At 74.2% G+C, this 114,856-nt stretch carries 94 protein-coding genes and 6 pseudogenes (2 of these 100 running past the window's edge); 52 read left to right on the top strand and 48 right to left on the bottom strand.

Going from position 1 to position 114,856, the window contains the following annotated elements:
- Positions 1–1,729: the 3' portion of a SpoIIE family protein phosphatase gene (locus GL259_RS04730; protein WP_159529431.1), read on the top strand. The gene continues 461 nt to the left of window position 1, outside the view; 1,729 of the gene's 2,190 nt are visible here — the last part of the coding sequence; the start codon falls outside the window, past its left edge; its stop codon occupies positions 1,727–1,729.
- Between the two features lie 40 nt (positions 1,730–1,769).
- On the opposite strand, the gene GL259_RS04725 is transcribed toward GL259_RS04730, so the two are convergent.
- A complete protein-coding gene (locus tag GL259_RS04725; RefSeq protein WP_243762251.1) occupies positions 1,770–4,298 on the bottom strand; it encodes a SpoIIE family protein phosphatase in 2,529 nt (842 codons plus the stop codon).
- 287 nt (positions 4,299–4,585) lie between these two features.
- Between GL259_RS04725 and GL259_RS04720 the strand changes: the two genes are divergently transcribed.
- Positions 4,586–5,167: a hypothetical protein gene (locus GL259_RS04720; RefSeq protein WP_208026434.1), complete on the top strand. Its 582-nt coding sequence runs from the start codon at positions 4,586–4,588 to the stop codon at positions 5,165–5,167.
- 73 nt (positions 5,168–5,240) lie between these two features.
- On the opposite strand, the gene GL259_RS04715 is transcribed toward GL259_RS04720, so the two are convergent.
- Entirely contained in the window at positions 5,241–5,933 is a 693-nt protein-coding gene (locus GL259_RS04715; protein ID WP_243762250.1) for a GAF and ANTAR domain-containing protein, read from the bottom strand.
- Positions 5,934–6,087: 154 nt separating this feature from the next.
- On the opposite strand from GL259_RS04715, the gene GL259_RS04710 reads away from it, so the two are divergent.
- Both GL259_RS04710 and GL259_RS04705 read left to right on the top strand, forming a co-directional pair.
- The gene (locus GL259_RS04710; RefSeq protein WP_159529427.1) at positions 6,088–6,261 is read left to right on the top strand and encodes a CsbD family protein; all 174 of its coding nucleotides are present in this window, start codon (positions 6,088–6,090) and stop codon (positions 6,259–6,261) included.
- Between the two features lie 190 nt (positions 6,262–6,451).
- A complete protein-coding gene (locus GL259_RS04705) occupies positions 6,452–7,243 on the top strand; it encodes a restriction endonuclease (protein ID WP_159529425.1) in 792 nt (263 codons plus the stop codon).
- A gap of 92 nt (positions 7,244–7,335) precedes the next feature.
- Here the strand turns inward: GL259_RS04705 and GL259_RS04700 are convergent.
- Positions 7,336–8,608, bottom strand: a pseudogene (locus GL259_RS04700) (IS701 family transposase).
- 323 nt (positions 8,609–8,931) lie between these two features.
- Between GL259_RS04700 and GL259_RS04695 the strand changes: the two are divergent.
- A pseudogene (locus tag GL259_RS04695) lies at positions 8,932–9,678 on the top strand (transposase family protein).
- A 50-nt stretch (positions 9,679–9,728) separates the two neighbouring features.
- Here GL259_RS04695 and GL259_RS04690 read toward each other — a convergent pair.
- Entirely contained in the window at positions 9,729–11,072 is a 1,344-nt protein-coding gene (locus GL259_RS04690) for a lanthionine synthetase LanC family protein (protein ID WP_243762543.1), read from the bottom strand.
- A gap of 1,045 nt (positions 11,073–12,117) precedes the next feature.
- Positions 12,118–13,239, bottom strand: a complete 1,122-nt coding sequence (locus tag GL259_RS04680) for an aminoglycoside phosphotransferase family protein (RefSeq protein WP_159529419.1) — start codon at positions 13,237–13,239, stop codon at positions 12,118–12,120.
- Between the two features lie 1,036 nt (positions 13,240–14,275).
- On the opposite strand from GL259_RS04680, the pseudogene GL259_RS04675 reads away from it, so the two are divergent.
- The 7 genes and pseudogenes from GL259_RS04675 (at position 14,276) to GL259_RS04645 (ending at position 20,739) form a co-directional block, all read left to right on the top strand.
- A pseudogene (locus GL259_RS04675) lies at positions 14,276–15,548 on the top strand (IS701 family transposase).
- A gap of 132 nt (positions 15,549–15,680) precedes the next feature.
- Entirely contained in the window at positions 15,681–15,947 is a 267-nt protein-coding gene (locus tag GL259_RS04670) for a hypothetical protein (RefSeq protein ID WP_159529417.1), read from the top strand.
- Between the two features lie 135 nt (positions 15,948–16,082).
- Positions 16,083–16,955 carry an oxygenase MpaB family protein gene (locus GL259_RS04665; protein WP_159529415.1) on the top strand — a complete coding sequence of 291 codons (873 nt, stop codon included), beginning with the start codon at positions 16,083–16,085 and terminating at the stop codon, positions 16,953–16,955.
- 115 nt (positions 16,956–17,070) lie between these two features.
- Positions 17,071–17,577, top strand: a complete 507-nt coding sequence (locus tag GL259_RS04660) for an SRPBCC family protein (protein ID WP_159529413.1) — start codon at positions 17,071–17,073, stop codon at positions 17,575–17,577.
- On the top strand, positions 17,570–19,219 hold the full coding sequence (locus GL259_RS04655; RefSeq protein ID WP_159529411.1) for an NAD(P)/FAD-dependent oxidoreductase: 1,650 nt from the start codon (positions 17,570–17,572) through the stop codon (positions 19,217–19,219). Before GL259_RS04660 ends, GL259_RS04655 begins: the two co-directional genes overlap by 8 nt.
- A 123-nt stretch (positions 19,220–19,342) precedes the next feature.
- Positions 19,343–19,837, top strand: a complete 495-nt coding sequence (locus tag GL259_RS04650; RefSeq protein WP_159529409.1) for a hypothetical protein — start codon at positions 19,343–19,345, stop codon at positions 19,835–19,837.
- 20 nt (positions 19,838–19,857) lie between these two features.
- Positions 19,858–20,739 carry an SDR family oxidoreductase gene (locus GL259_RS04645; RefSeq protein WP_159529407.1) on the top strand — a complete coding sequence of 294 codons (882 nt, stop codon included), beginning with the start codon at positions 19,858–19,860 and terminating at the stop codon, positions 20,737–20,739.
- A gap of 32 nt (positions 20,740–20,771) precedes the next feature.
- On the opposite strand, the gene GL259_RS04640 is transcribed toward GL259_RS04645, so the two are convergent.
- The 4 genes and pseudogenes from GL259_RS04640 to GL259_RS04625 all read right to left on the bottom strand — a co-directional run bounded on the left by GL259_RS04640 (position 20,772) and on the right by GL259_RS04625 (position 25,663).
- Positions 20,772–21,785 carry a DUF5914 domain-containing protein gene (locus GL259_RS04640; protein ID WP_159529405.1) on the bottom strand — a complete coding sequence of 338 codons (1,014 nt, stop codon included), beginning with the start codon at positions 21,783–21,785 and terminating at the stop codon, positions 20,772–20,774.
- On the bottom strand, positions 21,782–22,795 hold the full coding sequence (locus tag GL259_RS04635) for a phytoene/squalene synthase family protein (protein ID WP_159529403.1): 1,014 nt from the start codon (positions 22,793–22,795) through the stop codon (positions 21,782–21,784). Before GL259_RS04635 ends, GL259_RS04640 begins: the two co-directional genes overlap by 4 nt.
- Positions 22,792–24,320: pseudogene (locus GL259_RS04630) on the bottom strand (phytoene desaturase). The gene GL259_RS04635 and the pseudogene GL259_RS04630 overlap by 4 nt, the downstream one beginning before the upstream one ends.
- Positions 24,317–25,663 (bottom strand): polyprenyl synthetase family protein, encoded by a 1,347-nt coding sequence (locus GL259_RS04625; protein ID WP_159529401.1) that lies wholly within the window; start codon positions 25,661–25,663, stop codon positions 24,317–24,319. Before GL259_RS04625 ends, GL259_RS04630 begins: the two are co-directional and overlap by 4 nt.
- Before the next feature lie 292 nt (positions 25,664–25,955).
- On the opposite strand from GL259_RS04625, the gene GL259_RS04620 reads away from it, so the two are divergent.
- From GL259_RS04620 to GL259_RS04610, 3 genes are read left to right on the top strand one after another with little or no spacing between them, the layout of a single operon-like run.
- Positions 25,956–27,152, top strand: a complete 1,197-nt coding sequence (locus GL259_RS04620) for a lycopene cyclase family protein (protein WP_159538390.1) — start codon at positions 25,956–25,958, stop codon at positions 27,150–27,152.
- Positions 27,153–27,197: 45 nt separating this feature from the next.
- Positions 27,198–27,929, top strand: a complete 732-nt coding sequence (locus GL259_RS04615) for a methyltransferase domain-containing protein (RefSeq protein WP_159529399.1) — start codon at positions 27,198–27,200, stop codon at positions 27,927–27,929.
- Positions 27,926–29,491: an FAD-dependent oxidoreductase gene (locus GL259_RS04610; RefSeq protein ID WP_159529397.1), complete on the top strand. Its 1,566-nt coding sequence runs from the start codon at positions 27,926–27,928 to the stop codon at positions 29,489–29,491. Before GL259_RS04615 ends, GL259_RS04610 begins: the two co-directional genes overlap by 4 nt.
- A 36-nt stretch (positions 29,492–29,527) precedes the next feature.
- Here the strand turns inward: GL259_RS04610 and GL259_RS04605 are convergent, their stop codons facing one another.
- From GL259_RS04605 to GL259_RS04570, 8 genes are all read right to left on the bottom strand, one after another.
- On the bottom strand, positions 29,528–29,848 hold the full coding sequence (locus GL259_RS04605; protein WP_208026433.1) for an STAS domain-containing protein: 321 nt from the start codon (positions 29,846–29,848) through the stop codon (positions 29,528–29,530).
- A gap of 59 nt (positions 29,849–29,907) precedes the next feature.
- Entirely contained in the window at positions 29,908–30,987 is a 1,080-nt protein-coding gene (locus GL259_RS04600) for a cobalamin-dependent protein (RefSeq protein ID WP_159529394.1), read from the bottom strand.
- Positions 30,984–32,657, bottom strand: a complete 1,674-nt coding sequence (locus tag GL259_RS04595) for a GAF domain-containing SpoIIE family protein phosphatase (protein ID WP_243762249.1) — start codon at positions 32,655–32,657, stop codon at positions 30,984–30,986. Before GL259_RS04595 ends, GL259_RS04600 begins: the two co-directional genes overlap by 4 nt.
- Before the next feature lie 202 nt (positions 32,658–32,859).
- The gene (locus tag GL259_RS04590; protein WP_159529390.1) at positions 32,860–33,540 is read right to left on the bottom strand and encodes an adenosylcobinamide amidohydrolase; all 681 of its coding nucleotides are present in this window, start codon (positions 33,538–33,540) and stop codon (positions 32,860–32,862) included.
- A 75-nt stretch (positions 33,541–33,615) separates the two neighbouring features.
- On the bottom strand, positions 33,616–34,038 hold the full coding sequence (locus GL259_RS04585) for an ATP-binding protein (RefSeq protein ID WP_159529388.1): 423 nt from the start codon (positions 34,036–34,038) through the stop codon (positions 33,616–33,618).
- A 76-nt stretch (positions 34,039–34,114) separates the two neighbouring features.
- Positions 34,115–34,291, bottom strand: a complete 177-nt coding sequence (locus GL259_RS04580; RefSeq protein WP_159529386.1) for a hypothetical protein — start codon at positions 34,289–34,291, stop codon at positions 34,115–34,117.
- 74 nt (positions 34,292–34,365) lie between these two features.
- A complete protein-coding gene (locus GL259_RS04575; RefSeq protein ID WP_159529384.1) occupies positions 34,366–35,433 on the bottom strand; it encodes a DUF6745 domain-containing protein in 1,068 nt (355 codons plus the stop codon).
- Between the two features lie 55 nt (positions 35,434–35,488).
- Entirely contained in the window at positions 35,489–35,815 is a 327-nt protein-coding gene (locus GL259_RS04570; RefSeq protein ID WP_159529382.1) for a hypothetical protein, read from the bottom strand.
- Positions 35,816–36,033: 218 nt separating this feature from the next.
- Between GL259_RS04570 and GL259_RS04565 the strand changes: the two genes are divergently transcribed.
- The 8 genes from GL259_RS04565 to pgm all read left to right on the top strand — a co-directional run bounded on the left by GL259_RS04565 (position 36,034) and on the right by pgm (position 44,451).
- Positions 36,034–36,990, top strand: coding sequence for an STM4015 family protein (locus GL259_RS04565; RefSeq protein ID WP_159529380.1), 957 nt, complete (start codon positions 36,034–36,036; stop codon positions 36,988–36,990).
- Between the two features lie 7 nt (positions 36,991–36,997).
- Positions 36,998–37,936 (top strand): STM4015 family protein, encoded by a 939-nt coding sequence (locus tag GL259_RS04560; RefSeq protein ID WP_159529378.1) that lies wholly within the window; start codon positions 36,998–37,000, stop codon positions 37,934–37,936.
- The gene (locus GL259_RS04555; protein WP_159529376.1) at positions 37,917–39,092 is read left to right on the top strand and encodes an STM4014 family protein; all 1,176 of its coding nucleotides are present in this window, start codon (positions 37,917–37,919) and stop codon (positions 39,090–39,092) included. Before GL259_RS04560 ends, GL259_RS04555 begins: the two co-directional genes overlap by 20 nt.
- A gap of 79 nt (positions 39,093–39,171) precedes the next feature.
- On the top strand, positions 39,172–39,993 hold the full coding sequence (locus tag GL259_RS04550; protein ID WP_159538388.1) for an STM4013/SEN3800 family hydrolase: 822 nt from the start codon (positions 39,172–39,174) through the stop codon (positions 39,991–39,993).
- Positions 39,990–41,360: an STM4012 family radical SAM protein gene (locus GL259_RS04545; RefSeq protein WP_159529374.1), complete on the top strand. Its 1,371-nt coding sequence runs from the start codon at positions 39,990–39,992 to the stop codon at positions 41,358–41,360. The genes GL259_RS04550 and GL259_RS04545 overlap by 4 nt, the downstream gene beginning before the upstream one ends.
- Positions 41,361–41,371: 11 nt before the next feature.
- Positions 41,372–42,220 (top strand): STM4011 family radical SAM protein, encoded by an 849-nt coding sequence (locus GL259_RS04540; protein WP_159529372.1) that lies wholly within the window; start codon positions 41,372–41,374, stop codon positions 42,218–42,220.
- Between the two features lie 57 nt (positions 42,221–42,277).
- Positions 42,278–42,706 carry a hypothetical protein gene (locus GL259_RS04535; RefSeq protein ID WP_159529370.1) on the top strand — a complete coding sequence of 143 codons (429 nt, stop codon included), beginning with the start codon at positions 42,278–42,280 and terminating at the stop codon, positions 42,704–42,706.
- Between the two features lie 104 nt (positions 42,707–42,810).
- Complete coding sequence (gene pgm / locus GL259_RS04530) at positions 42,811–44,451, top strand: phosphoglucomutase (alpha-D-glucose-1,6-bisphosphate-dependent) (protein ID WP_159529368.1); 1,641 nt, start codon at positions 42,811–42,813, stop codon at positions 44,449–44,451.
- Positions 44,452–44,511: 60 nt separating this feature from the next.
- Here the strand turns inward: pgm and GL259_RS04525 are convergent, their stop codons facing one another.
- Positions 44,512–45,027: a hypothetical protein gene (locus GL259_RS04525; RefSeq protein ID WP_159529366.1), complete on the bottom strand. Its 516-nt coding sequence runs from the start codon at positions 45,025–45,027 to the stop codon at positions 44,512–44,514.
- Positions 45,028–45,325: 298 nt separating this feature from the next.
- On the opposite strand from GL259_RS04525, the gene GL259_RS04520 reads away from it, so the two are divergent.
- The 5 genes from GL259_RS04520 to GL259_RS04500 all read left to right on the top strand — a co-directional run bounded on the left by GL259_RS04520 (position 45,326) and on the right by GL259_RS04500 (position 49,269).
- Entirely contained in the window at positions 45,326–45,514 is a 189-nt protein-coding gene (locus GL259_RS04520) for a hypothetical protein (protein WP_347814613.1), read from the top strand.
- A 131-nt stretch (positions 45,515–45,645) separates the two neighbouring features.
- Complete coding sequence (locus tag GL259_RS04515) at positions 45,646–46,638, top strand: alpha/beta hydrolase (protein ID WP_159529364.1); 993 nt, start codon at positions 45,646–45,648, stop codon at positions 46,636–46,638.
- A 64-nt stretch (positions 46,639–46,702) separates the two neighbouring features.
- On the top strand, positions 46,703–47,113 hold the full coding sequence (locus tag GL259_RS04510; protein WP_159529362.1) for a hypothetical protein: 411 nt from the start codon (positions 46,703–46,705) through the stop codon (positions 47,111–47,113).
- A gap of 75 nt (positions 47,114–47,188) precedes the next feature.
- On the top strand, positions 47,189–48,454 hold the full coding sequence (locus GL259_RS04505; protein WP_159529360.1) for a glycosyltransferase family 4 protein: 1,266 nt from the start codon (positions 47,189–47,191) through the stop codon (positions 48,452–48,454).
- Positions 48,451–49,269 carry a transferase gene (locus GL259_RS04500; protein WP_159529358.1) on the top strand — a complete coding sequence of 273 codons (819 nt, stop codon included), beginning with the start codon at positions 48,451–48,453 and terminating at the stop codon, positions 49,267–49,269. Before GL259_RS04505 ends, GL259_RS04500 begins: the two co-directional genes overlap by 4 nt.
- A gap of 15 nt (positions 49,270–49,284) precedes the next feature.
- On the opposite strand, the gene GL259_RS04495 is transcribed toward GL259_RS04500, so the two are convergent.
- On the bottom strand, positions 49,285–49,536 hold the full coding sequence (locus tag GL259_RS04495; protein WP_159529356.1) for a hypothetical protein: 252 nt from the start codon (positions 49,534–49,536) through the stop codon (positions 49,285–49,287).
- Between the two features lie 202 nt (positions 49,537–49,738).
- On the opposite strand from GL259_RS04495, the gene GL259_RS04490 reads away from it, so the two are divergent.
- The 6 genes from GL259_RS04490 to GL259_RS04465 all read left to right on the top strand — a co-directional run bounded on the left by GL259_RS04490 (position 49,739) and on the right by GL259_RS04465 (position 57,163).
- The gene (locus GL259_RS04490) at positions 49,739–50,875 is read left to right on the top strand and encodes a substrate-binding domain-containing protein (protein ID WP_159529354.1); all 1,137 of its coding nucleotides are present in this window, start codon (positions 49,739–49,741) and stop codon (positions 50,873–50,875) included.
- Positions 50,876–50,993: 118 nt separating this feature from the next.
- Complete coding sequence (locus GL259_RS04485) at positions 50,994–52,334, top strand: sugar ABC transporter substrate-binding protein (RefSeq protein WP_159529352.1); 1,341 nt, start codon at positions 50,994–50,996, stop codon at positions 52,332–52,334.
- Between the two features lie 27 nt (positions 52,335–52,361).
- Positions 52,362–53,336 carry a sugar ABC transporter permease gene (locus GL259_RS04480; RefSeq protein WP_159529350.1) on the top strand — a complete coding sequence of 325 codons (975 nt, stop codon included), beginning with the start codon at positions 52,362–52,364 and terminating at the stop codon, positions 53,334–53,336.
- The gene (locus tag GL259_RS04475; protein WP_159529348.1) at positions 53,333–54,196 is read left to right on the top strand and encodes a carbohydrate ABC transporter permease; all 864 of its coding nucleotides are present in this window, start codon (positions 53,333–53,335) and stop codon (positions 54,194–54,196) included. Before GL259_RS04480 ends, GL259_RS04475 begins: the two co-directional genes overlap by 4 nt.
- 31 nt (positions 54,197–54,227) lie before the next feature.
- Positions 54,228–55,268: a hydroxyacid dehydrogenase gene (locus tag GL259_RS04470; protein ID WP_159529346.1), complete on the top strand. Its 1,041-nt coding sequence runs from the start codon at positions 54,228–54,230 to the stop codon at positions 55,266–55,268.
- Positions 55,265–57,163: a DUF2264 domain-containing protein gene (locus GL259_RS04465; RefSeq protein ID WP_159529344.1), complete on the top strand. Its 1,899-nt coding sequence runs from the start codon at positions 55,265–55,267 to the stop codon at positions 57,161–57,163. The genes GL259_RS04470 and GL259_RS04465 overlap by 4 nt, the downstream gene beginning before the upstream one ends.
- Positions 57,164–57,181: 18 nt before the next feature.
- Here GL259_RS04465 and GL259_RS04460 read toward each other — a convergent pair whose 3' ends face one another.
- Positions 57,182–57,901, bottom strand: a complete 720-nt coding sequence (locus GL259_RS04460; RefSeq protein ID WP_159529342.1) for a hypothetical protein — start codon at positions 57,899–57,901, stop codon at positions 57,182–57,184.
- Between the two features lie 556 nt (positions 57,902–58,457).
- Between GL259_RS04460 and GL259_RS04455 the strand changes: the two genes are divergently transcribed.
- Complete coding sequence (locus tag GL259_RS04455) at positions 58,458–59,312, top strand: hypothetical protein (RefSeq protein WP_159529340.1); 855 nt, start codon at positions 58,458–58,460, stop codon at positions 59,310–59,312.
- Positions 59,313–59,446: 134 nt separating this feature from the next.
- On the opposite strand, the gene GL259_RS04450 is transcribed toward GL259_RS04455, so the two are convergent.
- The 3 genes from GL259_RS04450 to GL259_RS04440 form a co-directional block, all read right to left on the bottom strand.
- Positions 59,447–60,457: an MASE1 domain-containing protein gene (locus GL259_RS04450; protein ID WP_208026432.1), complete on the bottom strand. Its 1,011-nt coding sequence runs from the start codon at positions 60,455–60,457 to the stop codon at positions 59,447–59,449.
- Positions 60,458–60,508: 51 nt separating this feature from the next.
- Entirely contained in the window at positions 60,509–61,339 is an 831-nt protein-coding gene (locus GL259_RS04445; protein WP_159529336.1) for a PP2C family protein-serine/threonine phosphatase, read from the bottom strand.
- A gap of 539 nt (positions 61,340–61,878) precedes the next feature.
- On the bottom strand, positions 61,879–63,252 hold the full coding sequence (locus GL259_RS04440) for an erythromycin esterase family protein (RefSeq protein WP_243762248.1): 1,374 nt from the start codon (positions 63,250–63,252) through the stop codon (positions 61,879–61,881).
- A 512-nt stretch (positions 63,253–63,764) separates the two neighbouring features.
- On the opposite strand from GL259_RS04440, the gene GL259_RS04435 reads away from it, so the two are divergent.
- Entirely contained in the window at positions 63,765–64,115 is a 351-nt protein-coding gene (locus GL259_RS04435) for a hypothetical protein (protein ID WP_159529334.1), read from the top strand.
- Between the two features lie 214 nt (positions 64,116–64,329).
- Positions 64,330–66,384: a discoidin domain-containing protein gene (locus GL259_RS04430; protein ID WP_243762542.1), complete on the top strand. Its 2,055-nt coding sequence runs from the start codon at positions 64,330–64,332 to the stop codon at positions 66,382–66,384.
- A gap of 195 nt (positions 66,385–66,579) precedes the next feature.
- On the opposite strand, the gene GL259_RS04425 is transcribed toward GL259_RS04430, so the two are convergent.
- Positions 66,580–68,172, bottom strand: coding sequence for a glycerol-3-phosphate dehydrogenase/oxidase (locus GL259_RS04425; protein WP_159529332.1), 1,593 nt, complete (start codon positions 68,170–68,172; stop codon positions 66,580–66,582).
- Complete coding sequence (locus GL259_RS04420) at positions 68,169–68,768, bottom strand: TetR/AcrR family transcriptional regulator (protein ID WP_159529330.1); 600 nt, start codon at positions 68,766–68,768, stop codon at positions 68,169–68,171. Before GL259_RS04420 ends, GL259_RS04425 begins: the two co-directional genes overlap by 4 nt.
- Before the next feature lie 74 nt (positions 68,769–68,842).
- On the opposite strand from GL259_RS04420, the gene GL259_RS04415 reads away from it, so the two are divergent.
- Both GL259_RS04415 and GL259_RS04410 read left to right on the top strand, forming a co-directional pair.
- Complete coding sequence (locus tag GL259_RS04415) at positions 68,843–70,438, top strand: FAD-binding oxidoreductase (RefSeq protein WP_166461424.1); 1,596 nt, start codon at positions 68,843–68,845, stop codon at positions 70,436–70,438.
- A gap of 57 nt (positions 70,439–70,495) precedes the next feature.
- Positions 70,496–71,377, top strand: coding sequence for a YegS/Rv2252/BmrU family lipid kinase (locus GL259_RS04410; protein ID WP_159529328.1), 882 nt, complete (start codon positions 70,496–70,498; stop codon positions 71,375–71,377).
- A gap of 17 nt (positions 71,378–71,394) precedes the next feature.
- Here the strand turns inward: GL259_RS04410 and GL259_RS04405 are convergent, their stop codons facing one another.
- Entirely contained in the window at positions 71,395–71,829 is a 435-nt protein-coding gene (locus GL259_RS04405) for a hypothetical protein (RefSeq protein WP_159529326.1), read from the bottom strand.
- An 82-nt stretch (positions 71,830–71,911) separates the two neighbouring features.
- Between GL259_RS04405 and GL259_RS04400 the strand changes: the two genes are divergently transcribed.
- The 4 genes from GL259_RS04400 (at position 71,912) to GL259_RS04385 (ending at position 76,285) form a co-directional block, all read left to right on the top strand.
- Positions 71,912–72,607, top strand: a complete 696-nt coding sequence (locus tag GL259_RS04400; RefSeq protein ID WP_159538380.1) for a helix-turn-helix domain-containing protein — start codon at positions 71,912–71,914, stop codon at positions 72,605–72,607.
- A 165-nt stretch (positions 72,608–72,772) separates the two neighbouring features.
- Complete coding sequence (locus GL259_RS04395; RefSeq protein WP_159529324.1) at positions 72,773–73,210, top strand: Fur family transcriptional regulator; 438 nt, start codon at positions 72,773–72,775, stop codon at positions 73,208–73,210.
- A gap of 34 nt (positions 73,211–73,244) precedes the next feature.
- A complete protein-coding gene (gene katG / locus GL259_RS04390) occupies positions 73,245–75,467 on the top strand; it encodes a catalase/peroxidase HPI (RefSeq protein ID WP_159529323.1) in 2,223 nt (740 codons plus the stop codon).
- Between the two features lie 293 nt (positions 75,468–75,760).
- On the top strand, positions 75,761–76,285 hold the full coding sequence (locus GL259_RS04385; protein ID WP_159529322.1) for a hypothetical protein: 525 nt from the start codon (positions 75,761–75,763) through the stop codon (positions 76,283–76,285).
- A 54-nt stretch (positions 76,286–76,339) separates the two neighbouring features.
- Here GL259_RS04385 and GL259_RS04380 read toward each other — a convergent pair whose 3' ends face one another.
- Complete coding sequence (locus GL259_RS04380; RefSeq protein WP_159529321.1) at positions 76,340–77,077, bottom strand: hypothetical protein; 738 nt, start codon at positions 77,075–77,077, stop codon at positions 76,340–76,342.
- Positions 77,078–77,417: 340 nt separating this feature from the next.
- Between GL259_RS04380 and GL259_RS04375 the strand changes: the two genes are divergently transcribed.
- Positions 77,418–77,957, top strand: coding sequence for a hypothetical protein (locus tag GL259_RS04375; protein ID WP_243762247.1), 540 nt, complete (start codon positions 77,418–77,420; stop codon positions 77,955–77,957).
- 96 nt (positions 77,958–78,053) lie between these two features.
- Here the strand turns inward: GL259_RS04375 and GL259_RS04370 are convergent, their stop codons facing one another.
- Positions 78,054–78,476 (bottom strand): DUF350 domain-containing protein, encoded by a 423-nt coding sequence (locus GL259_RS04370; RefSeq protein WP_159529320.1) that lies wholly within the window; start codon positions 78,474–78,476, stop codon positions 78,054–78,056.
- A gap of 252 nt (positions 78,477–78,728) precedes the next feature.
- Here GL259_RS04370 and GL259_RS04365 point away from each other — a divergent pair, with 252 nt between their 5' ends.
- On the top strand, positions 78,729–79,334 hold the full coding sequence (locus tag GL259_RS04365) for an SMI1/KNR4 family protein (protein WP_243762246.1): 606 nt from the start codon (positions 78,729–78,731) through the stop codon (positions 79,332–79,334).
- 110 nt (positions 79,335–79,444) lie between these two features.
- Here the strand turns inward: GL259_RS04365 and GL259_RS04360 are convergent, their stop codons facing one another.
- The 7 genes and pseudogenes from GL259_RS04360 to GL259_RS04330 all read right to left on the bottom strand — a co-directional run bounded on the left by GL259_RS04360 (position 79,445) and on the right by GL259_RS04330 (position 84,317).
- Positions 79,445–79,696, bottom strand: coding sequence for a DUF6221 family protein (locus GL259_RS04360; protein WP_159529319.1), 252 nt, complete (start codon positions 79,694–79,696; stop codon positions 79,445–79,447).
- Between the two features lie 59 nt (positions 79,697–79,755).
- Positions 79,756–80,666 (bottom strand): annotated as a pseudogene (locus tag GL259_RS04355) (IS5 family transposase).
- Positions 80,667–80,815: 149 nt separating this feature from the next.
- Positions 80,816–81,016, bottom strand: coding sequence for a hypothetical protein (locus tag GL259_RS04350; RefSeq protein ID WP_159529318.1), 201 nt, complete (start codon positions 81,014–81,016; stop codon positions 80,816–80,818).
- Positions 81,017–81,127: 111 nt separating this feature from the next.
- Positions 81,128–81,409: a hypothetical protein gene (locus GL259_RS04345; RefSeq protein WP_243762245.1), complete on the bottom strand. Its 282-nt coding sequence runs from the start codon at positions 81,407–81,409 to the stop codon at positions 81,128–81,130.
- A gap of 333 nt (positions 81,410–81,742) precedes the next feature.
- Positions 81,743–82,762 carry an NADPH:quinone reductase gene (locus GL259_RS04340; RefSeq protein ID WP_159529316.1) on the bottom strand — a complete coding sequence of 340 codons (1,020 nt, stop codon included), beginning with the start codon at positions 82,760–82,762 and terminating at the stop codon, positions 81,743–81,745.
- Positions 82,763–82,869: 107 nt separating this feature from the next.
- The gene (locus GL259_RS04335) at positions 82,870–83,763 is read right to left on the bottom strand and encodes an aldo/keto reductase (protein WP_159529315.1); all 894 of its coding nucleotides are present in this window, start codon (positions 83,761–83,763) and stop codon (positions 82,870–82,872) included.
- Entirely contained in the window at positions 83,760–84,317 is a 558-nt protein-coding gene (locus tag GL259_RS04330) for a TetR family transcriptional regulator (RefSeq protein WP_159529314.1), read from the bottom strand. Before GL259_RS04330 ends, GL259_RS04335 begins: the two co-directional genes overlap by 4 nt.
- Before the next feature lie 258 nt (positions 84,318–84,575).
- Between GL259_RS04330 and GL259_RS04325 the strand changes: the two genes are divergently transcribed.
- From GL259_RS04325 to GL259_RS04310, 4 genes are all read left to right on the top strand, one after another.
- Positions 84,576–85,358: an alpha/beta fold hydrolase gene (locus GL259_RS04325; protein ID WP_243762244.1), complete on the top strand. Its 783-nt coding sequence runs from the start codon at positions 84,576–84,578 to the stop codon at positions 85,356–85,358.
- Positions 85,359–86,171: 813 nt separating this feature from the next.
- Positions 86,172–86,528 carry a hypothetical protein gene (locus GL259_RS04320; protein WP_159529313.1) on the top strand — a complete coding sequence of 119 codons (357 nt, stop codon included), beginning with the start codon at positions 86,172–86,174 and terminating at the stop codon, positions 86,526–86,528.
- Between the two features lie 183 nt (positions 86,529–86,711).
- Positions 86,712–87,944, top strand: a complete 1,233-nt coding sequence (locus GL259_RS04315; RefSeq protein WP_159529311.1) for a glycoside hydrolase family 16 protein — start codon at positions 86,712–86,714, stop codon at positions 87,942–87,944.
- Positions 87,945–88,036: 92 nt separating this feature from the next.
- Positions 88,037–88,465 (top strand): hypothetical protein, encoded by a 429-nt coding sequence (locus GL259_RS04310; protein WP_159538372.1) that lies wholly within the window; start codon positions 88,037–88,039, stop codon positions 88,463–88,465.
- Between the two features lie 166 nt (positions 88,466–88,631).
- Here GL259_RS04310 and GL259_RS04305 read toward each other — a convergent pair whose 3' ends face one another.
- Positions 88,632–89,777, bottom strand: coding sequence for an acyltransferase family protein (locus GL259_RS04305; RefSeq protein ID WP_159529310.1), 1,146 nt, complete (start codon positions 89,775–89,777; stop codon positions 88,632–88,634).
- Between the two features lie 45 nt (positions 89,778–89,822).
- Entirely contained in the window at positions 89,823–90,518 is a 696-nt protein-coding gene (locus GL259_RS04300; RefSeq protein WP_159529309.1) for a glycoside hydrolase family 11 protein, read from the bottom strand.
- Positions 90,519–90,902: 384 nt separating this feature from the next.
- Here GL259_RS04300 and GL259_RS04295 point away from each other — a divergent pair, with 384 nt between their 5' ends.
- Positions 90,903–91,484: a tellurite resistance TerB family protein gene (locus GL259_RS04295; protein ID WP_159538370.1), complete on the top strand. Its 582-nt coding sequence runs from the start codon at positions 90,903–90,905 to the stop codon at positions 91,482–91,484.
- Positions 91,485–91,569: 85 nt separating this feature from the next.
- Here GL259_RS04295 and GL259_RS04290 read toward each other — a convergent pair whose 3' ends face one another.
- Both GL259_RS04290 and GL259_RS04285 read right to left on the bottom strand, forming a co-directional pair.
- Positions 91,570–103,686 (bottom strand): non-ribosomal peptide synthetase/type I polyketide synthase, encoded by a 12,117-nt coding sequence (locus GL259_RS04290; protein WP_159529308.1) that lies wholly within the window; start codon positions 103,684–103,686, stop codon positions 91,570–91,572.
- A 127-nt stretch (positions 103,687–103,813) separates the two neighbouring features.
- Positions 103,814–104,551 (bottom strand): D-Ala-D-Ala carboxypeptidase family metallohydrolase, encoded by a 738-nt coding sequence (locus GL259_RS04285; RefSeq protein WP_159529307.1) that lies wholly within the window; start codon positions 104,549–104,551, stop codon positions 103,814–103,816.
- A 236-nt stretch (positions 104,552–104,787) separates the two neighbouring features.
- Between GL259_RS04285 and GL259_RS04280 the strand changes: the two genes are divergently transcribed.
- On the top strand, positions 104,788–105,510 hold the full coding sequence (locus GL259_RS04280) for an FAD binding domain-containing protein (protein ID WP_159529306.1): 723 nt from the start codon (positions 104,788–104,790) through the stop codon (positions 105,508–105,510).
- Between the two features lie 49 nt (positions 105,511–105,559).
- On the opposite strand, the gene GL259_RS04275 is transcribed toward GL259_RS04280, so the two are convergent.
- The 3 genes from GL259_RS04275 to GL259_RS04265 form a co-directional block, all read right to left on the bottom strand.
- Positions 105,560–105,934, bottom strand: coding sequence for a hypothetical protein (locus GL259_RS04275; RefSeq protein WP_159529305.1), 375 nt, complete (start codon positions 105,932–105,934; stop codon positions 105,560–105,562).
- Positions 105,931–107,643, bottom strand: coding sequence for a cytochrome c oxidase subunit I (gene ctaD, locus GL259_RS04270; protein WP_208026430.1), 1,713 nt, complete (start codon positions 107,641–107,643; stop codon positions 105,931–105,933). The genes GL259_RS04275 and ctaD overlap by 4 nt, the downstream gene beginning before the upstream one ends.
- A gap of 371 nt (positions 107,644–108,014) precedes the next feature.
- On the bottom strand, positions 108,015–109,004 hold the full coding sequence (locus GL259_RS04265) for an SDR family oxidoreductase (protein WP_159529304.1): 990 nt from the start codon (positions 109,002–109,004) through the stop codon (positions 108,015–108,017).
- Between the two features lie 248 nt (positions 109,005–109,252).
- Between GL259_RS04265 and GL259_RS04260 the strand changes: the two genes are divergently transcribed.
- Positions 109,253–110,110 carry an MBL fold metallo-hydrolase gene (locus GL259_RS04260; RefSeq protein ID WP_159529303.1) on the top strand — a complete coding sequence of 286 codons (858 nt, stop codon included), beginning with the start codon at positions 109,253–109,255 and terminating at the stop codon, positions 110,108–110,110.
- 29 nt (positions 110,111–110,139) lie between these two features.
- Here GL259_RS04260 and GL259_RS04255 read toward each other — a convergent pair whose 3' ends face one another.
- The 6 genes and pseudogenes from GL259_RS04255 to GL259_RS04230 form a co-directional block, all read right to left on the bottom strand.
- Entirely contained in the window at positions 110,140–111,255 is a 1,116-nt protein-coding gene (locus GL259_RS04255; RefSeq protein WP_208026429.1) for an amidinotransferase, read from the bottom strand.
- Positions 111,256–111,386: 131 nt separating this feature from the next.
- Positions 111,387–112,427, bottom strand: coding sequence for a hydrogenase expression/formation protein HypE (gene hypE / locus GL259_RS04250; protein ID WP_159538366.1), 1,041 nt, complete (start codon positions 112,425–112,427; stop codon positions 111,387–111,389).
- 37 nt (positions 112,428–112,464) lie between these two features.
- On the bottom strand, positions 112,465–113,661 hold the full coding sequence (gene hypD / locus GL259_RS04245) for a hydrogenase formation protein HypD (RefSeq protein WP_159529300.1): 1,197 nt from the start codon (positions 113,659–113,661) through the stop codon (positions 112,465–112,467).
- On the bottom strand, positions 113,658–113,906 hold the full coding sequence (locus GL259_RS04240; protein ID WP_159529298.1) for a HypC/HybG/HupF family hydrogenase formation chaperone: 249 nt from the start codon (positions 113,904–113,906) through the stop codon (positions 113,658–113,660). The genes hypD and GL259_RS04240 overlap by 4 nt, the downstream gene beginning before the upstream one ends.
- Positions 113,907–114,147: 241 nt before the next feature.
- A pseudogene (locus tag GL259_RS04235) lies at positions 114,148–114,658 on the bottom strand (hydrogenase maturation protease).
- A gap of 17 nt (positions 114,659–114,675) precedes the next feature.
- Positions 114,676–114,856: the 3' portion of a hydrogenase maturation protein gene (locus GL259_RS04230; RefSeq protein WP_159529296.1), read on the bottom strand. It continues 1,490 nt past the right edge of the window; 181 of the gene's 1,671 nt are visible here — the last part of the coding sequence; its start codon lies off the right edge, out of view; the stop codon is at positions 114,676–114,678.

The raw sequence follows: 114,856 nt of genomic DNA, 5'->3' as shown, positions 1-114,856 counted from the left end.
GGACGACTCCGACCAGCCACCGCCCCTGTCCGACCGGCCGCGGCTCGTCCCGCCGAACGCCGTGACCCGCCCCGCGCAGACGGACCTGGCCGCCTCCGACTACCTCGAGCGCCTGCCCGAGGGGGCCGTGTCCCTGGACCTGGAGGGCCGGATCACCTACCTCAGCACCACCGCCGCCCGGCTGCTCGGCCGTGGGGCGGAGCGACTCCTCGGCACCCGCCCCTGGGAGGCCCTCGCCTGGCTGGGCGACCCCGTCTACGAGGACCACTACCGCACGGCGGTGGTCAGCCGTTCGCCGGTGGCCTTCACCGCCCGCCGTCCGCCGGACCACTGGCTGGTCTTCGAGTTCTACCCCGACACCAGCGGCATCAGCGTCCGCGTCACCCCGCGCGCGGAGCACGTCGCGGACGACCCGCCGCCCGTCGCCGCGCGGCGTCCGTCGCCCGCCCCCACGGGACGTCTGTACCAGCTGGTCCACCTGGCCGCCGCGCTCACCGAGACGGTGACCGTGCGGGACGTCGTCGAGCTGATCGCGCACCAGATCCTGCCCGCCTTCGGTGCCCAGGGCCTGGTGCTGTCCGCCGCCGACGCCGGCCGCCTGAAGATCACCGGCCATCACGGCTACGACGCCGACGTCGTGGAACGGCTCGACGCCCTGTCCCTGGACACGCGCCTCACCCCCGCGGGTGACGTCCTCGCCAGTGGCACCCCCGCCTTCTTCACCGACCGGGCCGAGATCGCCGCCCGCTACCCGAAGGCGCCCCTGATGAGCGACAAGGAGGCCTGGGCCTTCCTGCCCCTGGTCATCTCGGGCCGGCCGGTGGGCTGCTGCGTCCTGTCGTACGACCGGCCGCACCCCTTCACCGCCGACGAGCGCGCCGTCCTGACCTCCCTGGCCGGTCTGATCGCCCAGGCCCTGGACCGCGCCCGCCTCTACGACACCCAGCACCGCCTCGTCCGCGAACTGCAGCGGGCCCTGATGCCCCGCGCCCTGCCCGTCCTGCCCGGTCTGGACGTCGCCGCGCGCTCCCTGACCGCCGGACACGGCCTCGACGTCGGCGGCGACTTCTACGACGTCCTGCGCCTCGACGACACGACCGCGGCCGCCGTCATCGGGGACGTGGAGGGGCACGGCGTCACCGCGGCCGCGCTCACCGGCCAGATCCGCACCGCCGTCCACGCGCACGCGACCGCGGGCGCGGCACCTGACGAGGTGCTGGCCCGCACCAACCGGCTGCTGGCGGACCTGGACTCCGAACTGCTGGCGTCCTGCCTCTTCGCCCGCATCGACCTGGCGCGCCACCGGGTGACCCTCGCCAGCGCGGGACACGTGCCGCCGCTGCTGCGGCGCGCACCCGGCCGGGCCGAGGTGCTGACCGTCGAGCCGGGGCCGCTCCTCGGCATCGACCTGCACGCCCGTTACCCGGTCACCACCGTCGCGCTGCCCCCGGGCGCCGTCCTCGCCCTGTACACCGACGGGCTGGTGGAGATCCCCGGCATCGACGCCACCCGGACCACCCGGCGCCTCGCCGAGCTCCTGGCCGCCGGCGACGACCCCGATCCGCACCGCCTCGCCGACCACCTCCTGCCCCCCGCGAGCAGCGGCGTCCAGCACGCCGACGACATCACCGTCCTCCTGCTGCGCGCCGCGGGCACACCCGCCGCGAGACGACCGCCGGTCACGGCCGACCGGGCCGGACGCGGGCCACGGCCGGAGGCACGCCCGTGAACGGAGCACCCGGCGGAGCCGCCCGCCCCCGTGACCGCGGTCAGCGCCCGCCCTCCCAGCGGTACGCGGTGAGCAGCAGCGCCACGTCGTCCGGCCGGTCCTCGGTCCGGCGGGCGGTCCTGACCAGCCGGTCGGCGAGCTGCTCCACCGAGCCGGTGCGGCTGCGGGCCAGACGACGGCGGACCGCCCGGATGCCCGTGTCGATGTCGCTGCCGGGCAACTCGACGAGCCCGTCGGTGTACAGCACGAGGACGCTGCCGGGCGGCAGGGTGAGCGCCGTGACGGGGTAGGCCGCCTCGGGATGCACCCCGAGCATCACGCCGCCGGCCAGCTCCAGGGCCTCGGTACGGCCGTCCGGACGGCGCAGCAGCGGCGGGGGGTGACCCGCCCGGACCGCCAGGGCGCGGCCGGTGCGCGGGTCCAGCTCGATGTAGCAGCAGGTGGCGAAGACCTCCGCCTCCAGCTCCGCCAGCAGCCGGTTGGTGTGGGTGATGACCTCCTGCGGCGGCCGGCCGCTGGCGGCGAAGGCGTGCACCGCGCTGCGCAGCTGCCCCATGACGGCCGCGGCGCCGACGCTGTGCCCCTCGACGTCACCGATCACCAGGGCCACCCCGCGCTCCGTCCTGATCACGTCGTACCAGTCGCCGCCGATGGCCATGCCCTGGGTGCCGGGCAGGTAGCGGCCGGTGCTGAGCAGCCCCTCGATGGCGGGCAGCCGGTGCGGCAGCAGCCCCTCCTGCAGTCCGCGCGCGACGGCGGACTCCGCGTCGTACAGCCGGGCCCGTTCCATCGCCTGGGCGGCCAGTCCGCTCAGCGCGGTCAGCGCGCTGCGCTCCTCGGGGGTGAACCGGTGCGGCGCGTCCCAGCCGAGGATGCAGGAGCCGACCGGATGTCCGGAGGCGATCAGCGGCAGGAACGACCAGGCGCACATCCGGTCCAGGACGATCTCGGGGTAGGCGTCGACCAGCTCCTCGGGCGACTCGAAGAAGAGCGGGAGCCGGGTGGTCAGGGCGTGCACCCCGGGCAGCTGCCTGTCGAGGGGGATCCCCTCGAACGCCTCGAGGAACCCTTCCGGGTAGCCGGACTCCCACAGCAGGTGCATCCGGTTGTCCCGCACCGTGTACAGGGCGATCTCATGGGCGCCGAACGCGGGCAGCAGCTGCTCGGAGACGGCCCGGCACACGTCCCTGACGGTGACCGCCTCGGTGAGCACGCTGGCCATCTGCACGACGTGGTAGAGGGCCCCCGCGCGGGCCGTGGCGACCGGCTCCGCCGCGGCGGCCCCGGTGGCCGGCGCCGGCCACCGGGCCGGCGACCCGGGCCGGGTGCCGGCGGGCGCGCCGGTGCGGAAGACGCGGCCGGTCAGCCCGTGCACACCGGGGTAGAGCACGAACCCCAGCCAGACGCCGTCCGGGTCGTGCACCAGGTACGACACCGGCTCCTGCGACAGCATCGCCGCCCGGTAGTGGTCCTCGTAGGCCGGATCGCGGAGCCAGGTGAGCACCTCCCACGGATGGTGGCCGAGCAGGTGTTCCAGCTCGCAGCCCAGCAGTTCCTGGCAACGGCGGTTGGCGTAGACGACCCGGCCGTCCTGGTCCAGGGAGAACAGCCCGTCGGGCAGCCGCTCGGAGGCCTCGGCCGCGGTGACCCCGCCGGCCACGTCCACGAGGGCACCCACCAGCAGCCGGGCGGTGCTCTGCGCCGGCACGACGTGTCCCCACAGTTCGACCGGCCGGTAGCGGATCCGCCCGCCCCCGCCCGCCTCGTCCAGCACCCTGAAGTGCCGGGCCCTGACCTGCCCGGTGGCCGCCGCCTCCCGCCGGGTCGCCCGCAGCTCGTACAGGTCGTCCGGACTCACCCGGGACTCGACCTCCGCCATGGTGCCGCCGAAGTCCTCCCGGGTGACGCCCAGCAGGCTCAGCGCGTCGTCGTCCCCGGCCCACCGGTCGCTGTCCAGGTCCCACTCGACCATCCCGACCTGGACGGCCCGGACCGGCGGTGTGGGCAGCCGCACGCTGACCGGCTGGTCCTCGTACTCGATCCCGTACGCCACGGCGTCCGGGTCCGTCCGGCCGGGCATCCGGCGGGCGAACTCGGCCAGGCGCTCCTCCATGTCCCGCCCGGCGTCGCCCAGCGCGGCCCGCACCGTCTGCTCGCCCACCGGCTCCCGGGCGGCCGAACGCAGCACCACCAGGACGCCCACGGGCTCACCGCCGACCCGCACGGGGTGGTGGGCCGAGGCGAACGAGTACGGCAGCGCGGCGGTGAACTGGGGGAAGCGCAGCATCGTCGCCCGCTCGTCCGGCAGCCACAGGCCCTCGCCCCGGCGGTACGCCTCGGCCATGGGCAGCGTGCCGCCCACCGGCACCCGCCACCAGGGCCTCAGCAGCGACCGCGGGACGCCGGTCACCACGCAGAGCACCAGCGAGCGCCGGTCGCGCGAGCGCAGGTACACCAGTCCGCCGTACCCCTCGATGCCCTCCACCGCCGCCACCACGGGCTCCGCGAGCGCGTCCTCGATCCGCGCCGCGCTCCCGGTCCGCTCCCCTCGCGCGTTCCGACCGAGCACGCCCGCCCCCCGCCCCCCGCGCCCTGCGGCGGCTGACTCATCCATCTCGCGTCCTCCCGGTACGGACGCACGGGACACCGTTCGCTCCCCACCAGGATGTGCCATGCGGGGCGCTCCGGCGCGGCGGATGCGCCCGCCCCGCGCGATCCGGCCGTCCGGCGGAACGTCCCCGCCGGGCGGCGACCCGCCGGGAAAAGTACGGCCTCCGGGCGGAGGAACAGTGCAACCTTCGGGTGAATGCGGTCGTCTCACCTCATAACAGAGCGATGCGAGCCCAGGGGGCCGAAATGCTTCGAACCAGAACGATCTGCACGACCGTCGTGCTCGTCGGCGCCGTGCTGGGCACGGCGGCGGTCCCGGCCGCCGCCACCCGGGCCGCGACCGTCCGCGCCACGGCGTGTCCCACCGGCTGGGGCAGCCTGGCCAAGACCGACGACGACGCCACGACCACGCCGGTGCGCGACATCAGGACCGGCCGCGCCGCCTGCTACGACCGGATGGTCGTGGATCTGCCCGGCGCCGGACGCGGCGGCCTCGGCTACTCCGTCCGCTACGTCGACCGCCTGTACCAGGACGGATCGGGCCGGCCCGTCCCCGTCGTCGGCGGCGCCGTGCTCGAGGTGCGGGTGGCCGCCCCCGCCTACGTCCCCGAAACCGGAGAGCCCGCCTATCCCGCGCGGGCCGGACGCCCCCTGCCGGGCGTGGACCTCACCGGGTACCGCACCTTCAGGGACGCGCGGTTCGCCGGCAGCTTCGAGGGCGAGACCCAGGTCGGTCTCGGAGTGCGCGCGCGGCTGCCCTTCCGGGTCCTCGAACTCCAGGACCGCGTCGTGATCGACGTCGCCCACACCTGGACCGGCGGGCGCTGAGCACACCTCGCGGGAGCGCCGGGGACGCCCGCGCCGCGCGCAGCACCCGCCCGGGCGCCGCGCGCGCGGGCGCTCACCGCTCCGGGGTGCCGGTCTCGCAGATGCGGCGGGCCACCTCGCGCAGCTTGGTGTTCGTGCGCTGGGACTGGGTGCGCAGGAACTCGAAGGCCTTCTCCTCGCTGATGTGGTGGCGGCCCATCAGGATGCCCATCGCCTCGCCGATCATGTGCCGGGTGGCGATGGCCTCCTGCAACTGGGCGTCGTTGAGGGCGCTGGAGAAGGCGACCGCCGCGTGGGAGGCCAGCAGCCAGCCCGCCGTCTCGCTGTCCTCGGTGAACGCCCCGGGAGCGCGCGAGTACATGTCGAGGGCCCCCAGCTCCTCCTCGCGCGTGTACAGCAGGAAGCTCATCATGCTGCCCATCCCCAGGTCCCGGGCGCGGGGCACGTAGTTCGGCCAGCGTTCGGCGGGCCGGGTGAGGTCGGGGATGCGGAAGACCCGCTCGTCGTTGTCGGGCTGGGCCGCCTCGAAGCAGGGCCCCTCCCGCAGGCGTTCCTGGAGGCGGTCGCTGTCGATCACGCGTTGCTCGGTGGGGGCCAGCGAGCTCACCCGGTTCCCCTTGAGGACGAGGATCCCGGAGGCGTCGCAGCCCTCGACGAGTTCCACGGCCGACTTCGTGATCTGTTCCAGGGTCGCGTCGAGGGTGTGCTCGGCCAGGAGGTCACGGGCCATGGAGGCCATCTGCTGAGCGAAACCCCGCCAGTCCACCGTCCGCCTCCCTGCCCGTCGTGGTCCGCACCACCGCCCATCCTGGCACGCCGCTCCCGGCCGTACCCCCCGCGCCGGAGGTTTGAGGACCGCTTCGTCGGCGACTCGACCGGTGACGGGGATGAACACGGACGTTTCCGAGGAGTGAGCAAGGATGGCTGGAGACCAGAAGGCCAAGGCGAAGGCGGAACAGGCCAAGGGCAAGGCCAAGGAGGCGGCCGGCCGCGCGGTCGGGAACGAGCGGCTCGAGGCCGAGGGCCGGGCCGAGCAGTCCAAGGGCGACGCGCGCCAGGCGAAGGAGAAGACGAAGGACGTCTTCCGGCACTGACGTCCCAGGCGCACCGGGCGTACACCCGGTGACGTTCCGTCCGGGCGGGGTCCCCGCGGCAGCGGGGACCCCGCCCCGTGTGCGGCAGCCGGTGAACGGGCCGATCCCGGGCAGACGGCGTGAGTGATCTTCGGGGCCCGCGGCCCCGGGACGCACTCCGTACCGGCCGCACCAGAGAGGAACCACCACGGTGACCATGCCCGAGCGCCGTACGCGTCCGCTGCACCGCGGGCGCCGCTTCGACCTGCGCGCGACAGCCGTGTTCTTCGCCCTGCTCGCCACGGCCCTGATCGCCGGGGGCTTCGCGGCGCGCGCGCTGGCCGAAGCCGTGCAGCGGCGTCCGGTGTGGGGCGTCGTCCTGCTGTGCGTGGCCGCCGCGCTCGTCCTGGCCCGTGGACGCAGACGGCGGCGGCCGTCCGCGGCGAGGATCGCCCGCCGGACCGGCGAGGCCCTGGAACAGGCCACGGCGACGGCGCTCGACGCCCTGGACACGCCCGCACCGGCCCCGCTCGCCGCCCCGGCCCCCGCCGAGCGGTACGCGGAGGAGGCCCTCCGCGCGGCCGGGGCGCCCGGCGTCCCCGACTACGACGCCCTGAGCCCCGAGGAGTTCGAGGAGGCGATAGCGGCCCTGTGCGTGCGGGACGGCTGCTCGGACGTGCGGGTCGTCGGCGGAGCCGGCGACCTGGGCGCCGACGTGGTGGCCGTGTCCCCCGAGGGCCGCCGCCTCGTCGTCCAGTGCAAGCGCTACGGCGGCGACAACAAGGTCGGCTCGCAGGACCTGCAGCGCTTCGGCGGCACCTGCTTCACCGTCCACGAGGCGGACGTCGCCCTCGTCGTCACCACCGGTGAGTTCACCGCGCCGGCCGCGGAGTACGCCGAGCAGTGCGGGATCGTGTGCGTGGACCGCCGCGGCCTGCTCGCCTGGAGCGCCGGTTCGGCACCGGTGCCCTGGGCGGCGGGCGCCGGCGAGGCGCACGCTTAGTACTCCAGCAGCGGATCGTGTCCTGAGCTGCGTTTTCGGTAGTGGCAGCGGCGGGCGACGGCTTGGCGGTGTCTTCTTCCAGGCCGACCACTTCAGTGCGTGGGTGACGGGGTCGCGGTCGGCTTGTGGGCGGGGCAGGAGAGCGTCCAGGAGCCGCCGGATCTCTGCCACGGTGAGCGGGACGAGGGCTGATCCGTTTCTGCAGCCCCCTTTGCGGCCTCGCCGCCGGCCTGGGCGGCGAGCGCAGTCAGGACCGCGTGGGCGAGCATGGCCGGGGTGATGTGCCGATACCAGCCGGGATAACGGCGGACCTCGTACTGGTCGAGGCCGCACTCGTTCTTCGCGGCCTGGAAGCACTCCTCGATCGCCCAGCGGGAGCCGGCGATGCGGGCCAGCTCGGCGATCTCGACACCGACGGGGGCGTAGACAAGGTAGTAGGCGAGTTCGCCGGGGTCGGACAGGCTGCGGCGAGCCATGACCCAGCGGTGATGGGTTGGCGGATCGGGGTCGAAAATGATGTTGGCGGGCAGCTCGGCTGCGGCCCAGTCGTAGACACGCGGGCCCTTGGCGCCGTTGCCGCAGGAGAGCCGCTGCCAGGCGTCACCGGGTGCCTCGTCGATGAGCTGGTCGATGCGCCAGATGCCGGCCAGGGACTTGGTCTGCTGCGACTTGGGTACCGCCACCACATAGCCGATGTCGAGTTGCTCGAGCGGGCGGCGGAAGTGCCAGTCCTGCCCGTAGGCCTCGTCCGCGGTGACCCAGGCGGCGGGCAGGCCGGCGGGCAGGCAGCGTCGGACGATGTCCCGGGCCGGCTCTCCCCTGGTCGCAAAGCCCCGCTCGTCGGGGATCTTCGCCGCCCGGCAGCGGTCACGGTCGGACGTCCAGGCCTTGGGCAGGTAGAGCTCCCGGTCCACCAGGGCCCGGCCCGAGCGGGTGGCATAGGCGGCGAACACCCCGATCTGGCTGGGGTACCCCCTCTGGGGGATTGTCGATCTTTCCCGAGGTGCCGGTGTACTGCCGGCCCACCCCGGCCGAGGTGGTGCCCTTCTTGATGAACCCGGTGTCGTCGATGATCAGCACTCCGTCCGGTCCGAGCTGCTCAGCGACGTAGGCACGGACATCGTCACGCAAGGCCTCCGCGTCCCAGACGCTGCTGCTCAACAGCCGCTGGAAGCCGTCGGGAGTGCGGTGACCTGCCCATTCCGCGAGCTGCCAGCCGTTCTTCCTTGCAGCTTGGCCCAGCAGACCGCGGACGTAGTCCCGCATCCGCCACCGCAGATCCGCCCGAGCGAACCGGCCCGCCACCCGCGCGAACACCGACTCCAACTCGTCATCCCAGCAACCGACTTCAGCCATGCCCTCCATGCCAGGACAACGACAATCGCCAGCTCAGGACACGATCCGCTGCTGGAGTACTAAATAACCATCTATGCGAGTTCTGTGAAATCCCCAGAGCGTGATCCGTTTCTGCAGGTCGCCGTTGGCGGAAGTCCTCTCAGAAGTTGCATGTTGTGCGAGAGACACGCTGTGAAGAGGTCATCTCAATGAACACTTCTCATCCTGTGGTTTGCGGGTGATGACGGCTGGTGGTCGAGGTCCGTGACGCGGCAGGGCTCCTGGTCGTTTCGGCTGGTGATCTCACTCGCCAACGTCTCGACACAGGAGCCCTGTTGGTCCCGTATCGTGCCATGCTCGACATCCCTCACGAGGTCGTTGAGCATGTTTCCTGGCTCATCTACGCCCGAAGGTGTGAGCTGAACTCCCGCTGGCGCAGGCTGGGCTGCTTCCGGCAGGCCCTGCTGGTCCTGGTGCACCTGCGCAAGAACGAGACCCTGGCCCAGGTCGCCGCGGCATTCGGCGTCTCCACCGCCACCGCCGGCCGGTACGTGAGCGAGACGGTCGACATCCTCGCCGAACGCGCCCCAACCCTGCACGAGGCCCTGCGCGAGCCGCCACCGGAGGGCTTCGTCGTCCTCGACGGCACGCTGATCACCACCGACCGCATCGCGGCGGACGAGCCCTACTACTCGATGAAACACCGCCGTCACGGGATGAACGTGCAGGTCGTGGCCGCCCCGGACGGAACACCCCCTGTGTTCTCTCGAGCGCTGCCCGGCCGCACGCACGACCTGACCGCGGCCCGCGCACACGGGGTGATCTAAGTCTGTCTGTCCCGCCAACTCCTCGTCCTGGCCGACCGCGCCTACCAGGGCGCCGGCGCCACCGTCCGCACTCCCTACTACCGCCACCACGAGCTTCCCGAGCACTACCAGTAGTACAACCGGGACCACGCCCGGCTGCGAGCACCGGGCGAACGCACCTTCGCCCGCCTCAAGCAATGGCGGATCCTCCGCAAGGCCCGGTGCAGCACCAACCACATCGGACGCACCGTCGCTGCCATTCACGCCATCGAGATCGCCTGGCGCTCAGGATGAGAAGCGTTCAATGGGGCCTTCCGCATCCGGCGGATGAGACTACGGCAGCCTCATCCGCCAATAGCGCTGCTCCCCGATTTCCCTGTCTCGGTCGAAGGAACTACGAGCAACGGGCGGACCGCCTGCGGATTGTGCAGCCTGAGGAAGTGATAGCCCAGACCTGCGTGCCCGAGCATGAGGGATGGGTTCGGACCACCGCACGCAACACCTGACCGCCAATCGTCTCCTGCTGCGAAAGGAACCAACTCCTGTGCTGCTTTCAGGGCGGCATCCTTGTATTCCGGCTCCGCTAGTTCCGAACCGCCAATCCAGAGGCTTTCGATCAGCCCGGTCACGCCATGGCAGGGAGTAGCGTCGAAGGTGTGAGCCGGACGCCTTTGTTCCAGGCTGTCGCGGGTCTTGTCCAGGCCGGTTCTGGCTTTGGCGACATAGTCGTCCTTATACGCGGCATCCAGCTTGGCCGCCCGGAGGCGGGAGAGGGCGATACCCGGAGCGCCGTGGCACCATGAGATGGCGAAACGCGGTGAGGAAGGATCTCTCTCCGGGCCCACCGGTGGGCGCAGATCGGGCCAGTTCCTCTCCACTGGATCGAAGAGTTCGTCCTCGTAGGCGAACGCCCTCCTGCCGAAGGTGAGGAAGTGGTCTCTGCCCGTCTCCTTGTGCAGCTCCAAAAGGGCGAGGCCGATACCTGCCGCACCGTGGGAAAACCCGGTCAGCGGGGCATCACCGGTCGGTCGGCGCGGCGCTGCGTACCGGTGCATGACTTCGGATCGGCAGAGTTCCTCGCCAAGAGTATTCGCCCACTCGCGGCACCTTGACAAGTCCGCGTTCCGGCTCAGGTGCAGCAGAACAGGGATCGCGCTTGCCTTGCCGCCGAGCAGGTCGTCCGGTCCCCCGCGGTCCGGTGCCGGCCATCCTTCCAGCAACACGTCCATGAGTCCGCGCAGTTCATGTCTCGCGTCGGTGCGAAGTCCGACCCACCATGCTGCGAACGCTACACCTGTCACTCCGGTGTAGAACCCGAGCGATAGTTGACGGGAAGTACCCCGCCGCTGCTCGACTTGGCGCAGCGCGCACCTCGCGGCGCCTAGTGCTGTACGACGGAACTTCGTGACCCCAGTATGCGTGAAGAGTTCTGCCAGGAAAAGCGAGATGCCACTGGCCCCGGCGTATATGTCAGGTCCGAGGGCGGCAGTCTTTGGTCCGGATGCACCGAACAGGAAGGCGCCGTGGTTCGATCGACCCGTCCAGTTGCACCGCGTTCCTTCGGAGTCCCAGCGGGCCTGAGCGCATAGTGTGTCTCCGATGCGGACCGCTGCGGTGAGGAAATCGTCACGCTTCCTCCCGAGGTCGGAACTCCGTCGTTCCGCTTCGAATCTGCCCGTCCGGTTCATGGAGTCGAGGCAGTATGTGTCCACGGCGCCCATGGTGAGATGAGGAACCTCTGGGTCGAGCCCTTCCCCCGGAAGACGCTCTCTATGGCATGCCGCTTCCACTGCACATCCGTTCGTCCGTCCCCATGAGCCTTGCACAATGCCGTGGCGACGAGCCTGCAACGATGCTGGCCGAAGCTGAGACCGTTGCCAGGGTCCTCGGCAATAGCCAGTCCGGGGGCGAGACGCTTGGTGAAGAGGGGAACTTCATTTCGCAATCCGTCGTACACCTCCGCATGGACACGGCCCAACAGTCCGCGCGCCCTCAGGAAATCGCTACCCGCAAGGTAGACAACTCCCGCATCCGCCCGTTTGTACTTGTGCGGGGCGTTCAGTACCTTCGCTCTGAAGGGGATGAAAGCTGCGTTCATCAGGCGGGACAGCACTGCGACGAAATGGGGGGCCGTCGCGCTTGTGAGATGCCAGTACAAGCGCACCATGGACTCTTCCGTTCCGCGGCCTGAGACCCTCTCCGTGTCCGCGTCTCCCAGGATCAGGTAGTAGTCCCGCTGAAGGCATCGGTACTCCTTCGGTACATGTACTTGGCACTCCTGCCCACTCCTCATCCCCGCGACGTCGGTTCGCACCTGTTCGAGAGGAACCCAGAACCGCACACCGTGCCGCGAAACGACGACGTGAGGTCCGGCGCTGACCTCTTCCACACTCCAGCCTGGTTCCCAGGTTCCGCGCCCAGTGTTCGCGTTTGTCAGAGCAGATTGGAAGTCACGCGTGGCCGTAAGGTGAGCGGCTGCGCGGTCCGCGCCGTGTGGGCGTATGTAACAGTGGTCGTACAGCAGCGCGGCAAGTTTCGCCTTCTGATCCGCTGCGGACGGGTCTCCCACCGGCAATTGACCGTGCTCGTCCGTCCACTTCCGTGGCGTGGAACCGTGCACGCTCGGCCCCGTGAAGGGCCGTCCATCGATGAGAAAGCTGTCGGGGCCCGTGATGTCCACCTGTTCCGACATGAAGATGAGATCACCATGCATGGCCGATGCCGCCTCCCACATCATCCGATTGCGAACAACTCGGACGCTGCCCTGTGTGGATCCATCAGAACGTTCTCGCAAAACTGCAGGAGCAGGACAGCGGACGACGGTATGTCAGCCGCCCCGGCGGTCATTTCGAAGGCCGACTGCACCATTCGCGCGCCGCAGAGGCGGACCATCTTGGCGACGTCTGGCTGCGCCCGTCCGGCATCGTGCCCCTGGGGAGTGAAGTAGCCCTGCCAGAAGGCGCGGCTAGTGGCCTGGAACACCGCCTGCGACGGTGGCCACTGAGGGATCTCCGGCATTTCCCCTTGCGGAGGTGACAGAAGGCCACTCAGCCAGAACCGAACCAGCACCTCGAAGAAGCTGGCAATGTCCCAGACTCGGTCTCCGACCTGACACATCTCCCAGTCTATGAAACGGACGTCCTCAGCCGAACTGCCCTCGGAGTGCACCAGGATATTGTTCGCGCGGATGTCTCCGTGGATGACTGTGTCGGGTTCCCAGAGTTCACCGATGCTGCGGAGACCTTTTCTGATCGCGTGCGACGACTGAACGATCCGGAGTACATCCATGTCGGCAGGGCTGAACTTCACCAATGAATACGGACTCGGTGCAGCGGCTCGCGCGATCCAAGGGAGAGGGGATCGTTCGGGCTCGCGGCGAAAGTCGAGGCGAAGAGTCTCGTGTATGCGGAACAGCCGGCGTCCCAGCTCCCGCCAGGTATGGATGGGGAACCCGTAGTGACCATGGGACCAGGTGCAGAACTCCTCGAGCGTGTGATGCTCCGGTAGCAGCTCGAAGACGAGTGCGGGGATGGTCGGCTCGTATGCCAGAAGACGGGGCAGTGAATCGGCAAGAGGGAACCCGCAGGAGAGTTGCCGGTGAAAGAACTCGGCCTCCCGGCGAAGTGTACGACAGCTGCCCTCAGCCAGCGTCTCGGGTTGCTTGAGAAAGAAGCCAGTCTTCTCCGTCACCGTGACACGATTGTTCCGGTTCCGGTGAGGAAGGGTCTCTACTGCCACGCCGCCTGCGAAGAAATCCTCTTCGGAAAGAAGACCGAGATCCAGTAAGAACGGAATTACGTGATCGATGTCCTGCGCGCCCGGCCCGCCGGTGCGTGACTCACCGTATGCATGCATGTTGGCACCCGGTGTCCTGGGTTTTCTACTTGGGGGTGCAGAATATGTCAGCCGTGCAGGCATCGCTGGGACCGCATGCCCAGCTCGATCCGCATCCCTCCGTGGCGCCATCGCAGAACACGCTACAAAAGTCTGTGTCATCCCGTGGTTGCCTGGCACGGTGGTATCGACGGATGGCCCCGGTGAGGTTCTTCGCGTCTCCCGTCAGGCGACCGACGTTCACCAGCATCAGTTTCGCGGAACTCCGCACCCACAGAATCGAAGGGCTGTTTTCGTCATCCGAGTCCACGGCCGCTGTTTGGACCACATCGTTTCTGCCGATAGCAAAGTAACTTTCGAAAGACAGGTCCAGGTACACTCGTACTCGCCCGTCCGACGTGGACGGACCGATGAAACCCATGAGTACTGTCAATCCGTCAGCAGCGTCGGTCGTGAAGTGCTCCGGAACCAGAGGGTGCGGATTCAGGTTCACTTCTGGGTCGCGCTTGTTTTCGGGGCTCATGAGATCCTCCGCTGTCGCAGATAGTTCCTGCCTAAAAAAAATTCGTGCCAAAAACTCCGAAACAAGTGGGGGCATGCAAGCCTCGCGTCATCGCCCGATGATCAGTGGCCCTCGGTGATCTAACTATCAGCAGTGGCGCCGTTGGCGTGGGTGGCCTTATAGCAGCCATGCTAACTCCGCATTCCCGGATGCGCATCGGGAAGGTAGGCGGCACGGCAAGGCCCCCTCCCCGAGGTGCCGTAATCAATTGGCTGCGGTCACGCCACCTCGTCGATCTGTCACGGAATAATGCGGTTGTGTCACTACAGCCGGTCCCAGTCCGGCTACTACCCCGATATTCCGTATGCGGAGTCAACCGCCCGGGATGGAGCCGAACAGCGGGCGGACCCGCCATAGCCTTGGCCGCCCGGAGCCGCAGCACGCACACGTGCAGCAGGCAGCAGCCCGCCTATTACTGATCATTTCAGAATGCGTCTGAGCTTAGTACTCCAGCAGCGGATCGTGTCCTGAGCTGGCGATTGTCGTTGTCCTGGCATGGAGGGCATGGCTGAAGTCGGTTGCTGGGATGACGAGTTGGAGTCGGTGTTCGCGCGGGTGGCGGGCCGGTTCGCTCGGGCGGATCTGCGGTGGCGGATGCGGGACTACGTCCGCGGTCTGCTGGGCCAAGCTGCAAGGAAGAACGGCTGGCAGCTCGCGGAATGGGCAGGTCACCGCACTCCCGACGGCTTCCAGCGGCTGTTGAGCAGCAGCGTCTGGGACGCGGAGGCCTTGCGTGACGATGTCCGTGCCTACGTCGCTGAGCAGCTCGGACCGGACGGAGTGCTGATCATCGACGACACCGGGTTCATCAAGAAGGGCACCACCTCGGCCGGGGTGGGCCGGCAGTACACCGGCACCTCGGGAAAGATCGACAATCCCCCAGAGGGGGTACCCCAGCCAGATCGGGGTGTTCGCCGCCTATGCCACCCGCTCGGGCCGGGCCCTGGTGGACCGGGAGCTCTACCTGCCCAAGGCCTGGACGTCCGACCGTGACCGCTGCCGGGCGGCGAAGATCCCCGACGAGCGGGGCTTTGCGACCAGGGGAGAGCCGGCCCGGGACATCGTCCGACGCTGCCTGCCCGCCGGCCTGCCCGCCGCCTGGGTCACCGCGGACGAGGCCTACGGGCAGGACTGGCACTTCCGCCGCCCGCTCGAGCAACTCGACATCGGCTATGTGGTGGCGGTACCCAAGTCGCAGCAGACCAAGTCCCTGGCCGGCATCTGGCGCATCGACCAGCTCATCGACGAGGCACCCGGTGACGCCTGGCAGCGGCTCTCCTGCGGCAACGGCGCCAAGGGCCCGCGTGTCTACGACTGGGCCGCAGCCGAGCTGCCCGCCAACATCATTTTCGACCCCGATCCGCCAACCCATCACCGCTGGGTCATGGCTCGCCGCAGCCTGTCCGACCCCGGCGAACTCGCCTACTACCTTGTCTACGCCCCCGTCGGTGTCGAGATCGCCGAGCTGGCCCGCATCGCCGGCTCCCGCTGGGCGATCGAGGAGTGCTTCCAGGCCGCGAAGAACGAGTGCGGCCTCGACCAGTACGAGGTCCGCCGTTATCCCGGCTGGTATCGGCACATCACCCCGGCCATGCTCGCCCACGCGGTCCTGACTGCGCTCGCCGCCCAGGCCGGCGGCGAGGCCGCAAAGGGGGCTGCAGAAACGGATCAGCCCTCGTCCCGCTCACCGTGGCAGAGATCCGGCGGCTCCTGGACGCTCTCCTGCCCCGCCCACAAGCCGACCGCGACCCCGTCACCCACGCACTGAAGTGGTCGGCCTGGAAGAAGACACCGCCAAGCCGTCGCCCGCCGCTGCCACTACCGAAAACGCAGCTCAGGACACGATCCGCTGCTGGAGTATTAGGGCCGGTTGTCAGTGGCGGATGCCATCCTGCCGGGCATGGACGAACTGGAGTTCATGCGCGGCCGGGTCTACGGGGCGGACCACGACGATCCCGGGCCGCGCGACGGGCGCTCGTACGTGGAGCTGGCGGGCGGCCCGCTGGACGGCCTGCTGCTGGACGTCACCGACCGCGCCGACACGGAACTGAGGGACGGCGTCGGCCTGCCCACCGAGATAGGCCGCTACGGCGCGGGCGGGCGCGCGGTCTACGCGCCCCGCGGCACGGACGACCGGGTGTTCGAATGGCGGGGGGACGTCCCCTGAGCGCGGATCCCGTCCCGCCCGCGGCCATGACGTGGACGAGCCGCCCCTCCTGGGTACCGGGCAGGGTACGGGGCACGGGCGCCGCGGGGCGTCGCACCGACCGGTCGTCGCGGGCGTGAGGAGGGCGGAGCGGCCATGGGACTCCTGACGGAAGGCGAATCGGCGCTGCGCGACCGCGTCGGCCACGCGATCTTCTCCCGGGTGGCCGGGCCGGACGGACCGGCCACCCGCGCGCACATCCACGGCACGCCCGGTCCGCGCTGGTTCGGACCCGAGCGACCGGTCAGGAGGGTGCACGGGGACGCCTCGATGTTCATCGGCGGACTGTCGGCCCTGCTGCTCCAGTCGCTCCACCCGCTGGCCATGGCCGCCGTCGCCGGACACTCCGGCTTCCGCGGCGACCCCTGGGGGCGCCTGCAGCGGACCAGCACCTTCCTGGCCGTCACCACCTACGGGACCGCCGACAGCGCCCAGCAGGCCGTCGACCGGGTGCGGGCCGTCCACGAGACGGTGCGCGGCACCACCGCCGACGGCGAGGAGTACCGGGCCTCCGACCCCCGTCTGCTGTGCTGGGTGCACGTCGCGGAGGTCGACTGCTTCCTGCGCGCCCACCAGCGCTACGGTGCCCGCCCCCTGGACGACGAGGGCTGCGACGGGTACGTCGCCGACATGGCGCGCGTCGCCACCGCGCTCGGCGTGCCCGACCCGCCGGTGGACCGCGCCGGACTCGCCGAGCGGCTGACCGCCTACCGCGCCGAGCTGCGCGCGACCCCCGAGGCGCGCGGCACGGCCCGCTACCTGCTGCTCAACCCGCCCGTCCCGCTCCTCGCCCGGCTGCCGTACGGGATCCTCGCCGCCAACGCGGTGTCCCTGCTGCCCACCTGGGCCTCCCGCGCGCTGTGGCTGCCCCGCGTGCCCCCGGCCGAGGGCGTGTGCGTCCGTCCGCTGGGCACCGCCGTCACCGCGGGCATCCGCTGGGCCCTGACCCCGGCCCGGGACCCGGCGTGACACCGTCCGCCGCGCACCGGCCCGGCCTGCGCCCCGGGCCGCGGGCCGCCGGTTGACTCGTGCCGGAGGGGGCACTCAGTGCTCACTGGTACCGCTCCGCGAACGGGAGGCCGATGTGGCGGTTCGTCATCGTCTGATCCATACCAGCCCGCAGACCGTCTGGGCCGTCCTCGCGGACGGCAGCCGCTACGCCGAATGGGTGGTGGGGACCTCGTCGTCGGAGCCGGTGCGGGGACAGTGGCCGCAGCTCGGCGCGGCGATCCGCTACGAGGTGCGCCTCGGCCCCGCGCGCCTGTCCAACGAGACCGTCGTCCGGCGCTGCGAGCCGGGCGAGGCCCTGGAGCTCGAGGCCAAGGCGGGACCGCTCGGCACGGCGCGGGTCGCCATCGAGGTGCGGCCCTGGGGCGAGGAGTGCCTGGTGTTCGTGGACGAACACCCCCTGCAGGGAGCGGGCGGGACGATGCACAACGTGGCCGTGGACGTCCTGATCCAGCTGCGCCACCGCGCCATGCTCGCCCGGCTGGCGAAGCTCTGCGAGGCCGAGGCCGCCGAGGAGGAGCGGCGCCGCCCCCTGGGCCAGGTCGTGTCGCCGAAGCCCGGCGCGGGAGGGTCCCGTGCCTGACGCCGTGGTGATCGGGGCCGGCCCCAACGGGCTGGTCGCGGCGAACCTGCTGGCCGACGCGGGCTGGAGCGTGGAGGTGCTGGAGGAGCAACCCGAACCCGGCGGCGCGGTGCGCCACGACCGGGGCGTCGACCCCGGTTTCGTCAGCGACCTGTTCAGCTCCTTCTACCCGCTCGCCGCCGCCTCCCCGGTCATCGCCGGACTGCGCCTGGAGGACCACGGGCTGCGCTGGAGCCACGCCCCGCACGTCCTCGCCCACCCGCTGAGCGACGGCAGGTGCGCGGTGCTCGACCGCCGCGTCGACGTCACCGCCGACTCCCTGGAGACCTTCGCGCCGGGCGACGGGGACGCCTGGCGCCGGCTGCACGACGTGTGGCGGCGCCTGCGCCCGGACCTGCTGGACGCCCTGTTCACCCCGTTCCCGCCGGTCCGCTCCGCGGCCCGGCTGGCCGTCCGGCTGCGCGGCACGGGCGGGCTGCGCATGGCGCGCACCCTGGTGCTGCCCGTGCGCCGCCTGGGGGAGGAGGAGTTCCGGGGGGAGGGCGGCGGACTGCTGCTGGCCGGCAACGCGCTCCACGCCGACCTGGCACCGGAGGCCGCGGGCAGCGGCGGCTTCGGCTGGCTGATGTCGATGCTCGGCCAGACCTACGGCTTCCCCGTCCCGGCCGGCGGCTCCGGCGCCCTCACCGAGGCCCTGGCCCGCCGTCTTCGCGCGCGCGGCGGTGTGCTGCGCTGCGGACAGCGGGTCGACCGGATCGTGGTGCGCGGCGGCCGGGCGACGGGGGTGCGCACGGCCGGCGGCGAGACGGTCGCCGCCGGGCGCGCGGTCCTCGCGGACGTGGCCGTGCCCGCCCTGTACGGCGAACTCGTCGGCCCCGAGCACCTTCCCGCCCAGCTGCTGTCCGACCTGGAGCGCTTCCAGTGGGACTTCGCCACCTTCAAGGTCGACTGGGCGCTCGACGGCCCGGTGCCCTGGCGGTGCGAACAGGCCGCGGGCGCCGGAACCGTCCACCTCGCGGACGGCATCGACGAACTCACCCGCTTCGCGGCCCAGGTGGCCATGCGCCAGGTCCCGGACCGCCCCTTCTGCCTGTTCGGCCAGATGACCACCTCCGACCCGTCCCGCTCCCCGCGGGGCACCGAGTCCGCCTGGGCCTACACCCACGTACCGCACGACATCACCGGCGACGCGGGCGACGAGGGGCTCACCGGGACCTGGGACACCAAGGAGCAGGAGATCATGGCCGACCGCGTCGAGCGCCAGGTCGAACGCTTCGCGCCCGGCTTCCGCGCCCGGATCCGGAGCCGGCGCGTCCTCGGCCCGCCGACGCTCCAGTCCCTGGACCGGAACCTGCGGCAGGGCGCCATCAACGGCGGCACCGCGGCCATGCACCAGCAGCTGTTCTTCCGCCCGATCCCGGGTACCGGACGCCCCGAGACACCCGTGAAGGGCCTGTACCTGGCGTCCGCCGGCGCCCATCCGGGCGGCGGCGTCCACGGCGCGCCGGGCGCCAACGCCGCGCGCGCGGTGCTGCGCAGGCACAGGGCCCCGGGCCTGGCCCGGGCGCAGCGGCTGCTGGCGCGCCGCGACCGCGGCGGCCGCAGGCAGCCGGACGCGGGAGGGCCGGCCGGTGACGGATGACCGCGTGCCGGACCGGCACCGGCACGGCAGGCCGGTGCGGACGGCCCCCGGCGGCCCGTCCGGACCCGGCCCGCCCGCGACGGCGGGCCCAGCACACCACCGACCACAGGCGGAGGCGAGACGATGACCGGACACGACGACGGCCCCGACCGCGCGCACCAGCGCCCCGAAGGCGTCACCGACGAGCTGGTGGAGGCACTCGGGTCGCTGTCGAAGGCACTGGAGACCACCGAGCGCGCCCGGGGCCACCTCTACAGCTTCCACCAGCTCACCGGCACCGCCGACCTGGAACTGGACCGGGCGGTCGAACTGCTGGACAAGGCCGGGCACCCGGACTGGGCCGAGACGGTGCGCACCCGGGTCCTGGGCCGCAACGTGATCCCCGGCCACTGGACGTTCCAGATCGTCGAGGCCTACGACGCCACGTACTACCAGCCGTTCAAGGAGATCGAACAGGCCGCCGTCGAGGAACTGGCCGAGGGACGGGACCACCTCTACGAGGCCGAGATGAAGGAGGCCCGCCGCACCGCCGGCCACCCCGACCACACCGCCCGCCCCGGGACCACCGGGCGGACCGGGACCCGCGCCGGGGAGCACGACCGCTCCGGCCGGGAGTGATCCCCCGAAGGGAACGGCCGATGAAGGACAACCCGCTGAGCCGCCGCACCGTCGTGGTGACCGGCGCCGCGCGCGGCGTCGGAGCGGCCCTGGCCCGCGACCTCTCCCGGCGCGGCGCCCGGCTGGCGCTGCTCGGCCACGAGGGGGCGCTCCTGGAGGCGGTGGCGGACGGCCTGCCCACGGCGGCCCTGGTCCGCGAGGTCGACATCACCGACGAGGCCGCCCTCGCGGACGCGGCCGGCCTGATCAGGACGCGCCTGGGCACCCCCTCGGCCGTCGTGGCCAACGCCGGCGTCGCCGAAGGGGGTCCGTTCGCCACCTCCGACCCCGCCCAGTGGCGGCGCGTGATCGACGTCAACCTGACCGGCAGCGCGGCCACGGCCCGCGCCTTCCTGCCGGACCTGCTGGAGACGAAGGGCTACTACCTCCAGGTCGCCTCACTGGCCTCGATCGGCGCCGCGCCGATGATGAGCGCCTACTGCGCCTCCAAGGCGGGGGTGGAGGCGTTCGCCCACTCCCTGCGCGCCGAGGTCGCGCACCGCGGCGTGGCCGTGGGCATCGGCTACCTGAACTGGACCGACACCGACATGATCCGCGACGCGGACCGCCACCCCGTCCTGCGCGAGCTGCGCGGCCACATGCCGCCGCCGGCCCGGCGCGTGTACCCGGTGGACCAGGTCGCCGCCCGGCTCGGCTCGGCCGTGGAACGCCGGAGCACGGCCGTGTACGTGCCCCGCTGGCTGCGCCTGGCGCAGGGGGCGCGGGCCGCGCTGCCCCCCGTCGTGCTGCGGGTGGCCCGCCGCGAGCTGGCCCGGCTGGAGGCCGAGGACCCCCTGCGGCACACCGGTCCCCTGGGCGCCGGAGGGGAGGCCGACCGGGCGGCCGCCCGCGCGGACACCTGACCACGGGCGGGCGGCCGCGCCGGCCGGGGTGGTCAGCCCGGGAAGCGCCCCGTGGCGCGCAGCGCCCAGCGCCGCTCGGCGTAGGCCAGGTCGTCGCGCCACAGCCGGCCGGCCGCGGCCCGTACGAGCGGGCGCAGCAGCGGGGCCGCGCCCCGCGCGACGGCGAAGCCCGGACGGTCGGAGGCCGCCACCACCGCCTCGACGACCGCCGTGCGGGGCCGTCCCCGGTCGTCCGGGCCCAGGGGGACGGCGTGCGTCTCGACCACGGACCCCGCCCCCTCGCCCTCGGTGATGTGCATGACGACCGTGCGCGGTTCGGGCGCGGTGAACACCGCCCGCACCGGCACCACCAGCCGCCCCGCGACCTTGAAGGACACGTCCACGGTGAAGGCGTCCACGCTCGCGTCCGTACCGTCCGGTGAGCCCACCACGGTGAGGTCGACGAACGAGTAGGGGTGGAACCAGGCCCCGTGCCAGGGGTCCAGGCGGTTGGCCACCACGTCCTCGGGCTCGCAGGTCCCCACCCCGGTGTACACGGCCGACACGGCCCGCGCCCCGGGGGGCCGCCGCGGCACCACGGGCGCGTCCAGCGGCGCCTCGCCGCCCACCGCGTCCAGCCGGACCCACACCAGCACGCCGTCGTCGTGCGCCGGGAACGGCTCCCAGCCCGCGAAGGAGCCGCCGTCCAGGGCGAGTCCGTGCCAGTGGCACACCAGCGTGCCGCAGCGCACGGGGCTGTCCCGCAGGGGCGCCCCCAGGTGGGGGCAGATCCCGGGCCCGGCGACCGCACGGCCGCCGGCGTCCCGCCACACCACCACCTCCTGTCCCGCCACGGTGCGCGCCAGCGGACGGTCGCCGCGCACGTCGCGGGAGGCCCCCACGACGTACCAGTTGCCCGACGGACGCGCCTGGGCCCGCTTCAGCGCCCCGGAGATCACGGCGGGCCGTGCCTCGCGCCAGGTGGGACGCTGCCGCTCCCACGGCACCGCGCGCCTGCGCAGGGACAGGGGCAGGCGCCGGCGCCCGCCCGTGGATCCGGTGTTCACGCGACCTCCTCGGAAACCGGCGGGTACGGCCCGCCGCAGGGGACGGGCGGGGGGACGTCCGGGCGCGGCCCGGCGCCACGGGCGCGCAGCCGGGCGGCGGCCACCCGGGCCAGCCCGTCGGCGGCGACCGCGGCACGGCGCCGGCGGGGGACCACCGCGCGGCGGTGCACCACCGCGTACCCGTCCCGGGCGACGGCGTCCAGGATGCCGCCGTACAGCACGAACGCGGTGCGGATGCAGGGGCGGGAGACCGGGTCGAGCATCCCGAGGCCGGGCGCCGCCTCCCGGTACACGCCCCTTGTCAGCGCCTCGAACTCCTCCAGCGCCGCGGTGATGCGCCGGTCGCGGCGCCCGGTGTCCCGGCTCCACCGCAGCAGCGCCCGGTCGGCGCCGTGCGCGGCGAGCAGGTCCGCGGGCAGGTACACGCGCCCCCGGTCGAGGTCCTCGCCCACGTCGCGCAGGAAGTTGGTCAGCTGGAAGGCCACCCCGAGGGCGGCCGCGTGCGGCGCGGCCTCGTCCCGGGGGACGACCGTGCCCAGGACCGGGAGCATCTGCAGCCCGATCACCGCCGCGGAACCGTGCATGTACCGGCGCAGGTCCGCGTAGGTGGCGTAGTCGGTGACCACCAGGTCGGAGCGCATGGCGGCCATGAAGTCGGCGAAGTGGGCGTGGTCGATGCCGTACCGGCGCGCCGTGTCGGCGAGGGCCCGCACCACCGGCTCGCCGCTGTCGCCGTCCCGCAGCCCCTTGTCCAGCTCCCGCTGGAGCGCGGACAGTTCGGCGTCGCGGCGCGCGGCCGGCACCCCGGTGCCGAGCGCGTCGACGATGTCGTCGGCCCAGCGGGCGAATCCGTACAGGGCGTGCACGGCCGGCCGGCGCTCGACGGGCAGGAGCCGGGTGGCGAGGAAGTACGTCCGGCCGTGCCGGGCGTTGAGCCGGCGGCACCGGTCGTACGCCTCGCGCAGCACCGGATCGGTGACGCCGGCCGCGTCGAGTTCCCGGGCGGTCATGCGGAGGCCTCCTGCGTACGGGGGAGAGGGGTACGCGGCCGTCCCGGGCCGCCGGTGATCCGGGCCGCGGCCAGCTTCCCGGACAGCAGCACGGTCGGCACGCCGACCCCGGGTGTGGTGCCGCAGCCGGCCAGGACGGCGTTCCCGGTGCCGCGGACCAGGTTGCGGGGGCGGAACGGGCCCGTCTGGGCGAAGGTGTGGGCCGCCGAGAACGGCGTGCCGGCGGCGTGCCCCTGCGCGTACCAGGCGGCGGGCGTGACGAGGCTCTCGGCCTCGATCGCGGACCCGATCCCGTCCAGCCCGCGCCGCTCCAGTTCGCGCAGCAGCTCGTCCCGGTAGCGCGGGGCGAGGTCGCTCCAGGCGGCGGCGTCCGGCCCGATGTCGGTGTTGGGGCACGGGGCGAGGACGTAGTGCAGGTGGCGGCCCGGCGGGGCGAGGGAGGGGTCGGTGGCGGTGGGCCGGGTGATGAGCAGCGACGGGTCGCTCATCAGCCGGCCGGTGCGGGTGAGCTCGTCGAAGGTGGTGCGCCAGGCGGCGCCGAAGGAGAGGGTGTGGTGCGCCAGGTGCGGCCAGGTCCGGTCGGTGCCCAGGTGCAGCACGACCGCGGACGGGGAGTGCCGCAGCCGCACCGGACGCCGTGGCGCACGGCCCAGCAGCCCGTAGGCGACGGGCAGGTCGGGGGTGAGGACGACCGCGTCGCAGGGGATGCGGCCCTGCTCGGTGACCACGGCGGTGATCCGGTCGCCGGAGCGCTCCAGCCGGGTCACCTCGTGGCCGAACCGCAGGTCGGCGCCCGCGTCGGCGGCGGCGTCCGCCATGGCCCGCGGCAGCGCGTGCATCCCGCCCCGCGGGAAGTACACGCCGGCGACGGTGTCCATGTAGGCGATGACGGCGTACGCGGCCAGGGCCCGGGCCGGCGGGACGCCCGCGTACAGGGCCTGGAAGGAGAAGACGCGGCGCAGCCGCTCGTCGCGCAGGAAGCGCCCGATGCGCGCGTCCAGCCGCCCGAACCCGCCGAGCGCCGCGAGCCGGGCGAGGTCGGCGTTGAGCAGGCCGAGGGGCGAGTCGAAGTTGGCGTCGATGAAGCGGCGCATCTGGGCGCGGTGCAGCCGTTCCAGCCAGCCGCGCAGCCGCAGGTAGCCGGCCGCCTCGCGGGCGCCGGCGAAGCGCTCGACCTCCGCGGCCATCGCGTCGGCCCCGGTGTGCACGTCGAGACCGCTGCCGTCGGCGAAGCGGGCCCGGTAGGCCGGGTGGAGCGGGACCAGGTCCACGCGCTCGCGCAGGCTGTCACCGACGGCGGCGAACGGCTCGTCGGCCAGGTCGGGCATGGTCAGCACGGTGGGACCGGTGTCGATCCGGTAGCCGTCCAGCTCCGTGCGCCCGGCCCGCCCCCGGGCAGCGGGTCCCGTTCGACGACGGTGACGCGGCGGCCCGCGCCCAGCAGGTGCAGGGCCGCCGACAGCCCGGCCAGTCCGGCGCCCACGACGACGACGTGATCGGTGCGGCCCGGCACGGTGCGGGTCATCGACCGGCCCCCTCGGCCCCGCCGGCGGGCGGCGGGACGGACCCGGCCGGGTCCGGCTCCGCGCCGTGGGGAGGGGTGTCCGGCGGGGGCGCCGCCCCGTTCGCGGCGGAGGCCAGCAGCAGGCGCAGCCGCGGTCCGCCGACCGGATCGAGGAGGGCGTCGTCGGCGTGCCGCAACGCCCGGGCCACCAGCCGGCCGATCCTCGTCTCGACCGCGTCGCGGGCACCGGTGCCCGTCAGGACCTCCCGCACCTCCTCCAGACCGGCCCGGGTGAGCGCGCCCTGGCCGAGTGAACGTTCCAGCACGTCCAGGGCACGGTGGTCGCCGGCGGCCTCGGCCCGGGCGCGGGCGAGGGCGACGAGATACGTCGGCTTCCCCTCGCGGATGTCCCCGCCCGCCGGCTTGCCGGTGTGCCGCGGGTCGCCGAACACGTCGTCGAGGTCGTCGCGGAGCTGGAAGGCCAGGCCGGCGCAGCGGCCGGCCGAGCACAGCGCCGCCCGGGTGGCCTCGTCCGCACCCGCGAGGGCGGTGCCGAGGGCGATCGGCCGTTCCACGGAGTACAGGGCGCTCTTGAGGCAGGCGGCGTGCAGCGCGCGCGGCAGGGAACGCGAGCCCGTGGCCTGGCCGTGCAGGTCCAGGTACTGGCCGGCCACCATCTCCGTCCGCATGTCGGCCCACAGACGGCGCACCGCCCTCGCGGTCCGGGGCGCGAGCGGGGTCTCGGCCAGGAGGTCGTCCGCCCAGGCGAGCGCCAGGTCCCCGGCGAGGATCGCGGCCCCGTCGCCGAGGCGCTCGGCACGGGCCCGCGGTGCCGCGTCCCCGTACTGGGCGGCGACGTCGGCGTGCAGGGCGGGCCGCCCGCGGCGCAGCGCCGAGCCGTCCATCACGTCGTCGTGGACGAGCGCACAGGTCTGCAGGAGTTCGAGCGCCGCGCCGATCCGCAGGGCCGCGGTGACCGAGGGGCCGTCACCGCCGCCGCAGGCGCGCAGCGCCCACCAGACGAAACGCGGGCGGACGCGCTTGCCGCCCGCCTGGGTGAAGCGCGCGACCCGCCCGGCCAGGTCGTCGCCGGACAGCGGGTCCACGGCCCGCGCGCGGGCGACCCGGTCGGCCAGCACGTGGTCGAGCACGCGGCCGACCGCGGCGGGCACGTCCCGGTCCACGGCGAGCGCGCCGCCGATCCCCGCCGGAAGCAGGGCCTGCGCCGCGTACGACGGCACGTCGGGCTCCTCGTCCGGCACGCCCTCGCGCCGCGGCCGGCCGGAGGGTGCCGACCGGGGCACCGGGCGCGCGACGAGCAGCGGTCCCTCCGCGTGGTGATCCTCCACCTGTGTGCGGCGCATCCCGGTTCCTCTCGTCCTGGTCACAGATCGCTCGGTCACCCCCGTCCTTCCGTTCGCGCCCCGCGCGCGGATGCGGGACGGGCCGGAAAACCGGGTCGGCTGCCGGCACATGCCTTCCCCGCGCGACCCCACCACCTCACCGGAACCAGTCCGTCACACATCCGAGTGACCCGCATCCGATCGGGCACACAGGCAGGAATGCTGACCGGGTGCGGGTGCACCGAGGACCGGGTGCGTGCGCACCGAGGAACGGGCGCGCGTGCGCACCGAGGAGCGGAAGGAGGACGCCGTCGTGCCGGAGGCGGAGGTGGCCATCGTCGGGGCGGGAGCCGCCGGACTGTCCCTGGCCCATCGCCTGTCGCGAACCGCGCCGGGGAGACGCGCGCCGTCGGTCGTCCTGGTGGACGCCCCGCCCGGCCCGCTGCGCCCGCCGCGCCGGACGTGGTGCTTCTGGGAGCCCGGCGGGGGCCGCTTCGACGCCGCGCTCACGGCGGCCTGGCGGCACCTGAGGGTGCGTCCCCCCTCGGGCACGCCGGTCGAGGGGGACATCGCCCCGCTGCGCTACAAGATGATCCGGTCCGACGACTTCGAGCACCTGGTCGCGCACGACCTGGCCGCGAGCACGGCCGTACGGCGCCTGGAGGCGACCGTCGAGACCGTGGAGGACGTCCACGGGGGAGCCCACGTCCACCTGCGGGACGCCGACGGCCGGCCGGACGTCCTGCGCGCCCGCTGGGTCTTCGACTCGCGGCCCCCGGGCAGCCTGCCCGCCGCCCGCACCACGCTCCTGCAGCACTTCCACGGCTGGTTCGTGCGCACCGCCCGCCCGGTCCTCGACCCGCTCACCGCGGAACTGATGGACTTCCGCACCCCCCAGCCCGCGAGGGGCCTGTCGTTCGGCTACCTCCTGCCCGTGAGCCGCCGCGAGGCGCTGGTGGAGTACACGGAGTTCTCCCCGCGCCCCCTCTCGGCGGAGGAGTACGAGGCGGCGGTGCGGCGGTACGCCGAGGAGGTGCTCCGTCTCGGTGAACTCGAGGTCCTGTCCACCGAGACGGGCGTCATCCCGATGACCGACGCCCCGATGCCCCGGCAGGTGGGCGAGTCGGTCTTCCGCATCGGTGCCGCGGGCGGCGCCACCCGCCCCTCGACCGGCTACACCTTCGCCGGGATCCAGCGGCAGACGAGCGCCGTCGCCGCCGCCCTCCGCCGGGGCCGCCGCCCGGTGCCGCCGCCCGCGCACTCGGCCCGCTCCCGGGCCATGGACGCCGTACTGCTGCGCGCCCTGGACAGCGGCCGGACCGACGGCCCCGCGCTCTTCTCCCGCCTCTTCTCCCGCGTGTCCATGCGGCACCTCCTGCTCTTCCTCGACGGCCGCACCCGGCTCCACGAGGACCTCGCCGTCGGCCTGCACGCCCCCGCCGGCCCGATGCTCCGCTCGGCGCTGGAACTGCCCCTCCTGCCCCGCCGCCCGTTCGAGGACGGCCCCTGACTCGGCCGCCGCCCGCACCCGCCCCCTTCCGCCCCAGGAGACCGCATGACCCTGCTGCGCGACGAGGACCTCGCCGCCGCGTTCGACCACGCCGCCCGCGGTTACGACGCCCTGGTGGCCGCCAACCCCGGCTACCACGCCCAGCTGCGCCGCTCGGTGCGCCGGCTCGGCCTGCCCCGCGGCGGCCACGGCCTGCGCGTACTGGACCTCGGCTGCGGCACCGGCGCGTCGACCGCCGCGCTCGCCGCCGTGCTGCCGGGGGCGCGGATCACCGCCGTGGACGCCTCCGCCGGCATGCTGGAGCGGGCCGCCGCCAAACCCTGGCCGGACGGCGTGACGTTCACCCGGGCGCCCGCGGAAGGGCTGGCGGAGGCGGGCGTGAAGGGCCCGTTCGACGCGGTGTTCGCCGCCTACCTGTTCCGCAACGTCTCCGATCCCGACGCCGTGCTCACCGGGGTGCGCGCGCTGCTCGCCCCCGGCGGACGGCTCGGCGTGCACGAGTACACCCTCGGCGGGCGCCGCGTGGACCGCGCGGTGTGGACCCTGGTGTGCCGCGGCATCGTCCAGCCGGCGGCCACCGCGCTGGGGGACGGCGCGCTCTACCGCCACCTGTGGCGCAGCGTCGTGGAGTTCGACACCGCCGGCCGTTTCGCGGACCGGCTGCGCGCGGCCGGTTTCGACCGCGTCCGCTGTCTGCCCCTGCCGGGCTGGCAGACGGGCATCACCCACACCTTCGTCGGCCTGCGGCCCCGCACGGAACCGGAGAACGAGCGATGACCCCCTCCCGTCGTCCGGACGCCGCCCGCCGCGGCCGGGACCGCCGCGCCCGCGTGCTGACGCCGCCCCCCGGGGCGCGCCGGATCGAGGGCGCTCGTCCGACGACCGCCGTCATCGGCGGCGGCATCGCCGGACTGGCCGCCGCGACCGCGCTGGCCGAGCGCGGAGCGGCCGTGACGCTCTACGAGCGCCGGCCCTTCCTGGGCGGGCGGGTCGGCGGATGGCCGGTCGACCTGAACGACGGCACCCCGGTCACCATGAGCCGCGGCTTCCACGCGTTCTTCCGCCAGTACTACAACCTGCGCGGCCTGTTGCGCCGCACCGACCCCGGTCTGGAACGGCTCACCGGCCTGCCGGACTACCCGCTGCGCCACAGCGACGGACTGCGGGACGGCTTCCGCCACGTCCCGCGCACCCCGCCCTGGAGCGCGCTCGGCTTCGTGGCGCTCAGCCCCTCCTTCGGCCTGCGCGACCTGCGCCGCATGAACCCGGCCGCGGCACTCCCGCTGTTCGACGTCCGGGTGCCCGAGGTGTACGAACGCCTCGACGGCATCAGCGCCCACGACTTCCTCGACGCCGTCCGCTTTCCGCCCGCCGCCCGCCACCTGGCGTTCGAGGTGTTCTCCCGCAGCTTCTTCGCCGACCCGCGGCAGCTCTCGGCGGCCGAGATGGTGCTGATGTTCCACATCTACTTCCTCGGCTCCGCCGAGGGCCTGCTGTTCGACGTGCCCGACGCGCCCTTTCCCGCGGCCCTGTGGGAACCGCTCGCCGGATACCTGCTCCGGCACGGTGCCGAGGTCCGCACCTCCACGGCCGTCGAGACGGTCGACCCCCTCGCCGGCGGCGGCTACGAGGTCGCCACCGCCGACGGGGCACGGCGCCACGACACCGTCGTGCTCGCCCTGGACGTCGCGGGACTGCGGTCCCTGGTCGCCCGTTCCGGCCGGCTGGGCGACGGCCCGTGGCGGGAACGCGTCGCACGCCTGCGCAACGCCCCGCCGTTCCTCGTCACCCGCCTGTGGCTGGACCGGCCCGTCGCCCCGGACCGGCCCGGCTTCCTGGGCACCGGCGGGTACGACAGCCTCGACAACATCAGCGTGCTGGACCGCTACGAGGACGAAGCGGCCCGCTGGGCCGCCCGCACCGGGGGCTCCGTGGTCGAGCTCCACGCGTACGCGCTGCCCCCCGGGGCCTCCCGGGAGACCGAGCAGAAGCGGCTGGTCGACCAGCTGCACCGCGTCTACCCGGAGACGCGCGGGGCCGGGATCGTCGACGCCCGCCACGAGTGGCAGGCCGACTGCCCCCTGTTCCCCGTCGGGGGCCACGCCGGCCGGCCGACCGTGCGCACGCCGGACCCCGGACTGGTGGTGGCCGGTGACCTGGTGCGCACCGACCTGCCCGTGGCGCTGATGGAACGCGCGGCGACGACCGGGTTCCTGGCCGCCAACGCCCTGCTGGAGCGCTGGGGGGTGCGCGGGCAGACGCTGTGGACCGTGCCCGACCGGGGGCGCGGCGCCGTGCTGCGGGGTCTGGCCAGGTGGGGGGAGAGACGGCTGGACTGACGAGGGGTCACCCGACGGGACGCCGGTGACCGGAGGTCAGGGGGCCGGGGGCCCGGCCGTGTCGCCCGGGTCCTCCCGCGCCCCGTCCGCCGTGAACGCGGCGGTGAGATGCTCCAGCACGTTGGTCTGGTGGAGGATGCGGTCGAGGACCACGGGCCGGTTGTCCAGGCGCAGGGCGACGCGGGCGGCGCTGGTGTGACGGTGGATCATCAGCAGCGCCGACAGGCCCAGCGGGTCGATGCGCACCAGATCGCGGAAGTCCAGCCGCACCTCGCGCGGCGGCGCCTCCCCGGTCAGACGGGCGACCACGGTGTCGATCAGCTCCGCGCCGCTGACGTCGTCGAGTTCTCCGGCCACGGGCACCGTCAGCGTGCCGGTCCGCGGGGCCGGGCGGAGGCGGGCATCGGGGGGCCTGCTCATACGGGAGCGCCCGGGGCGGTGGGGGAGGGCCGTCCGTCGAGCCGCGCCGCGCCCTCGCGGACCATGCGCAGGCCGCGGGGGAAGTCGTGCAGCTGCCCGGTCAGGAGGTCCAGTCCGGCCACCAGGGAGCGCGCCGGAACACCCCGTGCCGACAGGACCCCGGCCGTCCAGCCCAGGAAGCCGGTGAACACCTCCGCGTCGTCCACGTACAGGGCGGTGGCCAGGAAGTCGACGATGTGGACGAGGTCCTCCGCGGTCCGCTCCCGTTGCGCGTCGCTGTAGCCGCGCATGGCGGGGAAACGGCTCTCCAGCTCCGTCAGCACCTGCTTGACCAGCCGGCTGCGCGACTGGACCACCATGGTGTACTCCTGGTCGACCAGGTGCGGCAGGTCGTCGACCACCTGCCGGATCGCCGTCGGCCTCGGCAGACCGGCCTCCAGCACGGCGGCCGCGCCGCGGGCGTCCGCGGCCCACGCGTCGGCGCCGAGGGCCCGGGCGAACCGGCCGTCCTCGCCGAAGGCCCTGCCCCCGGCCAGGACGGGTACGCCGACGGCCTGGCAGGCGGTGATGGCCGCGTGCGCCGTCGGCAGGTGGGTGGGGATCGATCCGGAGAGCAGGACGGCGTCGGAGTTGGTCTGGTGCTGGTGGGCGACCAGGTGCGGCGTGGGGGTCTGGGCGCCCAGGTAGTCGACCCACCAGCCCCGCAGCCGCAGGACCTCGGCGACGAGGCGGGCCGGGAACGCGTGCCATTCGCCGTCGACGCAGGCGACCGTCACCCGCCCGCGGTGGGCGGGGGAGGGCCTGCCCGCCCCCGGGCGGTGGACGAGTGCGGTGATCACCCGCTCGTTGATCGCCGTGGCGGCGTGCTCCTGGGCGACGGTGATCCGGTCGGCGGCCCACTCGGCACCGATCCGCTCCTGCACCGCCGCGACGACGTCGAGCAGCAGGTCCTCCTCGCCCCATCCGGCCCCGAGACCGGCGCGGACGACGTCGACGGCGTCGTGCTCGCTGCCCTCGAGCACCGCCTGCCAGAGCCTGTCGCGCAGGGCGGCGGCCGGCGTGCGGGTCCCGCTCATGTGTTCCTCCCCGGCTGTCCGCCGTCGACCGCGTGTTCGCCGGCACCGGCCGACGGGCCGGTCCTGGGCGCGCCGATGGCGAGGACGGCCATGTCGTCGTGACGGCCGGAACCCAGCCACTGCGCGGCCAGCATCTGCACCCGCTCGACGATCGCCTCGCCCGGCATCCCCGCGCACTCCACCAGCGCCTGGCGCAGGCGGCGTTCACCGAACAGCTCGTCGCCCAGCGGTCCGCCGCGGGCCTCGGTGATGCCGTCGGTGTACAGCAGGCACGTCTCCCCGGGGGCGAGCACCGTCTCGGCCGTGCGCACCGTCACGGTGGGCAGCGCACCGACGAGGGTGCCGTGCGTGTCCACCTCCTCGACCCCGCCGTCCGCGCGGACGACGAGCGGCGGCATGTGCCCGGCGCTGGTCAGCCTCAGACGCACATGGCTGCCGTCGCGCTTCACGGAGACCAGCACCAGGGTGGCGAACCGGGTGTGGTGCGAGGTGAGCAGGGCCCCGTTGAGCAGGCGCAGGACCTGCTGGTGGTCGGACGCCAGCGGCAGCAGCGCGTGCAGCGTGTTGCGGATCTTCCCGGTCAGCACCGCCGCCTCCAGGCCCTTGCCGGCCACGTCGCCCAGCACGACGAAGGTCTCCCGGGAGGCGTCGGCGCCGGGGTGGACGTCGTAGAAGTCCCCGCCGACGCGTTCGTGGTCCATGGCGGTGCGGTAGCGGCCCGCGTACTCCACTCCGTGCACGCTGGTCAGGGTGGGCGGCAGCAGTTCCCGCATGAGCGTGGCGGTGATCGCGGTCTGTTCGCTGTACAGACGCGCGGCCGACAGCGCGGTGCCCGCGCGTGCGGCGAAGAGCCGGGCGAACGCCTCCTCGTCGGGGGTGAACGCCTGCTCGGTGCCGGACCGGAGCAGGATCAGCGCGCCGGCGGGCACCCCGTGGCCGGGGAGCGGCGTGACGATGACGGAGCCGACCGGCCCGGAGAAGCCCGCCGGGATCACCCAGTCGGGGATGTCGTCGGGGTTGATCCAGCGGGCCGGCACCGGCGGGAACCCGCGCAGGGCCTCGGCCAGCCCCGGGACGCCGTGCGGATCGATCTGGCGGGTCTCCTGGACCACGGGCTCCCCGCGCCGGGCATGGGTCACGGCGTAACGGCGGCCGACGGGCGGGGTGACGAGCACGGCGGCGTCGGCGAGATGCTCCGCGGCCATCTGCGCGGCCACCTCGGCGCAGCGCGGCACGTTCAGCGACGACAGCAGGGTGCTGAAGAGCACGGCGAGGGTGTCCGCCCGCTCCCGGGCGCGGTGCAGGGAGGCCTCCGCCAGGTGGCGGCCGGTGCCGTCGACCAGCCACCACGCCACGCTCCCGTCGGCGGCCGGGGTGGGACGGGCCTCGTAGAAACGGTCACCGATCCTCCCGCTCGGCGGATCCGCCGACGCGGCGCAGGTCCCGTCGGTGTGGCACCGGTGTGCGTCCGACAGCCAGGACGGCAGCGCGTCCCGCGCGGGGCTCTCGCCGGAAGGGCCCGGCAGCAGCAGCCGGGCGGCCCGGTTCCGGTCCACGACGGCGCCGTTCGCGTCGAGGACCAGGACCGGGTACGGGGCGTCGCTCCACGAGGGAGCGGCACTGACGTCCGCGCAGCGGGGGTCGGTGGAGGAACCGGGGGAAGGAATCACAAGCGGAGGCACGCGCCGTGCGCACCCCACCACCTCTCTGGCCGGAAAAAGTGTCCAGCGGCAACCGTCCCCCATCCGTGCCCGTGAAGCAACCCGCCCCGGCCGGCGACGCGCACCGCAGGCCGGCTGTGTACCCCGGAACCCGCGCACCACGCCGGGCTCCCGCCGCACGCGGCGTGACGTGCGCCACGGACGGCCGGGATCAGGGCGCGGCCGCGGCCTCGCGCACGGCGCGGTGGACGGCGCGCGCCAGCCGTGCCCCCCACAGGGAACGGGGCCCCGCGAAGGCGTGCTCCTCCTCGCCCGGGCCGGGAGCGCGAGCGGTGACGCACACCGCGTCGGTGGGAGTGCCGGAGCAGTCGTGACCGGCCTCCACCAGGGCCTGCACCTTCGCCTCCGTGGCGGTGGCCACCGCGTTGACCAGCGCGGCGTCGGTGAGTGCCACGGGCAGGGCGACGACGATGTTGATCGTGCCCGGCGCCTGGGATCCGCTCGTGCCCTCGTCGGGCCGTGCGGCCCAGCCGCGCACCTCGACGCCCGCCGTGACGAAGGCGTCCACGCCCGCGTCTCGCGCGTGCGCGTACGCCGAGACGTCCGCCGCCGTCATCAGCCCCACCCCGGGGCCCCGCGCACCCGCGGCGGCGGCGAGGCCGGCGAGGTGCCGGTCGGGGTCGGTGCGCCGGTAGCCGTGGGTGACCTGGGCGTTGAGGACCCAGGCGCGCTCGCCGATGCCTCCGCCCAGCACCGCGCTGCTGATCATCCGCCTGCCGGGCCCCGCGGTCCAGAGCAGCGAGTGCAGCCGCTCGCCGTTCTCGACGCGGGTCAGGCGCCGCGGGTGCGGCAGCCCCGGGGCGGTGCGGGGCTGGGGGAGAACGGCGGTCACCGTGCTGGGCTCCTTGCGAGGGGCGGACCGACCGATCGTAGGGCGGGGCGGCCGTCCCCCGTGCACGGGGGACGGTCAGTGCGGCGTGCCCTCCTCCCCGGGCCCCCGGAAGCAGGCGGTGACGGTCTTGCCGTGGGGGCACGGGCGGGCCTCCCAGTCGTCGGCCAGGGCGTCGACCAGGAACATGCCGCGTCCGCCGACGCGTTCGGTGCTCGGCCCCCGGGGCGTCGGCAGGGTGGTGGAGGTGTCGTGCACCGATATGTGCAGGCAGCTGTTGTCCCACGACATGATCAACTGTGCGGCGCTGCGGGCGTGGGTGTGCGCGTTGGTGACGAGCTCCGAGACGGTCAGCAGCACGGCGTCCGCCGTCTCGGGGGCGGTGGTGGTCCAGCCCAGCGCGTCGAGGTGCTCGCGCGCCCAGTCCCGGGCCGCCTTCACCCCGCGGTCCATGGGCAGTGAGCGTGCCCAGCCCACGGCCCGGACCGACGATTCGTTCATGGTGGTCCTTCCCGGTCGCGGCCGCGCGGCCCGGGCATGTGCGTGCCGGACCGCGCGGAGAGGGGAGCGGAGAGGGTCAGCGGTGGCCACCGCGGAACCTGCCCAGCAGACGCTGGGCCTGGGCCCGGCGCCGCGGGTCGGCCGCGGCCCGCCGTACCTGCTCGGCCGTCCGCCGTCCCTGAGGGCTCCTCGCGAACTGCTTGATGCGCTCCATCATGCTCGGCATGGCGCGGCCCCTTTCCGTGGTGTCCACTTGCGTCCTGCGTCCTTGACGTACTCCGGTTACCCCCTGCGGGCGGACTCAGCCCTGCGGGTGCGCGGCCGGGCTCACGTCTCCTCCAGCGGCTCGTACACCTCCGGTCCCAGACCGAACGTCCACGCCACCCCCGCCCGCGCCGTCCGCGTGTCCGGCGGCACGCGGAGCCAGTACGTGCGCCGGGTGCCGTCCGGTTCGGGCGTGGAGTTGAGGACCTCGACCATGACGACCGGCTCGTCGCCGTCCAGTTCGATGCGCCAGAGCGTGCCCGTGCCGTCCCGGTGCACCGGCCGGGCTCCGGAGTCGGCCAGGTAGCGGTCGTAGCCGTAGTGCTCGAGCATCACCCGCCGCAGCTCGGCGTTCTCCTCGGCCCGGATCCGCTCCGGCGTGAGGGTGCGCAGCTCCTCCAGGAAGGCGCGCGGCACCGGCATGCCGCGCCAGGCGCACAGGGCGAAGCCGTCGGGGAACTCCAGGGCCGGGCCGTCGCCGCGGTCGAGCCGGCCGGCCTCGTCCCGGTGCAGCGCGACGGGGCGTTCGCACACCACCGCCACCTTCTCGAACGGCCACCACCAGCCGGCGCTGCGGCACACCTGGGCCAGTCCGTCCAGCGGGGAGCCGTCGGTGTGCAGGGCGGCCAGCCACGGCGCGTCGTGCTGCCCCAGCAGCGCGTCCAGCAGGATCAGCCGTGTCCCGGTGCGGGCGGCCCGGCCGTCCGCGGCGAGGTCGTCGAGCACCCCGGTGCGGATCCGGTCCACCAGCGCCTGCGTGGTGTCCCACAGGGCCCCGCCGGTCCGCGCCCAGTGCCGGGACCAGCCCGCCGCGCCCAACTCCTCGTGCAGCCGGCGGCGTTCGGCCGCCCACGGCGCCGTGCGCACCGCCTCGCGCACGCTCGCCCCGAAGTCCGTGCCCTGCCGTATCAGCGTCACGGCCTCGCGCGGCGACCCGGCCCAGACCACGCGCTCCGGCTCGGCCAGCCCGGCGCTGCGGTACGCCGCCCGCACGCCCTCCTGCGCCGCGGCACGGTCGGCGGGCACGGCGGCCGCGGCCCACGCGCGCCAGCGTCCCGTCCGGTCCGCCCCCGTCCCGTCCCCGAAGCCGCCGGTCCCGGCCACCGCACCGCTCTCCTGCGTGAGCGTCATCGTCAACGTCCCCTGTCCTGTGTTCGGTTCGTCCCTCGTCCGGCCGCCGGGCCCGTCAGTCGGCCACCAGCCGCACCGAACCGGGGACGTACTCCCGCTGCCGGATCACGCGGTACCACCCCTCGGGCAGCGCGATCGAGGCGTGCTCCTCGTGGACCACCCGGCCGCCCTCGGGCAGGTGCAGCAGGAACGGCCCGAAGGGGCCCGGCTCGCGCACGAGTTCGCCCCGGCCGAGCACCGCGTGGGCGTGCCCGGTGACCTCCCCCAGGGCCAGCACGAGCCGCCCCCGGGCGTCGCGCGGCTCCTTGGGCGCGTCCGGGACGTGGGACGGCACCGCCTCGTCCGCGACGGGCACGATCAGCACGTCTCCCTGCCGGTACATGGCTCTCCCCTCCGCTCCGGCGCACGGCGCTCCGGAGTCCATGCGCAGACGGTACGAGCCGCCACTGACAACGGACCGTCACCGCCACCCGCCGACGGGCGTTGTCGGTCGCTGTTGGTAGAACTGCTGCACGCCCCGCCGAACGGCCCGCACCTCCGTGCTCCGTGACGGCTCCGCACGCGCACCGTCCCTCCCGCCGCACGACAGGAGCAGCCCGCATGACCATCGGTGACCACCTCGAGGAGTTCCACGGCCTCCCCGCCTTCACCTTCCCCGGGTCCGGCGAGGCGGTCGAGCTGCCCGAACCCGACGCCGTGGCCTGGCGGATCGCCGCCGTGACGTACGACGCCGAGAACTCGTGGACGGAGGTCTTCGCCCGCTTCTGCTCCGCGGTCGACACCACGCGGGTCCGCGCCCTGATCGTCGGCGTCTGGGAGGACGCGTACGACTCCGCCCCCTCCGACGTCGTCGAGGCGCTGGTGGCCGCGCGCGACCGGCTGCCCGCCCTGCGCGCGGTGTTCCTCGGGGACATCGTGTTCGAGGAGTGCGAGATCTCCTGGATCACCCAGGGCGACGTCGCACCGCTGCTGGCCGGCTTCCCCGGACTGGAGGAGTTCGGCGTGCGCGGCGGCCAGGGGCTCCGGTTCCCCGCCCTGCGCCACGACGGGCTGCGCAAGCTGGTCGTGGAGGCCGGCGGCCTCCCGGCGGAGGTCGTCCGCGGCGTCGGGGCCAGCGAACTGCCCGCCCTGGAACACCTCGACCTGTGGCTCGGCACCTCCTGGTACGGCGCCGACAGCGAGGTCGCCGACCTGGAGCCGATCCTGTCCGGGACCCGGCTGCCCCGGCTGCGGCACCTGGCCCTGCGCAACAGCGAGATCCAGGACGAGGTCGCCGCCGCCGTGGCGTCGGCCGCGGTGGTCGCCCGGCTCGACGTGCTCGACCTGTCCATGGGCACCCTGAGCGACGACGGCGCCGCCGCCCTCCTCGGCGGCCAGCCGCTGACCCACCTCAGGAAGCTGGACCTGCACCACCACTACATCGGCGAGGAACTCCGGCGGCGCATCCGCGAGACGCTGGAACCCGCGGGCGTCGAGGTGGACCTCGACCAGGACGACGCCGACTGGGACGAGGACGACGACGGCACCGTCCACCGCTACGTCGCCGTGGGGGAGTGAGCACCGCGTGGGCCACTACCCTTCCCACCTGACGCACTTCCACGGCCTGCCCGTGCACCTCTTCGACGGCGCCGGCCCGCGGCTCCCCGCTCCCGCCTCGGTCGCCTGGCGGCTGTCGGCCGAATGGGAGATCCCGTTCGAGGAGCGGTGGGGCTCGTTCCTGGACCGGGTCCGCACCGACGAGGTCGTGGCCCTGGTCGTCGGCGCCTGGTGGCAGGAGTGGGACGAGCACGGGATCGGTCCCGTCCTCGACCTGCTCACGGCCGAGGCACACCGGTTCCCGGGGCTGCGGGCGGTGTTCCTCGCGGACGTCGTGTCGGAGGAGACGGAGATCTCCTGGATCAGGCAGGGCGACGTCAGCCGCGTGCTGCGCGCCTGGCCGGGACTGCGCGAGCTCGGCGTGCGCGGCGCCGAGGGCCTGGTGGTCGAGCCCCTGCGGCACGAGGCGCTGCGCGTGCTGCGCGTCGAGTCCGGCGGCCTGCCCCCCGAGCCGGTGCGCGCCCTGGCCGCCTGCGACCTGCCCGCCCTGCGCCACCTGGAGCTGTGGCTGGGCACCGCCTGGTACGGCGGCGACTGCACCGTCGACGACGTCCGGGCCCTCCTGGCCGCGCTGGACCGCAGCCCCGGGCTGCTCCACCTCGGCCTGCGCAACAGCGACATCCAGGACGGGATCGCCGCCGCCGTGGCCGCCGCGCCCGTCGTCGCGGGCCTGGACTCCCTCGACCTGTCCATGGGCGCCCTCGGCGACGACGGGGGAGCCGCGCTGCTCTCGGGGCAGCCGCTGACCCATCTGCGGGCGCTCGGCCTCGGGCACCACTTCATGAGCGAGGAGATGGTCCGCCGCGTGCGCGGGGCACTGGGACCGCACGTCCCGGACCTGGACCTCACCCCCGCCCGCCGTCGCACGCACCGGCCGGAGGCGCGCTATGTCGCGGTCGGCGAGTGACCCGGCGCCGGCCGCCCCGGCACCGCGCTTCGCCGTCGTCGGCAACCCGGACAACCGCAGGGTGACGCTCTTCGCCGACGCCGTCCGCGCGGCCGGGCTGCCCGCGCCGCGCGTCGTGGCCTGGGAGGAGGTCCTGCGCTCGGGCGGAGCCGGGTTCGCCGCCGACGAGGTCGTCCGGCTCGACTCGCCCGGTGAGCATCCCGGGGTCGACCGGTTGCTGCGCGGCGTCCAGGACCCCACCAGGGTCGAGGGCTCGGCGCTCTGGTACGCGCGGTTCACACGGGCGCTGCGCGGCCTGCGGGGCGGGGTCCGCCTCGACGACGCGGACGAACTGGCCGTCCTGTTCGACAAGCGGCGCTGCCACGCGGCCCTGGCCGCGGTGGACGTCCCCGTGCCGTACTCACCCACCTCCGGGCCCGGCGCCGCACGGGTGACCGGCTGGGACGACGTGCGCACCGTCATGCGCGACCACCGCATGCCGAGGCTCTTCGTCAAGCTCGCGCACGGCTCCTCGGCCTCCGGCGTGCTCGCCGTGGAGGCGTCGGGCAGCGGCCGCATCCGGGCCACCACCTCCGTCGAACTCACCGCGGACGGACGGCTGTTCAACTCCCTCGCGGTGCGCCGCTACGAGCGGGAGCGGGACATCGCCGCCATCGTGGACACGCTCGCCCCGGACGGCCTCCACCTCGAACGCTGGCTCCCCAAGGCCTCCCAGCGGGGGCGCGCCGCCGATCTGCGGGTCGTGGTGGTGGCCGGCCGCGCCACCCACGCCGTCGTGCGCACCAGCGGCTCACCGCTGACCAACCTCCACCTCGGCGGCAGCCGCGGCGACCTCGACGCGGCGCGCGACGCCGTCGAGGCGGCCGGTGCCCACTGGGCGGACGTCCTCGCCGTGTGCGAGCGCGCGGCGGCCTGCTTCCCGCGCACCCTGTGCGTGGGTGTCGACCTGCTCCCGGCCGTCGGCTGGCGGCGGTTCGCGGTCGGCGAGGTCAACGCCTTCGGTGACCTGCTGCCCCGCCTCACGGGACTGCCGGGCAGCGGGGCGGAGGGCCTCGACACCTACGCGGCCCAGGTCGCGGCGGTCCTGCGCCGCGCCGCCGACTCGTCCCACCCGCACCACTTGCACAGAACGGGGAGCACCCATGTCAGCGCCTGAACCGCCCGCCTCGACGCAGCCCGTCCCCGGCGCACCCGCACCGGGCCGTCGGGACGGGGACGAGTCCGTCACCCCGGACATGAACGAGATCGTCGGCAGCCACGACATCCTGCTCGTCACCCTCGACACGCTGCGTCACGACGTCGCCGCCGAACTCGCCGCCGCCGGCCGCATCCCGAACCTGGCCCGCCACCTGCCCGGCGGGCGCTGGGAGAAGCGGCACGCCCCGGGCAGCTTCACCTACGCCTCGCACCAGGCGATCTTCGCCGGCTTCCTGCCGACCCCCGTCACGCCCGGCCCGCATCCGCGCCTGTTCGCCGCCCGCTTCGCCGGCAGCGAGACCACGGCCGGGGGGACCTTCGTCCACGACACCCCGGACCTGGTCTCCGGCCTCGCGAAGGAGGGCTACCGCACGGTGTGCGTCGGCGGGGTCGGCTTCTTCAACAAGCAGGGCCCGCTCGGCTCGGTCCTGCCCGGGCTCTTCCAGGAATCCCACTGGGAACCGGAGTTCGGCGTCGCCTCGCCCACCTCGTTCGAGGCGCAGGTGGCCCGTGCGGAACACGTCGTACGCGAACTGCCCCACGAACAGCGCCTGTTCCTCTTCGTCAACGTCGCCGCCCTGCACCAGCCCAACTGGTTCCACCGGCCCGGCGCGACCCGCGAGGACGGCGACACCCGGGAGACGCACGCCGCCGCCCTGGAGTACGTCGACCGGCACATCGGCCGGCTGTTCGCCGCCGCGAGCAGCCGGCGCCGCTGTTTCGCCATCGTCTGCTCCGACCACGGCACCGCCTACGGGGACGACGGCTACACCGGTCACCGCATCGGCCACGCGTCCGTGTGGACCGTGCCCTACGCCCACTTCTTCCTCGACCGCACCCCCGCCGGAGCGGCCCGATGACCACCGCCACCCGCCCCCGGTCCGGCGCCGACGGCGCGGCGAGCCCGTACCAGAGCTACGTCTACGCCTACCCGCACAAGACCGCCTACCGCGCGCTCCCCGACCGGCCCCGCCTGAGCACCCTCTGGGCCGCCGAGCCCAAGGACGCCCTCTCCCTCTACCTGCACGTCCCGTTCTGCGAGATCCGCTGCGGCTTCTGCAACCTGTTCACCCGCATCGGTGCCCCGGACGGCCTGACCGGTGCCTACCTGGACGCCCTGGACCGGCAGGCGGCCGCCGTGCGCGAAGCACTGGGGGAGCGGGAGCCGGTGCGGTTCGCCACGGCGGCCTTCGGCGGCGGCACCCCCACCTTCCTCACCGCCGCCGAACTGGAGCGGCTGTGCACCATCGCCGAGCACCGGATGGGCGCCGACCTGCGCGCGGTCCCGCTGTCGGTGGAGGCCTCGCCCGCCACCGCCACCGCCGACCGGCTGGAGGTCCTGGCCGCGCGCGGCACCACCCGCCTCAGCCTCGGCGTGCAGAGCTTCGACGACGGCGAGGCCCGCGCCGCCGTACGGCCCCAGCGCCGCGCCGACGTCGAGGCGGCCCTCGGCCGCGTCCGCGACGCCCGGATCCCCGTCCTCAACATCGACCTGATCTACGGCATCGACGGCCAGACGGAACGGAGCTGGCTGCGCTCCCTGGACGCGGCCCTCGCCTGGCGGCCCGAGGAGCTGTACCTCTACCCCCTGTACGTACGCCCCCTCACCGGCCTCGGCCGCCGCGCCGGCGAGACGGACCCGGCCTGGGACGACCAGCGGCTGCGGCTGTACCGGCTGGGCCGCGACCACCTCCTCGCGCACGGCTACCGGCAGCAGTCCATGCGGATGTTCCGCCGCGCGGACGCCCCGCCGCAGGGCGCGGACGACTACGCCTGCCAGACCGACGGCATGATCGGCCTCGGCTGCGGCGCCCGCTCGTACACCGCCGCACTGCACTACTCCTTCGACTACGCCGTCGGCATGCACGAGATCCGCGGGATCGTCGACGACTACGTCTCCCGCCCGGCCGCCGACTTCGCCCGCGCCGAGTACGGCCGCCGCATCGACACCGACGAGGCCCGCCGCCGGCACCTCCTCCAGTCCCTCCTCCAGGCCGAGGGACTGGACGTCGCCGACTACCGCGCCCGCTTCGGCGGCCGCACGCCGGCGGACGACTTCCCGGCCGAGCTGTCCCGGTTCGCCGGCCGCGGCTGGCTGGAGGACGACGGCCCGCGCGCCGCGCGCCTGCGGCTGACCCCGGAGGGCCTGGCGCACTCCGACGCCGTCGGCCCGGAGCTGTTCTCCCCGGCCGTGCGGGCCGCCATGGCCGCCTACGAGCGGAAGTGAGACCCGCCCCGATGGACCTGACCCTCCTCTACCGGGGCCCGCTGGCCTCGTGCGACTACGACTGCCCGTACTGTCCCTTCGCCAAGCGCCGCGACAGCCGTGAGCAGCTGCGCGCGGACCGCGCCTGCCTGGAGCGGTTCGCCGACTGGGCCACCGGGCAGACCGGCGACCGGCTCTCCCTCCTCTTCACCCCCTGGGGCGAGGGCCTGGTCCGCTCCTGGTACCGGAACACCCTGACGCACCTGTCCCACCAGCCCCACATCCGCCGCGTCGCCATCCAGACGAACCTCAGCTGCCGCACCGACTGGCTCGCCGGCGCCGACCTCACCACCCTCGCGCTGTGGTGCACGTACCACCCGGGTCAGACCCCGTACGACCGCTTCCTGGCCAAGTGCCGCGAACTGGTCCGCCTGGGCGTCCGGTTCAGCGTCGGCGTCGTCGGCCTGCCCGAGCACCTCGAAGCGGCCCGGCGGCTGCGCGCCGACCTGCCGGACCAGGTGTACCTGTGGGTCAACGCCGCCGAGGGCCACGCCTACGACGACGCCGAGGCCGACGTGTGGACCGCGCTGGACCCGCTCTTCCCCTACAGCCGCCGGCCCCACGCCAGCGCGGGTGCGCCCTGCCGCACGGGGGAGTCCGTGATCTCGGTCGACGGGGAGGGCACGGTCCGCCGCTGCCACTTCGTGCGCACCGAGCTCGGCAACCTCTACGACGGCACCTACCGCGCGGCGCTGCGCCCGCGCCCCTGCCCGCTCGCCACCTGCGACTGCCACATCGGCTACGTCCACCTGGAGACGCTCCCGCTGTACGACGTGTTCGCGGGCGGTGTCCTGGAGCGCGTCCCGGCCCCGGCCGGGTAGGGCGACCGCCGGGACGGGCCCGTGTTTGCCGCGGCGGTCAGCGGCAAGGCGGTGTCCATGACCGAACAGAACAAGAACGCGAACCAGAAGACCACCGCTCCCCGGGCCGCCGCCACCAAGGCGCGGCAGGCCACGGACAAGGCGACCGCGCCGGCCGGCCGGGCGGCCGGGGACGCCCGGGACAAGGCGGCTGACGTCACGTCAGCGGCCAGGTCGGGCGCCGGGCGCGCGGCCGGGGCGGCGGGGACCGCCGTGCAGAGCGCGGCCAAGGGCGTCGAGGCGGGCCGCCGCGCGGTCGTCGCCGCCTCGGGGCAGGTCGCCGCCACCGCCAGGACCGCCTGGACGGTCATCGCCGACCGCAAGCTCGTCGCGGCCGGCACCGCCGCGGGCCTGACGGCGCTGACCGCGGCCTCCTACGCGGTGGGCCGCCGCGCGGAACGCCACACCCACGGTCCCCTCACCCGGATGACCGGCGGACGGATCTGACCGGGAGGCGACGGCGCCCGGCCGGCCCCGCTCGCGCGGTACGGCCCCGAAGCGGAAAGATGTGTCCGCAAGCGAAGAAGCAACCCATGCCAAGGAGTGGGCACATGCAGCACGAGCGAGCGGGTGGCCCGGCCGGCCCCGAGGATCTCGTCGACGTCGCTCGGCTGGTCACGGCGTACTACGCACTGCACCCCGACCCCGAGGACCCGGGCCAGCGCGTCGCGTTCGGGACGTCGGGACACCGCGGCTCGTCCCTGGCGGCCGCGTTCAACGACGACCACATCGCCGCGACCAGCCAGGCCATCTGCGAGTACCGCGCCGAGCAGGGCACCGACGGTCCGCTCTTCCTGGGGGCCGACACCCACGCGCTGTCCGAGCCCGCGCGGGTCACCGCCCTGGAGGTGTTCGCGGCCAACGGGGTCACGGTGCTCATCGACAGCGCCGACGGCTACACCCCGACCCCGGCGGTCTCGCACGCCATCCTCACCCACAACCGGGGCCGCACCACGGGCCTCGCGGACGGCGTCGTCGTCACCCCCTCCCACAACCCGCCCGCCGACGGCGGCTTCAAGTACAACCCGCCGAGCGGCGGCCCCGCGGGCTCGGAGGCGACCGGCTGGATCCAGGACCGGGCCAACGCCATCATCCGGGGCGGCCTGAAGGACGTCCGCCGCATCCCCTACGCCCGCGCCCTCGCCGCCCCCGGCACCGGCCGTCACGACTTCCTGGGCACCTACGTCGCCGACCTGCCGAGCGTGCTGGACCTGGACGCGATCCGCGCGGCCGGGGTCCGCATCGGCGCCGACCCGCTGGGCGGGGCGTCCGTCGCCTACTGGGGCCGGATCGCCGAGCAGCACGGCATCGACCTCACGGTGGTCAACCCGCTCACCGACCCCACCTGGCGGTTCATGACGCTGGACTGGGACGGCAGGATCCGCATGGACTGCTCCTCGCCCCACGCCATGGCGTCCCTCATCGAGCGGCGCGACCGCTTCGACATCGCCACCGGCAACGACGCCGACGCCGACCGGCACGGCATCGTCACCCCGGACGCCGGCCTGATGAACCCCAACCACTACCTCGCCACCGCCATCGGCTACCTGTACGCGCACCGCGAGCGGTGGCCGTCCGGGGCGGGGGTCGGCAAGACGCTGGTGTCCTCCGCGATGATCGACCGGGTCGCCGCCGACCTGAAGCGCGAACTGGTCGAGGTGCCGGTCGGTTTCAAGTGGTTCGTGGACGGACTCGCGGGCGGCTCCCTCGGCTTCGGCGGCGAGGAGTCGGCCGGCGCGTCCTTCCTGCGCAGGGACGGCTCGGTGTGGACCACCGACAAGGACGGCATCATCCTCGCGCTGCTGGCCTCCGAGATCACGGCGGTCACCGGGAAGACCCCCTCCGAGCACTACGCCGCGCTCACCGCCCGCTTCGGCGAGCCCGCCTACGAGCGGATCGACGCCCCGGCGACCCGTGAGGAGAAGGCCCGCCTCGCGAAGCTCTCTCCCGCCCAGGTCACCGCGGACACCCTCGCCGGGGAAGCGGTCACCGCGGTGCTCACCGAGGCCCCCGGCAACGGCGCGCCCATCGGGGGCATCAAGGTGACCACGGACAGCGCCTGGTTCGCCGCCCGCCCGTCGGGCACCGAGGACGTCTACAAGATCTACGCCGAGTCGTTCCAGGGCCCCGACCACCTCCGCCGGGTGCAGGAGGAGGCCAGGGGCGTGGTCCTCGCGGCACTGGGCGGCTGAGCCGCCGACCGGCCGGACGGACCGCGCCCGGTCCGTCCGGCCGGGCGCGGACGGCGCGCGTCAGCCGGACCGGACCGCGGAGGCGGCCGGGGACGGGGAGGTCAGGCCGGCCGGCACGGACGTCGCCGCGGGCAGTTCCGCGGGGGCGTCCTCCGACTGCTGCAGGACGGTGTCGCCGGGCCCCTCGGCCGGTGTGCCCGCGCCGGTGGACAGCTGGGACCAGGCGCCCAGGGCCAGGGCGATCGCGGCGGCCGTGCCCGCCACGCGGCCGACGCGGCGCAGCCTGGCCCGGCCGTCCAGGTCCCGCCAGGACGGGCCCTCCCACGGGTCGTCCGGGCGCCACAGGTCACCGACCGCGTCCGCCGCCCCGTACCGCTGCTCCGCGCCGTCACCGGTGCGCGGCGGCTGCGGCCACCGCCCCGCCGCCCGCTGCCGCGCGGAGGGTTCCCTGGGGGCGGAGGCACGGATGGCGTGCTCGTCGTCGGTGAGGAACCGCTGCCAGACGTCCTCGGGCAGGGAGGGCACGCCGTCCCCGCCCTCCGGCGTTCCGCCGCCGTCCGGCCTCTGCGCGGTCACGTCCGTTCGTTCCTCTCGTGTGCCGGGGCCCGCCGGTGACGCCGCTCGTCCGCACCGGGTCCCGCCAAGATCATTGCACAGCGCAAAAAACCGGGAACGAGGGGCCGGGCCGCTCGCTGCCGTGAGACGGCCGGTCCCGCCGGTCCCGCTCGGAAACCTTACGGGCGGCGGACGTTGCCCGCACCGGCCTCCGCCCCGCCGGTCGCCCATGTCACTCCGGTGGCACCACGCGCACCGCGGCACACGGGGAAGCGGCTGCCGCGGAACGGCGCCGGGTCGCCCGTCCACCCCGATGCGCATGGTCGACCGGCTGATCGCGGCCGGGCTCGCCGACCGGCGGACCAACCCCGTCGACCGCCGGGAGGCGCTGCTGCGGCTCACCGCCTCCCACGAGGCCGGCGGCGAACGGCCCGCCCCCGGACCCGGCGACGCGCAGGCGCATCCCCTCGGCCGGGTGACGGACGGTGCCGGGGCACGCGGGACCTGAGGGCGGCGACCGGGGTTTTGCCGAAGCGGCAACGGACCTCGTCCCGCCCCCGTGGTCCCGTCCATGATCGGCCGTGGCCCCGGCGCACGACGGACCGGGACGCCGCAGGACCCCGGACACCTGGAGACCGCATGTCACCGCACCCCGCGAACGACCTCACGCACCGGCTCGTCCCCTCGCCCGCGGGACGGCTGCACGTGGTGGAGCAGGGCACCGGCCCGCTGGTGCTGCTCGTCCACGGCTTCCCCGAGTCCTGGTACTCCTGGCGCCACCAGCTGCCCGCCCTGGCCGCGGCCGGCTACCGCGCGGCCGCCGTCGACGTCCGCGGCTACGGCCGTTCCTCCAGGCCCGCCGCCACCGACGCCTACCGCATGCTGGAGCTGGTGGCGGACAACGTCGCGGCGGTGCACGCCCTGGGCGAGCGGACCGCCGTGGTCGTCGGCCACGACTGGGGAGCGGCCATCGCCGCGAACTCCGCACTGATCAGGCCGGACGTCTTCCGCGCGGTGGGCATGCTCAGCGTTCCGTACGCCCCGCGCGGCGGCCCGAGGCCGAGCACGGTCTTCGCGTCGCTGGGCGGCGACGACGAGTTCTACGTCTCGTACTTCCAGGAACCCGGCCGCGCCGAGGCCGAGATCGAGCCCGACGTACGCGGCTGGCTCGCCGGTTTCTACGCGGCCCTGTCCGCCGACACCATGCCCGCACCCGGCGCACCCGACCCCCACTTCGTCACCCCGGGCAGGACCCTGCGCGACCGCTTCCCGGCCCACCGGTCGCCCCACTGGCTGAGCGAGGCCGATCTCGACTTCTACGCCGGGGAGTTCGAGCGCACGGGCCTGAGCGGAGCGCTGGCCCGCTACCGCGCCGTGGACCGCGACTGGGCGGACCTGGCCGGCCACGACGGCGCACCCCTCACCCAGCCGTCCCTGTTCGCCGGCGGCGGCCTGGACGCGTCCACCACGTGGATGGCCGACGCGATCGAGGCGTTCCCCCGCACGCTCCCCGGCCTGACGTCCTGTCACATCCTCGACGGCTGCGGCCACTGGATCCAGCAGGAACGCCCCGAGGAGACCAACCGCATCCTGACGGACTGGCTCGCGGAGCTGCCCGGAACGGCGTGCTAGGTTCCCCTCCGGAGGGCGGCCGCGGACAACCGGTGCGGTCGGGCACACGGGACGGTGACACCGGATGACGGCAGACGGCGGCGAGACCCCCGGCGCGCCCGGCGACGACGTCCCGCTCCCGCGGATCCTGTGCGACACGGCCGCGCTGGCGGCCCTCGGCGACGCGCCCGCAGGTGCCCTGTGGCGGCTCGCCGAGTCCGGCCGGCAACTCGACGCCAACGTCGTCCGCCTCCCGCCCGGACACCGGGTCGACACCCACCGCGAGCCCGACCTCGACGTCCTCCTGCTGGTGCTGGCCGGCGACGGCACCCTGACCGCCCCCGACGGCACGCACCCCCTCCCCGCCGGCACCCTGACCTGGCTCCCGCACGCTTCCACCCGCGCCCTCGCGGCCGGTCCCGAGGGGCTGACCTACCTCACCGTCCACCGCCGCCGCCCCGGCATGCGCGTCCAGCGGCCCGGCAACGGCAGTTGAACGGCCGGTGACCACCACGGCCACGAAGTGATAACAGCGGACAACTCCTGAACGCTTTTCGCGGTCTAGACCGCCATGAAGATCTCTTTTCTGATCCACAACGCCTACGGGATCGGAGGCACGATCACCACCACGTTCAACCTGGCGGGCGCCCTCGCCGAACGGCACGACGTGGAGGTCGTCTCCGTGTTACGGCACCGGGAGCACCCCAACCTCACGCCGCACCCCGGGGTGGGACTGCGCGCACTGGTGGACCTGCGGCGGGAGAAGGACCATCCGCTGCACCGGAGACCGGCCAGGGTGTTCCCCTCCGCCGAGTACCGCCACCACCAGTACAGCGAACTGACCGACCAGCGGATCGCCGAGTGCCTGGAGGGCACGGACGCCGACGTGGTCATCGGCACCCGCCCGGGTCTCAACGTGCACCTCGCGCTCCAGGCCCCCCGGCACGTCGCACGCGTCGGCCAGGAACACCTCACCCTGGACAACCACTCGCCCGCGCTGCGCACCGCGCTGCGCCGCGCCTACCGCCACCTCGACGTGCTCACCACCGTCACCGAGGCGGACGCCGGCGCCTACCGGCGCAGGATGCGGCTGCCCGGCGTACGGGTGGAGGCCCTCGCCAACAGCGTCCCCGACCCCGTCCTGCCCGCCGCGGACGGCAGCGCCAAAATCGTGATCGCGGCCGGCCGGCTGGTCCCGGTGAAGCGGTACGACCTGATCATCGAGGCGTTCGCCCGGGTCGTCGCCGAGTTTCCCGACTGGCGGTTGCGCATCTACGGCAAGGGCGAGGAAGAGGACCGGCTGCGCGCACGGATCGAGACGCTCGGCCTGTGGAACAACGTCTTCCTCATGGGCGCGGCCACCCCCATGGAAGCCGAGTGGGTCAAGGGCTCGATCGGCGCGGCCGCGTCCGACTTCGAGCCGTTCGGCATGACCATCGTCGAGGCGATGCGCTGCGGACTGCCCGTCGTGAGCACCGACTGCCCCTACGGGCCGGGCGAGATCATCAAGGACGGCGAGGACGGCCGGCTGGTGCCGGTCGGGGACGGCAGGGCCTTCGGCGCGGCGCTCCTGGACCTGATACGCGACGACGAGCGGCGCCGCCGCATGGGCAGGGCGGCCGTCGACCACGCACGCCGGTTCGCCCCCGGGCCGGTCGTGGCGCGGGCGGAACGCCTCCTGGAGGAGGCGGTGGAGGCCAGGAGAGGCGGACGGCGCGGCGCACCCGGCCGGGGCGGGATGCACCACGCCCTCCTCACCCGGGGCCACGCCGCCCGTGACCTCGCCCACGCCGCCGCCTTCGGGGCGCTGCGCACCGTACGGAAGGGACGCCGATGAGCACCGCACGCACCACGGAACTCCGCGCCGACTGCTCGGCCGGCACCGACGGCCGGATCACCTTCCGCCTGCGGCTGCCGCAGGCGGAAGCAGGCGCGGCGCACCCCCGGCTGCTGCTGGTCCTGCGGCCGAAGAAGGGACGGCCCGAGGAGGCGTCGCACGTCCTCGGCCTCGAACCCGGCGGCGACCACCTCCGCGCCGTGCTGGAACCCCGGCCGGTGCTCGCGGAGGGCCGCTGGGACGCGTACCTGCTGCGCGGACCGGACGCCGGACGCGAGCGGCTGCGCCCCGGGCTGCGGGACCTGCGGCTGCTCGTCGACGGGGGCGCGCGCCAGTGGACGTCCCCGGTGGCCGTCAGGGTGCCGTACGCCACCAAGGACGGCTTCCTCGCCCTCCGCGCCTGGCGGCGCACCGCCCACGCGGAGGCCGGACCCATCGACATCGCGGACGGGGCGATGACGGTCCGCGCCCGTCTCCACGGCGCCGAACTCTCCGGGGACGCCGCCGTGCGGCTGCGGCTGCGCGGCGGGGGAACCGAGCGCGAGTACCGGCCCCGCCCGGCGGGGGACGGGGACTTCTCCTTCACGGTCGACTACGCGGAACTGGCGGAGGGGACCCCGGGCTCCCGGGTCTGGGACGCCTTCCTCCGGCCCGCGGCCGGCGCGCCCCCGGTCAGGATCGGCCGCCTGTTCGACGACGTGGCGGACCGCAAGGGGGTGTACGTGTACCCGAGGGTCACCGTCGGCGGGGCCGCCGTACGGCCCTACTACACCGTCGACAACGACCTCGCCGTGGAGGTGACCGCGGCCGGCTGACCGCGGGGAGCCGGCTCAGCGGGCCCGACGGGCCGACCGCTCGTGGGCCCGCAGCTTCTCCGGCGTCAGGATCCGGTACAGGCCGTCGATGCCGTCCGGCCCCGCGGTCGCGCACACCGGCGCCGCGACCGTCCCGTCCTTGACGACCAGCAGCGCGGGCAGGCCGTTGACGTCGGCCGGGCGGAACTCGCCGCCGGGGACGGACTTCCGCACGAAGGTGCTGGTCCGGGCCACCCGCTCGACACCGGTGACCTCCACGCGGGCCACGGCCGCCGCACCCGCCCCGGGCGGCCCGCTCGCCATGATCCCGGGCGCGATCCGGCGCGCCCCCGGCCGACGGCGGGCACCGTGACCGGTGTCCGCCGTCGGCCGGCCGTCCGGCGCCGTACCGGCCACCGCCGAGGCCCTCCGGCCGATCGTTATGATGCCCGTATCGTTCAAACGAACATCCAGGCGCGGGAGGGGTCCCATGCGGGAGCCGGTCGAGCTCAGGAGACAGCGGATCCTGGCCGCGATCGAGGCCCGCGGTTCGGCGCGGGTGAGCGACCTCGCCGCCGAGCTGCAGGTGTCGGTGGTGACGGTGCGCCGGGACGTGGAGGAGCTGGCCCGCGAGGGCAGGCTGCGGCGCGGGCACGGCGTCGTCCGCTCCGCCCTCGCCGCACAGGAACCGCCCGCGACGACGCCCCCGGACGGGGACGCGGTGGCCGTCGTCGTCCCGGAGCGGCACTCCTACCTCTACGAGTCCCTGCACGGCGCCCGGTCGGTGCTCGAGGCGGCCGGCAAGCGCATCGCGCTGCACATCGCGCCGCAGGTGGCCGGTGCCGAGCGGCCCCTGGTGGAGCGGGCCCTCGCGGACGGCGCCACGGGCCTTCTGCTGGCCCCGCGCTGGCGCACCCGGGCCGACGAGGAGGGCGACTGCGCCTGGCTCGCCGCGCTGGACGTGCCCGCGGTGCTGATGGAGCGGCGGCCCCGGGCGGGCAGCGCGCTGCACGCGATGGACTCGGTCTGCTCCGACCACGGCTACGGCGCCCGGCTCGCCGTGCAGCACCTGGTGGAACTCGGCCACCGGCGGATCGTGTTCGCCACCCGGGACGACAGCCCCACCGCGCGCACCCTGCGGGCCGCGTTCGCGCGGATCGCCGAGGAGCATCCGCTGGTGGAGCGGTGGGCGTGGACGCTGAGCGCCCCGGGGGCGGGCCAGGACGGTCCGTACACGGCCCGGGAGACGGCGGAGCTGTCCGCGCTGCTGCGCGAGACGGGCGCCACGGCGGCGGTGCTGCACGGCGACGTCGACGCGCTGATGCTCGTGCAGCAGCTGGCGGACGACGGCGTGCGGGTGCCCGAGGACTGCTCGGTCGTGGCGTACGACGACGTGGTGGCCGGGCTCGGGACCACGCCGCTGACGGCCGTCGCCCCGCCCAAGGCGGACGTCGGACGGGCCGCGGCGGAGCTGCTGCTCCAGCGGCTCGACGCGCCGCGCGGCCCCGCGGGGCCGGTGCGGCGGATCGAACTGCTGCCGGCGCTGAGCGTGCGCGGATCGACCCGTGCGCGGGCCGGCTCCGGGGAACGGGCGGAGCGAGCAGGACGAGCGCGACCAACGCGATGAGCGTTTGAACGTTTCATTTTCTTCTGATCGATCTATTGACCGTTTGTCGGTCGGGCGTTGAGGATTCCCGTGTCCCGAACAGCCGTGTCCCCGACACGCAGGAGCCGCGGGAGGCGCCATGCCCGGTCGACACCCCCGTCGATCCGTGCTCGCCGCGATGGCCGCCGCGCCGCTGACAGGAGCCCTGGGCGCCTGCAGCGGGGGAGCGCAGGCCCCGTCACGCAGCACGAGAGGTACCAGCAAGGCCACACGCGTCACCTTCTGGTCCGCCCTGCGCGGCAGCCAGGAGGTCGTCGACGCCTTCAACCGCACGCACGACCGCATCCAGGTCGACTTCCAGCAGATCCCCTCCGGCGGCCAGGGCGGCTACGCCAAGCTCAGCAACGCCGCCCGGGCCGGCAACGCCCCCGACGTCGCCACGATCGAGTACCCGCAGGTGCCGGGCTTCGCCATCGACGGCGTCGCCCTCGACGTCACCGACCTGGTCGGCGACTCCCTGCGGGCGAAGCTGCTGCCCCAGGCCTTCGGCCTGACCACCTTCCAGGGACGGACGTTCAGCGTGCCGCTGGACGTGGAGCCCATGGTCATGCACTACCGCGCCGACCTCTTCGACCGCTACGGACTGGAGGTCCCGCGCACCTGGGAGGAGTTCGCCGCCCTCGCGTCCACCGTGCGCCGCAAGGCGCCCGACCGGCGGCTCGTGCTGTTCCCCACCGACGGGGCCACCCAGTTCGCCGCCTACTCCTGGCAGGCGGGGGCCCAGTGGTTCGACACCCGCGACGGCGCCTGGAACGTCTCCCTCGCCGACGCGCCGACCCGGCGCGTGGCGGCGTACTGGCAGGACCTCATCGACCGCGGCGACGTCTTCGTGAACGCCGTCGAGAGCAGGCAGTCCGACGCCCAGATCGGGGGCGGCCTGGTCCTCACCCGGCTCAGCGGGGCCTGGGACGCCGGTGCCCAGATGAACGCCCGCCCCGGTCAGCGAGACCAGTGGCGCATCGCCCCGCTGCCGCAGTGGGACCCGGGCCGCCCCGCCGTCGGCACGCACGGCGGCTCCACGTTCGCCGTCACCAAGGACAGCCGCCACCCCGAGGCGGCGATGGAGTTCATCGAGTGGCAGGTCTCCCACCCCGACGCCCTGCGCGCCCGCCTCTCCAGCGGCACCAGCAGCCAGTACCCGGCGGCCTCCGCCCTGGTCGCGGTCGGCCGGGACGCCTTCGACCGGTCCTACTACGGCGGCCAGGACGTCTACGGCCTCTTCCGGCAGGAGGCGGAGAAGATCCGCGACGGCTGGGTCTGGGGCCCGCGGATGACCGCCACCGGCAAGGTCATGCAGGACTCCTTCGCCCGCGTCGGCGCGGGCCGCGGCTCCCTCGTCGACGCGGTGCGCGCCGCCCAGGAGGGCACCATGCCCGACCTGCTGGCCCTCGGCCTGTCGACCACCCAGCACAGCACCTGAGCCGCCCGAAAGGCAGGTGACACCCTCATGACCGCGACCACCGGGCACCCCGTGCGGACCCCCGCACCGCCCACCGTCCTCCCCGCCGGCCGTCTCCGCAGGACCGCCCGCCGCCGCCGGCTGGGCGCCTGCGGCGTGCTGATGACGCCCTTCTTCCTCCTGCTGGTCACCGTCTTCCTCGTCCCCGTCGGCACGGCGGTGTACCTGAGCTTCCACAGCGACGACCAGCCCGGCCTCGGCTTCGGTCCCGAGCGCACCGTCTTCGTGGGACTGCGCGCCTACGCCGCCGTCCTGACCGACCCGACCTTCCTCGGCGGACTCGGCACCGTCGCCCTGTACTGCCTGGTCTACATCCCGCTCGTGGTGGCCGGCGCGCTCGCCCTCGCCCTGCTGCTGGACTCCGGAGCCGTCCGCCTGCGCGCCTGGGCCCAGCTCGGTCTCTTCCTGCCGCACGCGGTGCCCGGCATCATCGCCGCCCTGATCTGGCTGTACCTGTACACCCCCGGCATCAGCCCGGTCGTCGACCTGCTCGCCCGCGCCGACGTCACCGTCGACTTCCTGGGCGTGCACACCGTCCTGCCGTCCATCGTGAACATCGCCCTGTGGAGCAACCTCGGCTACAACACGGTGGTCTTCTACGCCGCCCTGCAGGCCGTTCCCCGCGAGGTGATCGAGGCCGCCGTCGTCGACGGCGCCGGCCCCGTGCGCACCGCGCTCCGGGTCAAGACCCCGCTGGTGCGGGCCTCCACCGTGATGGTCGCGATGTTCACCCTGATCTGGGCCCTGCAGCTGTTCACCGAGCCGATGCTGCTCAGCCAGTCCTCACCGATGATCAACTCCCGGTTCTCGCCCAGCATGTACATCTACGACGCGGCCTTCACCCGCAACAACTACAGCCTGGCCGCGGCCGCCTCGGTCGTCCTGCTGCTGTGCACCGTCGCCCTGTCCTACGGCGTCACCCGCTTCACCAGCCGCAACGCCGCCGCCGAGGAGGCCCGATGAGCGTCACCGACAGCACCCGGCCGCACCCCCGGCTGCTGGGCCGGGCCACGGTCAACGCCGTCGTCGGCCTGTCCGTCCTCTACACGCTGCTGCCCGTGCTGTGGCTGGTGCTCGCCGCCGCCAAGAACCGGGACGCGCTGTTCGGCAGCGACCTGCTGTCCCTGGGCGACTTCTCCTTCCTGCGGAACCTGGGCGACCTGTTCGCCATGGACGGCGGCCTGTACGGACGCTGGTACGTCAACAGCCTGCTGTACGCCGTGCTCGGCGCCGCCGTCGGCTCGCTGGTGAGCGTCGCCTGCGGCTACGCCTTCGACAAGTACCGCTTCCGGCACAAGGAGAAGCTGTTCGGGCTGGTGCTCGCCGCCGTCATGGTGCCGCAGACCGTCCTCGCCCTGCCGCTGTACCTGATGGCCTCCGGGGCGGGAGTCGTCAACACCTTCTGGGCGGTGTTCGTCCCGGTCCTGTTCAACCCGTTCGGCGTCTACCTCGGCCGCGTCTTCAGCCAGGGCTACGTGCCCGACGAGGTGCTGGAGGCCGCGCGCATCGACGGCGCGGGGGAGCTGACCACCTACGTCCGGGTGGCGCTGCGGATGCTCGGCCCCGGCCTGGTCACCGTCTTCCTCTTCCAGCTCACCGCGATCTGGAACAACTTCTTCCTGCCCATGGTGATGCTGTCCGACCAGGACCTGTATCCCGTCAGCCTCGGCCTGTACCAGTGGAACAGCTCCGCGTCGGTCTCGCCGGAGTACTACCCCGTCGTCATCATGGGGGCGCTGCTCGCCGTGCTGCCGCTCGTCCTCGCCTTCGCCCTGCTCCAGCGCTTCTGGCGCAGCGGTCTGACCGCCGGCGCCGTGAAGTGACCCCGCACCCGCAAGGAGTTCCGTCATCGCCATGACCGAGTCCACCTCGTCCACGTCCGGCCCCGGCTCCCGCCCCCGCGCCGCACTGGCCATGTCCCCGGACGCCGCCTCGGCGGTCCTCGACCCCGACTCGCTCGCCGCCCTCGCCGCGCTGTGCGACCTGGCACCCCTGCCGGTGCTGGACGACCTGACCACGCCCCGGGCCCGCTCCGTGCTCTCCGGCGTGGAGCTGCTGGTCACCGGCTGGGGCTGCCCGCCCCTGGACGCGGACGCGCTGCGGGCGGCGCCCCGTCTGCGGGCCGTCGTGCACACCGCCGGCAGCGTACGCGGCCACGTCACCGACGCCTGCTGGGACCGCGGCATCGAGGTCTCCTCCGCCGCCGCGGCCAACGCCCTGCCGGTCGCGGAGTACACCCTCGCCATGATCCTGCTCACCGGCAAGCGGGTCCTGGAGAGCGCGCGCGGCTACCGCGCCTCGCGCACCCGGCCGGACTGGCTGCGCACCCCCCGCTCGGTCGGCAACCACCGCCGCACCGTGGGCGTCCTGTCGGCGTCCTCCATCGGCCGCCGGGTCGTCGAACTGCTGCGCCCGCACGACGTCGACGTACTGCTGTACGACCCGTTCGTCGACGAACGCGAGGCCGGGGAGCTCGGGGTGGAGCGCGTCGGGCTGGCGGAGCTGTTCCGGCGCGCCGACACCGTGAGCGTGCACACCCCGCTGCTGCCCGGGACGCGCGGCCTGGTCAGCCGTGAGCTGATCGACTCCATGCGCCCCGACGCCGTCCTGATCAACACGGCGCGCGGCGCGGTCGTCGACCAGGACGCGCTCACCGACGCCGCGCTGGCCGGCCGCGTCCGCGCCGTGCTCGACGTGACCGACCCCGAAGTCCTGCCGCACGACCACCCGTTGTGGCAGTGCGAGAACGTCCTCCTCACCCCCCATCTCGCCGGCTCCCAGGGCAACGAGTGGCGCCGGCTGGCCGATCTCGCCCTCCGCGAGATCGCGCGCTGGGCCTCCGGCGACGGCTTCCTCCACCCCGTACGACGCGAAAGGCTGGCCTTCCTGGCATGAACATCCCGTTCGAACTGCCCGCCGAGAACCGTCACTCGAGTCCCCGCACCGGTTACACCCGCGCCCACTGGGAGGCCGTGGCGGACGGGCTCCTCACGGCGGCCTGGCGCTGGAGCACCCCCGGGTGCGCGCTGCTGGACCTGCCGGGGCGCCCCTCGCGCTCGGGCGTGCGCTCCGACGGGCTGGAGGGGTACGCGAGGACGTTCCTCGCCGCCGCCTTCCGCGTCGCCGGAGCGGACGGGGACGACCCCCACGGACTGCTGGAGCGCTACGCGCAGGGCCTCGCCTGCGGCACCCGCACCCCCGGGCGCGACGACACCGAGTCCTGGCCGCTGATCCTCGACCACGACGTGCAGGGCCAGCCGATGGTCGAGTCGGCGTCGGTCGCCCTCGGCCTGCGGCTGACCGCACCCTGGTTGTGGAAGCACCTCGACGCCGGCGTCCAGGACCGCGCGGAGCAGTGGCTGCGGGGCGCGCTGCGGCACACCCCGGCGCCCAACAACTGGTACCTCTTCCCCTACACGGTCGCCGGGTTCCTGGAGTCCGTCGGCCGCGGTGACGCCGAGACGGCGGCGGCCCGCCGGCGCGCGCTGGACCTGCTGGAGAGCTGGTACCGGGGCGACGGCTGGTACGCCGACGGGGACGGCCGCGCCTTCGACCACTACAACGGCTGGGCGCTGCACCTGTACCCGGTGCTCGACGCCCACCTCTCCGGCGACGCGGACGCCCTGGCCCACCACGGAGCCCGGCTGCGCACCCACCTGGAGGGCCTGTCCCTGATGTCCGGCGCGGACGGGGCGCCGCTGCACTTCGGCCGGTCGCTGACGTACCGCTTCGCCGCCTCGGCGGCCGTCGCGCTGGGCGCGGTGACCGGCCACACCCCGCTGGCGCCGGGCGCCTCGCGCCGCATCGCGAGCGGCGGCCTGCGGTACTTCCTGGAGCGGGGCGCGCTGACCGCCGACGGACTGCTGAGCGCGGGCTGGCACGGCCCGCACGAGGCCACCCTGCAGAGCTACTCGGGCCCCGCGTCACCGTACTGGGCGTCGAAGGCCTTCGTCGCCCTGCTCGCCCCCGCCGACCACGCCCTCTGGACGGCCCGCGAGGAGGCCGCCCCGGTGGAGGAGTCCGACCGCGTGCTGGCACTGCCCGCGCCGGGACTGCTCGTCCAGGCCACGCGGGCCGACGGGATCGTACGCCTGCACAACCACGGCAGCGACCACGTGCGCCCGCACGAGGGCGAGACGGCGGACGGGGACGACCCGCACTACGGACGCCAGGCCTATTCCACCCGCACCGGCCCCACGGCGCCCGGGAACGTCCCGGACAACCACCTGTCGGTGGAGGTCGGCGGCCGGCGCAGTGTGCGCCGCCGCGTCCACCCCCTGGGCGCCGGGCACGGTGACGGCTGGGGCTGGGCGGCCTCCTGGCACCGGCCGGTCTTCGCCGGGGGCCCGCCGATGGTCCCGGGCCTGCGGGTGGACAGCGTCACGGTGGCGCACGGCCGGTACGAGCTGCGGGTGCACCGGGTCGTGGGAGCGCCGGAGGGGGCACGTCTCACCCACACCGGCTGGGCCACCGGCCCCGAGGAGCCCCTGACGTCCGCCCTGCACGGCCTGCACGGCTGGGACAGCCCCTCCCCGGACCTCGTCCGCGCTCCCCGGGGCACGGCCTGGACCCGCTGGGCCCGGGTGCCGCGCCTCACCGGCCGGTGCGGGGGCACCTCCGTGCACGTCGTCCTGGCGTCCCTCACCGCGGACCCCAGCGCCGCACCCTTGGCGGAGGCCGTCGAGGAGGTGCTGGTGAACGACGCGACGATCGAGGTCACGTGGGCGGACGGCGCCACCCGCACCCGGATCGCCCTCGACCCGGTGGAGGTGCGCCACACACAGCGGTGAGCGGGCGACGAGGCGGTGTCAGGCCCGCGCCGCCTCCTCGTCCGCCGCGGTCCGCCCGGTGCCGTCGGGCGCCGTGTAGAAGACCGACGAGCCTTGCTTGGTGCGCTGGGCCCGGTTGCGGGCGACCAGGCCCTCCAGGGTGTTGCGCACCACCGTGGTCCTGATGGTGCGTTCGGGGTGGGCCTGCCCGAGGGCGCCGGCGATCTCCGCCGCCGAGCGCGGCTCGCTCTGCTCGTCCAGGTGCCGGCGGACGAGCTCGACCAGCTTGGGTCCCTCCGGCCTGGCCGTCCGGGCCTCGGACCGGTCCGCCCTCGCCGCGGACGACCTGCCCGCGGACTTCCCCGAGGCGGTGCGCGCGCCCGCCTTCTTCGTCCGCTTCGGCCTGCCCGCCCTCGTCCCGGCGCCGCTCCTCCCGCGCGGCGCCGGGACGGTCGCGCCGCCCGCCGCCGTGTCCGCGGCCTCGGGCGTGTCCACGGGCTCGGGCGGTGCCACGCCTTCGGACGTGTCCACGGGCCCGGGCGTGTCGGCGGGTTCGGCGGGCGCCGCGGCGAGGCCCAGGGCCTGCCGCATGGTCACCAGAAGGGCGTGGTCGTGCCGGAGCACGGCCAACTGCTCCTGGAGCGCGGCGATCTCCGCGGTGACGCGCTCCTGCTCCTTGACGTTGCGCTCCAAGTCGTTCGCGACCTGGGCGGTGTACTGCGACGTGAGGTCGGTGACGGCGGTCGGACTCCCGGACATGGCGGTGCCCCTTTCTTCCTCTGGTTCCCCGATGGCCAGCAATGGTACGGCCGGGCGGGGTTGACCGTTTCTCCTTCGAACGGCCGGCGGTTGACGTCCTCGTGCGGGACGGGGGACCCGGACTCCCCGGAGGTTGTGCGCCTTCCGCCGACACGAGGGACGGGAGCCGGACCCCTCCCCCCGGCTGCCGCGAGCGTCGGCCTCGCCGGGCGCACACGTGATCCGGCGGCGGAGAACTCGTCCTCCCGCACCACCGGTGACGACGCGCCCGCGGCAGCGCCGCGCCGGCGGACGTCACCGTCACCGGATCGGCCGAGGGGGCGTGGTGGCCGACCCCGGCGCGCGGCCGGTGAGCGCCCGGCGACGCGACACCCGTGCGGTACTCCGCCGGACGGGCCCGTACTCCGTCGGGTGCGGCTCCTTCACCCGTCCGGGCGTCGGGCCGAGGTCCTCGGGAGCCGGGCGGCACCGTCCCGGGGAAGGGCAGATGGGGGACTTCCCCGGACTCGCGCGGAGAGCTGACGTGTTTCTGAACAGTCGAAGCCAGGCTGAGGGCATGGCTTCATCCATCGACTGCCCGTACCGTTCGCGTCACCGCGCTCCGTCCCGGAGCGGCCGGCGATCCGGCGGCCCCGTCCGGGTGCGCGGCCGTGCGCCGTGGCCGGCCGCCGTCCTCGTCGTGCTGGCGGCCCTGACCGGATGCGGGGCGTCCACCGGCACCGCGGCGCGGGACACCCCGGCGGCCACCGCGCCGGAGGGCGGGCCGTCCGACACCGCGAGGACCGCGCGGGGCCGGGCCGGCGCCGGAGCGCAGACGCGACCACCCGCCCGGCTCCCCGGCCTCGGCCCCCGGACACTGGCGTGGATTCCCGGGAACGCCCGCCAGGTGGTCGTCGTCACCGGCCTGGGCAGGGACGCCAACCGCTCCGAGGTCGTGCTGCACCAGCACACCGGCTCCGGTTGGGAGGCGGGTCCGGTGTGGCCCGCGCGCAACGCCCTCAGGGGCTGGACCGACGATCACCGGGCGGGCGACCTGCGCTCACCCATCGGCGTGTTCACCCTCGGCGACGCCGGGGGACTGCTGCCCGATCCCGGCACGGAACTGCCGTACGACCAGTCGGACGGGTTCAGCGTCAGCGGCAGGGGCCTCCTGGGGGAGCCGCTGGAGGGGTCCTTCGACTACGTCATCGCCATCGACTACAACCGCGAGCCGGGCACGTCCCCGCTGGACCTGACCCGCCCGCTCGGTGCCGACAAGGGCGGCGGCATCTGGCTGCACGTCGACCACCAGGGGCCCACCCAGGGCTGCGTGAGCCTGGACAAGCGCCACATGAGGGAACTCCTGCGCGCCCTCGACCCCGACCTGCACCCGGTGATCGTCATGGGCGACGCCGACTCCCTGCGCGAGTGAGGCCGGTGCGCGGCAGGTCGTCGCAGTGGTCGGGAGACACGGGCAGGACGTGATCCGTTCGGGGTGCGGCTCCTGGTCCGGCGGCACGTTCCCGCGCGCGGGCGCGTGTCCGGCGCCCGCCTGCTCCGACCCGGTCACCCGGTCCGGCTCTGCGGCCGCCCGTCCTCCTCCCGCGAGGGCCGGCCGGACGCGGATTCCCCCGCTGTCAGATGCTCCAGTACCTCGACCAGCTCCTGGCAGGCGCGCTCCACGGACCGTCTGGTGTTGTGCTGCTCGGTGATCACCGCGGACAGCAGCAGGGCGGTCAGGGCCACCGCCCCGTTGAAGGCCTGAAGGTTGATCATGACCTCCAGATCGGACAACCGCTCGAACGGTCCGACGCGGTCGGTCGCCGCGACGGTGGCCAAGACGGAGGCGAACAGGGCGCACGGCATGCTGCCGGCGAGCTGGAACCGCAGGGCCACCCAGATCAGCAGCGGGTAGACGGCGAACAGCAGACTGGCCCGGTTGTGGGTCACCAGCGGCACGATGCAGCCCGCGAGGACCGCCAGACCCACCGCCTCCTCCCATCTCGACCAGCGCAACGGCAGGCGCGTCCGGTACAGCGTGAGCAGTACCGGTGTGACGAGCAGGACGCCCATCGCGTCGCCCACCCACCAGGCCAGCCAGACCCACCAGAAGCTCCGTGCCGGGAGGTCGCCCGTGGCGACGAGGAGGCCGGCGCCGGCGGACGAGCTGATCAGCATGGCCGGGAAGGCGCCGAGGAACACCAGGGCGAGACAGTCGCGCATGCGCGTGAGGTCGGTGCGGAAGCCCGTCCTGCGCAGCAGGAGGTATCCGCACACGGGCGCGGCGGTGTTTCCCACGAGCACGCCGAGCGAGGAGGGTTGCAGCGTGGTGAGGTGCATGAGGACGAGCAGGGCGCCCAGCGCGATGCCCACCCAGCAGCGCAGCCCGAAGACCAGCAGGGCGGCGACGGCCACTCCCGTCGGCGGCCAGATGGGCGAGAACACCGCACCGCCGACGGTCAGGTCGCGCAGCAGCCCCAGCCGTCCCCCCGCGTAGTAGCAGGCGGCGACGGCCAGCGTCTCGAGCACGAAGACGACCGGTGCACGCAGATCCTGCCTGACCACCACACAAGCCATCAGACACCGGGGCCGCCGCATCGGCGAGGCGGGACGCGCGGGCCTGCGGCCCTATGGCTGAGCGGCCGGCCCGTCGTGCCCGATCACCAGGACGGCCGCGTCGTCGTCGTGCCCCACCCGCTCCGCGCCCTTGAGCACGGCGGCCGCGAGCGCGTCCGCGTCCATGCGCGCGACCGCGGCGATGCCCGCGAGCCGCACCACCTGGTCCAGTCCCTCGTCGAGCCGCATGGACGGGCCCTCCACGACCCCGTCGGTGACCAGGACGAACACGCCGCCCGTGTCGAGCCGGTACCGGGTCACCGGGTACACCGCCGCGGGCAGGATCCCCAGGGGCGGGCCTCCCTCGTCCTCCGTCACCCCGGACCGGCCGTCCGCGGTGGCCCACACGCACGGCAGGTGCCCGGCCCGTGCGCTCTCCAGCACCCGGGCGACCGGGTCGAGCCGTATGAAGGTACAGGTGGCGAACAGGTCCGAGTTCAGGGACAGCAGCAGTTCGTTGGTCCGGGCGAGGAGCTCGCCCGGTTCGCTGTCGACGGAGGCGAGCGCCCGGAGCCCGACCCGGACCTGCCCCATGAAGGCGGCCGCCTCGATGTTGTGCCCCTGCACGTCGCCGATGGACAGGCCGATGCGGCCGTCGGGCATCGTGAAGGCGTCGTACCAGTCACCGCCCACGTTGAGTCCCTGGTAGGCCGGCGCGTACCGCACGGCCAGCCGTACCCCGTCGGCGGCCGGCAGCCTCCTGGGCAGCATGCCGCGTTGCAGGGCGACGGCCAGTTCGACCCGGGAGCGCTGCACCTCCGCCTGCGCCCGCGCCTGAGCCGTCAGCGTCCTGAGCCTGACCAGAAGCTCGTCGCCGTCGTCCGTGGAGCCGGTGCGGGACATGGATCACTCACTCGGGCGAGGACACGCGCGTTCGGTGGCCGCCCTCGGTGGACAAAGCCTCATTTATATATGCAAAGGGATGATAGTCAGAAGGGAGACGGCCGGGCCAGTCGCACCGGGTGCACCCGCCTCCCGCGCGGGGTGCGCCCGGCCGGTCGCCGGACGCGTCTGGTGCTCCAGTGCGGTTTCGTGATCCATCGGCCCGGATTGCCGGCCGCCGCCCGGCTTCCCGGGTACGCGGCCTCGAAGTGCGGTCGGTGGGGGGGGCCGCGGAAGGAACGCGCGCGGAGCCGGAGTCCGGCGAAGTCCCGTCGGGCCGGCGTGGGGTGTGACGAGCGCGCCGCACAGGAACAGGGGGCGTCCCGACGCGTGTTTCCGGGCTCGGACCCGCTGCCCTCGCACCGGGCGGCCGGCCGTCCACGGATCGCCGGGACGCGGACGAACACGCGGTGCCGGGGCCGAGCGAGTCGGCTCCGGCACCCACGCGTGGACCGGTCCCTCAGCCGCAGTGGAGGAGCGGCTGGAGGCCGGCGGAGAGGTCAGCCGCGCGGAAGCGGGCGGCTCGGGCGGATCTCGTGCAGGTACACCAGCGCGTCCACCGACCTGAGCAGGTTGACCCGGTCCGGGTCCCGGGGCCAGTGCGTGCCGATCTCCCGTTTGGGCCGGGGAGCGTCCAGCCAGGTGCGGGCCGCGGGTGGCGCGACGCGCAGGTCGAGGTACCAGTTCCGGTGACTCACCCGGTCCAGGGTGCGCTCGACCGAGTCGGGCGCGGCGGGCGTCGAGCGGAACGCCCGCACGTCCTCGTCGCGGGGCTCGGCGACGCCCCGGTCGGTGGCGTTGAAGGAACCGCGGCCGAAGGCCAGGCCCACGGCCCGGTAACCGTCCCCGAGCGCGCGGCGGAGCAGGCCGCCCCGGACGACCGGGTAGTCCGGGTCGTAGCCCTCCAGGTACACGTGGCCGTTGTGGGCGGCCAGCACCGTCCGGTCGCCCGTCTGCCGGAGCCACCAGAGGGTGTTCTCCGCCATGACGGTGTCGCGGTAGGCCAGGGCCTCGCGCGCTTGTCCCGGGTCGTCGTAGTCGAAGGCGTACTGGCGCGCGACCTGGTCGACGGCGGTGGCGTGCCGGACCGCCCAGGCGTGGCCGTCGTCCGTCCCGGCGGGTTCGCGGGCGCGGAGCAGCGCGAGGACGCGGCCGGTGCGCTCGGCCTTCTCCTGCCGCACGGCCGAAGGCTCGTTGAGGTAGGTCACCATGTACTCACCGGCGGGCAGGGCGGGGCGCAGTCCCCGGTACAGCTCGGTGACGGCGGGCAGCAGGTCGGGGTGGGCGTGCCGGACGTGTCCGACGACCCGGTCGTACAGATCGGGGCCCGCGTGACTGCTGTCGTTGCCGGCGAACCTGACCGGATCGCCGGGGTGGGCGACGTTGTACGCGCGCATCCACCGGATCAGGTCCAGGACTTCGCCGGTGTGCATGAACAGGTAGGCGTTGTGGAGTTCCTCGGACATGATCCGGGCGGGGTCGCCGCGTCCGGTGAGCAGGTGGTCGTTCAGCCGGAGCCCGGTGCTCCAGGGAGCTTCGAGCACGAAGGAGCGGAAGCCCTTCTCCTCGACGAGGTACCGGAACACCCGGTGCTGGAGGGCGAGGAAGTCGTGGCCGCCGTGGGCGGCCTGCCCGACGCCGACCAGCCGGGCGCCACCCACCGTCTCCCCCAGGGGACGCAGGTCGTCGAAGGGCCCGGTGGGCTCCACGGTGCGCAGCGGACGGGCGGCCCCTTCCAGGGCGGGCAGCGGGTCGTCGGCGGTCGCGGGAGCCCCGTCCGAGGTCCCGGGATCCCCGCCGGCCGGGGCCGCCGCGACCGTCCCCGGGAGGGCGGTGAGCCAGACGAGCAGCGCGGCGGCGAGCCGTCTTGTCATGGAGGGTGCCCTGACGCCAGCGTCCCTGCCGGGGCGTCGGACCGCCCTCCGCGCGTCACCCGACCGGAGCAACGCCGCGGTCGGCCCGCCGGGCCGCCGGCGTGCTGTCCCAGGCCCTTGCGGGCTTCGCGGGGCTGCTTCGGGCGGACCTCACCCACCGCTCCCGTGCTGCACGTGGGCCGCGGGGGCACCCCGCGGATGCGGGGGTGCTCCGGCGCGGAGACGGCCACGCGGAGGAAGGCCGCGTCCTCCCCGCCGCCGCGGGGTGTTCCCCGAGCACCGACAGGGCGAGGGGCGGTCCTGGTCCACCGGGGCCGCCCCCGCATCCGGAGGGTGGCCGGAGCGTCGGCTGAGGGATCGTCCGCGCGCCCTGCCCCGAGGCTGCGCCGCACAGTCCACCGGCGGCACGGGCCGCAGCTCCGGATTCCTGACGGGGGAACGGACAGACGACGGATCTGTGCTCCTTCCGTCGCACAGATCACGGAACCGCGCCGGAGCACTAGGCTGTGCGCATGGAGCAGCGCGAGATCATGCAGCGGGGAGTCGGCATCCTCACCGAGGCCCTCGAGATGCGACGGCGGCTGCGCGAGGACCCGGACGCCGACGTGACCGGGAACGGGGCCGTCTCCAAGCTCCTGGAGGAGATGATCCCGCACATCCAGCTGCCGGCCGACGCGAGCGCGCGGGAGGTGGCGGACATCGTCACCGAGAAGCTGGGCCCCGCCATCGTGCAGATCACCTCCGCGCTCACCTTCGCCTTCGTGCAGCTGGCGGAGGTCCACGACGAGGGCCGCACGGACGTGTCCTCGGCGGACGTCCTGCGCTCCATCTCCCTGCGCCACGAGACCGGCGCGCAGGGGTGACCGGCGCGCCGGAAACGGTGAATGTGTCACCGGGCTGACAACCCGGAGCGTCCCCCCGCGCCGCCGGTGGCGTTTTCGGTGAGGCGTTCCGCGTCCTGCGCCCCGAACCCTTGACTCCTTGCGCGGCAGTGGCGATCCTCGCCGCATATCTTGCACCGGTCATGACAAATTGACGGACCGGGCCGCCGACGGAGGGACGTGGGCAGTGACCGGCATTCGACGTCCGTATCGCCCGCACCACCGGCCCCTCGCCGCCGGCCTGCTCCTCCTCCTGCTGGCCGCGCTCCTCGGCCCGACGCCCAGCTCCGCGGCCGGCGACGACTGGTGGGAGCCGACCGCGCGGCCCGTGCCCGATTCCCGGGTCGGCGTCACCGGCGCGCCGTTCACGGGCACCGACTCCCGCGGCGAGGTCCGCGGATTCGTCGACGCGCACGACCACATCATGTCCAACGAGGCGTTCGGCGGCCGGCTCATCTGCGGCAGGCCGTTCTCCGCGAAGGGGATCGCCGACGCGCTCCAGGACTGCCCCGAGCACTACCCCGACGGCTCGCTCGCGATCTTCGACTTCATCACCGGCGGCGGTGACGGCAGGCACGACCCGGTCGGCTGGCCCACGTTCGAGGACTGGCCCGCGCACGACTCGCTGACCCACCAGCAGAACTACTACGCCTGGATCGAGCGGGCCTGGCGCGGCGGCCAGCGGGTGCTGGTGAACGACCTGGTCACCAACGGCGTGATCTGCTCCGTGTACTTCTTCAAGGACCGCGGCTGCGACGAGATGACGTCCATCCGGCTGCAGGCGAGGCTGACGTACGACATGCAGGCCTACGTCGACCGGATGTACGGCGGGCCGGGCAAGGGCTGGTTCCGGATCGTCACCGACAGCGCGCAGGCCCGCGAGGTCGTCGAACAGGGCAGGCTCGCGGTCGTCCTCGGCGTCGAGACCTCCGAACCGTTCGGGTGCAAGCAGATCCTGGACGTCCCGCAGTGCGACAGGGCCGACATCGACGCCGGACTGGACGAGTTGCACGCGCTGGGCGTGCGCAGCATGTTCCTGTGCCACAAGTTCGACAACGCGCTGTGCGGGGTGCGCTTCGACGAGGGCGCGCTCGGCACCGCGATCAACGTCGGGCAGTTCCTGTCGACCGGCACCTTCTGGCGCACGGAGCGGTGCACGGGCCCCCAGCACGACAACCCCATCGGCCGGGCCGCCGTGCCCGGGGCCGAGAAGCACCTCCCGGCGGGCGTGGCGGTCCCGGCGTACGACGAGGACGCCCGGTGCAACGTCCGCGGGCTCACCGAACTCGGCGAGTACGCCGTGCGCGGCATGATGGAACGCCACATGATGCTCGAGATCGACCACATGAGCGTGAAGGCCGCCGGGCGGGTGCTGGACGTCTTCGAGGCCGAGTCGTACCCCGGCGTGATCTCGTCGCACAGCTGGATGGACCTGGACTGGACCGAGCGGGTCTACGGACTCGGCGGTTTCGTCGCCCAGTACATGCACGGCTCGGAGGGGTTCGTCGCGGAGGCGAGGCGCACGGAGGCGCTGCGCGACGCGTACGGCGTGGGCTACGGCTACGGCACGGACATGAACGGCGTCGGCGGGTGGCCGGCCCCGCGCGGCGCGGAGGCCCCGAACCCCGTCACGTACCCCTTCCGCAGTGTCGACGGCGGGTCCGTCATCGACCGGCAGACCACCGGCGAACGCACCTGGGACCTGAACACCGACGGAGCCGCGCACTACGGCCTCGTCCCCGACTGGATCGAGGACATCCGGCGCGTCGGCGGGCAGGACGTGGTGGACGACCTCTTCCGGGGCGCCGAGTCCTACCTCGACACCTGGGGCGCCTCCGAGCGGCACCGGCCCGGCGCCGACCTCGCCGAGGGCGCGTCCGCGACGGCCAGTTCGACGGAGTGGAACCCGTTCACCAGCCGTGCGCCCGGCCGCGCCGTGGACGGGGACCGGGGCACCCGGTGGGCCAGCGGCTGGAGCGACGACCAGTGGCTGCGGATCGACCTCGGCTCCACGCGGCAGGTCGGGCGCGTGACGCTCGACTGGGAGCGGGCCTACGGGACGTCGTACCGCATCGAGCTCTCCGCCGACGGCGTGCACTGGCGGACCGCCTGGTCCACCGCGTCCGGCGACGGCGGCCTGGACACGGCCCGGTTCGCCGCCGCACCGGCCCGCCACGTCCGCGTCCAGTTCCTGGACCGGGCGACCGACTGGGGGTACTCGCTCCACGAGGTCGGCGTCCACGGCGGGTGACCGCGTCGCCCGCCCGGCACGCCCCGCGGCCCGCTCACCCGCGGGACGCGTGACGCGGGGCGGTCCCGCGTCCCGAGCGGGCCGGCCGCGGCGCCGCGAGGGGCCCGCTCGCCCGGGCCGGGCGGACGGAGCGGAAGCCCTGGCGTCCCCCCGGGCCGGCCGGTAAGCGCTCGGCCGCCGTCGGCCCCGCCGCGATCACCCCGTGCGGTCGAGGCCCGGGGCGTCGTCCAGCAGCCCGCGCACGGCGTCCAGGGCCGCCTCCCGGTCGGCCGGCACCAGCCCGATGCGGGTACGGCGGTCGAGGAGGTCGTCCTCGTCGAGCGCACCCTCGTGGCGCAGCGACCAGAGCAGTTCGGCACCGGTGACGGGGTACGAGGGCAGGACCGGCTCGCCGAGCCGGGCGTCCCGCGCGCCGAGCGCGTGGACGGCCGGCGCCTCCGTGCCGTAGCGCCGCACCAGGCGGCGCGGCGCGGGCAGGGCGGCGAGGACGTGCGGCGCGGCGGCGCCCACCAGCGGCAGGGACGCGGTGACGGACGGGCCGGCCGGCAGGCGACGGACGCGGACGGCCGTGTCGACGGCGTCCTGGGCCATGCGCCGGTAGGTGGTGAGCTTGCCGCCGACGACGGTGACGACGCCCTCGGACGAGGTGAGCACGGCGTGCCGCCGCGAGATGTCGGCGGTCCGGGTCGCCGCGGTCGCCGCACCGGAGGAGGCCGTGGTGTCCAGCAGCGGGCGCAGCCCGGCGAACGCCCCGGCGACGGCGTCGCGGTGGACCGGGACGTCCAGGACGGAGCCGAGGACGTCGAGGAGGAAGCCGATGTCCGACTCGGGAGCCTCGGGGACGTCGGGGACGTCGCCGTCCACGGGCTCGTCGGTGAGCCCCACGTAGACCCGGCCGTCGTCCTGGGGCAGGACGAGCACGAAGCGGTTGGTCTCCCCGGGGACCGGGACGTGCAGGCCCGCCGGCAGGGGGCCGAGGCGGTCGGGGCGCAGCACGAGGTGGGTCCCGCGCGAGGGCCGGATGCGGATGCCGTCGACGAGGCCGCCCGCCCAGACGCCGGAGGCGTTGATCACCGCGCGGGCGCGGATCTCGCCCTCCTCACCGGTGAGCTCGTCGCGGATCCGGGCGCCGGACCCGGTCAGCTCCAGGGCCCGGACCCGGGTCAGGACCCGCGCCCCGCGCGCGGCGGCGGTGCGGGCGAGGGCGGTCACCAGGCGGGCGTCGTCGGTGAGCCGGCCGTCCCAGGACAGCAGCCCGCCGCGCAGGCCGTCGCCCCGCAGGGCCGGGGCGAGGTGGCGGGTCTCCACCGCGGAGAGCCGGCGCGGCGGCGGCAGCGTGGCCCGCGCGGTGCGGGCGGCCAGGCGCAGGGTGTCGCCGGCCCGGAGACCGGCCCGGGCCAGTGCGGCCTGACCGCGGGAGACCATCGGGGTGAGGGGCAGCACGAACGGCTGGGCGCGCACCAGGTGCGGCGCGGTGCGCTCCATCAGCACGCCGCGCTCCACCGCGCTCTCGTGGGCGACGTCGAGCTGTGCGGAGGCGAGGTAGCGCAGCCCGCCGTGGATGAGCTTGCTGCTGAAGCGGGAGGTGCCGAAGGCCAGGTCGTGGGCGTCGACGGCGACCACGTCCAGACCGCGCGCCGCGGCGTCCAGGGCGGCCCCGGCGCCGGTGGCGCCGAGTCCGACGACCAGGACGTCGACGGCCGGACCGCCGACGGTCCGGGTCAGTTCGCGGGCGCGCCGGCCGGCGGACAGGGAGGAGCCCGGGGACGGGCCGCTGGGGGAGTTCACGGGGCGAGGGTCCTCTCCAGGACGTGGCGCAGTTCCCCGAGGAAGGCCTCGGCGGCGAGTTCGGGATCGTCCTCGTCGGTCATGGTCCGCAGGGACAGGGTGAAGGACTGGGCGATCAGCAGCACGGACCGGGCCTGCCGCTCGGCGTGCCCGGCGCGCACCGAGCCGTCCGCGTGTCCTTCGCGCAGGGCGTCGGCCAGCAGCTCCAGGAGGGTGTCCTGGCTCGCGCCGCGCCGGTCCAGCACGTAGGGGAGGAGCAGTTCGGGGTCGACCTCGACGATCTTGCGGAAGAGCGGGTGCTCGCCGAAGGCGCGCACCGTCGCCACCAGCCCGTCGACGAGCAGAGCGCGCAGCGGCGTCCCCGGCCGGCGCTCGGGCATGGCCGCGGTGGCCACCCCGACCCACTCCCGGGTCATCAGGTCGCCGACCAGTGACCGCACGTCGGGCCATCGCCGGTACAGCGTCATCCGGGAGACCCCCGCGCGGCGGGCCACGTCGGTCAGCGTGGTGCGGCGGACGCCGACGGCCAGGACGCAGTCGCGGACCGCGTCGAGCACCGTGTCGTTGTCCGAACGGTTGTGACGAATAGGCGTCATGTGTAACAGTGTAACGCCCCGTGGGGCCGTCGGGCGACGGCATCGCTCACTCCGACCCGTGAAGGACGACAGCCATGGACATGCTGTGGAGCGGCTGGGGCGACCCGGCCGAGGCGAAGCCGCTGCCCGACACGGTGATCGGGCTGTTGCGCGATCTGCTCGGCGTCAAGCCGCGCGAGAGCGGGCCGGTCGCCCTGGAGGACGTGACGGTCCCCGCGCCGGAGTGGGAACCGGCCGCGCACCGCGCCCTGGTGGCCGCCGTCGGCGGCGAGGAGCACGTGCGCACCGACCCGCAGACACGGATCCGGCACACACGCGGCAAGTCCACCCCCGACCTGCTGCGCATCCGCGCGGGCGACGTCACCGACGTCCCGGCGGCCGTCGTGCTCCCGGCCGGCCACGACGAGGTGCTCGCCGTCCTCGGCGCCTGCGCCGAACACGGCCTCGCCGTGGTGCCGTTCGGCGGCGGCACCTCCGTCGTCGGCGGACTCGCCCCCGAACGGCGCGGCCCCTTCGTCGCCCTGGACCTGCGGCGCATGGACGGCCTGCTCGCCCTCGACCCGGTCTCCCGCACCGCCACCCTGCAGCCCGGTCTGCGCGCCCCGCGGGCCGAGGCGCTGCTCGCCGAACACGGCTTCACCCTCGGCCACTTCCCCCAGTCCTACGAGTGGGCCACCGTCGGCGGCTTCGCCGCCACCCGCTCCAGCGGCCAGGCGTCCGCCGGGTACGGCCGCTTCGACGAGATGGTGCTCGCCCTCACCCTCGCCACGCCGCGGGGCACCCTGGACACCGGCCGCGCCCCGCGCTCGGCCGCCGGACCCGACCTGCGCCAGCTGATCCTGGGCTCCGAGGGGGCCTTCGGCGTCATCACGTCGGTGACGGTGCGGATCCGCCCCGTCCCGCGCGTCCGCGTCCACGAGGGCTGGCGCTTCGCCTCCTTCGAGGAGGGGACGGCCGCACTGCGCCGGCTCGCCCAGGACGGCCCGCGCCCGACGGTGCTGCGCCTGTCCGACGAGACCGAGACGCTGATCGGCCTCGCCCGGCCCGACGCGATCGGCTCCGGCGTGCGGGAGTCGTCGGCCGGCTGCACGGCCGTCGCCGGCTACGAGGGCACGGAGGAGGACACCGCCTACCGCAGGGAACGCGCCGCAGCCGTCCTGCGCGCGTGCGGCGGAACGCCCCTGGGCGAGGAACCGGGACGGCACTGGGCCGAGGGCCGTTACTCGGCGCCGTACCTGCGCGACGCGCTCCTCGACGCCGGGGCGTTCGTGGAGACGCTCGAGACGGCGACGTTCTGGTCCCGCGTCCCCGGACTGTACGCCGCCGTCCGCGACGCCCTGACCGGGACGCTCACCGGGGCCGGCACCCCGCCGCTGGTGATGTGCCACATCTCCCACGTCTACGAGAACGGCGCCTCGCTGTACTTCACCGTGGTCTCGGCGCAGGGCGAGGACGCCGTGGCGCACTGGACACGAGCCAAGCACGCCGCCAACGAGGCGATCCTCGCCGCCGGCGGCACCATCAGCCACCACCACGGGGTCGGCACCGACCACCGGGACTGGTACCTCCGCGAGGCCGGCCCCCTCGGCGCGGACGCCCTGCGCGCCGTGAAGCGGCGACTGGACCCGGACGGGGTGCTCAGCCCCGGCGTGCTCCTGCCCGCCGACTGAACCCCACCCCGCCGGACCCACCTTCCGTCCCCATCCGTCGGCGCCCGGAGGCACCCGATGCGACAGTTCACCGCCGTCGTCAATCCCCATGCGGGCGGATCCACCGGCACCGCCGCGCTCCTCGCCCTCGCGCGGCTGCTGCGGGAGGCGGGGGCCGGGCTGCGGACCGAGTACAGCCGCAGCCTGGACCACGCGCGGAGCGTGGCCCGTGCCGCCGGGGAACAGGGGCGGGTGGTCCTCGCCGTCGGCGGGGACGGCATGGCCGGGTGCGTCGGCGGCGCCCTCTCCGGGACGGGCGCCGTGCTCGGGCTCGTCCCGGCCGGCCGGGGCAACGACTTCGCCCGGGCGCTCGGGCTGCCCCCGGACCCGGCCGCCCTCTCCCGGCTCCTGCTGCACGGCGAACCCCGCTCCGTCGACACCGTCGAGGTCCGGTCGGCCGTGCACGACCGCGCCGTCGTCCTCGGCGGCGTGTACGCCGGCGTGGACGCGCTCGCCAACCACCACGCCAACCGGGCCAGGGTGCTGCGCGGCTCCGCCTCCTACTACGCGGGCGGCCTGCGCGCCGTCACCACCTGGCGGACGGCCCGCTACCGGGTCACCGTCGACGGCGAGGAGCACGCGCACGCCGGTTACACGGTGGTCGCCGCCAACTCCGGCTACTACGGGTCCGGCCGCCTCATCGCGCCGGACGCCCGGGTGGACGACGGCCTGCTGGACGTGGTGATGATCCGGGAGGCGCCCCGGCGCCTGTTCTTCACCCTGATGAACGAGCTGCGGACGGGCGGCCACGTGCACCGGCCCGAGGTGCGGGTCCTCAGGGGCAGGGAGATCCGCATCTCGGCCGACCGCGACGTCCCCTACGGCGCGGACGGCGAGGTGGAGGCCGTTCTCCCGGTGACGGCCAGGGTCCTGCCCGGAGCACTGCGCGTGCTGTGCTGACCGCGCGGACCCGGACGTCAGGGCCGGGCGTCGTGCCGGCTCCGGGCGAGCCGGGCGAGCGCCACCGCGCCGAGGAGCAGCCCGAAGTCGCGCAGTGCGACGTCGTAGTGGCCGGGAACGGTGAGCAGGTTCAGGATGATGCCCGCGAGCCAGCCGGCGACCAGCCAGCCGCCGAACCGGGGCGCGATGCCGACGACGACGCCGGCCACGATCTCGACGACCCCCACCGCGTACATGGCCGTCTGGGCGCTGCCCGGGACGATGCCGTCGATCCACGGCGCGAGGTAGCCGGGCCAGTCGACGAGGAGGTTCGCGAACTTGTCCAGGCCGAACAGGATCGGCGCCGCGGTGAAGCCGGCGCGCAGGATCAGGAACGCCTGGCGGCCGGGATCGGCGAGCGCCGCTCGCCGGGGCGCGGCCGCGGTGGTGCCGGTGCGGGTGGTGGAGGCCATGACCCCTCCTTCTATCAACAACTCTCATTGACGATAGAAGCTCCGTTTCTCTCTTAAGTCAATGGCTGTGGGTTTTACACTGGTGTTCGTGGACGACACGGAAGAAGTACGCGGTGCGGAAGGGCTCACCGAGAGCGTCTCCGCCGTCGCCGCCCTCGACGAACCCACCCGGCGCAGGCTGTACGACTACGTGGTGCGCCACCCGGAACCGGTCGGCCGGGACGAGGCGGCGGCAGCCCTCGGGCTGGCCCGGCAGACCGCGGCCTTCCACCTCGACCGGCTGGCCGACGAGTCCCTGCTGGACGTGGTGTACGCGCGGCGCAGCGGACGTACCGGGCCGGGCGCGGGCAGGCCGGCCAAGCTCTACCGCCGCTCCGCGAGACAGATCGCCGTCAGCCTTCCCGACCGGCGCTACGAACTCGCCGGACGACTGCTCGCCCGAGCGGTGGAGGAGTCCGACGCCACCGGGGAACCGGTGCGCGACGCGCTGCACCGCAACGCGCGGGAGCGGGGCGCGCGGTTGGCGGCGGAGGGCGGCGGGGAGGACGTCTTCCGGCTGCTCGAGCGGCACGGCTTCGAGCCGCGGCGCGAGGACGGGGCCGTCGTCCTGGGCAACTGCCCCTTCCACGCGCTGGCGCGCGCGCACACGCGGACGGTGTGCGGCATGAACCTCCATCTGCTGAGCGGAGTCCTCGAGGGCCTCGGCGAGACCGGGTTCGAGCCCCGTCTCGCGCCGGAACCCGGCCGGTGCTGCGTCCGTCTGGAGCCCGCCGCCTGAACGCGCCGCCCCCTCCACCGCCCCGGGCGGACACCCGGCGCCGGTGACGCGGCCGGCGCGGACCGGTGCGCAACTCGGGAGTCACCCGCCGTTACCGGACGCGTCCCAAGACTGGACCGGTTCGTTCTCTGGAATTATTCGTGTCTAGGGCGCTAGTTTCTGCCCATGACCGCATCCCGGCCTCCCACCACCGCCGAGGAGCTGCGCGGTGCAGGCCTGCGTGCGACGGCCGCCCGTGTCGCCCTGCTCGACACCGTCCGAGAGGGCGACCACCTCGGAGTCGACGAGATCGCCCGCGGTGTGCGGGAGCGCATCGGCCATGTCTCGGTGCAGGCGGTGTACGAGGCCCTCAACGCGCTCACGGGGGCGGGACTCGTCCGCCGGATCGAACCGGCCGGCAGTCCCGCCCGGTACGAGGGACGCGTCGGGGACAACCACCACCACCTCGTGTGCCGCTCCTGCGGTCGCGTCGCCGACGTCGACTGCGCGGTCGGCGACGCACCGTGTCTGACCGCGTCCGACGGCCACGGCTTCGTGATCGACGAGGCCGAGGTCGTCTACTGGGGCCTGTGCCCCGGCTGTTCCACCGCCCGCAGTACCTGAACTGCGCGACACCTTTTCGCCCGGAAGGATTCCCATGACCGAGAACCACGACGCGATCGTCACCGATCCCAAGGCGGAGGAGGCGGGCGGCTGCCCGGTCGCGCACGGCCGCGCCCTCCACCCGACCCAGGGCGGCGGGAACCACCAGTGGTGGCCGGAACGGCTCAACCTGAAGATCCTCGCCAAGAACCCGGCCGTGGCCAACCCGCTCGGTGAGGACTTCGACTACGCCGAGGCGTTCAAGGCCCTCGACCTCGCGGCCGTGAAGCGGGACATCGCCGAGGTGCTGACCACGTCGCAGGACTGGTGGCCCGCCGACTTCGGCCACTACGGCCCGCTGATGATCCGCATGGCCTGGCACAGCGCGGGCACCTACCGCATCAGCGACGGCCGCGGCGGCGCGGGCGCCGGACAGCAGCGCTTCGCCCCGCTCAACAGCTGGCCGGACAACGGCAACCTCGACAAGGCCCGCCGTCTGCTGTGGCCGGTCAAGAAGAAGTACGGCCAGAGCATCTCCTGGGCCGACCTGCTGATCCTCACCGGCAACGTCGCCCTGGAGCAGATGGGCTTCGAGACCTTCGGCTTCGGCGGCGGCCGCGAGGACGTCTGGGAGGCCGAGGAGGACGTCTACTGGGGCCCGGAGACCACCTGGCTCGACGACCGGCGCTACTCGGGCGACCGCGAGCTGGAGAACCCGCTCGGCGCGGTCCAGATGGGCCTGATCTACGTCAACCCCGAGGGCCCGAACGGCAACCCGGACCCGATCGCCGCCGCCCGCGACATCCGTGAGACGTTCCGCCGCATGGCGATGAACGACGAGGAGACCGTCGCCCTGATCGCCGGCGGCCACACCTTCGGCAAGACCCACGGCGCCGGCCCGGCCGACCACGTCGGCGCCGACCCCGAGGCCGCCTCCATGGAGGAGCAGGGCCTCGGCTGGAAGAGCACCTACGGCACGGGCAAGGGCGGGGACGCCATCACCTCCGGCCTGGAGGTCACCTGGACCAGCACGCCCACCCGGTGGAGCAACGGCTTCTTCAAGAACCTCTTCGAGTTCGAGTACGAGCTGGAGCAGAGCCCGGCCGGCGCCCACCAGTGGGTGGCGAAGGACGCCCCGGAGATCATCCCGGACGCGCACGACCCGTCGAAGAAGCACCGCCCGAAGATGCTCACCACCGACCTGGCGCTGCGCTTCGACCCGATCTACGAGCCGATCTCCCGCCGGTTCTACGAGAACCCGGAGGAGTTCGCGGACGCCTTCGCCCGCGCCTGGTACAAGCTGACCCACCGCGACATGGGCCCGAAGTCGCTGTACCTCGGCGCGGAGGTCCCCGAGGAGACCCTGCTGTGGCAGGACCCGCTGCCGGAGGCCGAGGGCGAGGTCATCGACGCCGCGGACGTCGCGGCCCTCAAGGCCAGGCTCCTCGACTCGGGCCTGACCGTCTCGCAGCTGGTCGGCACCGCCTGGGCGTCGGCCTCGACGTTCCGCGGCAGCGACAAGCGCGGCGGCGCCAACGGCGCACGCATCCGCCTGGAGCCGCAGCGCGGCTGGGAGGTCAACGACCCCGACCGGCTGGCGCAGGTGCTGCGCGTCCTCGAGGGCATCCAGCAGGAGTTCAACGCGAACTCCGGCACCAAGAAGGTGTCCCTGGCCGACCTGATCGTGCTCGGCGGCGCCGCGGCCGTGGAGAAGGCGGCCAAGGACGGCGGCTTCGACGTCGAGGTGCCCTTCACCCCGGGGCGTGTCGACGCGACTGAGGAGCACACCGACGCCGAGTCCTTCGCCGCGCTCGAGCCGACCGCCGACGGGTTCCGCAACTACCTCGGCAAGGGCAACCGCCTTCCCGCCGAGTACCTGCTGCTGGACCGGGCGAACCTGCTGACCCTGAGCGCCCCCGAGATGACCGTCCTCGTCGGCGGCCTGCGGGTCCTGGGCGCGAACCACGGGCAGTCCGCCCACGGCGTGCTCACCTCGACGCCGGGGGTGCTGACCAACGACTTCTTCGTCAACCTGCTCGACCTGGGCACGACGTGGAAGGCGACGTCCGAGGACCAGACCGCCTTCGAGGGCCGTGACGCGGCCACCGGCGAGGTCAAGTGGACCGGCACCCGGGCCGACCTCGTCTTCGGATCGAACTCCGAACTGCGCGCGCTCGCCGAGGTCTACGCGAGCGACGACGCGAAGGAGAAGTTCGTGCGCGACTTCGTCGCGGCCTGGGACAAGGTCATGAACCTCGACCGGTTCGACCTCGTCTGACCTCTCCCGTCCCACCGCTCCGCACGGCGTCCGGGCCGGCCCTCGCGGGCCGGCCCGGACGTGCGACGCCCCCGGCGTCGCTCGCTCCGTCCGCGCGGCACGGGGCGGGGGCGGCCGTGAACTCCGGTTCCACGTACGGGAGAACAGCGAAATGATCTTTCGCTGGTGGCTTACACGGCCGTGTCGCCGTGACGTTGTCGGTGCGGGGTTGCACAATGATCGGAAAAAGAGATCAACACCGGCGCCCCGCTGGGTAGACGGTCTCGAGTCCCGGCTCCGGAAAGGTACTGCTGATGCTCTCCACCGTCGACCAGGCGAACGCCCTCGTCGTCCTTCCGACCGCGCGCCGCCGACGCCCCCGGGCGGCCGCCGAGCAGGGCACGGCCACCACCGGACTCGGCACAAGGGCCGCCACGACCGCCGGTCCACCCGGTGCGCCCGGGGGCCGGGCCCGCGGCGGACCGTCGGCGACCGTGTTCCGGACCCCCCCGTCCCGGCCGCACGCCCCGACCGGCACCGACCGCGTCGACGTGCTGCGCATCGTCTCCGACCCGCGCACCCCCACCTACGTCACCGTGTTCGCGAACGGCCGCCGCAGGTACAGCTACTGGCGCCCGATCGACCCCGTCACCGGCACGGGGGGCTGCTACGCCGCCCTGCCCACCGCCGAGTGCGACGAACTGCACGCGGCGGGGCGGATCACCCTCGGAGAGCCCGTCGTGGACCCCAACCGGACGACGTACCGCGTCCGCACGGCCGCCCGCGTCCAGCCGCCCGTGTCGATACGCGTGGCGAAGGAGCGCAGGCGCGCGGCGTGACCCGGACGGGCATCACGGCGGTGCCCGTCCCCGGCGAACGCGCGGTACGGCCCCTCAGCCGTGCCGCATCCACACGTCGGGCTCCCGGTGGACGCCCTGATCGGCGGAACGGCTGATCCGCAGCAGGCCGAGTCCGTCCGGGATCACGTAGTCGCCCGACTCGGGGAAGGCCGTCCGGGGCCAGCGTTCCCACTCGGCGACGGTGCCGGTCATGGTCTGCGACGCGGGAGCGGCCGCCGGTATCCCGGCGCCGAGACGCTGGTGCGTCCGGATCCAGGGATCGAGAGCCGTCCCGTCCGCGCGGGTCCACCTCATGAAGGTCTCGATCGGCGTCAGCGGGTACCGCGCCTTCGGCGTCGGCCGGACCGGGGCGACGACCCGCGCCAGGCCGGCGTCCGCGGCCCTCCGGCGCAGGGCCTTCGGGGTCTCTCCCGCCAGGCCGCGCCCCGTGGGCGACGGCGTGACGATCGCGCCGCAGATCACCAGGGTGTCGGCCGCCACCTGCCGCTCACGGCCCTCGACGGCACGCGCGAGGGCGTCGGTGTATCCGGTGGGAAGCGTCTCGGGCCTGCCGTCCCAGCGGACGGGAACACCCCGGCCCGAGGCGACCGGCACCCCGTTCTCGTCCACCAGCATGAGGTTCAGGCCGGCGAACCACTCCCTGACCCGGCCCATGTACTCCTTCACCAGCCGGCCCGCCGTGATGAACTCGGGGAAGCCCTCACTGAAGAGCTCCTTCAGCTGCTCGTTCGGCCAGGTGCGCGCGTCGGTGCGCTCGATCGTCCGGTGCATCGCCCGTTCACAGCACGGGCTCTGCACGGCAGCCGCGGCGAGCGCCGTGCGTGCGCGGTGACCGGATTCCCGCCCTGCCGCGGACCGGGACCCGTTCCACGGCGTCCACGGCTGAGCCGTCACCGGAAGGACCCGGTGTCCACGCCCCCGTCCACCGCGCACAGGTTCCCGGCGTCGTCTCGCGTCACGGCGACGTCGACGGGTCTCCAGGAGCCGGCAGATCCCCGGGGCGAGAGGGGCGCGTTCACCCGCGGGAGCGAACGTCACGCCGCGACCGGAGTGGGAGCCGCGGCACGGGGGAAGGCTGACGGCCGGACGGGACCACGCACACGGGGGCATCATGGCGGCGACCACGTCGACGGACAGGTCACGGGGGGCGTGTGCCCGCCACCGGGCCGGAACGGCCGCGGTCCTGGCGGTGCTGGCCGCCGCCACGGTGGCCGGCTGCGGCGGCCCGGACAGGCAGAGCGGAGCCTCCAGGGGCGGCGACGGGCAGGCGTCGGAGCCCCGCTCCGCGCAGCCCCCGGTGCCGGCGGCGGACGGGCACGACGTCGGCGCCTGCGCGGACGGGGACTGCGAGATCGCGGTGTCCCGACCGGTCACCGTCCGCTTCGAGGGACCGTCCGGCAGCGCGACGCTGTCCGTGACCGAGGTCGGCCCGAACCGGATCGAGTACACGGTGAGGTCGGGCAACGGCCGGTCCCGGGCCGGAGCCGAAGGCCCCGGGCAGGGCTGCGTCACCGTCCTGCGCGGCAACGGTTCCGGCAATTCCTGCGGCCCGGCCGACGCCCGGCCGCCCCGTGCCCCGACCGGTGCCGTGGTCGTCCAGGCGGCAACCGGGAAGGACGGCACGGCACTCCTGCGCATCGTCTCCGACTGACCGCGCGGGCGGCTCCGCCGGATGCCTCCGTCGTGCCGCCGGCGCGCACCCGGGACGGTTCCGCAGGATCGCCGCCGAAGCGGCGAGGAGACGGCGTCAGGCGATGCACGCCGAGACGACGGCGGACACCGCGAGGTTGCAGGACGCCGTCACCCAGACCGCGGGGTGGGGCTCCGGCTCCACCAGCGTCGCGCCCAGGCGCCCCGGCGTGATGAGGTCCACCACCAGGAACGCCACGGCCATCATCACCAGGCCCAGCAACCCGAACGCCGCCGTCGACACCAGCCCCTTGCCGAAGTCCTCGTACGTCGTCCAGATGGAGGTGAACACGATCCCGCCGATGCCGAGCAGGGAGGAGCTGAGCACCACGGCGGCGTTGCGGTTGCGCTCCTCCCAGATCTGCCGGCCGAGCTTTCCGGGCGTCAGGATGTCGACCAGGACGATGCCGAGGACCAGCAGGACCAGACCGAGTGCGCCGTAGGCGGTGGCCCGGCCGAGTCCGTTGACGATGTCGCTCATGGGGTGTGCCGGCTCCGTAGCGTGAGGGATCGTGAGTGATCGCGGTCGAGGGCGAGCAAAATGTAGCGCACCAGTTCGGCCTCCCGACCGGTGCGGTCGCCGACTCCGCGCCGGGGCGGTGGGGGAGACGGGACCGCGGCCGAGGGGATCCACGGCAGCCGCCCTTCGACACCGAGGCGCCGGTGACTGCCGGCCGCGCTCGCCGGCGTTCGGCCGGATATCGTGCACCAGCACGATTAGTCAGGAGGACAGATGGCCGGCCGAACCGACATGGAGGCGCTGCAGCGGATCCTGCACCACGAATGGGGTGCGGACGAGCAGGTGGACTGGACAGCGGTGGAAGCCGTCCTGAGCACTCCTCTCCCCGCCGACTATCGCGACTTCATGGCTGTCTATGGAGGCGGCTGCATCGATGACCTGGTCGTCCTCCCGCCTCTGGCGACCGGGAACGGCTGGCAGGCGTCGATCACCGGTCACGCGGCCGGGTTCCGCGAACTGTGGACCAGGGAGGGCGGAGTACCCGGGGTCGCACTGGGCGCTGACCGAGTGCTGCCCTGGGGCAGCGGGTGCAACGCAAACGAACTCGGCTGGCTGATGACCGGACCCGACCCCGACCAATGGCCTGTGGTCGTCTGGAGAAGGCACGGCAGTCCCCGCTGGGCCCTGTTCCACTGCGGTATGACCGAATTCCTGCGGCGCCTCATGACTGCCGGATTCGACGCGTGCCCCCTGAGCGACCTCTCGCTGTGGGGACGAGTGGGGACCTTCGTCCATCACGAGGAGCAGGAACGCCGCTTCCACGCCGGCCTGGACCCGATGACTGGTGAACCGGACCCCTACGCGGGCATGTTCGGCTGACAGACAGCAGGCATCTTCACCAGGGAGACAGGGCCTGGGTCCTGTCTGACGAATGGTCATCCGGCTGGTCCGCGGAGCCGGAGGACCAGGGGGTGCCTCCTCGAAGCGGCCTACGGGTGCCATTCCTGGCGGTAGGCGGGATGCGCCGCGTACGCCTGCGCAAGGGCGCGAAGGGCGTACGTGAGGCCGTGTGTGCGTCCGTCCCAGGGGTCCGCCATGCTTCTGTACTCGTTCACCAGCGTCTCGATCGAGTCGAGCAGGGGCAGATGACTGCCGGGAAGGGCTTCGCTGCCGGTGGTGTCGGCCGCGTGGTGTCTGTCCTCGTCGATGCGTGCGGCAAGGAACTTCAGCAGATCGTCCATGCGCTGATCTTTGCGCGCCGCGCGATCGTCTGGGCAGGGGTATCCGGTCTTCCCGGCCATCAACCGTCTGTCCGGATGAGGACGGCGGCAGGGTGAAGTGCGGCCTGGAAGGCGATCGCGGGTTTGCCGGGTCGTGTGACCAGGCCGCGCCACTGCGTGAGTCGGTTGACGCAGTGCTCGACGGTGTTGCGGTGCGTGCAGGCCTCGCGGTCGAAACCGGGTGGGCGGCCGCCTCGGCGGCCTCGCCGCCGGCGGTGGCCGATCTGGTCGGACGGCTGCGGGATGACCGCGCGGATGCCCCGGCGCCGCAGGTGGATGCGGAGGGCGCGGGACGAGCAGGCGCGGTCGGCCGGCGCGGCGAAGGGGCGGGCTCGCGGCCTGCCCGGGCCGTTGCGGGGGACGCGGATGCGGGACATGACCGTCCCGGAAGCGGGTGCATCACCGGCCGGGCCTGGGGTGACGGTGAGGGCGAGTGGTCGTGCACGGCCGTCCGCGGCCAGGTGGACTTTCGTGCTCAGCCCGCCGCGGGAGCGTCCGGGTGCGTGACCGGTGGGCCCGCCGGAGCGGTTGCCCTCCTTTGCGCACTCCGGCTGCGTGCTGGTGGGCTCGGACGACTGCGGAGTCCACCGATGCCGTCCGGTCGATGTCGTCGTCGGCGTCCGCCGCCAGGACGGCGCCGAGGACCGTCTCCCCGGTGCCGTCGACTGTCCGCCCGATCAGCCGTCTGTGAGCGGTCTGGAACGCGCCGAGCCCGGCAGGCAGGTCCCGCCGGGGCGAGTTGGTGCGGTACTTCCACGCGATGGCCTCATGGGTGCGCCGGTGGCCGGCCCACCGCCGCCCGCGGACCGAGGCCCGGCGGGCGTACAGGACCGAGCAGAACCGCTACTGGTTCCGGCACAACCCGAACGGCGCGGACGCTGTCGCTGCCGCGACGAAGGCCGCCGACGCCGCCCGGGAGCGCACCGCGCAGTACCCGGCGGTGACGCGGCTGGAGCAGTTGCGTGAGCAGGCGGTGATCCGCGCCGTGGTCGGACCGGCTCGCCGCGCGTTCGCCGGGCAGCGGCACGATCAGGGCGGTGCGGGCGTGAGCACCGAGCTGAGCGGGGCCGACCTCGCGCGTCAGGCCCTGGTCGCGGTCCGGGATGCGGCGAAGAAGAACGGCGCCCCCCAGAAGGAGAAGCCGAAGCGGCGCACCCGCACGGTCATGTGCCGGGACGACCGCGAACCGCTCGGACTCGGCAACGCGATCAGCGTGATGATGACGGAGCGCGGAACGGCCGCCCTGGCCGCCGACTGCGGCGTCCCCGGCCAGTTCGACACCTCCTCGCCGCGGCCGCGCCCGAGCCCGCCCGTCACATCCAGGCGACGGCGGGACCGTTCCCGCAGGCGCGGTGAGCAGACCTCATCACCTACGGCTTTCCCGGGTCGGGCTCAGGATGCGCCGGCGACGTCGCCGGCGCCGACCGCTTCGCCCTGTGCCATGCCGAGGAAGCGCCGGATCGCTTCGATCGGCATGTCGAGCCCGTCGGACGCGGACTGCTCGTCACCGAACACCTGCACGGCTTCGGTGACAGCCACAGCCAGCTCGACCTCCGCCTTGCGGACCTTCGCCTCGGCCTTGTCCACGGTGTCGACCACCGCCAACTGGCGACGCTGCTTCTCCTGGAGCCTTTGCTTACGGGAAAGGGGCCTGTCAGAGTTCTGCATAGACATGACCAAGATCATAATCAGCTTGCGTGCGCACCCGACGTCCTCCGCCGCCTCCCCGGGACCGGGCAGTTGATCTGTGGGCCCGGACTCGCCCGCGGACGCGGGGACGGGGGAGACCCGGTGACGGCGCACCGTCACCGAGGCGGAGAAGCAGGGCGGCCACAACGTCGAACGGGCGTGTGATCTGCTCGAGGTCCCCCGAGTCGTACAAGGGGCACCGGCTGTCCGGTCGAGGTCATCTCCCCCTGCGTGCGGCTGTGCTTCCGCTGTCCGCCACGCCCCGACCGCACAGCCGGAACCCGGCTCCACCGCCCGCCCGTGGTGGCCGGCCTGGCGTCAGGAGGGGACGTCCACCAGGACCTTGCCGACCGCGCGGCTCTCGACCGCTCGGTGCGCGTCGGCGGTGCGGTCGAGGGGAAAGCGGATCAGCGGCAGGCCGTGCTCCTCACCGACCGGCAGCGCGCCGTCGCCCACCGCGGCGGCGACGTCCTGGACGGCCGCGGCGCGTGCCTCCGGACCGGCCGTGTAGAGCACCAGGAACTGGAAGCGTGTGTTCAGCACCATGTTCTGCAGCACGTTCAGTTCGACCGGCCTGCCACCGTCGTTGGCGTAGGCCGAGATCGTGCCGCGGGTCCGCAGCACGGCCAGGTCCAGCGCGAGGTTCGTGCCCAGCGCCACCTCGGCGACGATGTCGACGCCGTCCGGGGCGATCCCGCGGATCCCGGCGGCCGGGTCGCCCTCGCGATAGTTGATCACGTGGTGGGCTCCGGCGGCGGTGGCCAGCCGGGCTTTCCCCGGGCTGCTGATCGTGCTGATCACGGTGGCGCCGGCCCATCGGGCGAGCTGGATCACCGCGTGCCCCACGGCCCCGGCCCCGCCCGCGGCGAGCACCACCCTCCCGCCGAGCGCCCCGGGCCGCAGACGGCGCGGCCCGTCCTCGGCGACGGTGAGCGCGCGGTGCGCGGTCAGCGCGGGAACTCCGAGTGCGGCGCCGACGTCGAAGCCGGCCTCGTCGGGCAGCGGCACGGCCTGTTCGGCGGGCACGACGGTGAACTCGGCGGCGGTGCCGGTGGGCCGCCCGGCGGCGGCCATGAACAGCCAGACCCGCTGACCGACCCGGCTCTGGCCGACACCCTCACCCACGGCGTCGATCGTGCCGGCGCCGTCGAGGTGCGGGGTGACCTCGACGAAGCGCTTGGGATGGCCGGCGCCGGAACGTGCCTGCCAGTCGGTCGGGTTGACCCCGGACACGGCGACCCGGACACGAACCTCGCCGGGGCCGGGCTCGGGCAGGTCACGGTCGACGAGCCGGAGAACCCCGGGTGCGCCGTTGTCGCGGTGGATGATGGCCTTCATGATCCGTCCTTGGAGCCCGGTACTGCGCGGTTTCCCGGCGTGGCCCGGCGGTTCGTCGGGCTGTCCGGCGTGGGGTGCGGTCGCGGCCCGGGCCGCGCTGGTTCCGTTCAGCCGAGGGGGACTGCGCTGGAGCGGGACTCGATGCCGTCGAGGACGGCGAGGTCCGCGGCGTCGAGGGTGATCTCGCTGACCGCGATGTTGGCCTCCAGGTGGGCGGCGTTGGCGGTGCCCGGGATGAGCAGCACGTTCGGGGCGTGGTGCAGCAGCCAGGCGAGGGCGACCTGGGAGGGCGTGACGCCCAGGGACTCGGCCACGGCGTGCACCGCCGGCTCGTCGGTCGCTTTGGGCAAGCCGGGGAAGGCCCCGCCGAGCGGGAAGAACGGCACCCAGGCGATGCCCTCGGCCGCGCACAGCTGCAGCATGTCCTCGTCGTCGCGGGAGACGAGGCTGTAGGCGTTCTGCACGCAGACGACGCCGGCGGGCAGGGCACGGCGCAGCCCGTCGAGGGTGACGCCGCTCAGGCCGATCGCGCCGATCTTGCCCTCGTCGCGCATGGCGGTCATCACCGCGAGCTGGTCGTCGAGATCGACGACCTGGTCGCCCTCGGGACGCAGGCCGGGGCCGGTGTCCAGGCGGCGCAGGTTGACGACCGCGAGCCGGTCGACGCCGAGGCTGCGCAGGTTGGCCTCGACGCCGGCGCGCAGCTGCTCGGGTCGCTGTGCCAGGCGCAGCGGCAGGCGCCCGCCGGGGTCGGGGTCGGCGCCGACCTTCGTGACGACCAGGACGTCGTCCCCGGGGCGCAGCGCCTCGCGGATCACGTCGTTGGCGTAGCCGAAGCCGTAGAACTCGGCGGTGTCCACGTGGTCGACGCCCAGTTCGACCGCGCGGCGCAACAGCGCGACGGCCTCGCCGCGGCGGTCGCGCAGGCGCTCGAGCTGCAGTGCGCCGTAGCCGATGCGGAAAACGGTGCGGGCGGCGAACGAAGCGGTCGCGGTGGTCATGACGCTGTCTCCTCGGGTGGTGTCCGCAAGGCGGTGTACAGCAGTTCGGCCTGGTAGAGCGCCATGATCCGGTGGGCGATCGGGGTGGCGCGCTCCCGGGCCCGGGGCGGCTCGTGGTGCTCGACCTTGACGAGCCAGGCCGTGACGCAGTCGTGCAGCATCGCGCGCATCCGGCCGGTCATGTCGACGACGATGTCGCGGATGGCCGGGTCGGTGGTCGCCTCGCCCCAGGTCTGCACGCCGACCCGGGCCTCGGCGGGGTCGATCGCGGCGGTCAGGCGGGAGAGCAGTTCGTCGGGGCCGGGTGGGGCGTCGGCCGCGGCGTACTCGCCGAGGGCGTCGGCGCGCTTGGCGAGCACCTCGCGGGCGGCGGCCCGGACCAGGTCGGCCTTGTTGCGGTAGTGCGCGTAGATCGAGCCGGCCGAGAGGCCGGACTCGGCGGTGATGTCGGCGATCGAGGTCCGTTCCAGGCCGTTGCGGTTGAAGCAGCGGACGGCGGCCTCGGCGATCTGAGTACGCCGGAGTTCCTTGCGCGCGTCGGTGAGCCGAGGCACTGCACCTCCCACAAAAAGAATCACTGTTCTTCTTGTGGAGGGATGCTAGCAGAATCGCTGTTCTGTTTGTGGTGAAGGCATCTCGTACGGGCAGGCCCGGTCGTGACGACCGGGCCTGCCCGCGATGGGGCGTTGTCACGTGGCCGGGGCCGGCGCCTGTCCGGTGGCGGGCCGGGGCGTGGCGGGCCGGCGGCCGGCCGCCGCGCGGATGGCCCGATCGGATCGCACGACCGCTGATCATGTCCATATGATTCGCATATGCCGGACATCCAGCTCTCCAGCAGCCGCCGCGGCACGGGGCCGCCCCTGGTGGTGATCCAGCAGCTGGACCGAGAGGGCTGGGCACCCGTCATCGACCTGCTGACCGCCGAGCGCGAGGTCGTGACCGTCGATCTGCCGGGATTCGGCGACAGCCCGCCGTTACCGGGTGGCACCGCCCCCACCGTTCGCCAACTGGCCGCCGAGGTCGCCATGTGGTTCTCCACGGCCGGCCTCACGCGCCCACCGGTCGTCGGCAACTCGCTCGGTGGAGCCGTCGCGCTCGAACTCGCCCGGGCCGACGCGGTCGGCAGCGCCGTCGCCTTGTCCCCGATCGGGCTGTGGACCGGCCCCGAGGCCGCCTACGTCCTCGGCTCGCTCCGGATCGCGCGCACGATGGCGAAGGCCCTCGGCCACCGCACGGCGCGGGTGGCCGGCAGTCCGCTGGGCCGCACGCTCGCGTTCTGGCAACTCGTCGCGCGACCCCGGCGGATGACGGCGGAGGCGGCCGGCGGTGCCCTGCGCAACCTGGCCGGCTCACCCGGTTTCGAAGCCACGCGCCGGGCAGCGCGCACCTACCGGCTGCATGGCTTCCCTCCCCGTGTCCCCGTCACCGTCGCTTGGGGCACCCGGGACCTCATGACACCCCGGTACCAGGCCCGCCGGGCGGCCCGGCTCCTGCCCGGGGCCCGTCATGTCCGGCTGCACGGATGCGGGCACTCACCCATGTCCGACGATCCCGGTCGGGTCGTCCGCCTCCTGCTGTCCGCGTCCACCGGCTGAGGCGGAGGATCTCGGGGCGGAAGCCTCCCCGGCGGCATGACGACGGCACTCGTGCCCGCCGCCATCGCCGTCGTCCGTCTCACCGCCGCTTTCCCCGTGAAGCGAAAGCGGTGGACCGGGCCACCGAGGCAAGGACACGGGTGCAGGCCGGGACGCAGTCGGCGGCGACGCCAACGACCGGTCCCTCCCGGGGCCTTGTGAGCCCGGCATCCGCACCCCACGGCCCTGGGCCCGGCGGGAAGGCGCTCACCGACGACGGGATCGGCACGGGTCGGGACCCGCACGAGCGGCGGCGTTCCGGATCCACGCACCTCGGCGAGGCCGGAGCGAGCCCGCTGGTGCCGGTGGCCAGGTCGAGGCACGGGAAGCCGGGGGACGTCCGCCGCTGCTTCCACCCTCTCCCCGGAAGCCGTCGCCGAGGTCACCAGCCTGCCGGCCCCCGGCGACCACCGACGCTGAGCCGTGGTCAGTTGCCGGCCAGGCGCCAAAGCGAGGTGGTCTCCGCCGGGGACGGATCCGCTCTCCCCGCCCGGACCGGTGTGCCACTCGTCGGTGGAGTCCGGGGCGCGCGGCGGTCGCAGGCCGCCGGGGAGGTCCGGTAGCCGGAAGGAGTGGCGGCCGGGCAGGTCGATGTGGCGCCGTACGAACGGGGAGGGGCGGGCGGCGTCCTCGTCGCGGACGCCGGACCCGTCCCGCGACAGCGTCCGGAGTCATGGTGGCGCGCATCGCGGGCATCAGGAGTCCAGCCGGAGTCGACGGGACGCGCCGGCGGGCCGGCCGACGACCCGCGACGGACCGAGAAGGAGAACCGCCATGAGCAGAGGCAGCCGCACGCTCACCGTCCTCTACGCAGCCGTCGCCCTGTGGCTCGCCTTCTGCACCGTGCGGACCTGGGGCACCGTCCCGCTCTGGACCACCCTCGCCATGGCCGCCGCCTCCCTCGCCCCGGTCATGGGGGTCGTCCGCGAGACCGTCATCGCCGACGAACGGCGCGTCGTCGCCGTCCTCCGGGAGCGGGAGGGCCGCCGGGCGGCGTGGCGCGACGCGGCGGCCGCGGCGCTCGCCCGGGCCGAGGTGGAGGCCGCGTGCTGCGAACGCTGGTGGACGTCGTGCGCGACCGAGCACGACCCCGGCTGCGCGCACCGGCCCTCGTGGGGCAGCACCGCCTGACCGGGGGCCCGGGGGCCCGGGGATCCGGGGAGCAACGGGGGAGGACGTCACCGGCTGCTGGTCCGTACCAGGGTATTGACGGCCTCTTAGTTCACTCCTTAAATCAAGGGGCGCACCTCCACCCCCCACCACCTCGGTCGGCGCACCCGTGTGCACGGGCCGCGCCGTACGGAAGGGAGAGCCATGCCCTCTCCGCGCACGCTCCGCAGATGGCTGATCGCCGCCCTGTCCGCCGCCCTGGTCGCCTCCGGTGCCGCCGGAACCGCGCAGGCGGAGCCGGCGGACGCCACCGCCGCGGCGGCCGTGACGTTCTCGGACACCTTCGACGGACCCGCCGGTGCGGCGGTCGACTCCTCGAAGTGGCAGATCGAGACCGGCGACAACGTCAACAACCACGAGCGGCAGTACTACACGTCCGGCAACAAGAACGCCGCCCTGGACGGCCGGGGCCACCTGGTGATCACGGCCCGCAAGGAGAACCCGGCCGACTACCAGTGCTGGTACGGCACCTGTCAGTACACCTCGGCCAGGCTGAACACCGCCGGGAGGTTCACCGCGCAGTACGGGCACATCGAGGCGCGGATGAAGGTCCCGCGCGGGCAGGGCATGTGGCCCGCGTTCTGGATGCTGGGCACACCGGTCAACTGGCCCGACTCGGGCGAGATCGACATCATGGAGAACGTCGGCTTCGAACCGTCCACGGTGCACGGCACGATCCACGGCCCCGGCTACTCCGGCGCGGGCGGCATCGGCGCGGCCTACACCCTGCCGGGGGGCCAGGCCTTCGCGGACGACTTCCACACCTTCGCCGTCGACTGGGCGCCGGACTCGATCACCTGGTCCGTGGACGGGAACGTCTACCAGCGCCGCACCCCGGCCGATCTGGGCGGCCGGAGCTGGGTGTTCAACAAGCCGTTCTTCCTGATCCTGAACCTGGCGGTGGGCGGCTACTGGCCCGGGGACCCCGACGGCTCCACCGTCTTCCCCCAGCAACTCGTCGTGGACCACGTGTCGGTGACCACGGGTGACGCGGCCCCGGGCGCCGCGATCCGGGGCCTGGCCGGCAAGTGCGTCGACGTGGCCGGCGCGAACAGCGCCAACGGCACGCCCGTCCAGCTCTACGACTGCAACGGCACCGCCGCCCAGCAGTGGACCGTGGGCGGTGACGGCACGATCCGCGCGCTCGGCAAGTGCCTGGACGTCACCTCGGGCGGCACGGCCGACGGCACCCCCGTCCAACTGTGGGACTGCAACGGCACCGCCGCCCAGAAGTGGGTCGTCACCGCCGCGCGCGACATCGTCAACCCGCAGGCCGACAAGTGCCTGGACGCGACCGGCAACAGCTCGGCCAACGCCACCCGCCTCCAGATCTGGACCTGCACCGGCGCCGCGAACCAGAAGTGGACGGTGGGCTGAGCGACAGCCGCGTCCCGGAAGGGCCCTGCGGCCGTCCCGGTCGCCGCTACGATCACCGCGTGCGACTTCCCCGCTCAGCCTCGGGCTGGACCATGGCCGTCTTCGGCGTGCTCGCCGCCGCCCTCGGCGCGGTGGGTCTCGTCTCGCCGGCCGCGCAGCTGTCGCTGCTCGGCCTCGCGGCCCCCGGCGGGCGGGGGAGCGGTGACCACACGCCGGCCTTCGTGACGGCGTCGTCGACGGCGGCGCTCAACATGGGCGTGTACTACGTACTGGCGGCGCTCGCCGACTGGCGGGCCTTCTTCCGCTGGACGGTGCCCTTCCGGTTGCTGACGTGCACCGTGTTCACGGCCGCGGTGGTCGGCGGAAGGGCGCCGGAGGCGTTCATCGGCGTCGGGGTCTGGGAGGGCCTCGGCGCCCTCGCGACGGGGGTGGCGCTCCGGTACGAACGCCGCGCCGCCGGGGCCGGCACGGCCCGCGGCCGCGCCGGGGCGACGGGCGCGCCGGACCGCGCCGAGGCCTGAGAGGGCCCACGGGGCTCCCGGCCGGCGGGCGATCCGGCGGCGGAGCACGGACCCGGGCCGGCCCCCCGGCCGACGAGGAGTGCTCCCAGGAGCCGGTGCCGGACCGCCGGCCGGCCCGGCGGGGGTGCGGACGGACCGGGCCGCGCACGCCGGTTCCGGGCCCGCCTCACGGGCGTTCGGCCGCCGGACGGCGGAAGGCCCGGTCCGGCCTCGGCTCCACCGCCCACCGGAAGACCCGCCGCACGGGCGCCGTGCACAGAGCGGTCACGACCACCGCGGCGACCAGGGTGACGACGACCGCGCCGGGCGGGCGGTACAGCCAGTCGGCGTCGTACCAGCCCCAGTACTTGCTGACCTGCGCGACGAAGCCGTGCAGGAGGTAGCCGTACAGCGTGGCCGCGCCCAGCGCGGTGAACCACGTCCGCCGTGCCGGCACCCAGGCGAGGAAGCACGCGACGAGCAGCAGCGAGGAGGCGAAGAGGGCCAGGGTCACCACGGGGCCGTACCAGGCCGGAGCCCCCAGTTCCTGCGCACTGTCACGGTGGTAGAGCCAGGCCGGCGTCACCCGGGGGACCGCCCAGTACGCCACGGCCAGCGCCCCGGCGAACACCGGTACGGCCAGGACCCGCATCCGGCGCCGGCGCACCGCCCGGAAGTGCTCCGGCCGCAGGAAGAGGCCCAGCACGAAGTACGGCAGGAACTGCAGGGCGCGCTGCACGTCGAGGTCCTCGCCGAGGGAGGGGGAGAGGGTGGCCGCCATGGCGATGACCAGCGCCAGCGGCACCGGCCACCGGACGAGCTTCCACAGCGGCGTGGTGAGCCGCCACACGAACAGGGCGGCCAGGAACCACGTCAGGTACAGCGGCTCCAGGAGGGTGACCGGCCGGTCGGGCACGCCGTCCGTCCACCGGGTGAAGAAGGTGTACGCCGTCTCGAACACCACGTACGGCAGCACCACCCCGGTGACCAGGCGCCGGACGCGCCCCTCGCTGCCGTCGAAACCGCGCGAGTGGTAGCCGGCGACGACGATGAAGGCGGGCATGTGGAACGCGTAGACGAGCATGTACAGCGCGCTCACGGTCCGGCTGTCGGCGCGCAGCGGTTCCCACGCGTGCCCCACCGCCACCAGGACGATCGCCAGGTACTTGGCGTTGTCGAAGAACGCGTCGCGCCGGGGCGCCCGCCGGGACCCCTCGTCCTTTCCGGCGGGCTCCTCCCGCTCCGTCCCGCCCGCGGCGGTCGTGCAGGCCGGCTGCGACGCGGCGGGGCGTCTCGTAGGGGATGCGGCGGCTGGGATGCGGGGCGACGACATCCCAGCCGCCTCACCCGTCCTGCGGGAGCCAAACCTCCGATCGGTTCAGCCGCTGACCGAGATGCTGGAGCTCCCGCTGCTCTGGTAGCCCTCGGTGGCGAGGATCATGTAGTAGCTGAAGCTGCCGAGCCGCATCCCGGCGCGCGACCAGGCGTCGAAGTGGTTCCCGGTGGTGATGGTGCCGCCCGTCCGCTTCTGCTGGCGGACGCTCCAGTACTGGTTGAAGGTCTTGGTGCCCTCGACGGACGGGGCGTTGTAGCGGGTGGTCTGGTAGATGTCGTACGTGCCGCCGTCGCTGGTGACGGTGCCCTTGTAGGTGCCGGTGGGCCGGTAGGTGCCCCAGTTGTCGACGATGTAGTACTCCACGAGCGGGTTGGACGTCCATCCGTAGAGGGTCAGGTAGCCGTTGCCGGACGGGGTGAAGCTGCCCGAGTACCGCACGCTCCTCCGCCCGCCGTTGCTCCAGCCCTTGCCGCAGACGAAGTTGCCGCAGTTGGTCCAGGAGGTGCGGTAGCTGCCGCCGGAGGACAGCGTCATGGAGACCGAACCGCCGCCGTCGGTCCAGAACGAGTAGTAGAAGCCGTTGTCGGTGCCGGTCCGATTGGTGGTGATGGTCGTGTCCGCGTGGGCCGTTCCCGGCAGGACCAGCCCCGATGCGGCGCCCAGCGCCAACGCGCCGGCGCCGCCGAGCACGCTCCTGCGGCTGACGTGCGGGGCGTCCTTGTCGTGTTCCTGGTGCATGGATGCTCCTCGGGTGAACCGGTGGGAGGACGGGTTCGTCAGTGCTCCGCCAGTGTTGAGTGACGTCATGAACGTGTCAATAGTTTCGGCAGTGGATGCGAAAGGTTCATTCTCCCTTGTGGTGGCGCGGCGCCAGATAAAAGCAGGTCACATGCGTGTTCTGGCGATTCGATCCGGCAAGGTCGTCGGAATGTCGCGTTCCAGGATCGGTGGACAGGGGGTTGATGCTCGAAAGTTTCGAATATCTTCCGATCACTCGGACGGCCGAGCGGTTCCCCGGACGGGAACACGGTCGCGGTCACGTCCGTTGATCAGGCGGACCGCGAAGATCCGGGACTGACCGCCAGGACCGGACGGACAGCAACAGAAGCCGAGGTGGCACGAGTGGCGATGTGGGACCGGCTCAAGGACCAGGCCAGGACCCTCCAGCAGGCCCAGAGCGGGCGGGCGGGAGGCGCGGGGCAGCAGGGGCCCTTCGGGCAGGGACAGGGTGGCGGGCACGGCCACGGCTCGTCCTCCGGAGGCTCCAAGGCCCAGCTGATCGGGCTGCTGAAGTCCCAGCTCTCCTCGGCCAGGACCGAGCTCAAGAGCGGCGCCTACCGGGACGCCAGCATGGCGATGTGCGCGTTGGTCGCCGCGGCCGACGGGTACGTGGAGCCGTCGGAGCGGCAGCGGGTGGAGGAACTGATCGTCACCAACGAGGTGTTGCAGAACTTCCCGGCGGACCAGCTCCGCAAGCGGTTCAACGAGCACGTGGACCGGCTCACGGCCGATTTCGAGCAGGGCAAGGCCCGGGCGCTGGAGGACATCGCCAAGGCGGCGAAGAAGCCGGTCGAGGCCCGGGCGGTCGTCCAGACCGGCATCGTCGTCGCCGGTGCCGACGGCAGTTTCGAAGCGGCCGAGCAGTACGTCATCCGCGACGCCTGCGCGGCGCTCGGCATCTCGCCGGCGGAGTTCGGCGTCTGACGCGCGCGGCGGTGCCCGCCCTCCCGGGGGCGGGCACCCCCTTCCTGACCCGGCCGGGCCCGGGCCCGGCCGGGTCAGGAAGGCCCTACCCCCGCGCCGGCACTCCGCCCGAACGCCCCCCGTCGACGGTGTGGCCGAGCAGGTGCAGGGGCGCCGCCGTGACCCCGGCTCGTTCCACGGCCTCCCAGTAGGTCCGCGCCACCGCCGCGTCCACCAGGCCGTGCACCAGGGGCAGTTCGTGCCCCGCGGCGTGCAACAGGGACTCGGTGCGGCAGGACGCCAGGGTGCCCTCGATCCAGGGCTGGGCGAGATACCCGGCCGCCGCGGCGGCCGGGAGGTCCGCGGCGACCTCCCGTTCGGTGTGCCCGACCCGCAGCAGCCCGCCGCCCAGGACCAGGACGTCGCCCCGTTCCCGCATGCGGGTGAGGGCCCGCCCGGTGTCGAAGCAGTGGGGGAAGGAGTCGTCGACCACGACGGCCCCCGGCCGGAGCCGGTCGACGTCGAGCACCGCGGCGGTCCCGCTCACCGCCGTCACCACCAGATCCGCACCGTGGACCGCGTCCGGCAGCATCCGCCGGGTCTCCGCGACCTCCACGTCGCGGGCCAGCCCCCGCGCGCGCAGCCGGCGGCCCAGCTCCCTCAGCCGCGGCCCGCTGCCCCGCACGTCGCACAGCAGCAGACGCCGTGGCGGGCGGTCGGCCAGCGCCAGCAGCAGTTCGAGCGAGGACGCGCCGATCGAACCGAGCCCGGCGAACGCCACCTCCAGGTCCGCCAGTTCCCGGCCCGTGGCGTCGAGCGCCGCGTGCACGGCCTTGACCACCGACACCACCGTCGCCGCGTGCCCCGTCGTCACGGCCGCCGGATACCGCCGGAACCGCAGCACGTCGAAGCCGTAGCCGGTCAGCGACGGGATCATCCCCGCGAGGGACACGCACCGCGCGCCCCGCGAGGAGGCCAGCGACACCGCGCGAGCGGTGCGGGACACCAGGGCGGCGTCCCGGCCGAGTTCGTCGGCGAAGAGCGGGACGCAGACGAAGCCCGAGCGGCCCAGCGGTGTCCGCACCGTCTCGAGCAGGCGCGGAGCGCCGTCGGGGAACAGCAGGGCACGTATCTCGTCGCGCGGCAGCGCGGCTTCCGGCAGGCCCGCCAGGCGCGCGAGGTGCTCCGGCGCGGGCAGGTACCCGACCAGGGCGGCGTCCATCGCCTCCTGCCGCCTCCCGGCCCGCGGCGCGACGCCCCGCACGTCCGCGGCGGCCCGCACCAGACGCTCGCGCACCGAGCCGGCGAAGTCGTCGAGCGCGGCCGGCGGGAGCGCCGCGGCGGCACCGCGGACCGTCACCCGCAGGCCGTCGCCGTCGGGCCGTACCGCCAGGAACACGTCCGTCGCGGACGACGGCGGCAGGAACGCGCTGTCCCCCGCCTCCCACGACACCCGCAGCGCGCCACCGTCCACCGGAGCCAGCGCGGCGAAGTCGAGGAAGGTGAAGAAGAACTGCGAGGTCGACGGAAGCCCGTCGGCACGCCGCGGGACCACGTCCTCATGGGCACGCGCGTCCTCCGCCTCCGCCGCGATCCGGCGCAGGGCGCCGGCGAAGTCCCCGTCCGTGAGCGGCTTCTCCGCGGCCCCCGCGGGCCGTACCGGTACGGCGGCGGCGAACGGCCCGAAGACCCGGTGGGCGTCGGGCAGCGCCCGGTCCCGGCCGCTGACCGCCAGTCCCACGATCAGGTCCGGCCGGCCGGTCACCGCCGTCAGTTCCTGGTAGTAGGCGGTCAGCAGCGGCGCGTACAGCGTGGTGCGCGCGGACGCGGCCAGCGTCCGCAACGCGGCCGTCAGCGGCGCGTCGAGCGTGAACTCCGCCGAGTGGAAACGGACGTCACCGCGCGGGGCCGCACCGCCCCCGCCCGCCACGGCGGCACGCAGCGCCGGCGGCCGGTACGGGGCGCACACCCGGGCCGCCCGGGCCCGGTGCTCCGCCGTCGCGGCGCCGGTCTCCCGCGGGACCTCGGCCCGCGCCAGGGCGTGGTCACGGAAGTCCGACCGCGGCGCGGGCGGCCGGGGCGTGCCGCCGTCGGCCAGGAGGCCGTACGCCTCGGTCAGCTCCCGCGTCAGCAGCGCCGCGCTGTACCCGTCGCCGATGAGGTGGTGTGCGTGCACGAGCAGGACGTGTTCGTGCGGGGCCAGGGTGAGCACCCGCAGGCGCAGCAGCGGCCAGGCCCAGGGTTCGAGGCGCCGGACGGCCTCGGCCGCCGCGCGCTCGTCCACCTCGGCGGGGCCGGCGACCGTCTCGAAGTCCACCGGCAGACGCAGCGACCGGGGCAGTTCCTGCTGGACGGGCGGCCGGGCACCGGCCGGAAAGACGGTGCGCAGCATGCCGTGGCGCTCCACCAGCAGATCCACCGCCGCCTGGAAGACGTCCGGATCGAGCGGACCGGACAGCCGCAGCCGCGCCAGCCACGTCCCGCCGCCCGGCGAGAGCGCCTCGGCGAGCAGGAATCCGCGCTGGCCCGGGGTGACGGGGAACGGGGCGAGGCGGGCGTCGCCCGCCGGACGGGGCGGGGCGGCGACGGCCGTGGAGTCCCGCTCCGCGGCGACCGCGTCCACGGCCGAGGCCAGCGCGGCCAGGGTGCGGTGACGGTAGATCACCGTCGGCCGGGGCAGCGGTCCCTCCCGCTCCGCGAGCCGGGCGAACACCTGGAGGACGAGCAGTGAGTCACCGCCCAGGTCGAAGAAGTCGTCCTCCCGGTGGACGGGGGCCACCCGCAGCACGCCGGACCAGATCGCCGCCAGTCGCCGCTCGGTCGCCGTGGCCGGAGGGGTCCCCCCGCCGTCGGCCCCCGCCCCGGGACGGGCGGGGACGGCCCGCTCCGCCCCCGGCGGCACGACTTCCGCTCCTTCCGCGGCTCCCGAGCCTTCCGCGGCCCCCGCGCCTCCCGCGCCGGACCGGCCGTTCAGGCCGCCGGGGCCGAGCAGGCCGACCAGGGCCGAGCGGTCGACCTTGCCGGTACCGGTCAGCGGGAGCGCGTCGACGACCGTGATCCGCGCCGGGACCATGTACGACGGCAGGAGTCCGGCCAGATGCCGGCGCACCTCCCTGCTGTCCGGCCGCCCCGTCCGGGCCCGGGCGGTGACGAAGGCGGCCAGGCGCCCCTCGTGCGCGAGCACCGCGGCCCTCGCCACGCCGGGACACCGCTGGAGCGCCGCCTCGACCTCACCCGGCTCCACCCGGTTCCCGCGGATCTTCACCTGGTCGTCGACCCGTCCCAGGAACTCCAGGGTGCCGTCCGCCGACCGGCGCACCCGGTCCCCGCTGCGGTACCAGCGCCGCCCCGCGCGCCGCGTGAACGCCCGGGCGTTCAGCTCCGGTTCGTCCAGGTAACCCGGTGTCAGGCCGGCACCGGAGATGAGGAGCTCGCCCGGCTCGCCCACCGCGCACGGGGTGCCGTCGGCACCGACGACCTCCAGTTCGGCACCGGCCGCGGGGCGTCCGATCGGCAGCCGCCGCACCTCGTCCCCGGGACGCGCGTCGATGACGTGGCACGTGGCGTTGACGGTCGTCTCGGTCGGCCCGTACAGGTTCGCGATCCGGGTGCCGTTCCCGAACAGGTCGAACCACCGGCGCACGTGCTCCACGGGCAGCGCCTCACCGCCGACGTGCACCCAGCGCAGCGCGGACAGGTCCGCCGGCCCCGCCCCGCGCGCCGCCCTCTCCTCGGCCGCGGACAGCAACTGCTCCCACAGCGTCGGTACCGAGCTCCACACGGTCACGCGCGTCCGTTCCACGTGTTCCAGCAGCAGCTGCGGATCCCGCAGCAGGTCCCGCTCCACGGTCACCACGGTGCCGCCGACCAGCAGCGGCGCGAGCAACTGGCGCACCGAGGCGTCGAAGCACGGCGACGCGGTCTGGGCGAGGCGGTCGCCGGCCCCGTAGCCGAAGGCGGCGACGGCCCAGTCGAGGTAGTTCTCCATCGCCCGGTGGGTGATCGGCACGGCCTTCGGCCGCCCCGTGGAACCGGAGGTGAAGATGACGTACGCGACCGCCCCGGCGTCGGGCACGGGGGCGGCAGGAGGGGCGCAGGACGCGGGGACGGCCGCGGGACCCGCGTCGTGCGCCGGGTCGTCGAGTGCCACCACCCGTACACCGGTGAGGGCCTCGGCGGCGTGCCGGGTGGGGGAGTGGCACACCACGGTGCCGGCGCCGGTGCGGGCCAGCTGGTCGGCCAGGCGCGGCACGGGGTGGTCCGGGTCCAGCGGGACCCAGCCGGCCCCGGCGCGCAGCACGCCCACCACACCGACCACCGTGTCCGCGCCGCGCTCGGTGAGCAGCCCGACCAGGTCGCCCGGGCCCACGCCGAGCGCGCGCAGCCGCGCCGCGAGCAGTCCGGAGGCGCGGTCCAGGGCCCGGTAGGTGAGCGACGCGTCGCCCGCGTCGACGGCGACCGCGTCGGCGCCGGCACGGAACCGGTCGAGCAGCCGGGCGACCAGGGGGAGGCTCCCGTCGGCTCGCGCGGCGGTGACGCCGCGGTCCGGCGACGGCACGGCCGGCTCGTCCGGAGCGCGCAGCGCCGCCGCCAGTTCCGCGCGGAACTCCCGGTCCAGACGCGCCACGGTGGTCCGCTCGAACAGCGGCGCCGGGAAGTTCCACGACACGCGCAGCACCGGACCGTCCGCCCAGCACAGCAGGGTCAGACGGGTCGCGGCCGACCCGGTGCCGGCCGCGGTCGCCCGGACCTCCACCGGGCAGCCGGCGGCGAGCCGGGCCGGGAAACGGGCGAAGCTGAAGCCCGCCGGGCTCACCGTGCGGGGCCCGTCACCGGCGCCGGGCAGCAGTCCGGCCAGGTCGAGGCTGCTCGGTCCGGCGTGCCGCTCGCACTCCAGCCACAGCTCCCGCACCCGCTGCGCGAGCGCCACGACCGGCTCGTCGTCGGCCACCTCGCACAGCAGCGGAAGGGTGTCGGCGAGCGGACCGACGAGCCGTTCCACACCGTCGAAGCGGCCCTCGCGGCCGGCCCTGGCGACGTTCACGGCGATGTCCCGGCGCCCCGTCCACCGGGCCAGGCAGCGCGCGTACGCGGCGAGCAGCAGGTGGAACAGGGACACGCCGTGCGCGGCGGCCAGCCGCTCCAGGCCGGCGCCGAGCCCGGCGTCGAGCTCGCCGTGGTGCTGCAGGATCGGACCGGTCGCGGGCGCGCCGGGATCACCGTCGTAGGGCAGCCGCAGCGGCTCGCCGCGCGCGGCGAGCCGCTGCGCCCAGTGGCGCAGGCCGGCGTCCGGCACGCCGGAGCCGGCAGGCGGCGCGCTCACCGCGTACCGCGCGAAGTCCGGTGCCGGCGCCCGCCGGTCGTGCTCCCCGCGCCACAGCGCGGTGTACGTGTCCCACAGTTCCTCGGCGAGGACGTTGAGGCTGTACCCGTCGGCCGCCGCGTGGTGCACGACCAGCAGCAGGTGCGCGAGTTCCGGCTCCTCGCGGAGCAGCACGGCGCGCACCGGCGGCCGCGCGGTCAGGTCGAAGGGCCGGTTGCACACGGCCGACTCGATGCCGGCCACGTCCCCGGCGGCGCACTCGCGCACCTCGAACCAGTCCGCCGGCGGCACCGGCGGCGCCACGCGCTGCACCGGCGGCACGCCCGAGCCGTCCACGCGCAGCCGCAGCGCGCCGTGCCGTTCGGCCAGCGCCGACAACGCCCGGACGAGGAGGCCGGTGTCGAGCCGGCCGCGGATCGTCAGCCGCAGATGACCGCGTGCCGGGACGTCCGGGTGCAGCAGGCTGCTCGTGTACAGCGCGAGCTGCACGGGCGTCAGGGCGAAGGGCGCGCCGTCCTCGGCGGACGCGGCGGACGGCGCCGGCGCGGCGGGCCGGCCCGGGGCCACCAGGTCGAGGTGGGCGGCGAGTTCGCGCACCGTCCGGTGCTCGAAGAAGAGCGTGGCGGGCATCTCCCGCCCCAGCTTCCGCTCCAGCCGCCTGACGAGGTCGACGGCGCCCAGCGAGTCCAGGCCGAGGGTCGGGAACGGCGTGTCGTCGTCGACCGCCGACGCCGGGATCCCCAGGGACCGCCCGAGCAGTTCGCGCAGCACGGCGGCCGTACCGGACGGAGCCGGAGGCCGGTCCGCGCCGCCGGCCCTCCCGGCGGCCGCGGGCCGCCCGGCCGGAGGGACGGGCGCCGGACGCGGCACGGGCGCCGGACGCGGCGGGGGAGCCGGAGAGCGCACGGACGTCGGGTCGGCGAGGACCAGCTGGGACACGTCCGTGCCGCAGGCCGACCGCAGCGCGGCCAGCGCGGGCGAGGTCGGCAGCGGCCGGCCCGCGGCGTCCGCGAGGAGACCGGCGCCCGCGGCGGCGAGACCCGTCTGCGCGAACGGCCCGAGGTTCACCGACAGCCACGGCCGGCCGGCCAGGCGCTCCGCGCCGGCGAAGGCGTCGAGGTAGGCGTTCCCCGCCGCGTAGGAGCCCAGCGCGCCGGCCAGGCCCGGCAGCACCGACGCCACCGACGAGAACGCGACGCACACCCCGGGACGCTGCCCGTGGCGCTCCAGCGCCTCGGCCAGCAGGGCGGTGCCGAGCGTCTTCGCCCCCAGCGCGTCCACCAGCTCCCGCACGTCCGTCCCGCGCAGACTGCCGGGCCGGACGACACCGGCCGCGTGGAAGACGGCGTCCAGCGGCGGCAGCGCGGCGACGAGCCGCTCGACGTCGTCGGGCACGGTGAGGTCGGCCGCGACGTACCGGGCCTCGGCCCCCAGACCGGTGAGCTCCTCCAGCAGCCCCTCGGACGGACGCGGGGAGCGCCCCGCCAGCACCAGGACGGGCCGGCCCCGGTCCGCGAGCTCCCGGGCCAGCGCCGACCCGATCCCCCCGGCGCCCCCCGTGATCAGGAACGTGCCGTCGGCGGGCAGCCGGTCCGCACCGCCCGGCGCCCCCTCCGCCCCGGGCACGGCACGCCGTACCAGGCGCTCCCCGCCCCGCCAGGCGACCGCCCCGGCCGCCTGCGGTTCCGCCGACTCGGCGACCAGCGCCCGCAGCCGCTGCTCCTCGTCGTCGAGGGAGGAGAGGTCGACCCAGTTCGCGACCACCCCCGCCGACTCCCCGGGCACCGCCAGGGCCAGCCCGCCCAGGACCGCCTGCGCCGGGTCCGCGCGCTCCGCGCCGTGACCGGTGACGTGCGCGTCCTCGGTCACCACCAGCAGGCGGCGCGCCCGCGTCCGGTCGAGCAGGGCCAGCGCCCCGCGCAACGCCGTGACGGCCCGGTGCTGCCCCGCGCCGAGGTCCGCGGCCGCTCCCGGCCGGGCCGGTCCGCCGAGCAGGACCACGGTCCGCGGGGCGCGCACGTCGTCCGCCTCCGCGACCGCCGGCACGCCCCGGGCCGTGAGACCGTCCGCCAGCCGGCGCACCGCCGCCGCGTCCACCCCGCTCACCACGACGGGGACGGCCGGTCCGTCACCGGACGGCGGCGCCGGCCGCCACACGACGTCGTGCAGCAACCGGTGGGCCGCCGGTTCGGGCCCGTACCCGCGCCGCCGGTACGGGTAGGGCGGCAGCGGCACCCGCCGCCGCCCCGCGCCGAACGCCGTACGGTCCACCGCCACGCCCCGCACCCACAGCCGCGCCACGGTCCGCGCCAGCTCCACCGCCCCGCCCGGCGTGCCGTCCGCCGCGTCCGGTTCCGCGGGCGCGGACACCACGAGGACCCCGCCGCCGGGCGCCTCCCCACGCGCGGGCTGCGGTCCGGTCGGCGTACCGTCCGTTCCCCCCGCCCGGTGACGGGCGGCGACCGCGCGGATCGCACCCGCGAGGCTCCCTCCCGCGCCGAGTTCCACGAACGTGTCGTATCCCTCGTCGACCAGGCGCGCCACGGCCCGGCCGAACAGCACCGGCCGCAGCGCGTGTTCCCGCAGGTGGTCCGGGTCCATCCGCGGCTGCCACGCGGCGGTGAGCGTGCTCATCACCGCGCGTGAGGGCGCCGACGGCGCCAGTTTCCGCGCGGCGTCCGTCAGCGCCTGCGCCACCGGCTCCATCAACGGGGAGTGGAAGGCGCGCGACACCCGCAGCGGGCGGACCGTCGCGCCCCGCTCGGCGAGCAGTCCGCACGCCCGGCGGACCGCCTCGGGAGTGCCGGAGAGCACCGGACGGCCGGGCCCGTTGTACGCCGCGACCGCGAGCTCACCGGGGAAGGCGTCCACCAGGGCGGCCACCTCCCGCTCCTCGGCGCCCCGCACGGCCGCCATGGCGCCCGGTGCCGTCGCCCCGCCCATGAGGCGGCCCCGTTCCGCCGCGAACGCCACCGTCTCGCGCAGCGACAGCATCCCGCCGACGCACGCGGCCGCGAGCTCGCCGACGCTGTGTCCGACGGCCGCGTCGGGCCGCACGCCCCACGCGATCAGCTGCCGGGCGAGGGCCGTGCCGTGCGCGACGAGCAGCGGCTGCGCCACCTCGGTCGCGGCCAGGTCCCGCGCGGTCACGTCGCCGTCGACGCACCAGGCCGTCAGCGTGAGCCCACGGACCTTTCCGGCCGCCGCCGACGCCTCGTCGAGCGTCTCGCGGTAGACCGGTGCCGTCGCGTACAGGGCCCGGCCCCACCCCGGCCGCAGGTCGCCCTGGCCGGGGAGGACGAAGACGGTCCGGGGCCGGTGCGTCACCGTCCCGGAGAACACGCCCCGCCGCGCCGGCGCGTCGGCGGCGCACGCCGCGGCGAGCCGCTCGCGCAGGTCGCCGGAGGCCACGAGCGCGAGGCGGTGGGGCCGTTCGTCGCGTGCCGTGCCCGCGGTCAGGCAGACGTCGCCCTCGTCGAGCTCCGGGTGGTCGCGCAGGTGCTCCGCGAGACGCGACGCCCACGCGCGCAGCCCGGCCGCGCTGCCCGCCGACAGGGTCAGCAGGTGCGGGCCGCCGCCGCCGGGACGCGGGGCGCGCGGCGGGGCGGGCGGGGCCTGCTCCAGGACGGCGTGCGCGTTGGTGCCGCCGAAGCCGAAGGCGTTGACGCCCGCCCTGCGCGGTCCGGACGACTCCCAGTCGCTCAACTCGGTGACCAGCGCGAACCCCGACTCCGCCACCGCCGGGGAGGGGGAGTCGTGGTGCAACGAGGCCGGCAGCCGGCCGTGCCCGAGGGCCAGGACCACCTTCACCACGGAGGGCAGCGCGGCGGCGTTCAGCAGGTGCCCGATGTTGGTCTTCACCGAGCCGAGGAGCCGGGGCCGGCCGTCCGGGCGGCGCGGGAAGGCGTGGGCGAGGGACCGCAGTTCGATCGGGTCCCCGACGGCGGTGCCCGTGCCGTGGGCCTCCACGTACGTCACCGACGCCGGGTCGACGCCGCAGTCCTCGTAGGCCCGGCCGATCACCTCGCGCTGGCGCAGCGGGTTGGGCGCCAGCAGACTCAGCGACGTGCCGTCGTTGTTGACGGCGGTGCCGCGGACGACGGCCAGGACCTCGTCGTCGTCCCGCTGGGCGTCCGCGAGGCGCCGCAGCACGAGGGCCGCGCCGCCCTCGCCCGGTACGAAGCCGTCGGCGGACGAGGCGAAGGCACGGCTGCGGCCGGTCGGCGACAGCGCCCGGGCCGCCCGGAGCGCCTCGTGCGCGGCCGGGGTGAGGTGCAGGTTGACGCCTCCGACGACGGCGAGGTCGCACTCGCCGTCCGCGAGGCTGCGCCGGGCCAGGTGCAGGGCCACCAGGCCGGAGGAGCAGGCGGTGTCCACGACGAGCGCCGGTCCGTCCAGGTCGAGGCAGTGCGCCACGCGGGCCGCGACGAGGCCGGGGAGGCTGCCGGTCAGGGCGGCGGTCCCGGCCGGCGGCGCACCGCCGGGACCGGCGCCGGCGAGGACCTGCCGGTGACCGCTGTCGCCGACGGCTGCGAAGACGCCGATCCGCAGGCCGCGGCGGCGGGGCCCGGCGTATCCGGCGCGCTCCAGTGCCTCGTGGGCCAGTTCGAGGAAGACGCGTGCCTGCGGGTCGAGGGCGCGCGCCTCCTCGGCGCCGATCCCGAAGTGGTCGGCGTCGAAGGCGGCGGGGTCCTCCAGGAAGGCGCCCCAGTGTCCTTCCGCCGTCGCTCCGGCCCCACCGGCCGGGCGGGTCGTGTCCCAGCGGCCCGCGGGCACCGGGGTCACGGCGTCACGGCCGGCGGCGAGCAGGTCCCAGAACTCCTCCGGCGTACTCGCCCCGGGGAACCGGCAGGCCAGAGCCACCACGGCGGTCGCCGGCGCCCGGCCGGCCCGGGACGGCCCGGGCCGCCCGGCCGGTGCCCCGTGGCCGGGCTCCCGCCGTCCCGCCGTGTCCGCGACGGCGTCCAGGAGACGGTCGGTGAGGCCGGCGACCGTGTCGTCGCGCAGCACGGCCGGCGCGAGGCCCACCCCGAGGGCCCGTTCCAGTTCGGCGAGCGCCTCCATGGCCTTCAGCGAGCCGCCGCCCAGCTCCGTGAACCGGTCCCGGTCCCCGAACGACTCCTCCGGCAGCGCCAGCACCCGGGCCCAGACCTCCCGCACCACGCGCCGCACCTCCGCGCGGGACCGGGGCACCGGCGCCCCGGCCCCGGACGGCCGCCGGGACGCCTGCGCCGGCTCACGGGCCGGCCCGCCCCCGTCCGTGCCGGAGGAGGCCGCGGGGCGGTACCGCCCCGCCTCGAACCGCGCCCGCATCCGCTGCCGTTGCACCTTGCCGCTGGTGGTGCGGGGGAAGGCGGACGGCGGCAGCGCCAGCACCCGTACGTCGTCGTGGCCCAGCGCCGCGCGGACCCGTCGCGCGACCCGGTCGAGCACCTCGGCCGCGGTGCGCGGCGGCCGGGCCCAGGAGACGAACACCACCACCCGCTCGCCGCCGGTCACCGGGTCGGTCGACCCGACCACCACCGTCGTACCCGGCGGCACCCCGGGCGTGGCGGCCGCCACCTCCTCCATGTCCGGGGCGTGGAACGTGCGGCCGTTGACGAAGAGGACGTCCTTGTGGCGCCCGCTCACGCACAGCCGGCCGTCCCGCAGGAAGCCCAGGTCGCCGGTGCGCAGCCAGCCGTCGGCGAAGGACTCGGCCGTCGCCTCGGGCAGGCCGTGGTAACCGCGTGCGACCTGCGGACCGCGCACCTCGATGTGTCCCACCCGCCGGTCGCCCAGGGGCCGGCCGGCGTCGTCGGTGACGCGCACCGAGCAGCCCGGCACCGGCAGGCCGACGTCCATCAGCTCCACGGCGTCGCCGCCCGGTTCCCGCTCCACCGCCCGGCCGCGGCTGAGGGCGCCGCGCTCCAGCGCCACCGGGACGGCCACCTCGCCCGGCGGCGGGAACGCGACCGCCAGCGTCGCCTCGGCCAGCCCGTAGACGGGCGTCAACGCACGCGGATCCAGCCCGGTCACGCGCGTCCTGGCCGCGAAGTCCCGCCACACCGTCGCCGAGATCGGCTCGGCCCCCACCAGGACCAGCCGCACCGTGCTCAGGTCCAGCCCGGCGAACGCCTCTTCGGGAACCCGGCGGACGGCCAGCGCGAGGGCGAAGTTGGCGGCCGACAGGACCGTGGCCCGGTGCGCGGCGGCGGTGTCGAACCACAGCCGGGGGTTCTTCGCGAACGAGAGCGGACTGATCCTCACCTGCCTGGCCCGCGCGGCGAGCGGCGCCAGGTGCGTGCCGATGAGACCCATGTCGTGGAAGTACGGCATCCAGCCGACCACCACGTCCCGTTCGGTGAGGGCGGAGGCCTCGGCCAGTTGCCGCAGGTTCGCCAGGACGGCCGCGTGGGTCAGCTCCACGCCCTTGGGCGCCCCCGTGCTGCCGGAGGAGAACTGGAGGAAGGCCGGAGCCCCCGGAACGGGTGCGACGGGGGAGGCGAGGGCGCGGCACTCCCGCAGCGACTCCAGCCGCAGGACGCGGGCGTCCGGGGGGAGCCGGTCGGTCACGTGCGCGCAGCCCGCGTCCACCGCGACCGGGGGACGGCCGAGGTGCTCCCACACCGGGCGGACCCGCCGCACGTCGGGCGCCAGGGGCACCGGCACCAGACCGGCCGCGAGGGCGCCCCAGAACAGGGGCTGGAAGTCCTCGCCGCGGTCCGCGAGCACCGGTACGCAGGTGCCCGGCTCCACTCCCGCGTCGCGGTACCCGCCCGCGACGCGCAGGGACTCCGCCAGGAGCTGCCGGAAGGTGACGGCGACCTCGCCGCCGTCACCACGGACGTGGACGATCACCTGTTCGGGGGACCGGTGGGCGGCGTCCAGCAGGACGTCCGACAGCGTTGCGGCGTTCATGGGTCCGTTCGTTCATGGGTGGGCGACCGACGCTCTGTGGGACGGTCCGGACCCGGACCGGGTTGCTCCCGCCCGCGGACTGTCGCCCACCATGATCGCCTACGGACCTCCGGCCGCCGTCGCGGGCTCAGATGCCGCAGGTGGGCGCGGACCAGTACTGGCTGCTGCGGTGGTCGACGTGGGTGTGGTCGTCGTGCCCCGGGTAGCCCGGGCCGAGGATGCCGCGGAAGCCGTGGTACCGGGCCTGCTTGGCCAGGGTGCACAGGGAGTGCGGTCCGGCGCCGAGGTCGGCCGCGTCGCCGTACAGGTGGCGGCTGCTGCTCGCGCCGCCCACGGCGTCGTTGCAGGCGTAGGAGCGGAAACCGCTGGTGACGGTGATCGGCTGGTCGCCGAGCGCGTGCCGCATGGCCTCCAGCTTCCACATCGTCCGCAGCGCGTTGGCCTTGGCCGTCGAGGCGCTGACCGCACCGCCCGACCAGGTGGAGTTGCAGTCGTTCAGCTCGCTGTAGGAGAAGTGGATCGGCGTGCAGTCGTCGTCCTGGAGGGCGTACAGCTTGTTGTAGGTGTTCGTGCCCGCCACGCCGTCCGCGGCCAGGCCGTACGCCGACTGGAAGCGCTTGAGGGCGGCCGTGGTGGCCGGCCCGAACTCGCCGTCGACGGCCAGCACGGAACCGTAGCCCGGGTAGCCGCCGAGCCGGATCTGGAGCTGGGTGACGTCGGCGCCCGAGGCGCCCTGGGACAGGGTGCGGGTCCAGGTGTAGCAGCCGTCGGCGTGCGCGGTCCCCGCGGTGGCGACCGTTCCCACGAACGCACCAGCCATGAGCATGACAATTGAGAGAACGAGTCGTGCAGCGCGTCTGAACATGTGATCTCCGGTTCCGGGACGGGTGGTCGAGCTGGGTGACGAGCCATGTGACGCGCGTCAACCATGGAGCACGCGACCGACCGTGCGCAAGGTCCCCCGCGCACCCGGCGGGCGCACACGGTGCGTGCGTGAGCCCTGGACGCGCCCCCGTGACCCTGCGGACAATGCAGTGCCCCTGATCATCCCGCGAAGTGCCGTGCCCAGCCGCCGATGTCAAGGAAAGCAGGTCGACCGCCGTGCTGTTGCGTCTGCCCACGTCCCTGTCCGAAGCGCAGCGGTATCTGGCGGAGGGAGCGGTACCGGTCGGCGGGGCCACCCTCGTGTGGGCCCTCTGGCAGCGGGACGGCTTCCCCGAGCAGGCGATGTCCCTGCGCCGCCTGCCGGAGGCGAACGTGATCGGACACGAGGCGCTGGGCGCGGCCGTGCTGCTGCACCAGGTGGACGGCCGCCTGCCGGAGGTGCTGCGCCGTGCGGCCTCCACCGTGGGCACCGGCGCCGTGCGGCGTACGGCCACGGTCGGCGGCAACATCGTGGGCAGCACGCTGCGCTGCCTGCTCCCCGCGGCCCTGGTGCTGAACGCGCGGGCGACCGTGCTGGACCGGGACGGGGCCTACGAGACCGATCTGGCCGAAGTGGTGGCGAAGCGTCACCTGCTGCTCGGCCTGCGCTGGAGCGCTCCCGTGACCAGCGGCTACCACAAGGGGGAGGGGGAGCCGGGCGGACCGCCGCCGCTCGTCGTCGCCACCGCCGTCCACGCCGACGACGGCGGACGGCACCACCTGAACGTCGCCGTCCGTGACGGCTACGAGGTCGTCACCGGGAGCGCCCCCTGCCACACCGGGCCCGAACAGGTGCTGCACGCCCTGGACCGCACGGACCTCGGCGCACTCCCGGCGGCGGCCCGGGACGCGATACGCCGGGAGGTGACCGGCGTCCTGGCCCGGACCACCGGGCCCTGACGGCGCCACCGTTCGCGCCGCCCCGGCACCTCCGCCCCCGCCCGAGGGGTCAGCGGACGAGCAGGCCCACGAGGGTGCTCAGGGCGCCGGCGCAGGCGAGGACGGCGCAGGCGCAGACGACATGGCGCCTGAACAGGTCGCGCCGGAGCGCGGCGTACCGGGCCTCGTACTCCTGCCGCAGCTGCGCGGCGCGTTCGACCGTGCTGCGCAGCATGCGGCGGGTGAAGTCCAGACGCCGTTGCACGTAACGGTGCATGAGGTCCTCGGCCTGGGCCGACGTCAGCCACGGCAGTCCGGCGCACAGCTCCTCGGCCTCGCGCCGCGCCTCGTCGATGTGGGCCTGCGCCATGAGGTGGCCCTCCGCCTCCGCGACGAGCGCCGAGACCTCACCGGCCTCCGGACGGGGGCCCCGGCCCCTGATCACGATCTGTCGCTCTCGTGCCCGGCGGCGTCGATCACGTCGCGTTTGCCGACGTTCTCCTTCTCGTCCAGCTGGGCCACGTCGGGGTGGTGCAGGTCGAAGGCGGGGGACTCGGAGCGGACCCGGGGCAGCGTGACGAAGTTGTGGCGCGGCGGCGGGCAGGAGGTGGCCCACTCCAGGGAGCGGCCGAAGCCCCAGGGGTCGTCGATCTCGACCTTCTCGCCCTTCTGCGCGGTCATCCACACGTTGTACAGGAAGGGCAGCGTGGACAGGCCGAGCAGGAACGCGCCGATGGAGGAGACGGTGTTGAGGGCGGTGAACCCGTCGGCGGCCAGGTAGTCGGCGTAGCGGCGGGGCATGCCCTCGGCGCCGAGCCAGTGCTGCACCAGGAAGGTGGCGTGGAAGCCGATGAACAGCGACCAGAAGTGAATCTTCTCCAGGCGCTCGTTGAGCATCGTGCCCGTCATCTTGGGCCACCAGAAGCTGAATCCCGCGAACATGGCGAACACCACGGTGCCGAAGACCACGTAGTGGAAGTGGGCGACGACGAAGTACGAGTCCGTCACGTGGAAGTCCAGGGGCGGCGACGCCAGCAGCACTCCGGTCAGGCCGCCGAACAGGAAGGTGACAAGGAAGCCGAGCGCCCACAGCATCGGGGGCTCGAAGGACAGCGAGCCCTTCCACATGGTGCCGGTCCAGTTGAAGAACTTCACCCCCGTCGGCACGGCGATCAGGAAGCTCATGAAGGAGAAGAACGGCAGCAGCACGGCGCCGGTCGCGAACATGTGGTGCGCCCACACCACGGCCGACAGCCCGGCGATGGTGATGGTGGCGCCGACCAGCCCCATGTAGCCGAAGATCGGTTTGCGGGAGAAGACGGGGATGATCTCGCTGATCACGCCGAAGAACGGCAGGGCGAGGATGTACACCTCGGGATGCCCGAAGAACCAGAACAGGTGCTGCCACAGGATCGCCCCGCCGTTCTCGGCGTTGAACACCTGGGAGCCGAAGCGCCGGTCCGACTCGAGCACGAGCAGCGCCGCCGCCAGCACGGGGAAGGCGAGCAGCACGAGCACCGACGTGAGCAGCACGTTCCAGGTGAAGATCGGCATCCGGAACATCGTCATGCCGGGGGCGCGCATGCAGATGATGGTGGTGATGAAGTTGACCGCGCCGAGGATCGTGCCGAAACCGGAGAGCGCCAGCCCCATGATCCACAGGTCGGCGCCGAGCTGGGGGCTGCGGGTCTGGTCGTTCAGCGGTGAGTAGGCCGTCCAGCCGAAGTCGGCCGCGCCCTCGGGGGTGAGGAAACTGGAGACGGCGATCAGGCCGCCCAGGGCGAACAGCCAGTACGACAGCATGTTCAGCCGGGGGAAGGCGACGTCCGGGGAGCCGATCTGCAGGGGCATGATCGCGTTGGCGAAACCGGCGAACGTCGGCGTGGCGAACAGCAGCAGCATGATCGTGCCGTGCATGGTGAACGCCTGGTTGTACTGCTCGGTGGACAGCATCTGCATACCCGGCCGGGCCAGCTCCGCCCGGATCGCCATCGCCAGGACCCCGGCGATCACGAAGAACGCGAACGACGTGATCAGGTAGAGGTGTCCGATCTTCTTGTGATCCGTCGTGGTCACCCACGACACGATCACCTGCCCCCTGGTGTGACGTTCGCCCGCCGGAACAGGAGCCACCGGTTCGGTGTGTGTCGCCATCAATTTCCTCGATCCGCAGCGTTCATCCAACAGCTCGACACGGCCGGCGATCCGCTGCCAGTGCCTCGCACCGCGGGGCCCTCGCCCGCGCGACGCGTAACCAACCCCACGGAAAGTAGTCCCGCCGGTCCGACGCCATCGCCCTCTGTGGGCCGCACCTCGGCCGAACGGTCGAATGTTCCACCCACTCGGGTGAACGGGCCGGAACTGCCCGGATCCACCGCGAGACGGGCCGCGTGACCGTCCGTCAAGGCCGCCGTCCCGGTGCTGCGGGGGCGCCACCGGAACCACCGTCGGACGGCCGCGCGGGGCGGCCGCGTGCCGGTACCGGCGCCGGAGCGCCGGTACCGGCACGCGCGCAACCGGCGGGGTCAGCAGCCCGTGGCGCCGCGGCCCATCCGGCGCCCCGCGGTCACGGCCGCTCCCGCCAGCGCGGCGACCACGGCCGTCCGGCGCACCGCGGTGCGCCGCCGCCCGCCCCAGCCGCCGTGCACGGATCCCTCGCCGGCGGCCGGTACGTGCACGGCTCCGTGCGTGGCCGGGGCCTCCTCCTTGCGCGACAGGTGGGTCTTCTCCGTCTGCCGTGCCATCACCCGCTCCGCGACGGCCGGCGCCGTCCGGGACTGCCGTACCAGGGCACGGGCCGCGGGACCCACCACCACTTCGCGGCGCGGGTGGCGGACGAGCTTCACGACGGCGCGTGCCACCCGCTCGGGGCTGTAGACGGGCGGCATGGCGACCACCTTGCGCCCGGTGAAGTTGGCCGCGTGCTGGAAATGCGGAGTGTCGATGGTCGCGGGCATCACGGTGCACACGTGGAGGCCCTTCACCCCCTCCACGCGCAGCTGTTGCCGCAGGCTCGACCCGAGTCCCTGGACGGCGTGCTTCGACATGCCGTACGGGTGGCTGTACGGCTGGGTGACGGCACCCACGACGGACGAGATGTTGATCAGCGTTCCCCTGCCCTGCTCCCGCATCACCCGCAGGGCCGCACGCGCCCCGTGCACGTAGCCCATCACGTTGACGTCCAGGACCCTGCGGAAGTCCTCGAGCGGTACGTCCTCGAACCGGCCGAAGGTGTTGACGGCCGCGTTGTTGACCCAGACGTGGATGCCGCCGAACTCCTCCACGGCGCGGCGCGCCAGGTTCTCGACCGCCTCGGCGTCCGTCGTGTCGGTCGGCACGACCAGGGTCCGTGCCCCGCGGTGCCTCGCGCAGTCCCGCGCCGCCGCCTCCAGCGCCTCCTCGCGGCGCGCGGCCAGCACCACGGCGCAGCCCTTGCGCGCGAAGGCCTCGGCCGTGGCCCGCCCGATCCCGCCGGACGCCCCGGTCACCACCACCACCTGATCCCGCAGTCGCATGCCTGTCCCCTCACGTCTTCCGAACCGGACGCCTCGTGTCCGGCCGTGCGGCGGACCGGGTACCCGGAGCGGAGGACGCATCCCGTGGAAGGGGGCGGCGACGTCACCGGTGATCGGCCCGCGCGCCGTGCGGGCCGCCGTCCGTCCCCGGCGTAGTGATCACGGCGCCCATGGGTACCTCGGGCAGGAGGGGGGAGCAGCGCGGGCGGGCGGTGCGACGGGCCCCCGTCCCGACGGAGGGGATGGCCATGGCACGGAATCCGGGCGACCTCACGGACGAGGCGGTCACCGTCACGTTCGTCGGCAACGCCACGCTCCTGATGAGGTACCGGGGGCTCACCCTGCTCACCGATCCGAACTTCCTGCACCGCGGGGAGTACGCCTACCTCGGGTACGGACTGCTGAGCCGGCGCCTGACCGAACCGGCGATCGGCATCGGTGACCTCCCCCGCCTCGACGCGGTGGTGCTGTCGCACCTCCACGGCGACCACTGGGACCGCCGGACGAGCCGGCAGCTGGATCACGAGGTGCCGGTCCTCACCACGCCGCACGCGGCCCGCCGCCTCAGGGTCCTGCACGGTTTCCGCCGCACGGCGGGGCTGCGCACCTGGCACGGGCTCGCCGTGGAGCGCGGTGGTCACCGGGTCACCGTCACGGCGCTGCCGGGCCGGCACGCCGGCAACCGGCTGCTGCGCGGTCTGCTGCCCCCGGTGATGGGGAGCATGCTGGAATTCGGTCCCGCGGGGGGACCGGTCCGGCTCCGGCTGTACGTGTCCGGCGACACGCTGGTGTACGACGGCATCGAGGAGATCGCGCGACGCTTCCCGGCCGCCGATCTGGCCGTGCTCCACCTGGGCGGCACGAGGCTCCCGGGCGGCTTCGTCGTGACCATGGACGGCGCGCAGGGAGCGGAGCTCGCCCGGCGCCTCGACCCGCGGCTGGTCCTGCCCGTGCACTACCACGACTACACGGTGATGCGCTCTCCGCTGTCCGCTTTCCTCGCCGAGGCCGACCGCATCGGCCTCGGCGACCGGATCGTCCGCTGCGGTCACGGACGGAGCGTCCGCCTGACCGCCGAGCGGGGCGCGGCGCCGGTGGCCTTCTGACCCGGCGCGGGACCCGTACGGCCGGCCGGTCAGTCGAAATAGGACTCGAGCGTGCCGCGGCGCCGGACGTCGAGTGTGGCGCAGTGGAACGAGCCGCCGAACGCCGCGTAGTGCAGCAGGTCGCACGGGATCGGTTCGAATCCCCACCGCTCGAGCGCGCGCAGCATGCCGGTGTGGTGCCGCTCCGCGATCACCCGTTTCTCGTCGACCATGAGGACGTTCATGCTGAGCCACTTGCCGCACATGGAGGTGATCCTGAGCAGGCGGTCGTCGATCGGGTCCGGCTCGGGGGCGACCAGGACGTCCCAGGAGTCCAGCACGTCGGGCAGGCGGTCGACGTCGACGTATTCGGGATTGACCAGCGCCTTGCCGGGCGCGAGCAGGACGAACGTCGTGTCGATGTGCATCGGCGTGCGGCACCGGCTCTCGATCTCGTGGATGCGGTAGCCGGATCCCAGATGGCGGCGCAGCCAGTCGATGCCCATGGCGTTGGTGACGTTGCTCCGCGTCACGAAGAGGTCGCGTCCGGCGCGCACGAAGTCCGCCGCGTCGAACACCGGCTCGAACTCGGTGAGGATGTAGCGCAGGGGCTCGTCCGCCGCCGGCACGCTGAAGTCCGCCTCGAACAGCTCGTCGGTGAGCTGCGGCCTCGGCGCCGCCGTCCAGCGCGCGCCGCGCCGGAAGTAGTCCTTCAGGATCGTGCGGTAGGAGTGCGTCTCGAAGTACCGGCACGGCCACGCCATCGGCGTCTCGATGATCTCGTCGCCGACGACGAGCATGCTGTCGCGCGGACAGCTGTTGCAGAAGCCGCGCGAGGACCAGTCGGGGGTGCCGAAGCGCTGCCGGTGGTCGACGGCGTCCGGGCGTCTGACCGTGACGCCGAGGGACTGCAGGAGGGCGATGAACCCGTCGAGCTCCCGCTGCGCCCGTTCGACCAGGACGCGCGGGTACCTCAGGCCGGCGGCGCGCCCCTGCACGCGCGCCGCCCACCGGGGGATGTTGCAGGTCACGACGGGATGGTTCGACGGGATCGTCGCGCCCTCCAGGCGCCCGACGATGATCTCCTCCAGCGGATCCCACTCGTTGTGCGAGTTGACCGGGGACGCGCCGGATTCCGTGGAGGGGGCGGTCGCGGCCGCCGTCATGACATCGGGCCTGCGCACAACCGTCATGTCGAACCGCTTTCGATCACAGAAGTGTGTAACTCAGTATAGTCGAACCATCACTCCCTGAAAGGTCGGCCGCGGGGCGGACGCGGAAGCCGCGGTCGGCCGGGTCAGCAGATGCGCGGGAGTTGTTCGCCCATCGGCATGTCCACCACCCGCGTGCCCCCGAGCCCGGTCCGCGCGACGACCATGCCCGGGTGGTCCGCGACCACCTCACCGATGACCGCGGCCTCGGCACCCAGGTGGTGCGCCCGCATCGCGGCCAGAACCGCGTCGGCGTGCTCCCGGGGCACGAAGGCGACGAGTTTGCCCTCGTCGGCCACGTACATCGGGTCCAGACCCAGCATCGCGCAGGCACTCGCCACCGGCGCGGGCACGGGGACGGCGCGCTCCTGGACGACGATCCCGCACCCCGAGGCCGCGGCGATCTCGTTGAGCGAGGCGGCCAGACCCCCGCGGGTCGGGGCGCGCAGCACGTGCAGGTCCGCGGTGACCGACAGCATCGCCTCGACGAGCCCGCCGAGCGGTGCGCAGTCGCTCTCGACCTCGACGTCGAACCGCAGGTTCTCGCGCCTGCTCATGACGGCCACGCCGTGCACGCCGACGGCGCCGCTCACCAGGACGACGTCGCCGGGGACCACGCGCTGGGGGCGCAGGTCGACCCCGGCGGGGACCACGCCGACGCCCGAGGTGTTGACGTACACACCGTCACCGTGCCCGGCCTCCACGACCTTGGTGTCACCCGTCACCACCCGCACCCCGGCGGCACGGGCCGCGCCACCGATCGCCTCGGCCACCCGGGTGACGGTGTCGATCTCGACGCCCTCCTCCAGGATCAGGCCGCACGAGAGGTAGGCCGCGCGCGCCCCGCTCATCGCGAGGTCGTTGACCGTGCCGTTGACCGCGAGGTCGCCGATGCTGCCGCCGGGGAAGAACAGCGGCCGGACCACGAAGGAGTCGGTGGAGAAGGCGAGCCGCGCGCCGCCGAGCTCGATCACGGCGGAGTCGGTCAGCGCGGCCGGGGCCGGTCCGCCGAGCGCCGGGAGGACGGCCTGCTCGAGGAGTTCGCCGGACAGGACGCCGCCACCGCCGTGGCCCATCACCACGCGCGGCCGGTCGCGCAGGGGCGCCGGACAGGTCCAGGACAGCATGTCCACAGCCGCGGTGGTCCCGGTGGTCCCGGTGGTCTCAGACAACGGAGCCGTCCTTCCGGTCCGTGACGGTCGCGTCCGCCGGTGCGACGGCCGCCGGCGCGGGGACCGGCACCGGACGGGCGGCGCTCTCCCGGTGGGCCGGCAGGTCCAGCCGCCGGTAGAGGTAGTACGCGGCGCAGGCGCCCTCGCTGGACACCATGGTGGCCCCCAGCGGTGTGCGCGGAGTGCACGTCGTCCCGAAGGCCTCGCACTCGTGCGGTTTCAGCAGCCCCTGCAGCACCTCGCCGCTGCGGCACTCGGCCGGTTCGAGCGTGGCGATGTCCCCCACCCGGAAACGGTGCTCGGCGTCGTGGTCCCGGTAACGCGCCGACAGGCGCCAGCCGCTGTCGGGAATGACCCCGATGCCGCGCCAGGCGCGATCGGCGACCTCGAAGACGTCGTCCAGCATCGCCCGCGCCGCGGGATTGCCCTCGGGCCGCACCGCGCGGGGATAGGCGTTGTCGACGGTGTGCTCGCCCCGTTCCAGCTGCCGCACGGTCCGCCGCACGCCCTCCAGGATGTCCAGCGGCTCGAACCCGGTCACCACGACGGGCACCCGGAACCGCTCGGCGAGCTCCGGGTACTCCCGGGTGCCCATCACGCTGCACACGTGTCCGGCGGCCAGGAACCCCTGGACGCGGCAGTCCGGCGACTGCATGATCGCCTCGATCGCGGGCGGGACCCGGACGTGCGAGACCAGCAGGCTGAAGTTGCGGATGCCGCGCCTGCGGGCCTGGTGCACCGTCATCGCGTTGGGCGGCGCCGTGGTCTCGAAGCCGATGCCGAAGAAGACCACCTCCCGGTCCGGGTTCTCCCCCGCGATCCGCAGCGCGTCGAGCGGGGAGTACACCACGCGGACGTCGCCGCCCTCGCTGCGGACCTGGAACAGGTCGCGGCCCGTGCCCGGGACGCGCAGCATGTCGCCGAAGGAGCAGAAGACGACCTCGGGCCGCGAGGCGATCGCCAGCGCCTTGTCGATCACCTCCAGCGGCGTCACACAGACCGGACAGCCCGGGCCGTGGATCAACTCCACCTCATCCGGCAGCAGTTGGTCGATGCCGTGCCGGATGATGCTGTGGGTCTGGCCGCCGCACACCTCCATCAGCGCCCACGGCCCGGTCACCGAGGCCCGGATGTCGTCGAGCAGGCGCGCCGCCGGCCCGGGGTCCTGGAACTCGTCGATGTACTTCACCGCCGCGCCTCCCCGCCGGGATCGTCGCCACCGGCGGCTTGGGCCGCCTGCTCCCACGGATCGCCGAACTCCTCCTGCAGCATGCCGAGTTCCTCGAACAGCTCCAGGGTCCGGCGGGCCGACCCCTCGTCCAGCCGCTGCAGGGCGAAGCCGACGCGGACGATGGCGTACTCACCGACCCGCAGGTCGGGCAGGTACTCCAGGCACACCTCCTTGACCACACCGCCGAAATCGACGGCGGCCATGCGGACGGCGCACTCCGTGCGCGCTGCCGGACCGTGCCGCCCGCTCGACGTGGTCCACGACCGGCAGGGCGACGGACATCTCGTGCATCGCCGCTCCGTCCTGGGCCGGGGGTGGGTGTGCTGCCCATGAGAGGCGGGGCCGGGGCGGCCGGCCGACCGGCGCGCCGGGGGGGAGGGGGGAGGCGGACGCGTAGCTCGTTCGGTGCACGCCGGGCGGAGAGGCCGTGGTGACGGTCCGCGGTCAGACCACGGCCCCGTCGCGGACCAGGTCGGTGACCATGCGCACCGCCCCGGGCACCGCGGAGGCCACCCGCGGGCTGAGGCCGACGCCCTCTTCCAGGACGCCGGGTTCGCAGCCCACGAGCCACGTGCGCCGCGGCGGTGCGGCGCCGGTGCCCGCGCACAGGGTGCCGAGCAGGGCGAGCACCGCGTCGGGCGACATGCGGTGACCGTCCAGGGCGAGGCCGTCCGGCGGCCGCCCGCCGGCGGGCGGCCGCCGCGTCGATCAGGTACAGCGTTCCCGGCTCCCCTCCCCGCGCCGTCGCGTCGAGGAGGACGAGCGTGTCGTACCCGTCGAGGAGCCGGTAGGCCAGGTGGACGCCGCGGATGCCGACGTCGGCGACCTCGACGCCCTCCGGCAGCGGCCGTCCGGACAGGCGGCGGGCCACCTCGACGCCGAAGCCGTCGTCGCCGAGGAAGATGTTGCCGACCCCGGCGACCAGGGTGTGCGGACGCGGCGTGCCGGTGGTCACGGGGTCCTCGGGGGAGTTCACGACGCGCGTTCCTTGCGGACGAAGGCCCGGCGCAGCGCGTGGTAGGGCGCGTCGGGGTCGAAGAAGATCCTGTGCATGTGCGCGAGTTCCCGCTCGCGCACCGTGGTCAGCGGGGTGACGGCCTCCCGGCGCTCGCACTCGGCCTTCTTCTCGGCGAGGCACGACTGCGCGCCGGGC

Source organism: Streptomyces sp. Tu 3180 (assembly GCF_009852415.1).
Lineage (GTDB): Bacteria > Actinomycetota > Actinomycetes > Streptomycetales > Streptomycetaceae > Streptomyces.
This window is presented reverse-complemented; position numbering and strand designations above follow the sequence as displayed.

Bases quoted from the DNA above. Each gene is read 5' to 3' on its own strand.
- GL259_RS04475 (WP_159529348.1), top strand. From the start codon at position 53,333: ATGAGCGTCACCGACAGCACCCGGCCGCACCCCCGGCTGCTGGGCCGG.
- GL259_RS04710 (WP_159529427.1), top strand. From the start codon at position 6,088: ATGGCTGGAGACCAGAAGGCCAAGGCGAAGGCGGAACAGGCCAAGGGC.
- GL259_RS04570 (WP_159529382.1), bottom strand. From the start codon at position 35,815: ATGTACCGGCAGGGAGACGTGCTGATCGTGCCCGTCGCGGACGAGGCG.
- GL259_RS04290 (WP_159529308.1), bottom strand. From the start codon at position 103,686: ATGAACGCCGCAACGCTGTCGGACGTCCTGCTGGACGCCGCCCACCGG.
- GL259_RS04520 (WP_347814613.1), top strand. From the start codon at position 45,326: ATGGTCGACCGGCTGATCGCGGCCGGGCTCGCCGACCGGCGGACCAAC.
- GL259_RS04435 (WP_159529334.1), top strand. From the start codon at position 63,765: ATGGAGCAGCGCGAGATCATGCAGCGGGGAGTCGGCATCCTCACCGAG.
- GL259_RS04575 (WP_159529384.1), bottom strand. From the start codon at position 35,433: ATGACGCTCACGCAGGAGAGCGGTGCGGTGGCCGGGACCGGCGGCTTC.
- GL259_RS04545 (WP_159529374.1), top strand. From the start codon at position 39,990: ATGACCACCGCCACCCGCCCCCGGTCCGGCGCCGACGGCGCGGCGAGC.
- GL259_RS04380 (WP_159529321.1), bottom strand. From the start codon at position 77,077: ATGCACCGGACGATCGAGCGCACCGACGCGCGCACCTGGCCGAACGAG.
- GL259_RS04340 (WP_159529316.1), bottom strand. From the start codon at position 82,762: ATGAAGGCCATCATCCACCGCGACAACGGCGCACCCGGGGTTCTCCGG.
- GL259_RS04255 (WP_208026429.1), bottom strand. From the start codon at position 111,255: ATGACGGCGGCCGCGACCGCCCCCTCCACGGAATCCGGCGCGTCCCCG.
- GL259_RS04240 (WP_159529298.1), bottom strand. From the start codon at position 113,906: ATGGCCGCCGTCGATTTCGGCGGTGTGGTCAAGGAGGTGTGCCTGGAG.
- pgm (WP_159529368.1), top strand. From the start codon at position 42,811: ATGCAGCACGAGCGAGCGGGTGGCCCGGCCGGCCCCGAGGATCTCGTC.
- GL259_RS04720 (WP_208026434.1), top strand. From the start codon at position 4,586: ATGCTTCGAACCAGAACGATCTGCACGACCGTCGTGCTCGTCGGCGCC.
- GL259_RS04300 (WP_159529309.1), bottom strand. From the start codon at position 90,518: ATGCACCAGGAACACGACAAGGACGCCCCGCACGTCAGCCGCAGGAGC.
- GL259_RS04670 (WP_159529417.1), top strand. From the start codon at position 15,681: ATGGACGAACTGGAGTTCATGCGCGGCCGGGTCTACGGGGCGGACCAC.
- GL259_RS04650 (WP_159529409.1), top strand. From the start codon at position 19,343: ATGACCGGACACGACGACGGCCCCGACCGCGCGCACCAGCGCCCCGAA.
- GL259_RS04600 (WP_159529394.1), bottom strand. From the start codon at position 30,987: ATGAGCGGGACCCGCACGCCGGCCGCCGCCCTGCGCGACAGGCTCTGG.
- GL259_RS04325 (WP_243762244.1), top strand. From the start codon at position 84,576: ATGCCGGACATCCAGCTCTCCAGCAGCCGCCGCGGCACGGGGCCGCCC.
- GL259_RS04420 (WP_159529330.1), bottom strand. From the start codon at position 68,768: ATGACGCCTATTCGTCACAACCGTTCGGACAACGACACGGTGCTCGAC.
- GL259_RS04285 (WP_159529307.1), bottom strand. From the start codon at position 104,551: ATGTTCAGACGCGCTGCACGACTCGTTCTCTCAATTGTCATGCTCATG.
- GL259_RS04505 (WP_159529360.1), top strand. From the start codon at position 47,189: ATGAAGATCTCTTTTCTGATCCACAACGCCTACGGGATCGGAGGCACG.
- GL259_RS04565 (WP_159529380.1), top strand. From the start codon at position 36,034: ATGACCATCGGTGACCACCTCGAGGAGTTCCACGGCCTCCCCGCCTTC.
- GL259_RS04665 (WP_159529415.1), top strand. From the start codon at position 16,083: ATGGGACTCCTGACGGAAGGCGAATCGGCGCTGCGCGACCGCGTCGGC.
- GL259_RS04335 (WP_159529315.1), bottom strand. From the start codon at position 83,763: ATGACCACCGCGACCGCTTCGTTCGCCGCCCGCACCGTTTTCCGCATC.
- GL259_RS04540 (WP_159529372.1), top strand. From the start codon at position 41,372: ATGGACCTGACCCTCCTCTACCGGGGCCCGCTGGCCTCGTGCGACTAC.
- GL259_RS04465 (WP_159529344.1), top strand. From the start codon at position 55,265: ATGAACATCCCGTTCGAACTGCCCGCCGAGAACCGTCACTCGAGTCCC.
- katG (WP_159529323.1), top strand. From the start codon at position 73,245: ATGACCGAGAACCACGACGCGATCGTCACCGATCCCAAGGCGGAGGAG.
- GL259_RS04450 (WP_208026432.1), bottom strand. From the start codon at position 60,457: ATGGCTTGTGTGGTGGTCAGGCAGGATCTGCGTGCACCGGTCGTCTTC.
- GL259_RS04510 (WP_159529362.1), top strand. From the start codon at position 46,703: ATGACGGCAGACGGCGGCGAGACCCCCGGCGCGCCCGGCGACGACGTC.
- GL259_RS04320 (WP_159529313.1), top strand. From the start codon at position 86,172: ATGAGCAGAGGCAGCCGCACGCTCACCGTCCTCTACGCAGCCGTCGCC.
- GL259_RS04585 (WP_159529388.1), bottom strand. From the start codon at position 34,038: ATGAACGAATCGTCGGTCCGGGCCGTGGGCTGGGCACGCTCACTGCCC.
- GL259_RS04645 (WP_159529407.1), top strand. From the start codon at position 19,858: ATGAAGGACAACCCGCTGAGCCGCCGCACCGTCGTGGTGACCGGCGCC.
- GL259_RS04305 (WP_159529310.1), bottom strand. From the start codon at position 89,777: ATGTCGTCGCCCCGCATCCCAGCCGCCGCATCCCCTACGAGACGCCCC.
- GL259_RS04635 (WP_159529403.1), bottom strand. From the start codon at position 22,795: ATGACCGCCCGGGAACTCGACGCGGCCGGCGTCACCGATCCGGTGCTG.
- GL259_RS04405 (WP_159529326.1), bottom strand. From the start codon at position 71,829: ATGGCCTCCACCACCCGCACCGGCACCACCGCGGCCGCGCCCCGGCGA.
- GL259_RS04395 (WP_159529324.1), top strand. From the start codon at position 72,773: ATGACCGCATCCCGGCCTCCCACCACCGCCGAGGAGCTGCGCGGTGCA.
- GL259_RS04410 (WP_159529328.1), top strand. From the start codon at position 70,496: ATGCGACAGTTCACCGCCGTCGTCAATCCCCATGCGGGCGGATCCACC.
- GL259_RS04680 (WP_159529419.1), bottom strand. From the start codon at position 13,239: ATGCATGCATACGGTGAGTCACGCACCGGCGGGCCGGGCGCGCAGGAC.
- GL259_RS04500 (WP_159529358.1), top strand. From the start codon at position 48,451: ATGAGCACCGCACGCACCACGGAACTCCGCGCCGACTGCTCGGCCGGC.
- GL259_RS04690 (WP_243762543.1), bottom strand. From the start codon at position 11,072: ATGAACCGGACGGGCAGATTCGAAGCGGAACGACGGAGTTCCGACCTC.
- GL259_RS04550 (WP_159538388.1), top strand. From the start codon at position 39,172: ATGAACGAGATCGTCGGCAGCCACGACATCCTGCTCGTCACCCTCGAC.
- GL259_RS04515 (WP_159529364.1), top strand. From the start codon at position 45,646: ATGTCACCGCACCCCGCGAACGACCTCACGCACCGGCTCGTCCCCTCG.
- GL259_RS04370 (WP_159529320.1), bottom strand. From the start codon at position 78,476: ATGAGCGACATCGTCAACGGACTCGGCCGGGCCACCGCCTACGGCGCA.
- hypE (WP_159538366.1), bottom strand. From the start codon at position 112,427: ATGCTGTCCTGGACCTGTCCGGCGCCCCTGCGCGACCGGCCGCGCGTG.
- GL259_RS04445 (WP_159529336.1), bottom strand. From the start codon at position 61,339: ATGTCCCGCACCGGCTCCACGGACGACGGCGACGAGCTTCTGGTCAGG.
- GL259_RS04535 (WP_159529370.1), top strand. From the start codon at position 42,278: ATGACCGAACAGAACAAGAACGCGAACCAGAAGACCACCGCTCCCCGG.
- GL259_RS04385 (WP_159529322.1), top strand. From the start codon at position 75,761: ATGCTCTCCACCGTCGACCAGGCGAACGCCCTCGTCGTCCTTCCGACC.
- GL259_RS04315 (WP_159529311.1), top strand. From the start codon at position 86,712: ATGCCCTCTCCGCGCACGCTCCGCAGATGGCTGATCGCCGCCCTGTCC.
- GL259_RS04260 (WP_159529303.1), top strand. From the start codon at position 109,253: ATGGCACGGAATCCGGGCGACCTCACGGACGAGGCGGTCACCGTCACG.
- GL259_RS04480 (WP_159529350.1), top strand. From the start codon at position 52,362: ATGACCGCGACCACCGGGCACCCCGTGCGGACCCCCGCACCGCCCACC.
- GL259_RS04345 (WP_243762245.1), bottom strand. From the start codon at position 81,409: ATGTCTATGCAGAACTCTGACAGGCCCCTTTCCCGTAAGCAAAGGCTC.
- GL259_RS04485 (WP_159529352.1), top strand. From the start codon at position 50,994: ATGCCCGGTCGACACCCCCGTCGATCCGTGCTCGCCGCGATGGCCGCC.
- GL259_RS04265 (WP_159529304.1), bottom strand. From the start codon at position 109,004: ATGCGACTGCGGGATCAGGTGGTGGTGGTGACCGGGGCGTCCGGCGGG.
- GL259_RS04455 (WP_159529340.1), top strand. From the start codon at position 58,458: ATGGCTTCATCCATCGACTGCCCGTACCGTTCGCGTCACCGCGCTCCG.
- GL259_RS04310 (WP_159538372.1), top strand. From the start codon at position 88,037: ATGGCCGTCTTCGGCGTGCTCGCCGCCGCCCTCGGCGCGGTGGGTCTC.
- GL259_RS04440 (WP_243762248.1), bottom strand. From the start codon at position 63,252: ATGACAAGACGGCTCGCCGCCGCGCTGCTCGTCTGGCTCACCGCCCTC.
- GL259_RS04615 (WP_159529399.1), top strand. From the start codon at position 27,198: ATGACCCTGCTGCGCGACGAGGACCTCGCCGCCGCGTTCGACCACGCC.
- GL259_RS04555 (WP_159529376.1), top strand. From the start codon at position 37,917: ATGTCGCGGTCGGCGAGTGACCCGGCGCCGGCCGCCCCGGCACCGCGC.
- GL259_RS04365 (WP_243762246.1), top strand. From the start codon at position 78,729: ATGGCCGGCCGAACCGACATGGAGGCGCTGCAGCGGATCCTGCACCAC.
- GL259_RS04460 (WP_159529342.1), bottom strand. From the start codon at position 57,901: ATGTCCGGGAGTCCGACCGCCGTCACCGACCTCACGTCGCAGTACACC.
- GL259_RS04625 (WP_159529401.1), bottom strand. From the start codon at position 25,663: ATGCGCCGCACACAGGTGGAGGATCACCACGCGGAGGGACCGCTGCTC.
- ctaD (WP_208026430.1), bottom strand. From the start codon at position 107,643: ATGGCGACACACACCGAACCGGTGGCTCCTGTTCCGGCGGGCGAACGT.
- GL259_RS04360 (WP_159529319.1), bottom strand. From the start codon at position 79,696: ATGGACGATCTGCTGAAGTTCCTTGCCGCACGCATCGACGAGGACAGA.
- GL259_RS04375 (WP_243762247.1), top strand. From the start codon at position 77,418: ATGGCGGCGACCACGTCGACGGACAGGTCACGGGGGGCGTGTGCCCGC.
- GL259_RS04610 (WP_159529397.1), top strand. From the start codon at position 27,926: ATGACCCCCTCCCGTCGTCCGGACGCCGCCCGCCGCGGCCGGGACCGC.
- GL259_RS04470 (WP_159529346.1), top strand. From the start codon at position 54,228: ATGACCGAGTCCACCTCGTCCACGTCCGGCCCCGGCTCCCGCCCCCGC.
- GL259_RS04490 (WP_159529354.1), top strand. From the start codon at position 49,739: ATGCGGGAGCCGGTCGAGCTCAGGAGACAGCGGATCCTGGCCGCGATC.
- GL259_RS04415 (WP_166461424.1), top strand. From the start codon at position 68,843: ATGGACATGCTGTGGAGCGGCTGGGGCGACCCGGCCGAGGCGAAGCCG.